We start from the raw sequence: 113149 nt of genomic DNA, 5'->3' as shown, positions 1-113149 counted from the left end.
GCCTCGTTCACAGCCGCGCGCGCCGTCGCCTCGATCTGCTCGTCCACCTGTGATGTACCCGGCATGCAGCAACTGGCGGAGACCACCACCACAGCTTCCGTTCCGAGTGCGCGTTTGACCTGATTGATGTCTTCTTCCGACGCTTTTTTGAAGAAACCGAGCATGTCTTTACCTCTTTTATGAATGGTTACACCATGAATGCGATAGCCAATCCGAGCATCACTGCACAGGCAATGACGGTCAGTGTGTGGGCTATCACCAAGGGGAGTTTGAACAACCTGAACAGCAGCATGACCTCAGGCGGACTGGTACCTATAGCGGCGACCAGAAAGGTCACCAAGGGTCCGACCGGAAAACCTTTTTCAATCAGTGCCAAACCAATGGGCAAAGCGGTAATGGGCGAGATGTAGAGCGGCACGCCAAGCAGCGCACAGGCCAGATATAGCCAGCCAACAGGCAGTTGCTCGAGCAGATTCACCAGTGCCTGCTGGGGCACCACTCCGTATATGAGACCGCCAATCACCAAACCGGCCAGCAGATAAGGCGCCACCGTGCGCAACTCTTGTTTGGCTGCCAACCAGGCAAAGCGCGATGAAGGCTGCCAACCCTGCCAGGTTGCGGGGCCCTGGCCCAGAAATGCAGCAGTGCTCTGCGGCGTAGGCTGAAGTGTGACGTGTTTTGCCAAACCAAGCCCGCCAGCAGCCACACCGGCGGCAGAGGTCAAGGCCAAACCAAATAGTATGAATACAACGGCGGGGAGAATACCCACAGTGATCAACAGGAGAATAAATACACCCTCGCTGACTATGGGCGAGGCCACCAGAAAGGCAAAGCTCGGCACAAAACCAACCCCTGCCCTGAGCATGCCGCTCAGAACAGGAATGGTTGAGCACGAGCAGAAAGGCGTTAATACCCCCCCTATACTGGCAACAAAGGCTGAGCGCCAGCTGGAGGAGCCCATCATCGAGCCCTGTGTGGACTGAAATGGCACACGTTGCTGCAGCATGACTACAGCCCAGGTGATCAATAGAAAAAGCCCGATGAGCAAGGCACCGTCCATAAGTAAGAACTCAAAGAACGGGCGGATACCTTGGGCCAAGACTGTCATGTCAAACATGGCGGCTCTTCCTGAGCTATAGCGCAAACAGACTCAACGCCTCAGGCGTTGGCCAGGCCTGCGTTCATAGACGGTGTGCCACCGTAGGCTTGCATGGACTCGATCAACACAGCTGTTACCGCGGGATCAAAATTGGCCTTATCAAGCGTTTCCACGTAGGTATCCAGGGCTTCGATACGAATTTCGTCGATATCGGTTTTCAGGTCACCCAAAGAGAGCGCACCGCAATCGATATTCAAACGATCACACAGGAAGTGACAGCTGGTACTGACCATACTGAACAGCTCTGGCATAACGCGGTGATGGGCCCACTTGAGACTTTCGTGAACGCCTTCAGGATCCTTTTCGATCAGACCACGAATGCGCGTCAGACCAATTTCCAGGTGCTCCAGCTCATCTTCCAGAATTTTGCCGGCCAGCGCCGACGTATCAGGATCACCCTGACGCTGCAGGGTACGATAGAGCACGATGGCCATGGTTTCGGTCATCAGATCCTGGATCACCAGGCATGCGGCCAGATCCTTGTTCTGCACAGCGGTGCTGAAATGGCGACGGATATTGAACCATTGTGGTTCAACGATTTCTCGCATGACGTTGTAGTCGTGGCGCTTGCCCAGACTGGCCAGCATCAGGATATGCTTGGACTCTTCATGGGCCTGCTTAACGGTTTCGATCTTGCTTTCGGTATCCGGCATCAGCGGTACCATTTCAGAATAGTTCTCAACGGCCATCACTTCACCAGCAATGGCGTTCGAGGCAATATAGGCAATCAGGTTGAAATAACCATCGCTCTTGTTGTGCTCAGCGCCAAGCTCCTCGCGGCGACTGACTGAGCGCAAATCGGCGGGGGCTGACTGGGTTGATTCTGTGTGACTGCACATCTCGTTCATGATGATTCCTCCTATCAGGCTTCAAGGACAATCCCTTGCGACCCATGATCGGAGGACTAATACGAGAGAACAATAGAACATATATTCTATTCATCCCCCACCTTACTTGCCTTTAGGATGCTTCAAAGGTAAAGATGAATGCATTGGACGCGAATTACGTTCTCCATGGAGTAAGGACATCATGAAAATCAAGTTCTTTAATGCCCACCACCTTGGACTGATAACATTATCGGTGCTGGGTACACTTCTGCTTGCTGGCTGCAATCAAACATCGGATCAAGACAATGCTGGCCGCATCAGCATTGTCGGCTCAAGCACGATTTCTGCATTGATCGGTGAAATGGGCAAGGTCTATGAGCAAGACAACCCCGGCATCAGGATCGATGTTCAGTCCGGTGGAAGTTCACGCGGGATAATGGATGTGCGCACTGGCACAGCCGAACTTGGCATGGTCTCACGGGCCCTTAAGCCAGACGAAAGTGACCTGCAGAATGTGGTCATCGCTCGCGATGGTATTGGCATGATTGTTCATGAGGACAACCCGGTCACCGGCCTGAGCAGGGAGCAGGTTATCGGTATTTACACCGGCCAGATCACCAACTGGAAAGAGGTGGGTGGCCATGATCTGGCGATTACCGTGGTGAGTAAAGCCGAAGGTCGCTCTACCCTGGAAGTCTTCAGTAATCATTTCGGCATGTCATACCGAGAGATTAGCGCCCACGTCATCATTGGCGATAACCAGCAAGGTATTCAAACCGTTGGCGGCTCAGCCGCAGCGATCGGGTATGTATCCATTGGTTCTGCAGAATATGAAGCAGAGCAGGGTGCTGCGATTCGCCTGATAGCCGTTGACGACCAGGTACCGTCCACCGAGGCCGTAGCCTCTGGTGACTACCTGATGAGCCGCGATCTTAATCTGGTGTACCAGGAACCGATTACCGATCAGGTACGCAACTTCCTGGCCTTTAGCCGTTCCAGTGCCGCCTCAGAGCTGGTCAACCGTATGTATCTGATTCCGGTAACACAGTAAATCTCCGTCTGACCTGAGCAGGCTAGCCAATGAAAGCGCCAACATTTGGAATGATTGCGCCAAGCCTTCCAGCAACACGACGAGGGTGGCTGTTTTGGCCCATCATGGGCGGGCTCGCCTTGATGGGGGCGCTGATCATTGTTCTGATTGTCGCGTTCCTGTTACGCGAAGGCTTCCCGCTGCTTGCCCAGGGCGGCATCACGCGCTTCTTTACCGACGAAGGCTGGTGGCCGCTCGAAGCCAGCTTCAATATGACGCCGATGTTGCTGGCCAGTCTTTATCTGACCCTTGGTGCCCTGGTGGTGGCAACACCTCTCAGCCTCGCAATTGCTCTGGTTACAACATTCAAGGCGTCCGCGGGCCTGGCACGCTTGCTGCGCAACCTAGTGGAACTGAGCGCTGCGGTGCCAACCGTGGTATACGGCCTGTGGGGCGTGACGTCGATCGTGCCCATTCTGAATATGTGGAATCCACCCGGTGCCAGCCTCTTGGCCGGCATTCTGGTTGTGGCCCTGATGATCATTCCAACCATCACGCTGCTGACTCAATCTGCGCTGCAGACAGTGCCACAAGCTTATATTCAAGGTGCTGCCGCACTGGGTGTGTCGAGCAGTCAAACTCTGCTGCGAATCGTCATCCCCTCAGCCAGTCAGGGTATTTTTTCAGCCATGGTATTGGGTGCTGCCCGGGCCATAGGTGAAACCATGGTGGTACTGATGGTGTGTGGCAATATTGTGCAAGTCCCCACCTCGCTGTTTGATCCGGTCAGGGCCTTGACTGCCAATATCGCACTGGAAATGCCTTATGCCATGGGCGATCACCGTGCCTCTCTGTTCGTGGCCGGACTGGTGATGTTGATGCTGGTCAGCGTACTGGTCGCCTTGGGCGAGTGGGCTGGGACGCGGCAGCGGAGGATGGCCGCATGAAACTGGGTCTAACTCAACCACTCAATTACCGTGAAACGGCCTGGAACGGGTTAATGTATGGCCTGACTCTGGCCGCTTTCGCGATGCTGCTATGGCCGCTTTTCACCGTCTTCAGTAACGGATTTCAGGCACTCAGCCTGGATTTTCTAATCACCAACCCGTCAGACGCCGGACGCAGCGGGGGCATTGCTCCGATTCTGGTCTCGACTCTGGCTATTGTCCTGGTCAGCCTTATCGCCGCCTTGCCTCTGGCCTTTGGTGTAGCGGTAATGCTCACCGAAGGCTTTGATCCAGAAGGCTGGCCAGCGCGGCTGCTGCGCTGCAGCCTCGACATACTGGCCGGTATTCCGTCAGTGGTATTCGGCCTATTTGGACTTAGCTTTTTCTGCCGTCAACTGGGCTTGGGTTACTCGATTCTGGCTGGCGGGCTAACGCTGGCTTGTATGATTTTACCTACGCTAGCGCGGTCAATTGCCTTTTCTCTGGAGTCCGCCGCTTACGCACATCGTTCTGGCGGTGCCGCACTGGGTCTGTCGAGACAATCGGTTTTATGGCATGTGCTGGTTCCAGTTGCGCTGCCAGGTATTTGTGCAGGTATTGTCCTGGCGATGACACGCGCGCTGGCAGAAACCGCCGTTCTGCTTTTCACCAGCGGCTACGCAGACAGAATGCCCGAGTCCCTGCTTGATTCCGGGCGCAGTATTTCTGTGCATATTTATGACCTGTCGACCAATGTACCGGGCGGCAGTCCCAATGCTTACGGTTCAGCCCTGGCGCTCCTGCTGCTGTTGGCCATGCTCAGTTTCAGCGTGCATGCCATCACCCGGTGGATGCAGCGGCGCATGACGGGCACCACAACTCGGAGTCACTGAATATGATCACTGAACATGGCGCCATCGCACTGAAGCCCTCAGCCCAGTCTTCGGCCATACCGCCAGAATCTGTCACTCAGTTGGAGGGCCTTGCGGGGGACTATATTGAAATCGACAATCTCTCGGTGAGCTATGACAACTGCACCGTTGTAGAGAATGTGACATTGCGCGTTCAGCGCAACTCAGTTACCGCATTGATCGGCCCGTCCGGATGCGGCAAATCGAGCCTGCTTTACTGCCTGAACCGTCTCAACGATCTGGTGCCTTGCTGCTCAGTGGAAGGCTCGGTCAACTTCAGTTGGATGGACAGCCAGCAGCTGGAAAAAAATGCGACCCAATTGCGCCGACAGGTCGGCATGTTGTTTCAACGACCCAACCCCTTCCCTTTCTCGATTCGCAAGAACCTTGAATTCGCTCTCCGGCAGCATGGGATCAAAGACCGTGTCGACATCAGCCGTCGTGTTGAATCTGCACTACGTGAGGTTGGTTTGTGGGACGAGGTGCATGACCGTCTCGACAGCTCAGCCATGTCCTTGTCAGGCGGTCAGCAGCAACGCCTGTGCCTTGCACGGGCGCTGATACTGGACCCGGATGTGTTACTCATGGATGAGCCCTGCAGCGCCCTTGATCCAATCTCAACCGAAAAAATTGAAACATTGATTCGCAGTCTGTCAAAACAGCGGACCATCGTTTTGGTCACCCACAGCCTTAATCAGGCAAGACGAGTGGCCGATCAGGTTGCGGTGTTCTGGAAGGTGGATGGTGTCGGTAAGCTGATCGAATGTGGCAAGGCACATGACGTCTTTGAGCAGCCACAGCATGCCTTGACGCAAAGCTATCTGAAATTTGCCTGAATCGGGCTGCAGCCCTTTAAAAACGGCATGGTATATCTGTTCCATTGTCGTCATAGGGTTGCGATTCCTACCATGGAGGCATGAAAACACATACCTTTGATTCGTCATATTACTCCACTGCGCGAGTGCTACCACTCCCGCTTCACGCTCACACTCTGCTCACCCATGCAGCACAGGTACATGCCTCTGCCACTGTGACCTCCGTGGCTCTGGACGGCACGATAACCAAGCAATCCTATGCGCAATTGGCAAAGGCTGTAGAGCAGCGCAGTGCCGAGCTGCAAAGGCAGGGATTGCTGCCTGGGGATGCGCTGGTCAGCTTTGGTTTGAGCTCCCTGGAACAACTCACCTGGCTTTACGCCGCTCTGCAGCAGGGGGTGACAACACACCTGTTCAACCCACAGCATCGCCCCGAGGATCTGACCCTTTTCCTCCAGCACCTTTGCCCCTCTCTGCTTTTGCATGACAGCACCACAGCTGATGCTGCCCGCGCCTTTGCCGAGAGGTTCAAAGACATGGCACTGCGCGACATGGCATCGCCCGGCGTCGAGTCAACAGAAGCCTACCGCGCACCCGTGTTCGACGAACAGACGCTCTCGCATGTCTGTTATTCCTCCGGTACCACAGGTATTCCCAAGGTAGTTGCCTACACACACAGATCCACCCTGTTGCATGCCTGGGCCTGCGCCTTGCCGGACGCCATGGCGCTGAGTAGCACTGATCGTGTGATGCCCCTGATGCAGAACTTCCATGCCAGCGCCTGGGGTGCGCCCTTTGTGTGTCCGCTGGTCGGTGCCGACCTGGTTCTGGTACCGCTGAATCGCGATCCTGCCCAATGGTTTCAATGGATCGAGGAGCACAAGATCACCGTACTCGGGGCGGTGTCTGCCCATTGGCTGGCCCTTGCCCAGTACATGCGTGCCCATGGTCTGCGCTTCAGCACCCTGCGCCGCACCGTGGTTGGCGGGACCCGACTGCCCTTTGAGGTGGCACTGTTTATTCAGGAGGTTTTGGGCGTCGATGTATGCCATGCCTGGGGCATGACAGAGACATCACCACTGGCCACCATTGAGCGCTTTAATAGCAACGATGCCTCACTGCGGCATGGCAAACCCGTCTTTGGCATCGAGATGGCCGTGCAGGACCGCCAGGGGGGCTGTTCCACCAAGGGCACCGGCGAGCTAATGGTCCGTGGGCACTGGGTTGCCCATTACCCTGAGGGTGACGGCGAGTGGTTGGCTACCGGCGACTTTGCCACATTACACGACAGTGCCCAGCTGGAAGTCATCGACCGCATGGAAGATGCGTTGGTCTGCAATGGCAATCCGCTGTGCTCGGCCTTGATCGAGCACCAGGCGCGCCTGGTTCCCGGTGTCGCAGATGCGGCCCTGCTGGTCACCGGACGCGACAGCAATCACTGCGTGCTGGCCTGGATAGCCGCAGCCGAATCCGACCCTGCAACGGTAGATCTGGCTCTGCAGCAGCATATCGCCAGTGCCTTCAATGGCTGGGTTCCGACGCACTGCACCCTGGTGGAGAGCTTTCCCTACACCCCCTCTGCCAAGGTGCAGAAGCATCTGCTCAAAGAACACATCGCCAGCCTCCATAACAATAACGAGACGTTAAGTCCCCGTTTTTCCTGCCGAGGTCATGACTCATGACAGACATAACAAAAACACCCGCAGCAGATGCGATTAAACACAGTGGCAGCAAGAGTTCATTGCCCCTGGAAAAATACCTTACCTGGGTAGTAAATCATCGCGCCTGGGTGATCACCCTGATTCTGGCTCTGTCTGTTTTCTTCGGTTTTTTTGCCGCAAAACAGCAGGTCATCATCAACCCTGCCGCGGTAGTGCCGCAAAGTCATCCCTACATTAAGGCCACCAATACCATTGAACGGATTTTTGGCTCGAAGTACCTGGTTGTGATCGGCCTGACGCCGTCCGAGGGCGAGGCCCTTCAGCCTCACGTTTTGGAAGCCGTACGGCGCATTACCGAGCGACTCTATGCGGCTCCTTCGGTCACCAACCAAACACTGCTCAGCCTCTCTTCGCGACAGGCCAAGAGCATAGCTGGTAACGCTGAAGGCTTTGAAGCCCGGCCCTTGCTGGCGGATCAAATACCGACGAAAAGCACCGAACTTGACGCTTTGAAGAAGGCAATTATTGCCAATCCGATTTACCGCGATGCGGTGATCTCAAGTGACTGGCGTACCGCAACCATCATGCTTGAGCTGAAAGAAAACGCGAATGGCTTCGGCGCCATGCTTGAGGAAGTGCATGGGATTCTGAGCGAGGAAGATCTCCAGGGCATCAATGTGTCCCTGAGTGGCAACCCGGTTTTTCTTGAGCAAGCAGAGATCTTTGCAGATCGTATCAACTGGCTGTTTCCGATCGCCGTGTTGGTCATTGGCTTGTTGCACTTTGAGGCCTTTCGAACTGTACAGGGACTTATACTACCGCTGGTTACCGCCTTGCTGTCGGTAGTCTGGGGCGTCGGTATCATGGGCCTGATGAAGGTGCCTATGGATATCTTCAACTCACCCACACCGATACTTATTTTGGCAGTAGCCGCCGGGCATGCTGTGCAGCTACTGAAGCGTTACTACGAGCATTTCATCGAGCTGGTCAACGTGCAAAAAATGGCCCCGCATACAGCCAACCGTATTGCAACCATCCAGTCCCTCACCGCAGTGGGCCCGGTGCTGGTGATCGCAGGTGGGATTGCCGCATTGGGGTTCTTTTCACTGGTTGTCTTCGAGCTGGAAACGGTGCGCGCTTTCGGCATCTTCACCGGTATCGGCCTGCTCTCTGCGGTGCTACTGGAGTTCACCTTTACTCCAGCCGTGCGGGCCAGTTTGAAGCCGCCGTCAGCCGCGCACATAGATACTGAAATGAAGCCGCGTATCTGGGATCGCCTGAGTGCAGGCATCGCCCAAACCGTGGTCAGTTCGATCAGTCGTCGCTGGGTTCTGGTGTTCTTCGTGGTGCTGATCGGTGTGGCGATCGCCGGCTGGCCGAAAGTGCATGTCGATAACTCAAGCAAGAGTTTCTTCTCCGACTCGTTGCCGATACAGCAGGACGACAACCTGCTCAACGCCCAGACCGGTGGCACCAACGTGTTGTACATCATGGTTGATACCGGGCAGCCCGACGGCATCAAGGATCCGCAGATACTGAGTGCCATTCGCGCGATCCAGGCGGATGCAGCCACCCGGCCGATCGTGGGCAAAACCCTGTCCATTGATAACTTTATTCAACGCATGCACCAGGCCGCGCTAGGCGATCCGGCACAGGCTCAAGCGCTTCCCGATGATCAGGACCTGATCGCCCAGTACCTGTTCCTGTACTCCATGTCTGGCGACCCTGAAGACTTTTCAGCCCATGTTGATTACGACTATCAACGAGCCAAGATCTCGATCATGTTGCGCACCAACAGCAATGCCGAAATTGATCAGCTGGTGAATGAGTTGAGCACCCTGGCCGACCAACGCTTCCCCGACCATGTAACGCTGTCATATGGCGGCGAAGTCGCGCAGACACTCGCCGTTACCGATGTCATGGTGCATAGCAAGCTGCTCAATATCGGCCAGATTCTTACCGTGATTTTCCTGGTGGCGGTGATTGCCTTTCGCTCGTTTGTTGCCGGCTTGCTGGTGCTCTCGCCACTGTTGGTGGTGCTGTCTCTGGTGTTTGGTGTGATGGGCTACTTCGGCGTGCCACTGAACATCCCCAACTCTCTGATCTCGGCCATGGCCGTGGGCATTGGTGCCGACTACGCGATCTACCTGATCTACCGCATCGGCGAGTACACAAAACAGGGCCAAAGCCTGCCGCACGCGGTTGAAATGGCAATCAAAACGGCTGGCAAGGCCTGCCTGTTCGTTGCCACCGCGGTGGCCGGTGGCTATGCCGTGCTGATGTTCTCCTACGATTACAAGGTACATATGTGGCTCTCGACCTTCATCGTTCTGGCTATGCTGACCAGTGTCCTGGCTACCCTGACACTGATTCCGAGTGTAATTCTGACTTTCAAGCCGGCCTTTATTTTCCGCCGCCGTTCCGGGGATGGTGGCGCTGTGTTGCTGATCATTCTGGCCTCGATCGGCTTTCTGACCTACTCACAGGTGGGCTGGTCAGCGGAGCAGGAAGCCGCGCAAATTATGGAGCGCAATGCAGCGGTGACGCGCTTCAGTACCTCGACTGCAGAGGCTGAATTTGTCCTGGAGAACAAGAGTGGTTCTACCCGCACTCGTCGCTCGAATATGGCCTCTAAACTGCAGGAGAACGGTCTGGACACCATACGCCTGGTCCGTTTCGATGCTCCTGCAGATATTCGCGGTACCACAACCCTGCTAATTGAACACACTGCCGCCGATGACGACATGTGGGTCTACTTGCCGGCCATGCGCCGTGTGCGTCGCCTGGTGGCCTCAAACAAGAAGGACAGCTTTATTGGTACCGACTTCAGCTTTGGCGATGTCATGGGCCACAAAGTCGAGGACTGGCAACACAACCTGTTGCGCCAGGAGCAGCGTGATGGTGTTGAACACTATGTCATCGAGTCGCTGCCGGTGGACGACGACGTACGCACCCACTCAGGCTATGGCCGGCGGGTAACCTGGGTACGCGTCGACAATTTTGCCACCAGCTATGTAGAGGCGTTTGACGTACATGATCAGCCCTACAAGACCTTCAATTTCTCCGATATCCAGCAGGTTGATGCGGAGAACGACAAGTGGCAGCCGATGCGCGCCGAGTGCACCAACCTGCAGAGCGGCCATAGCACGACCATCAGCTTCAGTAACTTCAGGGTCGGTGAGCCGCTCAGCGACAACCTGTTTTCCGCGAACAACCTGGCTACCAACTAAGGGGCAAATGATGTGTGTATCTCGACTGCTCCTTGTGCAGGCCAGTGCGCTAGCAATGCTACTGCTTGCGACCCAGGGGTATGCCAAACCCGCACAGCTGACCGGCGAAGTCACCGCCGGTCTGTGGTCATCCAACCGCATGCTGGACGACAGGCACGCCGTGTCATCCAATCGCCTCAAGCTCAATCTTGACTGGCAGGCCTCTGACAATCTGCAATTGCGCTCAGTCGTCTGGGCGCTCTCCTCACCAGAGCGGCTGGATGGCAAGCGCGAAGATGCCGGGGTAACTGAACTTTATATCCGTAACAGGGACTGGCCCTGCACCCCGGCACTGGGCAAGAAACTGGTGCTCTGGGGTCGGGCAGACGGCATCAACCCGACTGATCTGGTATCACCCACCAACTTCCGACGCCTGACCCCGGAAAACAATGACCAGCGTTCTGGCAATTGGGGCTTGCATCTGGATTGTGCAGCGGGCTTGGGCCGGTTGCAGGTGCATGTACTGGACCGCTTTCATTTCAATGATATGCCACTGCGCCAGACACCCGGGGTAACCTTTATCGAGGAGAATCCCAGCGTCCGCCCAACGCTGGCGATGAAGTATGACGTGCTGGGTTCCAGCGCTGATTGGTCAGTCAGCTTTATCGATGGACACGACCCCTTTCCTACCTTTGCCGTTCGCAATATGACACCCCAGGGCATCACCCTGGGACAGTACGCCACGCGCATGCGTATGCTCGGCAGCGACCTGACCCTGGTGCGCGGCGAAACGGCCTACCGAGCGGAAATTGCCTGGATCGACTTCCAGCAGGCCTCGGCCGCATCGGTTGCCCGGAGGCGACCTTACACCTCGCTTATTGGTGGCGCCGAGTGGTATCTGGGGGATCGTGAGACCGTGTCTGTACAGGGTTTCTGGCGACACCTGGAGTCTGTTTCGTCCCGTCCCGGCAATCCGTTGATGGAACAGATCCAGGAAGCCCAAGCGCTGATCAGTAACGAGCGGGATACCGATCAGTATGGTGTTACCTTCAGGTACGCCAGACCCTTTCTCGACTCCAAGGCCAACCTGGATATCTTTGCTGTTTGGACCGAGCCACGGGGAGACTGGATGCTCAGGGGGCGCGTCAAGTACGCCTTGACCGACAGCTGGCGTATCAACACCGGTTTTGATCTGTTCCGCGGACCGCAGGATGCCTTCCTCGGTCAACTAAGGAACAACTCGCTGACCTTCGTCGAGGCCAGTTACCTGTGGTAGGGCGCTAAATACGGCTAATATCAGCAAAGCCGCCAAACACAACGGGCCAGTGCTTGGCATTAACCCGTTCGTTTGGCAATCTGACCTGCCTGGCCACCCGCCTGCAGATCCAAACCGGAGAGACCCGATGCACGTCTTGTTCATGTGTACCCATAACAGCTGCCGCAGTATCCTCTCGGAAGCTCTGTTCAACCATCTGGCGCCGGCCGGCATGCACGCCATAAGCTCGGGCAGTTTTCCCAGTGGCAAGGTAAATGCCCGAGCTCTTAAAACCCTGGAAGCCGCAGGCATCCCAACCCAGGGTTTGACCAGCAAAGCATCGGACGCCTTTGAACATGCCCCGCCCGACATCGTCATTACCGTATGTGATCGTGCCGCCGGTGAGGCCTGTCCGGTGTTTTTTGGTCCTGCCCTGAAGGCCCACTGGGGCCTGGCTGATCCGTCAGCTATCACAGGCAGTGAACACGAGATTGAAGCGGCTTTTCAATCAACCCTGGCGCAAATCGATCGACGGGTGCGGGCCTTTATCGCCTTACCCTTTGCACAGATGAGTCAGGATCAGCTCAAGACCGCGCTGGCTGAGATTGGGAGTCTCTAAGCTTAATTGGCAGGGGCTCAATCCAACTTCAACAACAGTGAAACAGCCAGGCTCAGCAAAATCAAAGCAATCAGCGAATCAAACAGTCGCCAGGCACGTGGGCTGCTGAGTTGTCTGGCCAGCAGGGGCGCAGCTATGACCAGCGCGCTAAACCACAAAAACGATCCCAGACAGGCGCCCAGTGCATAAGCCAAGGGGCTGGCTTGCTGCGCACCAACACCCCCAATCAAGACCACGGTGTCCAGATACACATGCGGGTTAAGCAGGGTAATGGCCAGGGTCGCGGTAATCAGCTTTCCGGTGCCGCCAGACTCCAGTCCACCCTGCAGGGCCAGACTGCCTTGTCCGCGCCAGGCGCGCTGTGCTGCCTGGTAACCGAGCCAGAGCAACAGGGCGCTGCCGCCTAGAGTCAACACCGGGACCAGAGCTGGCAGCTGTTGCTGCAGTGCATCCAGGGCAAACACACCGCAAACAATCAGCACACTGTCACAAGCGATGCAGATGCCTGCTAACAGCATACGGTTTTGCCCCCGCATACTTTGCGTCAGTACCCAGGTATTTTGCGCACCGATAGCAACAATAAGACTGAGCGCAATACTCAAACCAGCGAAAAATGACCCCATAGGACCTCCTGTTAAATCAGGTCGCCATTCTCGTCCGGGTGGCATATATTAATCCAACGAATAAATCTTCTTCAGGATTAGTATTATTAATGATGGATTATCGCCTCCTATCGGCGTTGGCTGCGGTGGTTGAAGAGGGCAGTTTTGAGCGTGCAGCCCAAAGGCTGTATTTGACCCAGTCGGCAGTCAGTCAGCGCATCAAGCAGCTGGAAAGCCGCCTTGGGCAAGCCACACTGCTGCGCACCAGCCCGCCAAAGCCAACCGGCTTTGGCCAGCAATTGCTCAATCATCTGCGCCAGGTTGAACAAATGGAGCTTGAACTGGGGTTGGGTGATCCGCAGGAGGCACCAACCCTGAGACTGACGGTGAATGCCGACTCACTGGCAACCTGGCTACCGACAGCATTGGCACAAGCGCAGGATGCCTTTCCGGGCCTGCGCTTTCATCTCAGCGTGGAGGATCAGGCGGTGGGACTAAAACGAATGAAAAATGGCGACGTCATGGCCTGCCTGTGTGCCAGTGACGAAGCAGTCAACGGCGGCCGCGCCGAGTTTCTTGGCTACTTGCGCTACCGCGCCGTCGCTACGCCGGACTTTATTGCCAAACACAGTGCACAGCTCGGCAAAGACCATTGGCTTGGTCGCGCACCGTGCCTGATCTTCAATCAGGATGATCGTTTGCAACACGAGTATTTGAGTCGACATGGCGCGGGCAGCCCGCAACACTGTCATTATTGCCCCAGCTCGGAAGGTTTTGTGCAGTCAGTGCAACAAGGCATGGCGTTCGGACTGATCCCGGAGTTACAGATAACCGATCAGCTGCGCAGCGGCAGCCTGGTTGAGGTGCTGGCAGGTACGCCGGTGGATGTACCCTTATACTGGCATTACTGGCGCGCAGAAAGTCCGGCTCTTAAAGCCGTTCGCTTAGAGGTAAGACATGCTGCCCGGCAAGTACTGCTGAGCAGTTCAAATTAGCCGCTCCTGATCAACACCCGGAGCGGCCAAACCGGTCTAAAAGCTGAACACCCTGCGCTCAGGTTGAAGCATGGCAGCGGCCATGGCATCCGGCATAGCTACACCCACACCGTCCTTCAGGTGCTCAATAGCATGGCCGGTATTGGGTAAATACAGCGCACAGACCGAGACAATAGCGCCCTTCTGCATGGCGGCACCGAGCAATTGCGCCGGTGTAACCTCATTCGGCTTGAGCGGCTCACCCCCGGCCTCCCGCAAGGCCAGATCACCCGCTTGATCGCACAGCAAAATATCCACCTGAGCACCCTGAGCCTGCATCTGGTTGGCCAGCACCATGGCCATCCCCTGGGTCATACCGCTCTGGGCACTGAGTATCACCGTGACCTGCTGTGTGTCGGCCTGGGCCAGTGCAGCTGCCCCAGACAAGGCCATTGCCGCCAATAATTTTTTCATCACTATTCTCACTTACAAGAGGAGGGCTTGACCGCACCTGACCCTGTTGGACCAGGCGCTGGACAACAGTTCACTTCTTCAACTGACAGGTACGTATGCCCAACAGGGTGTAAGCCGGACACCAGTTGAGTACGCCAGTTGCCAGCGGCAAAATGCCAATCCAGGCCCATAGCGGACCGCCCAATACCGCCCAGGCAATCAGTGCCAGACCCACGACAATACGAAGTACCTTGTCGATGCCACCTATATTTTTTTGCATGATGCTGCTCCTCTGATAGTGCAAGGGTAAAATTACGGCCGGTACATCTTGTCCGGGTTCATGCGTGGGCTCCAGGGCAGTCCAGTGTTCTGCCATCCCGATTGCAGGCGGAAGCCTGCTTTCGGTCCCTCCCTGATGCTCGGCCCCTGAAAACCGTCAATCACATAGCGGGCATTCGGGAAGCCGTTTTCCCGCAGAAATTGTGCGCTTGGCTCACCGCGCTCACTGCCGGATCGGCACAAGGTAATAATCTCGGCATCCGGACCAAGACCGCGCTCAGCCAAAGCAGCGCCAATCTCTTGGAGAAAGTTCGGGTTACGGCTAATGCGGTAAACGCCACGCTCTGCATCCCATTGGCTACGATCAACCAATAAATAGGGAATGTTGGTGTGAACCGCATCGGTAAAACCGACAAACATGATTTCCACCGGATCGCGCACATCCACAAACAGCATCTGGCTGTCAGACTGCTGAACCTTGACGTACACCTCTTCAGCACTGATCGCCATGTCGGCGGCCTTCAGACCCGTACTGGCCAGAAGCAGAATCAGGCTGCTCATCAACACTTTCATTGTCTTATCTCCCATGTTTGGTGATTACTCAAAAGTGGGCAGAGTCGGTGTAACAACCGGTCTGCAGGCCTGAACCCAAGCTTCGTAACCGCCGCTTATCGAGCGCACGTTGAGATACCCCATCTGCTCCAGGGTCAGTGCAGCCAGCGCCGAGCGACCGCTATTCTTGCAATACAGCACTATGTTGATGTCCCGAGCTGACAGGCCCGGCTCACTGCTCAACTTGAACTCCAGAATGCCGCGCGGAATATTTACAGCGCCACTCAAATGCCCCTCGCGGAATTCATCGGGTTCACGCACATCCACCAGCACATCCGCTTCCTGAATCGTGCTTTGCGCCTCTTCCAGGCTTATTTCGTGAATACGTGCCTTTGCTTCTGTTACCAGATCATGGGCTTGCTTCATGCCGGTCTCCTGCCATCAAGGGATTGGATTAAAAGGGGCTGATCGGTCTGCTGCCGGGTTGCCAGGGTCAGTTCCGGAGCCAACACCCTGAGCGCCTGGTACTGACTGATAAAGACCTGTCCACCAAAGTGCTCAAGGAAGCTGGAGCGCTTGAGCTGATCCATCACAGGGCCCTTGACCTCTGACAGATGCAACTGCACTCCAGCGGTTTTCAGTCGTTCGGCAATGGTTTCCAGCGAGTCCAGAGCACTGGCATCTATCAAGTTGACGCCGGGACACATCAACACGACATGGCGTACCTGTGGACGCGCAGACACCAACTCGCCGATCCGGTCCTCTAGAAAACGGGCATTGGGAAAATACAGGCTTTCATCCACCCGTAGCGACAGCACGTCCGGCGACTCGACCACGGCAAAGCGTTCAATGTTACGGTAATGCTCACTGCCCGGTACTTGCCCCACCACCGCCATGTGCGGCTGACTGGTTCGCCATAGAAAGAGCACCAGCGACAGGGCCACACCCATCAGAATGCCTGCCTCCACACCGATCAGCAGTACACCAAGAATGGTGATCCATTGCGCTGCACCATCCTGCCGTGAATAGCGCCAGGTGCGCCCCAGCGATCCCAGATCAACCAGACCCAGCACGGCAACAATGATGGTTGCCGCTAGTACCGCCTGCGGCAGATTGTGCAGCAGCGGGGTCAGCAGCATCACACTGGCAGCAATAGCCATGGCAGTGAATACACCGGCCATGGGCGTCTGCGCACCGGCATCATGATTGACCACTGAGCGTGCAAACCCGCCGGTAACCGGGAAACCACCGCTGAACGCCGCGCCCAGATTGCTCGCCCCCAGGCCCAGAAGTTCATTATCCGGCTGTATCCGTTCACGACGTTTGGCCGCCAGCGTCTGCCCGACCGATACCGACTCAACAAAGCCGACCAGACTGATCAGTAGAGCCGCTGGCAGCAATTGCAGAACTAGCGCCAGATCCAGCGATGGTAATGTGAATCCAGGTAGACCACTGGGAATTGCACCAACCACCTTGACCCCGGCCTGATCCAGCTGCAACAAGCTGACGACCAGGGTCGCGAGTACAATCGCCAATACCGGACCCACCTTGGCGAGATTACCCGCCAGCGTCGAGGACAAGCCGATACGCTGGAGCAGTGGCTTGAGCTGCGCACGCGCCCACCACAACCAGACCAGCGTCAGCGAACCGATCAGCAGAGTGGGCAGATGGGTTTCGGGGAGTGACTGCAGCAGTCCCAAGAGGGTTTGCAGAAGGCTGTCTCCCGGCACGGAGATGCCAAGAATATGCCTGGCCTGCCCCAGGGCAATGAGTATCCCCGAGGCACTGATAAAACCGGAAATGACCGGATGGCTGAGAAAATTGGCCAGAAACCCCAGCCGCAGCAGGGCCATACCGACGAGGATCAGTCCGGACATCAACGCCAGTAGCATGGCCGCGCCGATATAGGCGGGACTGCCCGCCGGGAATAACGGGGCCAGTGCGGCTGCGGTCATCAGCGAGACAATCGCAACCGGACCGACAGCCAGAGCGCGGCTGGACCCAAACAGCGCATACAGCAACAAGGGTAGAACACTGGCATACAAACCCATGATCGGTGGCAAGCCGGCCAGCATGGCATAGGCCAGACTTTGCGGAACCAGCATTAGCGTAACAATCAGAGCAGCAAGACCATCCTGCGCTGCGCTGACCTTGTTATAGCGGCGGCCCCAGTCAAGGCAAGGCAACCATTGACGCAGGCTCATTGGGCCGATGCCCCGCCGGCATGGACGACAAACACAGGGAACAGCCGCGGAGGTGCAAGCGACTTCATGACCATGTCCTCAGAGCTGGTCCAGTGGGATTTTAAGATATCGCACACCGTTATCCTCGGCTGGCGGCAATTGGCCACCCCGCATATTCACCTGTACCGAAGGCAGAATCAGTGTTGGCATCCCCAGGGTGGCATCTCGCGCCCGGCGCATCGCTACAAAATCACTTTCATCTATACCCTGATGCACATGGATGTTGTGTTCACGCTCCTCCGCCACTGTGGTTTCGTTGCAAAACTGGTCACGCCCGGGCGCCTTGTAGTCGTGACACATGAACAGGCGTGTTTCCCCCGGCAAGGCAAACAGCTTGCGAATTGAACGGAACAGGGTGTGCGCATCCCCACCCGGAAAGTCACAGCGGGCCGTGCCGTAATCGGGCATGAACAGGGTGTCACCGACAAAGCCGGCATCGCCGATCAGATAGGTCATGCAGGCAGGCGTATGACCGGGCGTATGGATGGCTCGAGCGGTCAGGCTACCGACTTCAAAGGTATCGCCGTCCTTGAACAGGTGATCAAATTGGCGTCCATCGGTGGCAAACCCAGTACCTGCGTTGAACAGCTTGCCAAAGGTGTTCTGCACCAGAGTGATCTGCTCACCAATCGCCAACTGGCCACCAAGCTCGCGTTTCAAGTAAGGCGCGGCAGACAGATGGTCAGCATGCACATGGGTTTCCAGTAGCCAGTCCACCTGCAGATGATTGCTTTTGACATAGTCGATGATGGCGTTGGCATTGTCGAAAGCAGTCTTGCCCGAGGCCGGATCATAATCCATAACCGAGTCAATGATCGCGCAACGCCCTGAAACTAGGTCGGCCACAACATAACTGTAGGTAAAGGTTGCCGGGTCGAAAAAAGTCTTTACATCTGGCTGCATGCTGCACTCCAAAATTATACCCCTATGGGTATACAGTTAAGATCAATCTTAACTGTTTTTCAATTCTATGCTTAGAATAAAATTGCATATATAAATACAGCCGACTCTCGCTCCCATTCCAATAAGAGAAGCTATCAATGCGAACTAAGGGGACAAAAAGGGGGGTAAAACGAAGTTCGCGCATTGCACGCAAACGCAACAAGCCTATAAATCAGCCGGCGGCTTATCCAGCTGCCGGCCAGACAGGCCCGTTGTTCAGATCAGGGTATTATTCCTGACCTGATTTTCCAGCTCGCGCTTCAAGCCCGGCTCAATCCGCAGTTGTTTGGCCAGCTCCTCGAGGTAAGCCCGCTCCATAAAACTGTCTTCATCAATAACCAGCAGACTGGCCAGATACATTTCTGCTGCCATTTCCGGCGTGCTTGCAGCGCTGGCTACTTCGACCGGGTCAAGCGGCTTCTGCAGTTCCTGATCAAACCAGTTCTGCAACTGCGCATCATTGGTCATACGAGCCACTTCGGCATCGATCAGTTGACGCTCTCGCTGATCAACATGACCATCGGCCTTGGCAGCAGCAATCAGCGCACGCAATACCGCACGACTGTGCTCCTCAACCTGAGGCGCGGGTAAACGATCGACCGTGCGTATCTCGGCCATACCGGTGTTGCCCTGTTTCTGCTGCCATTGGCCGTAGGCCTTATACGCCAGCACGCCGACCGCAGCCAAACCGCCATAGACGGCAACCTTGCCACCCATTTTGCGGGCTTTCTTGTTACCCAACAGCAGACCCAGTGCTGTGCCGCCGCCTGCACCAGCGAGCAGACTGCCAAGATTAAGGCCGCCTGCACTATCGCTGGTCGCCGTTCCCGTGGGTCTGGCCGTTGGCGCCTGTGCTCCTTGCCCCTGAATCAACTGATTAGCTGATTTCAACAACTGATCAAGCAGTCCACCTGTAATCATGGCATTCTCCGTAAGGTTTCCAATCTAACTAGACAATGATAAATGCAGAATTATCCGTTCCGGGTTAATTGCAACTGAAAGGTCATGCACATGTCTGAAGCAAAGAAGCACCTGCTGATACTGGGCGCTACCGGCATGGTTGGCGGGCAGCTGCTGCGTGCCGCATTGGCTGATCCCACTGTTGCCAGAGTCACCGCGCCGACCCGCCGCCCGCTGCCCACTCAGGCGCGACTGGATAACCCGGTTATCGATTTCCGCACATTGCCAACAGATTGCGCATGGTGGCAGGCCGATGCACTGCTCTGCGCACTGGGCAGCACACTCAAGCAAGCCGGGTCCAGAGCGGCTTTCCGCGCCATTGATCATGATCTGGTGCTGCACGCGGCCCAACGTGCACGGCAAGCCGGCACACCCTGTTGTGCGTTGATCTCTTCGGTCGGCGCCAGCACAGGCGCCAGTTCATTTTATCTGCGCACCAAGGGTGACACCGAAGCAGGCCTGGCCGCATTGGGCTTTGACTCATTACAGATTCTGCGTCCGTCGCTTCTGGACACGGGGCCAAGACCTGAGAGGCGTCCAGCTGAGCAGGCTGGTCTGCTTTTCTCACGCCTGTTCAGGCCGGTGATTCCTGCGCGTTACCGGCCAATCAGCGCGGTGCGGGTCGCAGCGTGTATGCTCGGTCTGGCGTTAGCTGCCAAGCCGGGAACACGCATTATCGAATCAGAGCAGATTGCCATCTGGGTGAAGGGAAAATGACCCAAACTCGATAATGGCACTTTGCTACACTATATTGAAGCGCAGGCCAGCTATACTGCACTGTGTCTGACCATTACAACGCTATGACAGCAGGGACGTCATGATCGACTACAGCAAAAAACGCTTTCTGGTGGTAGATGATTTTTCCGAGTTCCGCACCTCGGTAACGGGCATGTTGCGACTGATGGCGGTCAAGCAGGTCGACGCTGCAGCCAAGGGCGAGGAAGCCTTGGCGCTGTGCCGCAATAGCCAATACGACATCATTTTGCATGATTACAATCTGGGCGCCGGTAAAAACGGCCAGCAGGTGCTTGAGGAGTTACATCACGCCAAGCTGATCAGCCCGCACTGTATTTTCGTCATGTGTACCGCTGAGAGCAGTCAGGCCATGGTCATGAGCGCACTGGAGTGCGAGCCGGATGCCTATCTGACCAAGCCCTTCAACCGCGCCAGCCTGCAGCAACGACTCGACAAGCTGGTGGAGCGCAAGACAGCACTCAAACCGGTCCTCGACGCATTGAGTAAAGACGACAGTCGTGGCGTTGTAGCCGCTTGTGACCAGCTGGTCAAGAGCAACCCCAAGCTGGCCCCGCAGTGCCTGCGTTACAAAGCCAATGCACTCAAGGCGCTAGGCATGCAGGACGAGCTGCAGGCATTGCTCAACCAACTGGTCGGCGACCGGCCCATACCTTGGGCTGTCGTTGCCCTCGGCAATCTTTGGCTTGAACAAGGCAAGCTCGACGAAGCCGAGCAACTGTTCAACACAGCCATCAGCCAGTTCCCCATGCTGCCTGCGCTGTTTGACGGGCTAGCGGCTGTCCAGCAGGCCCGGGGCGATCAGCAAAAGGCCCAGGAGTATCTGATTCAGGGGCTACGAATTTCACCCAACAGCCTGCAGCGCCAGCAGGCTCTCGGCCAGCTGGCGCGCAGCAACGGGGATTATGACAGTGCAGTAAAGGCCTTCAGACAGGCCATCGACCTGGGTCGCAACTCACAGTTCCGTGATCCGGAAAACCACCTGGGCCTGGCCGGCAGTCTGAATGATCAAGTGGGTGACGATGCCCCTGGCAGCAAAGCAATGATCGAGATCCGCCAGACACTCGGCGATCTGGGCAAGAGCTGGAAGAACGATCCAGGCTTGCGGGTACGCGCCAACCTGTTGGAAGCCAGTACGCTAAAAAAAACTGGCGACACCAGCGGCGCTGACAAGCTGATCAGTGCCGCCGCCGAACAGCTGGCACAGATGGATACCTTCTTCTCCGCCGACAAAGCACTTGAAGTGGCCGCACAGTTGAAAAAGCTCGGGCGCACAGACATCGCTGAGGAGGTACTGGGCACCTGTGCAGAAATGTACGGCGATGATGAAAGCATCATGTCCGCGATCAGCCAGCATACCGACAACCCGGCCATTCTTCAGGCTGGCACTCAGGCCCAGCAGCACAATCGCGAGGGTATTCGCGCCTACCAGCAAAAACAGTTTCCGGAGGCCCTGGCGTTATTTCGTCAGGCCCAGGCCCTGCAACCGCGCAATATCAGTTTTGCCCTGAACACAGCCCAGTCACTGCTCAGGCTGTTGCTGACCACACCAGACGCCGATCTCAAGACCGAGTGTCTGGCATGCCTTGAACAGGTTCGCAGCATGCCGACCAGCGACCCGCGCTATCCGCGCTACAGCAAACTCTGCTCCACGGTACAGGGACTATGAGCGCAGATCAGGAGCATGAAGGACTGGATTTTTCCACGGTGTTGGCGTCCACCGTGCATGACATGAAAAATTCCCTGGCGCTGCTGATGCAGGCCTATGAGACCTGGACCGCCTCACTGCCCGCTGATCTCACCGACAGTGCCGAGCATGGTGCGATCGAATACGAATCCCTGCGCCTGAACGGCATGCTGGTGCAGATGCTCGGGCTCTACAAGCTAGGGGTAAATCAGCTGCCAATGCGCCCGGCCTGGGTTGAAGTCGAGGATTTTCTCGAGGCCCAGTTGGCGCGCCACGCCGATATTCTGCGCTCACGGCATATCGACGGCCGTTATGAGGTCGAGGAAGACGGTCTGATGGCCTTTATCGACGCCGAACTGGTCGGCTCGGTGGTCAGTAACGTGATCAACAACTCGATTCGCTATGCGCGCTCAGCGATACATCTGCAGGCCTGGATGGAGGACGAGCAACTGGTGATTGCCATAAGTGATGACGGCCAGGGCTACCCTCCAGCCATGCTCGAGCATCAATCCGACTATGTATTGGGCATCAACATGAGCAGCGGCAGCACTGGCCTGGGTCTGTATTTTGGCCAGCGGATCGCCGAACTGCACCAGCGCAATGGCGTCCAGGGCCGCATTGCGCTGGCCAATGACGGCGCCCTGGGTGGCGGCGAGTTTCGCATTTACCTGCCCTGAGGCGCCTCTGGAACAACTCAGCGTGGCATCATGCGCACGCTGTCCAGGGCCTCAAGCGGTTGTGGCCGACCCAGGAAATAGCCCTGGGTGAAATCCACTCCAATTACCCGTAGACAATCCAGTATCGCCTGGCTTTCAACAAACTCTGCCACGGTTTTCAGGCCCATTTCATGGCCAATGGTGTTGATCGAAGCAACCATGGCCCGAGCGATCGGATCGGTATCGATATCCTTGACGAAAGCACCATCAATCTTCAGAAAATCCACCGGCAGATTCTTCAGATAGGCAAAGGACGACAGCCCAGAACCGAAATCATCGAGGGCAAAATAACAGCCAATCGCCTTCAGCCGTTGCATGAAAATTACGGCTCGGCTCAAGTTGGCAATGGCACTGGTCTCGGTAATTTCAAAGCAGATACACTGCGGTGGCACACCATGTCGATCAAGGGTATCGAGTATAAATTCGAGAAAGCTTTCCTCGCCAAGACTGGCTGCCGACAGATTGATTGAATAGTTGCTCGTCACATCCGGGTGGCGACGGCAATAATCACCGACCCAGGCGAGGAAGTTACTGACTACCCAGCGGTCAATGGCCGGCGCCAAGGCATAACGTTCCGCCGCCGGCATAAAGGCTCCGGGGGGTATCTCGCGGCCATCTTCGGCGAGCAGGCGCACCAGCACCTCATAGCCAGCCAGTCGGCCATCCTCGGCATATTGGATAGGTTGCACGCAGAGCCTGAGCAAGTCACCGTCCAGCGCCTGACGCAAGCGCGTTACCCACTGCATTTCGCCGCGCCGCTCAAGCAGTTTCTGGTCGTCGGCCTGAAAGATATGGATCCGGTTGCGGCCGGCATCCTTGGCCGCATAGCAGGCGCTGTCGGCGGCACTGAGCAGCGCTCCCAAGGACTCGCCGGGCTCGATGGCCACCAGCCCGATACTGACACCCACAGCGAAGCTCTTACCCTCCCAACTGAAGCGAAACGCCTCCACCAGCGCGCGCAAGCCGTCTATGATCGGCACCGCTTCTTCAAGCGGACAACCGCTGAGCAGCAGACCAAATTCATCACCCCCCAGTCGCGCCAGCACATCGCTGCTGCGAATACGGCTCTGGAACAACTTCGACAGCTGACGCAACAACTCGTCGCCAGCCGCATGTCCACAGGTATCGTTGACCACCTTGAACTGGTCCAGGTCCATATAGCAGAGCACCTGATCACCGCGTTCACTTGAGGGCAAGCTAAGTACCGCCGCCAGTCGGCGCTCGAACTCGGCGCGGTTGGCCAGTCCGGTCAGTGTGTCGTGTGCCGCCTGGTGTGACAACTCACGGGCCAGCCGGCGGGTATCGGTGACATCATGGAAGCTCAATACCGCACCTATGATGCGGCCCTCGGCATCGCGGATCGGCGCTACAGCATCCTGGATCGCCACATCACTGCCATCCCGGCGGCGCAGCAGCAAGCCGCTGCCGTCCTGCCCGGATATCACCTTGCGGTAACGTCGCAACAAGGCCGTGACCGGATTGCCCAGTGCGTTGCCAGACAGCTCGTCGTAGAGCCGGTAAACCTCTTCCAATGGGCGCCCAAGGGCCTGATCTGCGGACCAGCCGGTGAGTTTTTCCGCAACCGGATTGATGTAACTGACTCGACTGTCTGGGCCAGTGGTGATCACCCCGTCACCAATCGAGGCAAGGGTTACCTGGGCGAGCATTTTTTCCTGATACAGCTGCTGTTCAATCCGTCGCCGCTCGGTAATGTCGCGAATCATGCAGGTCAACAGATGCTCGTCGAAGGCGCCTCGGCTGACCGTCAGCTCGGCGACGAACTGCTCATGCCCTCGACGACTGAACAGGACTTCCTGTTTGAGTTCACCACCGGCTTCCGGGCAAGGCAAACCTAGCCAGTCCTGTTCCGCCACCAACCGCTGCAACGACTGGCCCACCAGTTGCTCGGCAGGCAAGCCAAACAGTCGCTCGGCTCCGGGATTACAACTTGCCAGGACCCCTTCTGGAGTGCACGTCACGATGCCGTCACGAATATCGCGAATGATCGACTGGGTAGTGCCAACCGCTGTCTGCAGGGCACGGATGACCTTGTTGTACTGCCCGGCAATCTGTCCGACCTCGGTAAAGGGCTCAACCGGTACCTCACGGGCAAAATGCCCGTCACGCTGGTGCGTTGCCATGGCATCTAGCAGATCAATCAACTCGGTACGAGCCCCATGCTCGGAGACATTCAGTCCCACCCTTTCATCCTCGATCGATACGCGCAGCGGCATGATCCGATTCAACAGTCGCAGCAACAGCCAGGTCACGCCAAAGGCCCATATGCCAGCTACTATCACGCCCTGCCCCTGCACCAGCAATTGTTGCCAGCGGTCCAGCCCGGTACCCAGCCGCTCCATATCGGCAAACAGCGCCACGGCCAGGGTGCCCCAGATACCGCTGGCTAAATGCACCGGCACTGCACTCACCGCATCATCAATACGGAAGTGATATAACAGGCGGTCAGCCAGATACATCACCAGACTGCCGACAAGACCGATAAACAACGCCACCCCGGCATCCACCACATGGGCACTGGCGGTGATCGCCACCATACCGGCAATCATGCCGTTCAAGGGATAGACCGGATCAACCAGACGCCAGCGCCACCAGGACAGTCCCATACCGCCGAGGATGCCGGCGATCGCCGCCAGCACCGTATTGGCAATGATAGCGGGCACGCTCTGATCGAAACTGAATGTGCTGCCACCATTGAAACCAAACCAGCCAAACAGCAACAGCAAGGCGCCAAGCATGGCCATGGGCAAGTTGGAACCCGGCAAACTGCGGCCCTCGCGGGACTGGTCAAAGCGACCCTGACGCGGACCCAGGACCAGAATGACCGCCAGGGCTATCCAGCCGCCAACGCCATGCACCACGGTCGAGCCAGCAAAGTCGACAAAGCCACGTGCCGCCAGCCAACCCTCGCCATCGGTAATGCTGCCAGCCCAGGCCCAATGACCAAAAAAGGGATAGATCAGTCCTGCCGTCAGCGCCGCCACCAGCAAATAACCACTAAAGTGCATACGCTCGGCGGCAGCGCCGGACACAATGGTCGCGGCCGTGGTGCAGAACATGGCTTGGAACAGGAAGAACGCCGCCTGCCAGGTATCATCGAAAGACAGCAGCAAAAAACCGCTGCCAACCCAGCCGTCGTGGCTCAGACCAAACATGATGCTGAAACCAAAGAGCCAATAGAGCAGGATGGCCACGCTCAGGTCAGCCATGTTCTTGACCGCTACATTGATAGCGTTCTTGCTGCGGGTCAGTCCCGACTCAAGGCACAGAAATCCCAACTGCATGTTAAACACCAGGCCGGCACAAAGTACGACCCAGAGGACATCGAGCATGGCAACCGGCATGGCGAATACCTGCAATATGGCACTGTGCTAGCGCGCCCGTCAGGCGCACGCCTCAAAAAAGGGCAGACCATCACGGAATACACCCGGATCAGCCCATCTCAGTGCAAAGGATGCAGATTCTGTTCCAAAAGAGTCGATATGCTGGCGATGTGATATTGACGCAACAGCGATAGGCGTGGGAAAGCTGGGACGGAACAGCATCTGGCGCCGGGCAGGCCCGGCGCCAGTCTTCATCAGTCGGCGATATGCACCAACTGCTTGCCGAAGTTCTTGCCCTTGAGCAAGCCCTTGAAGGCCTCAACCGCGTTATCCAGACCTTCGGCGACGGTTTCACTGTACTTCAACTGGCCGGACGCTACCTGACCGGCCAGCAGTGCAGTAACCTCCTGGTGCTGATCCTGCCACTCGGTGACCAGGAAGAAGCGGTGTTCCGGCTTGGGATCCAGTGCGCCGAACACGTGGAACGGGGTTTCCACCTTGCTGGCGTCTTCGGCATTGTAAGCCGACACATAACCACAGATCGGCACCCGTGCGCCTGGATTAATCAGTTTGGCCACGGCGCGGGTTACCGCACCGCCGACGTTTTCAAAATACACATCGATACCGTCCGGGCAGGCCGCTGCCAAATCGGCTTCAAGATTGCCGGCCTTGTAATCGATACAGGCATCAAAGCCCAGCTCTTCCACTACAAAGCGGCACTTGTCTGGACCACCGGCCACACCAACTACACGGCAACCAAGCTGTTTGGCGGTCTGACCCACCACGGTGCCGACCGGACCAGAAGCCGCAGACACCACCACGGTTTCGCCGGCCTTGGGCTTGCCGACATACATCAGGCCACAATAACCGGTGCGTCCTGGCATGCCGGCCACACCCAGATAGGTCTGCAATGGCGCGCCCTGATCCTTGATCTTGTAGACCATCGGTGCATCACCGGGGATGATGCAGAACGACTGCCAGCCGGAATAAACAGTGACCAGATCGCCGACCTGATAGTTGGCTGATTTGGACTCGACCACCCGGCCGACGCTTTCGCCGACAATCGGCGCACCGATCTCGATCGGATCCATATAGCCTTTGCTGTCGTTCATGCGCGGGCGCATGTAGGGGTCCAGCGACAGCCACAGGGTCTTGATCAGGACTTCACCGTCCTTGAGTTCGCGGACCGGCTCTTCTCTGATCAGCAGGTCGCCGTCCTGGATTTCACCCTGCGGGCGCTGGTTGAGTACCACTTTACGGTTGATATAGGCCGACATTATTCGCCTCTTTGCGCAATCTTGAATGGGCGGGGATAAAAGCCCCGTAGCGGACAGATCATAAACAAGCAGCAGCGGAAGTCACGGCCAGCAGGACACTATTCATCAGGCTGATTGCCTGCCAACAGGGTCAACGAGTCAATTTCACATCCAGAACATCCACCGGCAACGCATCATGGTGAACCAGCTGGTTACGGCCCAGTGCCTTGCCACGGTACAGCCGTTCATCCGCGCGGCGAAACAGCACGTCGGCGCTATCACCATCAACTGGCCAGGCGGCCATGCCAAAAGTCGCGGACAGGCTGAGCGACTGCGGACCAACGTTCAGAGGTGCCTGACTGAGCTGTAACCGGAGTGCCTCGACCACCGGACGTGCCGCGGCCAGATCGGTACCACGCAGCAAGACGCCGAATTCCTCACCGCCAAGTCGACCGATAGTATCGGTTTCCCTTATCCGCGCAGAGAGCACACGGCAGATATGTTGCAACGCCGCATCACCAATCGCATGTCCCCAGCGGTCGTTGACCTGCTTGAACAGATCGACATCCAGCAGGACCAGGACAAAGGGCGACTGGTTACGCGCCGCCTCGGCAATGCTTCGCTCCAGACTGCGCTGAAAGCTGCCGCGATTGGCCACACCAGTCAATGCATCGGTATCGGCCATGCGTTCCAGAGCCTGTTGCGCAGCGGCGCGGCGCCGTTCATACAGATGCACAAAGACCAGTATCAACACGCCACAGATCAAGGCATTACCCAAATCGATAAAGCCGGATGCATCACCCGGCAAGCCAAAACGCTGCAGATAAACCAGCGTGGCAAACAGCATGAAAGGCATGGCCAGCCACAAGCCGACCAGACGACCGAGCAACAGGTAGGACATCACCGGCATCATGTAAACCCAGACGAAAGCTGTTACAGACGCCCCAGGCATGACAATGATGTAAATGATGAAGGCATTCAGCGGCAGCAGGTAAGCCACGATCCAGAGGACCGGTCGGCGCGCCACCGGAATACGCCAGGCACCCCAGAGCAGCAACGCCGTGGCAAGTAACTCAAGCGCGGCAAACAGCGCATTGCCCTGACCAACCTGCAGAGCGGCAAAAAATCCGAGGGTGACGCCAGTGATCAAAAAGATCACCCGAATAAGCGAACGCTGGTCGGCATCCACCAGGCCGGTTTGCCCCGGCTGGTCAGATCTGTTGTCTGTGCGGACCTTCCTTGCGCGCATCACCCGTGTTTCCAGCAAGATTTGAATGCCAGTATAGCTACCGGCCAGCCACTGCCAATCAGTTTGCCCAAGCCTGCTGCAGATGCTGATCCTTCAAGCGCACGTAGTTGGCGGCGGTGTAACCGAGAAACTGCCGTTCCTGGTCAGTCAGCGGCCGCACCTGGCGAGCCGGACTCCCCATATACAGGAAGCCGGACTGCAGCCGTTTGCCAGCGGGCACCAGACTGCCCGCGCCAATGATCACCTCATCCTCGACCACCGCACCGTCCATAACGATGCTGCCCATGCCGACCAGCACCCGGTTACCCAGGGTGCAGCCGTGCAGCAGGACCTTATGGCCGATGGTCACCTCTTCACCAATCTGCAGCGGGAAACCGTCCGGGTTGAAGGGACCGGCATGGGTGATATGCAGTACACTGCCGTCTTGAACACTGGTACGCGCACCAATGCGAATGGCATGCATATCGCCACGGATTACCGTCAAAGGCCAGACCGAGACATCATCCCCCAGCTGCACATCACCGAGCACCACGGCGGAGGGATCGATAAACACCGACTGACCAAGCCTGGGTTGGTGTTCGCGGTAACGGCGGATATTCATTGATTCTGTTCCCATTGAAGAAAGCTCTTGTGACCATTATTAAAAGACAGTGGCTCTAGCCTGTGCTGTCATAGTAAATAGTATGCAACCCGATGTAATGCCGAACGTCTTTTAGGATAGCCGATGACCATGAGTAACCCGCTGCTGCAGCCATACGACCTGCCCCCTTTCAGCCAGATCCGTGCCGAGCACGTAAAGCCGGCCATAGAACAGGTTCTGGCGGACAACCGTGCCCGTCTGCAGTCATTGCTGGACTCACCTCCGCCCAGCTGGACCTGGGACAACCTGATCGTTCCGCTGGACGATATGGGCGAGCGGCTGTCACGGGCCTGGTCGCCAGCCAGCCATCTGAATGCCGTGATGAACAGCCCTGAACTGCGCGATGCCTACAACGAGTGCCTGCCACTACTCAGCCAGTTCTATACCGAGCTTGGACAAAACCAGGCGCTGTTCCAGGCCTACTCTCAACTGGCTGAAGGCGAGGCGTTTAGCGCGCTCGACGAAGCCCAGCAGACCATCATTCGCCATGCCCTGCGCGACTTCCGACTGTCCGGCATTGCCCTGCCAGCAGCTCAGCAAAAGCGCTATGGCGAGCTGCAGATGCGCTTGTCTGAGCTACAAAGTCGCTTCTCCAACCAGGTTCTGGATGCGACCCAGGCCTGGACCAAGTTGATCACCGACGCCGCCAGCCTGGACGGCCTGCCTGAGTCTGCGCTGGCCCAGGCCCGTCAGGCTGCCGAGGCCAGTGGCCAGGATGGCTGGTTGATCACCCTGGAATTCCCCAGCTATTACGCCGTGATGACCTATGCCCATGATCGTGGCCTGCGCGAAGAAATGTATACCGCCTATTCCACACGGGCTTCAGATCAGGGCCCGCGGGCCGGTGAACACGACAACGGCCCCTTGATTGACGAGATTCTCGCTCTGCGCCATGAACTGGCGGAGCTGCTCGGCTTTGCCAACTATGCCGAACTGTCACTGGCTACGAAAATGGCCGACAGTACCGATCAGGTGGTCGGCTTCCTGCGCGATCTGGGTCAGCGCAGCCGCGGTTATGCCGAGCAGGATCTGGCGGCCCTGCGCAACTTTGCCGCCGAGCACGGCTGCAGCGAGCTGCAAAGCTGGGATGTCGGCTACTACAGCGAGCAACTGCGTCAGCACCGCTATGCCATTTCCCAGGAAGCGCTGAAACCCTATTTCCCGATCAACCGCGTGTTGCAGGGCATGTTTTCCATTGTGGAACGTCTGTATGGCATCCAGCTAAGGGAAGTAGCCGAGTTTGAACGCTGGCACGCCGATGCGCGGCTGTTCGAAGTGATCGAACAGGGCCAGGTGATTGGTCGCTTTTTCCTCGACCTGTACGCCCGCAGCAACAAGCGAGGCGGTGCCTGGATGGATGGTTGCCGTGATCGTCGGCAGATGCCGGGTGGCGAGTTGCAGAAGCCGATTGCCTACCTGGTCTGCAACTTCAATCCGGCGATTGGCGACAAGCCAGCGCTGCTCACCCATGACGAAGTCACCACCCTGTTCCATGAGTTCGGCCATGGTCTGCACCACCTGTTGACCCGGGTGGATTACCCGGCCGCCTCGGGTATCAATGGCGTGGCCTGGGACGCGGTCGAGCTGCCGAGTCAGTTCATGGAAAACTGGTGCTGGGAACCCGAGGGGCTGGCCTTGATTTCAGGGCATTATCAGAGTGGTGAAGCACTGCCACAAGACATGCTCGACAAGATGCTGGCGGCCAAGAACTTCCAGTCTGGCCTGGGCATGCTGCGGCAGATCGAGTTCTCACTGTTTGATTTTCTGCTGCACCGTCGTGACCAGCCAGAACTCAAGGCCCAGGCGGTTCTCGAACAAGTTCGCGCCGAGGTTTCAGTGTTCCCGCCACCGGCTTTCAATCGCTTCCAGAACGGCTTCTCACATATCTTTGCCGGTGGTTACGCAGCAGGCTATTACAGCTATAAATGGGCTGAAGTGCTGTCAGCCGATGCCTTCTCGCGCTTCGAAGAGGAGGGCGTGCTCAACGCCGAGACCGGCCGCGCGTTCCGCGAGCAGATTCTGGCCAAGGGCGGTAGCCGTGAACCCATGGCGCTGTTTGTCGCCTTCCGCGGACGCGAGCCGAGCATCGATGCACTGCTGCGCCACAGCGGCCTGATCAGTGAGGCGGCATAATGGACGCACCGGCGGTGATCAAGCGCTTTATAGCCGGTGCCGTGTGTCCGGCCTGCAGCAGCATGGATACCATTCGGATGTTCGATCAGGATGGCGTGCCCAATCGAGAATGCGTCAGCTGTGGCTATGCTGACACCCTCGACGAGCGCGGTAACTCGGTACCCAAGGAGATTCCAACACGGGTGACCAAGGCCAAAGCCAGCAAGCCGGCGGTCAAGGCACAAACCGTGCAGTTCTTCCCCAATCCGCGATTGAAAAAACCCGACGCCTGACCCTCGGCTTGATCAGCTCGTCATGCCTGGCAGTTGGATATCCAGCCCCAACTGCCGTGACAGGCAGGGCCACTGTGCCCAGACCTTGTCTGCGCCCTCAGCTTGCTGTGCTGCACAGTGCTCGGAAAAAGACTGGCTGGCAAACAGGGTTTCCGGCAACAGACCGTCCACCGCACGCATGACCAGCGCATCCAGCTCGTTGGCAAAGGGCTCACCCAGCAAATGGTGGGCAATCAGGTTGGCCCACGTGGTATCCAGTGGCAACAAAGAACCCCCGCCATGGGTGGCATAACGGTCATTCACTTCTTCAATCAGCCGGTGAGCCAGATAGGCCTCATCGAGCAGCGCCAGCATGCCGCTGTGATCGGCAGGCAGGTCCGGCGGTTGCAGAAAAAAAGCCTCGGCTACCTTGAGCACCGGCCGCAATTGACTGCGCATATCGGCCCGCTCAGCTACCCGCTGGGCGGCCTCGAGCATGTCCGGAACCTGGCGTATATAGCCATCGATGAAAAGCAGCAGGCTGTGTCGCGGGCTGTCTTTTACCGCAATGGTCGGGTGCAGTGAAGGCAGACGCTGCTCCAGCCAACGACCCAGACTGGAAGCCTGCTGTTCCTGCTGAGCAGCCAGATCAACACGCTCACGCAGTGCTTGAATATCCATGGAGTCACTCCGGCAATGCCTGAATCGATGCCGGTTGGCAACGGGAAGACAATGAATGGGCTGGCTAAAAGCTAGCAGAGCACAATGATATCGTCAAAGTGACTCATATATGAGTCATTGGAATAATATGCACCTTGATTTGGCCGCGCCTTGTTAGCACTTTGTAACGTAGAACTAGCATAATCAGGTGCACGACGCCTTGACAGATATCAAAAAATAAAGTCAATGAGGGGATTGCCAAGGAGTCTCTCAGGTCTATACTCAACTGGTCTGGCTGTTTTTGGGGGGCAGACGTACAGCGCACCGATATCCGTGACTACGGCATTGCCTGACGACGAAGGCGGTATTCTTAACCGCTGACAGTCCCCCGCACCAGATCTGATAAAAACAATAAGGGGAACCGGGAATGTTGCGATATGCAAAGGCCTGGCTGAGTGGATTAGTCCTGCTCGCACTCAGCGGCACCATACACGCCGACTGGGCATTCAATATGCCCAAAGGGGTCACTCAGGTCAGCAATGAGGTCTACGACCTGCACATGCTGATCTTCTGGATCTGCGTCGTCATTGGCATCGTCGTCTTCGGCGTGATGTTCTACTCCATGTTTGCGCACCGGAAGTCCAAGGGCGCGGTCGCTTCCAAGTTCCATGAAAATCTCACCGTTGAAGTCCTCTGGACCGCCATCCCATTGCTCATTTTGGTTGGCATGGCCGTGCCGGCAACCAAGACCCTGATCAGCATCTACGACGCCAGGGATGCCGATATCGATGTGATGGTCACCGGATACCAGTGGCGCTGGCAGTACAGCTACCTGGGTGAGGACGTGAGTTTCATGAGCAACATGACCACCCCCCGCGAAGAAATCCGTAACCTCACCGACAAAAATGACAATTATCTTCTGGAAGTGGATGAGCCACTGGTTGTGCCAATCGGCCAGAAAATACGCTTCCTGATCACCGCCGCCGATGTCATCCATTCCTGGTGGGTACCGGCCCTGGCCGTGAAGAAGGACGCCATCCCGGGCTTCGTCAACGAAGCTTGGACCATCATTGACGAACCCGGCATATATCGCGGCCAGTGCACCGAGCTTTGTGGTCGCGATCACGGCTTCATGCCCGTGGTAGTCGAAGCCAAGACCCAGGAAGACTTTGATATCTGGCTGGCAGAGAAGAAGGAAGCCGCGGCCCGCGAAGCCGAGTTGACCAGCAAGGAATGGACGCTCGCCGAGCTGATGACGCGCGGCGAAGAGGTCTATGGCCGCGCCTGTGCCGCCTGTCACCAACCCGGAGGCGAGGGTATTCCGCCCATGTTCCCGGCTCTCAAAGGCAGCGACATGGCACTCAACGATATTCAGGGGCATATCAATATCGTCGTTAACGGCAAGCCTGGCACCTCAATGGCGTCATTTGCAGCCCAGCTATCCGAAGTCGACATTGCCGCGGTCATTACCTATGAGCGGAATGCTTGGGGCAACGACACCGGCGACGTAGTGACGCCAGTCGACATTCTCAACTTCAAGAACAGCCAATAAGGAGACCATCATGAGTGCAGTGATTGATCACCATCACGACGACCATGCCCATGGTCCTGCCAAAGGCCTGATGCGCTGGGTACTGACTACCAACCACAAGGACATCGGTACGATGTATTTGTGGTTCAGCTTCGCCATGTTCCTGCTCGGCGGCTGCATGGCCATGGTTATTCGCGCCGAACTGTTCCAGCCCGGTCTGCAATTGGTCGAGCCGGAATTCTTTAACCAGATGACCACCATGCATGGTCTGATCATGGTCTTCGGCGCGGTCATGCCGGCCTTCGTCGGTCTGGCCAACTGGATGATTCCGATGATGATCGGCGCACCGGACATGGCCCTGCCACGCATGAACAACTTCAGCTTCTGGCTGCTACCAGCCGCCTTTGGTTTGTTGGTATCGACCCTGTTCATGGAAGGTGGCGGTCCGAACTTCGGCTGGACCTTCTACGCACCACTGTCCACCACCTACGCGCCACCGAGTGTGACCTTTTTCATTTTTGCCATCCATATCGCCGGTATCAGTTCGATCATGGGCGCGATCAACATTATCGCCACCATCCTCAACCTGCGTGCGCCTGGCATGACCCTGATGAAGATGCCACTGTTCGTCTGGACCTGGCTGATCACCGCCTTCCTGCTGATCGCGGTGATGCCGGTACTGGCCGGCGTGGTGACCATGATGCTGATGGATATCAACTTTGGCACCAGCTTCTTCAATGCCGCCGGTGGTGGTGACCCGGTGATGTTCCAGCATATCTTCTGGTTCTTCGGTCACCCCGAGGTCTACATCATGATTCTGCCGGCCTTCGGTGCCGTCAGCGCAATCATCCCGGCCTTCAGTCGCAAGCCATTGTTCGGTTATGCCTCGATGGTCTACGCCACAGCAGCGATTGCACTGTTGTCCTTTGTGGTCTGGGCTCACCACATGTTCACCGTCGGCATCCCCCTGACCGGCGAACTGTTCTTCATGTACGCCACCATGCTGATTGCCGTCCCCACCGGGGTCAAGGTGTTCAACTGGATATCAACCATGTTCCGGGGTTCGCTGAGCTTCGAGACGCCCATGCTGTTTTCGGTGGCCTTCGTCATCCTGTTCACCATTGGCGGCTTTTCCGGACTGATGCTGGCCATTGCGCCGGCTGACTTCCAGTACCACGATACCTATTTCGTGGTCGCTCACTTCCACTATGTACTGGTGCCTGGTGCGATCTTCGGTATCTTCGCTTCAGCGTATTACTGGCTGCCCAAGTGGACCGGCCACATGTATGACGAAGTGCTGGGCAAAACGCATTTCTGGATGAGCTTCATCGGTATGAACCTGGCGTTCTTCCCGATGCACTTCATCGGCCTGGCGGGTATGCCGCGCCGGATTCCGGACTACAACATGATGTTCGCCAACTTCAACATGATCTCTTCGATTGGAGCCTTCATGTTCGCGGCAACCCAGTTATTGTTCCTGTTCATTGTCATCAAGTGCATCAGAGGTGGCCCGAAGGCAGCAGCCAAGCCTTGGGATGGTGCCGAAGGTCTGGAATGGACAGTGCCCTCACCAGCGCCTTACCACACCTTCAGCACACCGCCTGAAGTGAAATAAGCAGAGGCCCGGTCATGAAAGAGCAAGGCATCAGCACCAAAAACCTGGTCAGTCGCCTGTTGATACTGGTGGTCGGTATGTTTGGTTTCGGCTTTTTGCTGGTGCCCATTTATGACGTGATGTGTGACGCTTTCGGTATCAATGGCAAAACCAGCGACAGCGCTTTTACCGGCAACGCAGGCGAGATAGACGAAGCGCGATCCATCCGCGTGCAGTTTGTTTCAACCAATGCCGAAGGCATGTCCTGGTCCTTTGGGCCCCAGGCCAATGAAATCGTCATGCATCCGGGAGAAACCCGGGAAATGGTCTTTCTTGCCCATAACCCGACCAACCGGCCGATGATTGCCCAGGCGATACCCAGCGTGTCGCCGTCCAAGGCCGCTGCCTTCTTCCACAAGACCGAATGTTTCTGCTTTACCCAGCAATTACTGCAGCCAGGTGAAAGCATAGAAATGCCGGTGCGCTTTATTGTCGACCCGGCCTTGCCCGGTGAAGTCCAACGCCTGACCCTGGCCTATACCCTGTTTGATGTGACTGAACGCATGGCTGCCAGCTTTGATCTGGCGGCGGTGCACAGCAACTGAATTTGACTGCCTGATAAGGAGAACAACAGATGGCGAGTCACGACTCAACGCACGAAGCCTATTACGTCCCGGCGCAAAGCAAATGGCCGATCGTCGGTTCAATCGGCCTGCTGACCACCCTGGTCGGCATGGGTACCTTGATGACCTCAAGCGGCAACAGCGGGCTGATCGCCATGCTGGTTGGCCTGCTGATCCTCGCCTGGATGTTCACTGGCTGGTTCGGCAATGTCATCGACGAAAGCCACAAGGGCCTGTACAGCGCGCAAATGGACCGTTCCTTCCGCATGGGCATGGGCTGGTTCATCTTTTCCGAAGTGATGTTCTTTGCCGCCTTCTTTGGCGCGCTGTTTTATGTGCGCACCTTTGCCGGTCCCTGGCTGGCCGGCGAGGGCGACAAAGGTGTAAGCGGTATGCTTTGGGAAGGCTTTGAATACACCTGGCCGCTGATGACCAATCCGGATCCGAAACTCTTCCCTGGGCCGGAGCAAGTGATCAGCCCATGGCAACTGCCGCTGATCAATACCATTATGCTGATCACCTCCAGTATCACCGTGACCTTTGCCCACCACGCATTGCGTGCTGGCAAGCGTACCGCGCTGAAAAACTGGATGATTTTGACCATCGCCCTGGCTGTCGTGTTCCTGTTTGTACAGGGCTACGAATATGTCCACGCCTACCGCGATCTTGGTCTGACGCTGAACTCCGGGATCTACGGCGCGACCTTCTTCATGCTCACCGGCTTCCATGGTGTGCACGTATTCATGGGCACCCTGATCCTGACGGTCATGCTGGTGCGTATCTACCGCGGGCATTTCACCCCGGAAAACCACTTCGGCTTTGAAGCCGCCAGCTGGTACTGGCACTTCGTTGACGTGGTCTGGGTCGGCTTGTTCCTGTTCGTATACGTATTCTGAACGGATGGCGGGCCCTGCGGGGTCCGCTTTATTTCAGCCAGGGCGTATGCCAGCCCAACTGGCCAGTCCAGAATCCGAATACCAGCAGCATTACCAGCAATACCGTCAAACTGATACGAACACTCAATGCCGTGACCAGTCGTCCAGAGCCATTACTGTCCTTGACCAGAAAGAACAGACCGCTGAACAGGCTGACAAGAATCGCCAGCATCAAAGCCAGAATGGCCAATTTTAGCCACATAGTATGAATCCTTAGGGTTGAAGTGGTGCCAGTATAGACCCTGCTGTGGATCCAGGTAGCCATGTCTGAAAGTCGAAATTCTCTACGTTTTGCACCAGGATGGCCACTTTGGCTGTTTCTGCTGGCCTTTATGCCGCTGCTGATCAGCCTTGGCTTCTGGCAGCTCGATCGCGCCGAAGAAAAGCGCCAGATGCAGGCGCAGATGGACCAGAATCGCGGCAATCTGAGCCTACCCCTGAGTGACTTACTGAATGAAGCTGATCCGGCCTGGCGACCGGTTTACCTGCAGGGCGAATTTGACCAGCAGGCCATCTGGCTGCTCGACAACCGCACCCGCAACGGACAAGCGGGCGTGGAGGTGCTTCAGGCCTTTAATGACCTGTCGGGACATCGCGTACTGGTCAACCGCGGCTGGCTGCCCTGGCCTGACCGTCAACAGCTACCGGCCCTGCCACCTGCAGCAGGCACACTGGCACTGGATGCCGAGTTGCTGCCCGAAGCAGGCGAGGCCTTTACCCTGGGCGCTGACAGTCCAGGCGACAACTGGCCACGCCTGATCAGCCGTATTGACATGCAGCAGCTGGGAATCGAATCGGGCCAGCCACTGCTGCCCTGGATCGCCCGGCTGCGCATCGGCAGCCCCGCGGCCTTGACGCTGGATTGGCCACCCTTGCCGATGACCTCAAGCAAACACACCGGCTATGCGGTGCAATGGTTTGCCTTGGCTACAGCTTTGCTGGCACTCTTTATCTGGGCCGGATTTCGGCCCGAACCCCGGGGGGAATAATAATAAGATGAGCATGACCGAAGACAACCTCAAGACCACGCAAAAACCGCGCGGGCAACTCAAGCTACTGGCAATAGTCGCGATCGTCGTAGGCCCCATGCTGGTCGCCTGGATCATGGCCAAGAGCGAATTCATCCCCGGCAGCCATACCAACCGTACCGACCTGGTTGAACCGATAATCACCCTCGATGATTGGCGGGTTGAGCTGGAGCAGGTAGGTTACGGCGCACCCTGGCGCCTGCTGGTGACCGCACCTGGCGAGTGCCAGGAAGACTGCCTGGCACTGCTGCACGAAGCCCGACAAATCAATGTTGCCATCGGGCGTGAGGCGTCACGGGTCCAGCATTTGCTGGCGACCGGTGATCAGGCCAGTGAGACGCAATTGGCCCAATTGCACAGCGACTTTCCGCGCATGCAGCAAGCACGCCTTGATCCGCTTGCCTATATGTCCAGCCTCAGCGTGCATCCAGCGGCCTGGTCTGAAGGGCCGCAACTCTGGCTGATCGACCCCTTGGGGCGCGTGGTACTGCATAAGGATCCCGCCGCACCCGGCAAAAAGCTGCTGGACGATCTCAAACATCTCCTGAAAGTCTCCAAGGTAGGTTAAGGCCATGCGTAAACCCGGATACCTGTTTGCCGTTGGCGCCCTGGCCTTCGGTTTCGTTGTTGTGATCCTAGGTGCCTACACTCGCCTGGTTCACGCCGGACTAGGCTGCCCGGACTGGCCGGGCTGTTATGGCTTCCTTGGCGTGCCGCGCAGTGAGAATGCCCTGGCCCTGGCGGAAATGCGTTTTCCCGATGAACCGGTGGAAATCTTCAAGGCCTGGGCGGAAATGGTCCATCGTTATGTTGCCGGCATTCTTGGCCTGCTGATCCTCGGGCTGGCGCTGTTCAGCCTGAAGCAACGCAAAGTCCCGGGCTATCCGATTGGCCTGAGTTTTGGCCTGCTGCTGCTGGTGATCTGTCAGGCCCTGTTCGGCATGTGGACGGTGACCCTGAAACTCTGGCCACAAATCGTAACCTTGCACCTGCTTGGTGGTTTCGCCACCCTGACCTTGCTGCTGTTACTGTCCCTGCGCCTATACAATCAATTCCCGCCCCTGCCGCAACGCCCCATACTGCTCAGTGTGCGCCGTTTTGCCAGACTGGCTCTGGTGGTGGTCATAGTGCAGATCATGCTGGGTGGCTGGACCAGCACCAACTATGCCGCAGTGGCCTGTGTCGATCTGCCAACCTGCCATGGACAGTGGTGGCCGGATGAGATGGATTTTGCCGCTGGATTTCACCTGTTTCATGAAATCGGCCCTAACTACCTCGGCGGCATACTCGACGGCCCCGGGCGCACAGCCATTCACTTTACCCACCGGATTGGCGCGGTGATTACCACCCTGGTGCTGCTGGTGCTGGCCTGGCGCATGCTGGATCTGCGCCTGAACAAGCTCGCCGGACTCCTGGTACTGATCCTGGCGACCCAGGTCAGCCTGGGCATCACCAATGTCCTGGCGCATTTGCCGCTGGCCGTTGCTGTAGCCCACAACGCCGTGGGTGCAGCATTGTTGCTGGTCGTTGTCAGCATCAATTATCGCCTGCGTGCACCCGTCGCAGAACCCTTGCTAAACAAAGGCAGTGGCTCAGGAATGCTGGCCAGCCGCTGACGGCTGGCGCATACTGGGCCGAGATCAAAAGAATAAAAAACAGGCGCCCCAGGCGTCGGGGGAGTAACACATGACCACCTTGACCAAGCGTGCACAGGCCACGGCCGGCTGGCGCGATTATCTGGAGCTGACCAAGCCCAAGGTAGTTGCGCTGATGATCATCACCTCAGCCATCGGCATGCTGCTGGCCACCGAAGGCATGGTGCCCTGGCACGTACTGATTCTCGGTAATCTGGGTATCGCTCTGTGTGCCGGCTCAGCCGCCGCAGTCAACCATGTGGTTGATCGGCGCATTGATATCCATATGGCCCGCACCCAGCGCCGCCCCCTGGCCCAGGGTCGCGTCAACCCGCTGAACGCGCTGATGTTTGCCCTGATCCTCGGCCTGGCCGGCATGGCCATCTTGCTGCAATGGATCAACGCCCTTACTGCCTGGCTGACGCTGGCATCACTGCTTGGCTATGCGGTGATCTATACCTCGTTCCTGAAACGGGCAACGCCGCAGAACATCGTGATTGGCGGACTGGCCGGTGCAGCACCACCACTGCTCGGCTGGACTGCGGTGACCGGCCAGATCGATGCCGAAGGGCTGCTGCTGGTCCTGATCATCTTTGCCTGGACGCCCCCGCACTTCTGGGCGCTGGCCATACACCGCAAAGAAGAGTACGCCAAAGTCGATATCCCCATGCTGCCCGTGACCCACGGCGAGCGCTACACCAAACTGCACATTCTGCTTTACACCTTTATCCTGCTTGCCGTGAGCATGCTGCCCTATGTCATTCACATGAGTGGCTTACTCTATCTAGGAGTTGCGCTGGTTCTGGGTGTGCGCTTTATCGATTGGGCCTGGGCACTCTGGCGTGACAGCCGCCCGCATGCGGCAATCAAGACCTTCAAGTTTTCTCTCTGGTATCTGCTGTGGCTGTTTGTGGCACTGCTGGTCGATCATTATGTGGGAGTGGCCGGATGGCTATGAATGGCGTGCAAAAAACCGTTCTGGTAACCCTGGCAGCCATTGCCCTGGTAATTGGCGCCGTGGTCAACAAGGTCAGCCGGCCGGTACCGCTGGACCGTGATCAGCTGTCGCGGGCTGGCATTTTTCTGTTTGATACGCCGCGCGCCTTGCCGGATATCAGCATGACTTCAGCTGCGGGACAGGCCTGGGGCAAAGACGATCTGAATGGCCAGTGGGACCTGTTGTTCTTTGGCTATACCTTCTGCCCGGATATCTGCCCAACCACCATGGCGGAGCTGCGCCAACTGGTCACCAGCCTGCCGGAAAACAGTCGTGCGCAGTTGCAGGTGACCATGGTGAGTGTCGATCCAAATCGCGATACACCGGAGCAGATGGCCTCCTACCTTGAGTTCTTCAAGGCCGGTTTCAACGGCGCGACCGGTGAACCCGAACAACTGGCCAGCCTGGCCCGGGCCCTGTCGATTGCCTATATCGAGCCGGACACCAGCACCGAGAACTACCTGGTCGACCACAGTGGTCAGGTGGTGATGGTCAATCCACAGGGTCAGTATGTCGGCTTTATCCGTCCGCCCCTGAAACCACAGGAACTGGCACTCTGGCTGCCCAAGATCATGGCGCTGCCCTGATCAAACACAGCACAACGTGGCCCGGCCTGGTATTGGCTCAGACTAGGAACGACGCGGAACCGCCATCGCCAGCATGAATATCCCGGCGGCGCAGACCACGATCGAGGGTCCGGCCGGGGTATCCAGATACCACGACATGCTCAACCCCCCGACGACCGCCAGACAGCCCAGCAGACTGGCGCCCAGCGCCATCTGCTCCGGCGTGCGAGCATGCCGCTGGGCGGCTGCCGGAGGGATGATCAGCAACGAGGTGATCAGCAGTACGCCAACTATCTTCATGGCCACGGCAATCACTATGGCGATCAACAGCATCAGACCCAGGCGAATGGCGGTGACCGGCAGCCCCTCAACCCGGGCCAATTCCTCATGCACGGTGATCGACAGCAGAGAACGCCACATCCAGGCCATCAACAACATCACCACCAGCACCCCGCCAAGCATCCAGTACAGGTCGGAATGGGTAATCGCCAGCAGATCGCCGAACAGATAGGCCATCAGATCGACACGGACATTGTCGGTCAACGCCAGCACCACCAAACCCAATGACAGCGTGCTGTGCGCGAGGATGCCCAACAGGGTGTCACTGGCCAACCAGTGCTTGTGCTGCAGCGCCACCAGTAACACCGCGAGCAGGACACAGCCGGCAATCACTGCAACCGTCAGATTGATGTCGAGCAACATGCCCAGGGCGATACCCAGCAGGGCGGAATGCGACAGGGTATCGCCAAAATAGGCCATGCGCCGCCAGACCACAAAGGAGCCCAGGGGACCAGCAACCAGGGCTAGACCCAGGCCGGCAACCAGGGCAAGCAATAAAAAATCAGGCATGGTTACAGTTGGGTCCGTGCTGGTGGGTATGACTCTGGCCGGCTTCAACGACTTCGCCGTGCAAATCGTGGTCATGATCATGATGGTGGTTGTACACCGCCAGGGCACTGGCCTGCTCGCCAAACAGAGCAACAAAGGCCGGGTCCAGACTGACCTGCTCGGGGTGGCCCGAACAACAGACATGGCGATTCAGGCAGACCACGGTATTAGTGGTTGCCATGACCAGATGCAAGTCATGGGAGACCATCAGAATGCCGCAGTTGTAGCGGTCTCGCAGGCGGGTAATCAGTTGATAAAGTTCGATCTGGCCGTTCACATCAACACCCTGAACCGGCTCGTCCAACACCAGCAAATCAGGCTTGCGCAGCAAGGCACGGGCCAGCAGGATGCGTTGCATCTCGCCACCCGATACCTGCTGTAACGGACGTCCCTGCAGATGCTCGGCACCGACGTCCTGCAAGGCATTCAGCGCATCTGCCTGACGGGCTCCCGGGGCCAACAGCAGAAAACGCATGACGGTAAGGGGCAAGGTCGCATCGACCTGCAATTTTTGTGGCATATAACCAATGCGTAGCCGTGGCTGACGCTCTACCTGACCGCTGTCGGCCTTGATCAGCCCGAGCACGACCCGGACCAGGCTGGTCTTGCCGGCGCCATTCGGGCCAATCAAGGTCACCACTTCACCGCGCTGCACAGCCAGGCTCACGCCTTCAAGCACCGGCGTGCCCTGTAGACGTAAACTGACGTTACTCAGACTCAGTAGCGGCTGGCTCATTGGCCGGCCTGACATTGGGCACACAGCCCGGTAATTTCCACAGTCTCATTTTCAACCTGAAATCCCAGCTCACTGGCATCGGCGGCTATCGCCCGAGCAATCCCGGCGCTGTCCAACTCAATCGCAACATGGCAGGCTCGACAGATCAGAAACTGCCCCTGGTGCTGATGATCCGGACTGGAGCAGCCGATAAAGGCATTCAGCGAAGCAATACGATGTACCAGCCCCTGTTCAAGCAGAAAATCCAGCGCACGGTACACGGTCGGTGGTGCAGCGCGGCGGCCGTCTTCGCGTCCCAGCGTCTCAAGAATATCGTAGGCGCCCAACGGCTTGTGACTATCCCAAACCAGTTCCAGTACCCGCTTGCGCAGTGCGGTAAAGCGTACGCCAGCTCTATCGCAAAGCTGTTCAGCAGACGCCAGGGCGCCACTGACACAGGCACTGTGATCGTGGGGTTGATGGGGATCCGCGGGCATACTGTGTTCGGTCATGGCAGGGCGCCTGTAAAGGAAGTCTATGCGGCTGGAGAATGGCTGTTATCATATAACAAATATGCTTTCGGAGGTATGACCATGCTGTTGCGCACTCTCAGCTGCCTGATCGGCGGCTGGCTGGTATCCATGGCCGCGCTGGCCGACTCACCGCGGGTCCTGACCAGCATCCAGCCATTGCAACAGATTGCTGCCGCTGTACTGGATGGCATTGACCAGCCGGGGCTGTTGATGCCGGCTGGCAGCTCGCCCCATACCTATGCTCTGCGCCCTTCGGATCGCCGTGCGCTGCAGCATGCAGAACGCATTTACTGGATTGGTCCAGAGCTTGAACGCTTCCTCGAAAGCCTGTTGGAGCAGCAGCCGCAGGCCAGTGCGATGATGTCGCTGCCCGCGTTGCGCATCCGTGAACAGGCACAATCGTTGAACTTCCAGAGCAGCGAGCAGCATGAGCATCATCACCATGATGACGGCCACGATCATGGCAGCCTGGATGCGCATATCTGGCTGTCGCCCTTCAATGCTGCGCACATCGCCGAGCATATGGCCACCGATTTGCGCCCACTCTATCCCGAGGATGAAGCCCGTCTGCAAGCCAATCTGGAGAACTTCAAACAACGCCTCGCGGCACTGGACGCACAGATCAAAACGCGCCTGGCACCGCTGGTCGACAAACCCTACTTCGTCTTCCATGACGGCTATGGCTATTTTGAAGACCATTACGGTCTGCGCGCACGCGGCATATTCAGCTTGTCGCACGAGATTCAACCCGGCGCACGGCATATCAATGTGCTGCGCCAGCAATTGATCGCTAACGCCCCGAGCTGTGTTTTCAGCGAACCTCAGTTCACGCCGCGGCTGATCAACAGTCTGACCCAGGGCATCCCTGTTGAGCAGGCCGAGCTCGATCCGCTTGGCAGTGCCACAGCGGTTTCTGCCCGTGGCTACGAGCAATCCCTGCAGACACTGGCCGACAATCTGGCCGGCTGTCTGGAACGGCTCTGATCAACGGCGTAGTCGGGCACTTGCAAAATACCCCGACCAACCGCATTGTTGCGGCATTGAGCGAACAGGCAAGGAGCACTTATGCGCTGGAAAGGCGGCAGGCGAAGCAGCAATGTCGAAGATCGGCGCGGGCTCTCAGCCGGCGGTGCGGCGGGAGGCGGTGCGGCTTTGCGCCTGCTGCCGCTGCTGATCCGCTCGAAAATCGGACGCTGGGTATTGGTTATCGGGGTGGTGCTGTTCTTTGCCGCACGTCTGGCCGGAATTGATCTGCTGCCGTTACTCTCTGGCCAAGGAACAGGTGGCGGGCCCGAGCGAGCCATTCCGCCTGAACAGGCCGAGCTGGTGGAGTTTGTCTCGGTGGTGCTGGCCGATACCGAGGACACCTGGGAAACCCTGTTCCAGTCCATGGGTCGCCAGTACCAGCAGCCCCGGCTGGTGATCTTCAGCGGCCAGGTCTCCTCGGCCTGTGGCTCAGCCAATTCAGCCATGGGGCCCTTCTATTGCCCGGCTGATCAACGGGTTTATATCGACCTGTCGTTCTATAACGATCTGCGCGAAAAATACGGTGCCCCCGGCGACTTTGCCCAGGCCTATGTGATTGCCCACGAGGTCGGTCACCATGTGCAGACCCTGCTGGGCATCTCGGCGCGCGTGCACGAGGCGCGGCGCAGCGCCTCTCCGGCCCAAGCCAATCAGTTATCAGTACGCCAGGAATTGCAGGCCGATTGCTTTGCCGGACTCTGGGGCTTTCATGCTCACACCCAACGTCAGTTGCTCGACTCGGGGGACCTGGGCGAAGCACTGACCGCCGCCGCAGCCATTGGCGATGACCGCCTGCAGCAGCAGTCTCAGGGCAGGGTCACACCAGACAGCTTTACCCATGGTAGCTCGGCACAGCGCATGGCCTGGTTCCAGCGTGGTTTCGAGTCAGGCAAGTTCAGTGCTTGCGATACCTTCAGCGCGCGCAACCTGTAACGACTGGCAGCGCTCAGGGCTGGCGTCGGGCCTGCGCGGCCTGCACTACACGCTCGGCGGGGATGCGTAGCTGTTGCAGAAGATAGTGCTTGAAGGCCGGCGTCCACGGCTGGCGCGCTATCGCCTCGGCCATGCAGCCAAGCCAGGCATCACGCTGTGACTCACCGATAGGCCAGCGCGCATGGAAACCCGGAATGCTGATCTGACCGTAGCGCTCCTGATACAGACGCGGCCCACCCAGCCAGCCACTGAGAAAGCAACTTAGTTTGTCACGCGCAGCGCTGAGATCCTCTGCGTGCATGGCGCGGATCTCCTTGGCCATGTCAGCTTGATCCATGAACCGATAGAAATCATCCACCAGCTGACGAATGCCCTCCAGACCACCCGCGGCCTGGTAGGAGGCATCCTGCTGGCCATATTCGAGCATTGGCGACATCGGTATGCTTATCCGTTGATGGCTGACACCCACTGCATCAGCTTGCTATGAATTCCAACAGTGCGGTATTTACCTGCGCCCTGGCCTCAGCCTGCAGCCAATGCCCCACACCCGGAAACACCCTGATGCGCAGATCGGTCACCCGCTCGCCCATCAGCGTCTGTAATGCCTCGGCGCTGGCACGCTGGGTGGCATAGTCTTCGCTGCCAGCCAGAAACATCACCGGGCATTCGATCCGAGTCTGGGCATAGGGCCTGTTCAGGCGCCAGTTATGATCCATATTACGGTAGTAATGCAGGCCACCGGCAAAACCGCTGTGCCGATAACTGTCGAGATAATAGGCCAGAGCTTGGTCAGACAGCCAGGCCGGCTGTTCCAGCGGCTTGCCAAGGCGCTCTATCCAGCCACCACCAAGGGTTATCGATTTACCCAGCACCGGCGCTTCCCTCGGGGTGTCCGGCGAGCAGAACAGGGCGCGCAGAATGCCCTCAGGGTCAGCATCAAACTCAGCCTCGGCAACGCCAGGACGCTGAAAATACAACTGGTAGAAAAACTGATCCTTGAACAGCCCATGCAACTGCTGCATCGGCGGCTGCTCGGCCAGCGGCTTGAGCGGTACGCTCATGGCCACCAGGCGTGAGACCCGCTCGGGGTGGCGCAGGGTAAAGCCCCAGACATTGATCGCGCCCCAGTCGTGGCCAATCAGCAACACCGACTCGACGCCGCACTGGGCAATCAGATCGAGCAGGAAGGCACAGGTATTATCCATGTGATAGTCCGACACCTGTGGCCAGCCAGCGGTCTGCCCAAAACCCGGCATATCGGGGGCGATGGCGCGGTAGCCAGCATTGGCCAGCTCCAGCATCTGCTGGCGCCAGGAATACCAGCACTCCGGCCAGCCGTGCACAAAAAGCGCCACCGGGCCCTGCCCGACTCCGGCCACCCGCGCCTTCAGGCCAGCAACCTGCCAGGTTTCAAGCTGGATATCATCGAGATTGAACACCGGATTCTCCTGCGCACTCATGGACGGCGCCAGCATAGTGCAGCAACTGCAACGCCGTCCAAAACCATTACAGGGCCAATGGCAGGCTGCTGTCGATCTTACGCAAATTCCCCAGCAGCACCAGAAAGTGCCGGGGATCCTTGACCAGCACACCGGCCTGACCGGCAAATTGATCCGCCGCCGCCTGACGCGATAGCCAGAAACGCAGGGCAGCGAGCTGCAGCACGGCGTGCCAGTGTTGCGCCTCCAGCGGGGTGAAGGGACGCAAGGACGCATAGCCACGGAGCAAGGCCTGAGTGCGTAGCGGATCAAGCTGTTGCTGCGGGGTCAGACACCAGTCGTTGACGCAGATCGCCACATCGTAGAGGGCCCAGCCACTGGCGGCATTGTAGAAATCGATCAGACCGCTGAGGTGATGGCCGTCGAACAGCACGTTATCGCGGAACAGATCGCCATGCAGCACGGCCTGGGGCAAATCAGGCGGGCAGGCATGCCAGTCCTCAAGTAGCCCGGCCAGCGGCAAAAACAGCTCGCGATCAGCGTTGCCTGAGTGTGCCAGACGCCCTTGCAGCTCGTGCTGCATCCACTGCAGACCGCGGTCGCTCTCGCGCAGCAGGCCACTCTGTGCAGTAGCCCGGTGCAATCGAGCCAGCGCCTGGCCGACAGCCTGACAATGACTGGGATCGGGTTGCTCGATATGCCGACCGGGCAAGCGCGGCTGTAGCAAGGCCGGGCGCCCTTTGAGCTGGTGCAGGCTCTGCCCGGCACGGTTGGGCAGAGCGTAGGGTACGGGGAGGTCAGCCTGATGCAGACGCTCAAGCAAGGCGATAAAAAACGGCAGATCGGCAACCGGACCCCGTTCTACCAGGGTCAGTACATAATCACCGGTCTCGGTGGCAACGAAAAAATTGCTGTTCTCGCTGCCCCCTTCGATACCCTGGTGCCCCAGCAGCCGACCCAGGGCAAAGGTGGAGAGGAAAGCCTCCATCTCGGCGTGGTCGACCTCGGTGAAGACCGACATCTCAGCCCGCTACCACTCGAAGATTTTCCAGGACGGAATACGCATCCCCTCTGGCTGGTCGGAACGCACAAAGTTACCCTCATCATCGACCGCCACCAGATAGTAGGGCGGGCCATTTTGCGGCGTGACCTTGATCGCATAGAGGAACCCATTGAGCCGGTATTCCTCAACGGTGCGGTCGCCTTCCTGGCGAATCACCACATCCGGCTCACCGGCAGCATCCTGGGCTTGCAGGGGCAGACTGAGACTCAGGGCCAGGCCGATCACGGCCAAACCGCGGCCAACTGGATTTATCATGGTAATCTTGTCCTATCGTGGAATGATGCTTTCATTCTAGCCCCTTTTCACCACGGAAATCTTGACCTGACGCATGACTGACAACGCTCCCCTGATTCTGGTCGACGGTTCATCCTATCTGTACCGCGCCTTCCACGCCTTGCCGCCGCTGACCACCTCCAAGGGCCTGCCGACCGGCGCCGTCAAGGGCGTGCTGAACATGCTCAAGAGTCTGCGCAAGCAGTATCCCGAAAGCCCCTTTGCCGTGGTCTTCGATGCCAAGGGCCCGACCTTTCGTGACAGCCTGTTCGAGCACTACAAGTCGCACCGCCCGCCGATGCCCGACGACTTGCGGGTACAGATCGAGCCGCTGCACGCCAGCGTCAAGGCCTCGGGACTGCCACTGCTGTGTATTGAAGGCGTGGAAGCCGATGACGTAATCGGCACCCTGGCCCGCCAAAGTGCCGCCAGTGGTCGGCCAGTAGTGATTTCCACCGGCGACAAGGACATGGCGCAACTGGTGGATGAACACATCACCCTGGTCAACACCATGACCGGCACGGTGCTGGATATCCAGGGTGTGCGCGACAAGTTCGGCGTGGGGCCCGAGCATATCATCGACTTCCTGGCGCTGATGGGCGACAAGTCCGACAACATTCCGGGCGTACCCGGTGTCGGCGAAAAAACCGCCCAGGGCTTGCTCGTTGGCATTGGCGGCGGCATGGATGACCTGTATGCCAACCTCGACAAGGTACCCGAGCTGCCGATCCGCGGCGCCAAGAAGCTCCCCGAGAAGCTGCTTGAACACAAGGACATGGCCTATCTGTCCTACCAACTGGCGACCATCAAGGTCGATGTCGAACTGGATATTCGAGCTGACGCGCTGATCCCCACCCGACCCGACCGCGAAGCCCTGATCGAGCTCTACCGCGAGCTGGAATTCAAGAGCTGGATGGATGACCTGCTGCGAGAAGCCAAGGCCGACAGCCAGACTGAGCTGGCCATGCCGGCAGCTGATGGCGAGATGGCCGGTGAAGCTGCCGAATACGAAACCGTTCTTGATCAGGCCGGACTGGAGCGCTGGATAGACAAACTCAAGCAAGCCGAGCTGTTTGCCTTTGATACCGAAACCACCAGCATCCACGCCCAGCGTGCCGAGCTGGTCGGCCTGTCCTTTGCCGTCAGTGCCAACCAGGCCTGCTATATACCGCTGTGCCACAGCTATATGGGTGTTCCCGAACAACTGGATCGGGATCAGGTACTGGAACGCCTGAAACCACTACTGGAGGACCCGAACAAGGCCAAGGTTGGCCAGCATGCCAAGTACGACATCAACGTCCTTGCGCATTACGGCATCGAGGTACAGGGCGTGGCCTTCGACACCATGCTGGAGTCCTATGTGCTGAATTCCACGGCAACCCGTCATGACATGGACAGCCTGGCGCTCAAGTACCTGGGTCACAGCACCATTCATTTTGAAGATATCGCCGGCAAGGGCGCCAAACAGCTGACCTTTGACCAGATTGCTTTGGAGCAGGCCGGCCCCTATGCCGCCGAAGACGCCGACGTGACCCTGCGCCTGCATCAAGGTCTGTGGCACAAGCTGCAGGCCGAGCCGAGCCTGGCCAAAGTGCTGCAGGATATTGAAATGCCGCTGGTACCGGTACTGGCACGCATTGAGCGCACCGGCGCACTTGTAGATGCCAAACTGCTCGGCCTGCACAGCCGCGAGCTGGGTGAAAAGCTGGTGGCCCTCGAACGCCAGGCCTTTGACCTGGCGGGCGAAGAGTTCAACCTGGGCTCACCGAAGCAATTGGGCGTGATTCTGTATGACAAGCTGGGTTTGCCGGTCAAGTCGAAGACCGCCAAGGGCCAGGCATCGACCGCCGAAGCGGTGCTGGCTGAGTTGGCCGAAGAGGGTTACGAGCTGCCCCAGGTGCTGATGCACTACCGCACCCTGAGCAAGCTCAAGAGCACCTATACCGACCGCCTGCCGGAGCAGATCAACCCGCGCACCGGACGCATCCACACCAGCTACCATCAGGCCGTTGCCGCCACCGGACGGCTGTCTTCCTCGGATCCGAATCTGCAGAACATCCCCATTCGCAGCGCCGAAGGCCGACGCATTCGTCAGGCCTTCATTGCCGCGCCGGGCTACAAATTGATGGCCGCCGACTATTCACAAATCGAACTACGGATTATGGCCCATCTGGCCCAGGATCCTGGCCTGCTGGATGCCTTTCGCCACGATCAGGATGTACACAAGGCCACCGCCGCCGAAGTCTTTGGCGTGGCGCTGGACGAGGTCAGCAGCGAGCAACGACGCAAAGCCAAGGCTATCAACTTTGGCCTGATCTACGGCATGAGCGCCTTTGGTCTGGCCAAACAGATCGATGTGGACCGCAAGCAGGCCCAGGAGTACATCGATCGTTACTTTACCCGCTACCCCGGCGTGCTCGCCTATATGGAGCGGACCCGGACTCAGGCCAGCGAGCAGGGCTATGTGGAAACCCTGTTTGGCCGCCGCCTGTATCTGCCGGACATTCATGCCAAGAACCCGTCCCTGCGCAAGGGCGCTGAGCGTACCGCCATTAACGCGCCGATGCAGGGCACGGCCGCCGACATCATCAAACGCGCCATGATCACTGTGGATAACTGGCTGAGCCAATCCGGGCTGAATGCCAGAGTCATCATGCAGGTACACGATGAACTGGTCGTTGAGGTCCGTGAAGATCAACTGGACGAGGTCAGTCGCGGTCTGCGTGACTGCATGGGCTCAGCCGCGAGCCTGGATGTGCCGCTGGTGGTGGATATCGGGATAGGTGACAACTGGGACGAGGCGCACTGAGCGAAGGGGAAGCCAGGCCTTGAAACAGGGGGTTGTAGCCGTTCAGAAAAATATTTTTGAACTATTCGAATCAGCCCTCGGTCAGATATTTTGAGTGGTCAGTCAAGCCGCTCATGCTCCTGGATGTGATTTAGTGTTGGCAGAAATAGCCGGGCGACCCCTCCTAGCACAGCCCGGTCGTTGGACCCCGAACTTTCCCCCCCATAAAAGTTCGGGGTTTTTTTTGCCCGTCATTCAGTCCTGCTGCTCAACGTCCTGATTATCCTCGTCCTGCTGGTCCAGCTGGTCCTGCTCGGCAAACAACCAGGTATCGAGAATCGCATAGGCTTCCTCCAGCCCCTGCCGCTTAGGCGCAGAAAACAGCTGAACCGTAGCGCGATTGCCATACTCCTTGCGCACGATGGTCTGCACCTTGAGCAGGGTATTCTTGGCCGCACCGTAGGCCAGCTTGTCCGCCTTGCTCAGCAGAATATGCGCTGGCAAGCCGCTGACATCACTCCACTGCAACATCATGCGGTCAAATTCCGACAGCGGGTGGCGGATATCCATAACCAATACCAGTCCGACCAGTGAGTCACGCTCGGTCAGGTAGGCGTCTAGGTGCAATTTCCAGTGCTCCTTGAGCGCCAGGGGCACCTTGGCATAGCCGTAGCCGGGCAGGTCAACCAGGCGGCGCTGCTCATCCAGGCCAAAAAAGTTGATCAACTGCGTGCGGCCGGGGGTTTTCGAGGTGCGCGCCAGCCTTGCATGGGTCAGGGTATTCAGAGCACTGGACTTGCCGGCATTCGAACGCCCGGCAAAAGCTACCTCGTAGCCGCGGTCTGCCGGACACTGGCTGACCTCACTGGCACTCTTGATAAAAGTCGCCTGTTGGCACAGGGTGACAAGGTGTTTTGTTGCGGGTACGGCTGAAGACATGGGGGAATCCATTAATAGGTCGAGCATGATGGGCCGATGACATTCACCTTGGCCACCCGCTTAGTATATACTGTTGCGGTTTTATATCGCGAAAGCTTAGTGCGACAGTCTGTACATTGCATCGCTGCAGCACGACAGATAGCATTCGTATTATGCACTGCGCCGCAAGGTGCAAAATTAACGAGGCATGCTGCCCATTGCCATGGTCGATACCGACCAGCCGGGTAGAACAGGCCCACTCTATTCAGCCGTAATTGGATTAGCCGATGAATAAATTACTCATGAGTCTGGTGTTATGCCTCGGTGTGGCCGGTTCGGCCCATGCAATGCAGGGCGATGCGGAAGCCGGTGCCGGTAAGGTTGCCATGTGCGCCGCCTGTCACGGCGCCGACGGCAACAGCGCGCTGCCAAACTTCCCCAAGCTTGCTGGCCTGGGTGAAAAGTATTTGTACAAGCAGTTGCTGGACGTTCAGGAAGGTCGCCGCGTGATTGTTGAAATGACCGGCATGCTCAGCAGCTTCGACGAACAGGATCTGCGTGATATCGCCGCGTTCTATGACACCCAGACGCCTGCACCCGGCGTAGCCAATGATGCAGAACTGGTCGCCCGTGGTGAAGCGATCTTCCGTGGTGGCAATCTGGCCACTGGCCTACCTGCCTGCACCGGCTGCCACTCTCCAACCGGTTCCGGCAACGATTTGGCCGGCTATCCGCGTCTGGCAGGCCAACATGCCACCTATACAACCACACAGCTGACCAACTTCCGCGAAGGTGTCCGCCAGAACGATGGTGACACCATGATCATGCGGACCATTGCCAGCCGCCTGAGCAACAAGGACATCGAAGCAGTATCGGCCTACATTCAGGGCCTGCGCTGAACAAAAGGTGTTGCCGGGCGTGTCGTCCGGCTTCACACAGGGGGTGGCTTCGGTCACCCTTTTTTGTCTTCGGGTCTTTACCCGACCCTTTATGAACTGATTGTTCAGGCAATTGAATTTTTTCCCGCCGGACGCAGTCATAACAACAGAACAATTCCATAGGGAGCAGCAAATGCGTGCATTACTTTCTTTCAGCCTGATCTGGTTACTCGGCAGCTTCGCCCTGCTGCAAGCGCAGGACGCCACCTATCGTGCCGGCGAACATTACATTGAGCTGCCCGCACCAGCGCCGACCCAGGATCCCGACAAGATCGAAGTAGCCGAGCTGTTCTGGTATGGCTGCGGACATTGCTTTGAGTTCGACCCCATTATCCGCGAGTGGAAGACCACCCTGGCAGACGACGTTCATTTCCGTTACGTCCCGGCCATGTTTGGCGGCGCCTGGAATACCCACGCGCAACTGTTCTTTACCGTTGAAGCGCTGGGCAAACTGGACGAGACCCACTCGGTGATCTTCAACGCCCTGCACCGCGAGAACAACCGTCTGGCCGACGAAGACGCCATGATCGCGCTGTTGGAGCCCTACGATGTCAGTGCCGACGATTTCAGCAGAGCATGGTCATCCTTTGGCGTACGCAGCAAACTTGATCAGGCAACACGACTAGCCCGTGCCTACCGTGCCACTGGCGTGCCAACCCTGATTGTTGACGGCAAGTATCGTATCGAGGGTGCCATGGTTGGCGGCTTCGACGAGATGCTCAAGGTTGCAGAATTCCTGATTGAGCAGGAACGTCAGGCCCGCGCCAGCAACTGATGACACTCCCCGCTCCGATTCCCCGGCGCAGATCAACCCACGGGTTGATGCTGCCCGGCAATCTGCAGACCAATCTGCTGTGTGGCTCTCAGGACAATCCGTTGCCGGATGTTCTGAGATTGCTCAGCTTCAACATTCAGGTCGGCATCAACACCCAGAAATACCACCACTACCTGACCCGCAGTTGGCAGCACCTGCTACCCCACCGTCGACGCCAACACACGCTTGGCGAGATCGGCAAATTGCTACACGATTTTGACCTGGTAGCGCTGCAGGAAGTGGATGGCGGGAGCATACGCTCAGGTTACGTCAATCAAGTTGAACATCTGGCGCGAGAAGCCCAGTTCCCGTACTGGTATCAGCAACTCAACCGCAACCTTGGGCGCTTTGCTCAGCACTCCAACGGCCTGCTCAGCCGCTACGCACCTGAGCTGCTGGAGGATCACAAATTGCCTGGCATTCTGCCCGGACGTGGCGCGATTCTCACCAGTTTTGGCAAAGGTAACCAGTCCTTGCTGGTGGTCATGATGCACCTGGCCCTGAGCACCAAGACCAGGGCCTATCAGTTATCCTATATTCGCGAACGCATTGCCGATCACCGCCATGTGGTGTTGATGGGCGATATGAACACCCACGCCGACGACCTGCTGCACAACTCGCCGCTGCGCGACTCGCACTTGCATACCGCGACATTGCCCGGCACCTATCCGAGCTGGAAGCCGGCCAAGGTGCTCGATCATATTTTGATCAGCCCCAGCCTGAGTATTGAACGGGTTGATGTACTACCCCATGCCATCTCGGATCATCTACCGGTAGCCATGCATATTCGACTGCCGAGCACCCTTTGCAAAAGCGGCAAAACAGACTGAAAACCCATCCCCATCCGGGTGGACTAGTCACGGACAGCATTTTACCTATAATCTTGCAGGTAAAAATCAGCAGGATGCTTCATGAACGATCATCGCCACCCGCCGCGCACCGAGAGTGAAAGCGACGCTAAAGCCAGCATTGACAGCGATCAGGAAGAGCTTCTGAAGCGTGGTCTGGTGCGCGTCAGTATCGCGGCCGATGGCATGGACCCGTTGCTTGACAAGCGCCTCAAGGAACTCCGCAATGCCCTGCGCAGCGATGCACCGAAGCACCTGCTGGGTGAGCTGATGCCTGACCTTGAGCGCGCGGTACTGGCCGCAGACCGCTCACGCGAAAGTCGCCTGGAAAAAACCACCCAGACTCTGCGCGCCTTGATTCGCCAGCTTCAGCAACACAATCCGCCGCATGATACCGCCAATCAATTGAAACGCTTGGGCAAGCAGCTTGACCAGCAAATAGAGCATGCTGCCGATATCCCTGGGCTGATAGAACAACTGGTCTCATTGCAGGCAATGGTGCTGAATGCATCTGGCACCGGGCAATCCGGTGGCGGGCTCTGGTCGCGCTTGTTCGGCACTGGCGCAACTGAGCCAAAGCTTCACGACAACAATTCAAGCGCGAGTAAATCCTCACTGCTTGAAGTCACCGAGGACCCCGTCAGCGTCACTGGCAAGGATGATCCAGACACCCTGCCGCTTAAGCAGGCCCTGCAGGCACCAACTGATTTTGGCTTAGCCGCTCAACTGATACCTGAGTCGCAAGACACCGACCTGATCATTCAGGAGCCTGTTACCCAGCCAGACGATACAACAACTGGGGTACTGGCCGGAGAGGATCAGGAATACTCGAAGATTGCCGCTCATATAGAAACTATCCTGCTCAATCTGCTCAGTGAGCTACAGGTGCTGGACACCGATCAATCACGCTGTGAAAAGTTGCGTGAGCGCATTACTGGCGGGCTGAACTGGTATGAACTGGCCGCCGCGCTGGACGAGCTGGGTGTACTGGTGCTCGCCGCGCAGCATAGCCGCCAGGCTGACTTTGAGCGCTACCTGCAGCAACTCAATAGCCGCCTGGCCCAATTCCAGGGCAATCTGGAAGAGGCGCATGAAAGTTATTCAGGGTCGGTCGAGGCCGGCAAGATGCTCGAAGGCAGCATCCGCGAACAGGTACAGGGCCTGCACGGTGATGTGCGTGAAGCCACTGACCTGAACAGCCTCAAGGCCAACGTCGAGAACAAGCTCGACACCCTGCTGCAAAAAGTCGAACAGGCGCGCCAGGTCCGTGAAGAGCGCGAAGAATTGATCTCGGGCCAGCTGAAAACCATGGTCCATCGCATCAAGATCATGGAGGTCGAGGCGCAATCCTTCCGCAGTCACCTGGAAGAGCAGCGTCAACGCGCGATGATCGACAGTCTGACTGGCCTGGCCAACCGCGCCGGCTTGCAGAAGCGCATGGAAGAAGAGTTCGAGCGCTGGCAGCGTTACGGTGGGCAATTGCTCATGGTGGTACTGGACGTTGACCACTTCAAACGCATCAATGATCGCTTTGGCCATCTGTCCGGCGACAAGGTCCTGCGCCTGATTGCCCAGCAATTGTCACGCCGTCTGCGTAAAACCGACTTTATCGGGCGTTTTGGTGGCGAGGAATTTGTTCTGCTGATGCCCGGCACCAGCCTGGAACAGGCTGGCATCGTGCTGGAAGCACTGCGCGCCGGCATTGAAGAAAGCCCGTTTCACTTCAAGGCAGAGCCTGTGACGGTGACCATCTCAATCGGCTATACCGATTTTCGTTCCGGTGACAGTCTTGATCAGGTTTTTGACCGCGCCGATCGCGCCATGTACCAGGCCAAGGAGCAGGGTCGCAACCAGCTGGTCAAGGCCGATTGAGCAGCTGGTTCAGAAATCCAGACTGAGCTGGTCGGCATTTACATCTTTTACTTTCCGCCTTACCGGCACGTGCTTGCGACTGGCATGTCGCTGACGTATCTGGGCCTGCCAATCCTGCCTCTGTTGCATCGACTGTGATTCGAGATGCGCCTTGATCATCGCCCGCGCCTGCCGTGCCGCCTGTTGACTATCCACCAGCGGTGCCGGGTAATCGACATCTATCCGGCAGCCATACTGACGCTGCAGACTTTCCGGCATCAACCAGGGCTGATGAATCCAGGCCGTCGGCAGGGTGCGCAAAGGGGCAACCCAGTGGCGGATATAGTCGCCCTGCGGATCCTGATCCAGCGACTGCTTCAACGGGTTGTAGACGCGCAAACTGTTGATACCTGTGGTACCGGATTGCATCTGGATCTGGCAATAGTGGATACCCGGCTCGTAATCGGTAAACTGCCGTGCCAGGTGCAGTGCTGTCTCCCGCCAGGGCAGCCAGAGCTGGTAACTGGCCAAGCTGACCAGACAGGCGCGCATTCGAAAATTCAGCCAGCCATCATGGTGCAGCTGGCGCATACAGGCATCGATCAGCGGATAACCGCTGCGTCCTTCGCTCCAGGCCTGCAGACGCTCCGGTAGCGGTGTCTCACGCAGACCGTTCATCGCCGGATTGAGGTTGTGAAACTCGATATCCGGTTGATCCTCGAGCTTCTGAATAAAATGGCAGTGCCAATACAAACGCGACTTGAAGGCCGCCAGACTGCGCTGCCAGGCCGTGTCCGGCTGTGCCGCCAAGGCGGCATCGGTAGCCTGCACCAGCTCGCGCAGGCTGACACAACCATAGGCCAGATGCGCGCTGAGTCGGGCGCAAGCCCGACTGGCGCGCGCCGGGGACGACAGGCTGCTGCGGTAATGGCGGCTGCGCCAGTCGAGAAAGGACTGCATCAATCGCAGGGCCTCACCACGACCACCACGCTGGCGGCCAGGGCAGGGGCGCTGCTCATAACCCAGGTTCAGTGCCTGCAAATCTGGCAACCGCGTTTCCAGCACGGCGGGTAATCGTCCAGGCGCTGTCAGTCGCGGCGATCCCATGAAAGCATCCCAGCGTTGCGCCCACTGGTCTCGATCGGTCAGGGGCCGAACCACACCGAACTGGGGATAGGCATGCAGGGCTATACCCTGTGCCTTGAGCCAACGACTGACACGACGGTCCCGGTCATAGGTCCAGGCATTGCCGGTTTCCTCATGGACGTGCACAGCAGCCAGACCAACTCGCCGATGCAGCTTTTCCAGCACGGCAATCATGTCTCCCTGCTCCACCAGCAAGCCCTGCCCACGCTGCCGCAAGGCCTGATCCAGCTCCTGCAGGCTTTCGGCTATGAACTTCCAGTGCCGCAGCGCCGTATCCGGCTGCTGCCAGAGCGCCGTCTCTATCACATACAGGGGCAGAACCGGCCCGGCCTGCGCCGCTGCGTTTAGCGCAGCATGGTCATGGATACGCAGATCACGCTTGAACCAGACCAGCTGGATCACGGCAGACTGGCCCAGGTCGCCACGTAGCGGCCCTCAGCATCATAACGCTCGGCCTGCATCGCCACATTGAAGGCTCGACCGCCCCGCGGGTCGTGACCAACACCGGCGATGTAAGCCCAATTACCCCAGTTACTGGCCACGTCGTAGTCAATCAGTTGTTGCTCGAACCAGGCCGCACCCAGGCGCCAATCCTGCTGCAAATCATGGACCAGGTAACTGGCGGCAATCTGGCGGCCACGATTGGACAGGAAGCCGGTACTGTTCAGCTCGTTCATGCAGGCATCGACAAAGGGCTGACCAGTGCAGCCATCTCGCCAGTCCTGAAAGCCCTGCCCATTGCCCCTCGGGGGCCGGCCACCATGCAGCCCACCATGACGAAAGAAAGCATCACCATGGCGACTTAAACTCAGGCGAAAAAACTCACGCCAGAGCAGCTCAAACCACAGCCAGTAGGTTGAATCATTGGCCCCCAGACGCTCCTCGTGGGTACGTAGTTCATGCACCACCAGGCGCGGCGACAGGCAACCATGGGCCAACCAGGGCGAGAGTTTGGATGAATAATCATGACCCAACAGCTGGTTGCGGGTCTCCTTGTAGTGCCGCACCGCCTGGCGCTGCCACAGGTAGTCCTGCAACCAGGCCAGGGCCGCTGACTCACCCGCCCTGCCCGGCAACGCACTACGGGCATCCGCTGGCGGTGTAGCCAAGCCAAAATCAGCCAGTACCGGTAACGGCTCCAGCAGCGCAAGGGCCTCTGCCGGTAGCGGCGGCAGACCCTCAGGCGCTGTCAGCAAATGCACGGGAGGAGGCCGCTTTTCCACGCGGTTGCGAAAGCCGGTAAACACCCCTGGCATGGCCTGCAAATCGAAGGGTAGATCGACCCGATCAAACAGCGCATTGCCGTCGAATAGCTGCACACAGGTTGTTTTGGGTAATGCGTGGCGTACCTGCTCAATCTGCCGACGCTCATCCGGTCCGGGCTCATCGTGGGTCAGTAGACGCTGTATATCGAGTTTGCTGCACAGTGCCGGCAAGCGGCTTTCAGGCGCACCGAGCACAACCAGTAAATCGGAACCCAGCGCCTGCAGTTGCCGTCGCAGATCAGCCAGGCTCGCCAGCAGAAAGGCCGTTCGTCGGGCACCGCAGCGGCGAAAGCCTTCAGCGTTCTGAATAAGCAGTTGCGGGTCGAGGCAGTACACTGGCAAACATTCCTCGTCAGCAGCCACAGCACAGAACAGCGCGTTGTCTATCAATCGCAGATCGTATTTCAACCAGATCAGGGAGCGCATGGCAGGCCTTCATCGTGTACAGTACTTATACAATAATGCTAATCTGTATAGCTGTTAACCCCAAGAGCGTAACCAGCCATGACCCGGACTACTCCTACCCGCTTGCCCTGCCGCGGCTGTCTGCCCGATTGCCCAAATCGACAAAGCTGCAACGGCACGCCCTGGCGCTCTGATTTCAAGGGCCAGAGCAAGCCCGCAGCCAAAACCCCTGTCGAAACCCGCCACTAGCTCAACAAGCGCTGCAGCAAACACATCTGCATGCTAGGCTCCTGTGGTGCTGGTCTTGAGGACGGGAAAGTGATGTGGCGTGGTCTGATTGTTGTGCTTCTGGCGACTGTCCTGTTGGGCGGCTGTAACCGTGCCCCGGTGATCGATACCCGTTACAGTTCGCAGAACCACGACAGTCGTGTGCAGTACGTGGTCCTGCATTACACCTCCTCGGATTTTGATCGTGCCCTGCAACACCTGACCGTGGGTCAGGTCAGCAGCCATTACCTGATTGATACCCAGCCGACCATCTACCGCCTGGTCGATGAAGACCGGCGTGCCTGGCATGCGGGCGAAAGCAGTTGGCAGGGTCGAACCTGGCTGAACGGCAGCTCAATTGGCATCGAAATAGTCCACCCTGGCTATACCGATGGGCCTGCAGGTCGCTATTGGCATCCCTGGTCAGAGGCACAGGTTGAGGTATTGATTCCCTTGCTCAAGGACATTCTCAAGCGTCATGGCCTGGGACCGGAGCACGTGCTGGGCCACAGCGACGTGGCACCCCAACGCAAGGTAGACCCCGGTCCACTGTTCCCCTGGCATCGCCTGGCCGAGGCGGGTGTAGCGGTGTGGCCAGAAGCGGAGCGAGTGGCAGACAATCTGCGCCGGCTGGAAGGTCAGACGCCACCCATGGTGTGGTTTGAGCAGGGTCTGCAACAACTCGGCTTCAGTCTGCAGGGGACGGCTGACCAGGCCGTGGTCAGCCGCAACGTCCTGGCCGCCTTTCAGATGCGCTTCAGGCCAAGCCGGTTTGACGGTCAACCGGATGTCGAAAGCGCCGCCATACTGGCAGCGCTGGTGCCGGATTTGCTTAATTCGGCTCTACTGTGCAAATCAGCCGAGAATCCATCAATGCCGCGGTCCGATGCACAGTGGCCGCACTGTACTCCTGATCAGCCAGCATGGTGAGAAAGGCCGCAATGGAGGGGTACTCCACCACCAGCATCTGGTCCCAGTTTTCACCCTGGGGTGCTATCAGGGCATGCAGGGCACGGGTTTGCAGGCGCACCCGGCCGCCGGCTTCGGCCACCTTGCGGCCGGCTACCTGGCCATATCGACCGTAGGCTTCGCGGCCGGAACAGGGCGCATGGGCACTCTCAGAGGGGTACTGGGCCTGGGCGTTGAAGCGCAGCAGGTTAAGCATCAGAATCGGGGTATCGGCAGGGACCTTGGCAAGCATCTCCTCGATACTGCCTGGAGCCGGGTTGAGACTGGGCATGGTTATCTTCCTTGTTGGACAAAAGTTCATTATGAACCGCTTGCAAGACTGACCTCCAGTGCCAATGCCCGCTAGAATGACACAGGATTAATTCGTCTTCTACAGGACACCCCGACCCGCATGCTAAATGGAATCTGGCTAAGCTTCTTTCTGGCTGCCTTTGCCGCGGCCCTGTGGCAATGGTTGGGCTTGGGTGATGCCGAGGTGTTCAGTCGACTGGTCGCCGCCCTGTTTGACATGGCCCGGCTGAGCGTCGAGATCATCTTGGTACTGGTTGGCACCATGACTCTGTGGCTGGGTTTTCTGGCGATTGCCGAAAAGGCCGGGCTGATAAACCTCCTTGCACGCGTACTTGACCCGCTGTTCCGCCGCCTGATGCCGGAGGTGCCCAGCGGCCACCCGGCGCTTGGGCATATCAGCATGAACTTTGCCGCCAATATTCTCGGCCTGGACAATGCCGCCACACCGATCGGCATCAAGGCCATGCACGCCCTGCAAAGCCTGAACCCGAGCAAGGACACCGCCAGTAATGCGCAGATCCTGTTTCTGGTGCTCAACACCTCGTCCCTGACACTGCTGCCGGTAACCATTTTCATGTACCGCGCGCAGCAAGGTGCCGCCGATCCGACTGCCGTGTTCCTGCCGATACTGCTGGCCACCACCGCTTCCAGCCTGGTCGGCTTGCTGAGCGTCGCCTTCATGCAGCGTCTGAGGCTATGGGACCCGGTAGTGCTGGCTTACCTGGGCGCCGGTGGACTGGCTCTCGGTCTGCTGTTGACGACGCTGGCCGGTATGTCTGCCCAGGCACTGGCCGCCACCTCGACCCTGGTCGGCAACCTGACCCTGTTCGGTATTGTGATTGCCTTTCTGAGTATCGCCGCCCTACGTAAGGTCAAGGTCTACGACACCTTTATCGAAGGCGCCAAGGAAGGCTTCAGCTTTACCATTTCGCTGCTGCCCTTTCTGGTCGCCATGCTGGTAGCCGTTGGCGTGCTACGCGCCAGCGGTGTGCTGGACGCCGGACTGGACGGGATTCGCTGGCTGATTGAAGGACTCGGTTGGGATACGCGCTTTATCGATGCGCTTCCCACCGCCTTCGTCAAACCGCTGTCTGGCAGCGGCGCCCGGGCGATGATGATCGAAACCATGAACACCTTTGGTGTCGACAGTTTTCCGGCCTTGATGGCCGCGACCTTTCAGGGCAGCACTGAAACCACCTTTTATGTATTGGCGGTGTACTTTGGCGCCGTCGGTATCACCCGCATACGTCATGGCCTGGGCTGCGCCCTGCTGGCTGACCTGGCCGGCATGCTGACCGCCATTGGCGTGTGCTACTGGTTCTTTGGCTGATCCTTCGGCCAATGCGGCGGCACCACAAAGAAGCGCTCGGCCTCGCACCACGGGCCTGAATCTGAGCGCTGCAAACGGGCAAACAGCCGTGGGGTGGCGCTGCTATCGATCTGCTGCAGAGCGGCTTGCACCGCCTGTGGATCTGGGCCCTGGCTATCAACCCAGGGACCAATCCAGTGCGGCTTGAGCAGCGGCAACCAATCCGCAGTGTCTAGCCGATGAACCTGATCGCGGTACACCCAGCTGCCCCGGCAATGGCCCGCATCGGCCTGATCTGGCGGATCGATGTCACTGTCCAGCGGATAAAACAGATAGCCTGGCATGCACAGGCGCCGCTGCACAGGCGCACTGATACCCTGCGCTGCCAGCACGGCCTGAGCCGCTGGTAGAGCGCTGCGCAGGACCTGATGATCACGCAGGTTGGTCGTTTTCAAGTCCAGCCGGTCGTGCGGATTGGGGCCATACCAGCGGGCTGCATCGGTAACACTGGCGGCATAGCCAAGGTAGAACTTGATAGCCACCTCATGGTGCTCGATCTCGCCGCTGTGCGGATTGAGCAGAACAAAATCCAGTTCCCCGAGAGTACGTCCCAGCTCACGGATTGGCAGATTACGCGCCAGCAGGCGCCAACCGAGCAGATCCGCCATCAGTACCGCATAGAGACTTTCGAAATACAGCCCGAGTCGTCGCGGCGGTATCGCTTGGAGCAAGTCCGGGGCAGACTCGGGCCGGCAATCCCAGGCCAACAGACGCTCAAGCATCTGCTCAGTTAGCCACTGCCCGGGGACAAACACATCGGAACCCATGATCAATTGCGGACTTTGCAGCAGCCAGGCCAAATGCCGGACTGCCGGGGTCTGCAGCGCTGTCAGCGGAGGAACCTGGAACACTTTCATGTCAGAACGCAGCGCCGACCCTGCAAATCGTATTGCACAACCGGCGGGCTTGATCCCTGCACGGTGGTTAAATGCGACAGGCTCATTTCCCCGCCACAACCTGGATGTTCAATGCCCAGTTCCCTGGGTGTCGCCTCGGCCGGTCCCAAGGGCACTGGCGCGACCTGCTCCGAACCACAGGCTAGACAATGCGGACCGGCATCACGCGCCGACAAGGCCTCACGCAAGGACCGGCAGGCAGCCAGTTCCGCTTCCTGCGTCTCGATCTGCTGCTCCAACTGAGCCAGCCCCGGTATGGGCCGGGCCCGCCATTGCCACCAGCGGCGCTGAACTTTATGCGCCGCCAACAGGTTGGCCAGATCCAGACGCAGACACAGCAACTGCTTGACCAGAACCGCCTGATACTCGGCCGTGGGCAGGCTCTCCATGGCCACTAGTGCCTGGCAGTCGGCACACCAGCCCGGCTGATCACGCAGGGGCCAGTGTTGTTTACCGTCATCGCTGCAATACTGACGCGGCTGTCCGGCGAGCAGGTACTCATGCTGGAAATCGCAGGCGCTGCACTCAAACCTCAGCAGGGTAGGGGTCATGCCGGAACTCCGAGATTGTCTGTTCCTGGGGAAAGGCTGTCACTAGGGTCGCCAATGCCATGCACAAGTGCAAGGATTGAAATGCCCTGTTTCCTCACTGCACTGGCCGGGTCCTTGGGCCGACTGTTAAGCTGAACGTCATTCAGTCTGACGGAATCGACCATGCCAGCACCCCGCTTCGAACAACTGCACAGCCAAACCGGCCCGTTTTTTCTGGCCCTGGGTGGTGCAGGCATGTTCGGCGCCAACTTCTACCTGTTCGGCTCCGGAGGTCAATGGATCGCCGTTGATTGCGGCTTTGCCCTGCAATCCAGAGAAGCCGGTGGCAATCAGGTTTCAGTGCCCAGTCTGGCCGCCCTGGAACGGCACGACATCACCCTGTCCGCGCTACTGATCACCCATGGTCATGAGGATCACATTGGCGCCATTCCACATCTCTGGCAGGCACTCAAATGTCCGATTTATGCCAGCCCCTTCGCCGCCAGATTGATTCGCAACAAGCTCGATCCGGCTATCGAATGGCCAAGACTGATTGAAATCCAGCCGCTGCAACCCATAGGTATCGGCGCTTTTCAGGCTGAATGGATACCCGTTACCCATTCGATCCCCGAATCCCATGGGATTCTGCTTGAAGTCGCCGGCAAGCGGCTGTACCACAGTGGTGACTGGAAGCTCGACGCCCAGCCGCTGGTCGGCGAACTGACCGCCCAAAGCCGCTTGCAGACGATTGGCCGCGGCGGCGTTGACGTGATCATTGGCGATTCCACGAATGCTCCGGTGGCCGGTGCCAGCCGCTCCGAGCAATGGGTACAGAACGGCCTGCTGGACGCCATTCGCGGCTGCAGCAAGCGGGTGGTGGTGACCTGCTTTGCCAGCAACCTGGCGCGCCTGCACAGTCTGGCGGAAATTGCCTTTGATACCGGCCGCTACAGCAGTCTGCTGGGCCGCAGTCTGTTGACCATGCACAGCGCCGGTCGAGCACACCGCTATCTGCAGGGTCAGCCCGGCTTTATCGGCCCCTGGGAGCTGGGCTTTCTGCCCCGTGAGCAACAACTCTGGGTCTGCACCGGCAGTCAGGGTGAACCGGCTGCGGCACTGGCACGGCTGGCCAACGGCAGCCATCCACACCTGAGCCTGGAAGCGGGCGACTGTGTGCTGTTTTCCTCGCGCCTGATTCCCGGCAATGAAGTTGCCCTGGAGCGTATCAAGGCCGGACTCAAGCAGCAGGGGATTCAGGTCATCGATGACGATATGGCGCCGATCCACGCCTCGGGCCATCCACCCCAGGAAGATCTGCGTCAGTTGTATGGCTGGCTCAAGGCCAGGTACCTGCTGCCGGTGCACGGTGAGCTGTATCACCAGCAGGCACATCGGGACTTTGCCCGCAGTCTGGGCTTGGGCGGACTGGTGCCGAACAACGGCGACCTGATTGACCTCAGCGGGCAACCGGCGAAGGTCGCCGAGCTACCCTGGGGCCTGGTTGAGATAGCTCGCTGACGCCAAAGCCGACCTCAGGTCCCACCATCAGGCTCAAGGCCTAGATTGCTTCCTTGAGCTTTTCCCACATCATCCCCAGCGCCAGCAGCGGCGCGCGCAGGCGCTGACCGCCGGGGAAAGCCATATGCGGCACCTGACTGAACAGCTCGAGACCGCGACTGGCCTGACCGCTGATGGCTTCGCCGAGTATCCGCGCCGCCAGATGGGTGGCATTGACCCCATGACCCGAATAGGCCTGGGCATAGAATACATTGCTATGACCGGGCAGGCAGCCGATCTGCGGCAGGCGGTTGGCACCTATGCCGATCATCCCACCCCACTGGAAGTCGATCCGCGTCTGCGCAAGCTGCGGGAAGACCTTGAGCATCTTCGGCCGCATATAGGCGGCGATGTCCGCCGGGTCACGTCCGGAATAATGGCAGGCACCGCCAAACAGCAGGCGCTTGTCAGCAGACAGCCGGTAGTAATCCAGCGCCACACGCTGATCACACAGCGCCATGTTCTGCGGGATCAGTTCAGCCGCCAGCGCATCACCCAGTGGCTCGGTCGCAATGATATAGCTACCGGCGGGGATCACGGTGCTGCTGAGCTGTGGATGCAGATCCTTGAGATAGGCGTTGCAGCCAATCACCAGTTGTCCGGCCCTGACCCGACCCTGGACGGTGTGAACCACCGGATTGGCACCCAGCTCGATACGGGTCACCGCTGACTGCTCGTGCAGACGCACGCCCAGACTGGCCGCTGCCGCCGCTTCACCGAGTGCCAGATTAAGCGGATGCAGGTGCCCCGAGCCCATATCGACCATGCCGCCGACATAACACTCGGAGCCAACCACACTGGCCATATCCTGGGCCGCGACCATACGCATGTCATGCTCATAACCCAGCGCCAGCAGCGATTCACGCTCGGCGGCAAACTGCTCCAGGTGACGCGGCTTGTTAGCCAGATCACAGTAGCCCCAGGTCAGGTCGCAGTCGATGGCAAAGTCCTCGATGCGCTGGCGCACAATCTGCACCGCCTCAATGCCCATCAGTTTGAGATCGCGAACGCCATCGGCGCCGATGATCCGCTGAAACTGATCAAGATCGTGGCCAACACCACGAATCAGCTGCCCGCCATTGCGACCACTGGCCCCCCAGCCAAGCTTATGTGCCTCCAACAGAATCACCGAGAGTCCGCGCTGGGCCAACTCGATTGCGGTATTAAGGCCGGTAAAGCCGCCACCAATGATGCACACATCAGCCTGCTGCTCACCCTGCAATGGAGCAAAGGCCAGTTGGCGGTTGACGCTGGCGGCGTAGTAGGAGGGTGCGTGCTGGTCAGTATGGGTCAGGGACATGGGTTGGCCGTGTGAAATCATGGATTAATGTCAATAAAAATTGACATCAGCATAAACACTAATCGGCCTCCGGCACAACAATCGCCAGACTCTCCTTGATCTCTTCCATGACGATATAGCTCTTCGACTCACGCACCCCCGGCAACTTGAGCAGAATATCGCCAAGCAACTGTCGATAGGAGGTCATCTCGGAAATCCGTGCCTTGATCAGATAGTCAAAATCACCCGATACCAGATGGCACTCCAGCAGTTGTGGCAGCTTGATGGCCGCCCGGCGAAACTCGTCAAAGATATCCGCCGACTTGGATGCCAGACTGATTTCGACAAAGACCAGCAGACTCGCCTCGAGTTTTTGCGGGTTAAGCCGGGCACCGTAGCCAAGAATGAATTTTTCCCGCTCCAAACGCTTGACCCGTTCCATGCACGGCGTGGTCGACAGGCCCACACGCTCACCCAGATCGACATAGGACATCCGCCCTTCGGCCTGCAGCAGGCGCAGGATATGCCGATCAATCTTGTCCAGCTCACGACTCGAGGCTCTGCGTGTTTTCATAGAATAATCCTGTAAATCAAATTTTATTCAGACTCAATTTCTGCATTTCACACTTTATTCAAAACATGACCATGCTCTAGCCGCCTTAGAATAGCAATATCGTCCACAAGGATTTAAAGCTGATTTCGGTAGGCGGGAGACTTGTCATGCACATCATGATTCTCGGTAGCGGCATCATCGGTATCACCAGCGCCTGGTACCTGTCACGCGCGGGGCATCAGGTTACCGTGATCGACCGGCAACCCGGCCCGGGACTGGAAACCAGTTTTGCCAACGCCGGCATGATTTCGCCTGGCTATTCCGCGCCCTGGGCTGCCCCCGGCGTGCCGCTGAAAGCCATCAAATGGCTGCTGGCCAAACATGCCCCCCTGGCCATCACACCCACCGGCGACCCGCATCAGTACCGCTGGATGCTGCGCATGTTGAGCAACTGCACCACGGCCCGTTACCAGGTCAACAAGGCACGCATGATGCGCCTGGCCGACTACAGCCGCGACTGCCTGATCGCCTTGCGTGATGACACCGGCCTGGACTACGAGCAACGTCAACTGGGCACCCTGCAGCTATTTCGCAGCAATAAACAACTGGACGCGGCGGCCAAGGATATCGCTGTGCTGGAGCAATGCGGCGTGCCCTACGAGCTGCTGGATGCCGCCGGCTGTGTGGCCATAGAGCCCGGACTCGCCGCCAGTTCAGTCCCGCTGGCAGGCGGTCTGCGGCTGCCCCAGGATGAAACCGGCGATTGTCATCTATTTACCACCCGACTGGCGGCGCGCTGTGCCGAGGCTGGCGTGCAGTTCCGTTACAACAGTCGAATTGAAGCGCTGGAAACCGATAGCGGCCGCGTCAACGCCGTGCGCGTCGATGGCCAGCGCCTGCAGGCGGATGCCTACGTGCTGGCGCTGGGCAGCTACTCGCCACAGCTGCTGCGGCCACTGGGAATTGATCTGCCGGTTTATCCTGTCAAGGGCTACTCCCTGACCCTGCCGGTCAGCAACCCGGCCATGGCGCCGGTTTCAACGGTCATGGACGAAAGCTACAAGGTCGCCGTGACACGCTTTGAGCAACGTATTCGGGTCGGCGGCATGGCCGAACTGGCAGGCTTTGATACACAACTCAAACCGGCCCGCCAGGCTACCCTGAGCATGGTGGTCAATGACCTGTTCCCGGCCGGTGCGGATAGCAGTCGAGCCAGCTTCTGGAGCGGATTCCGGCCCATGACCCCGGATGGCACGCCGATTATCGGCGCCAGCCCCTTGGCCAACCTGTATTTGAATACCGGCCACGGTACACTGGGCTGGACCATGTCCTGCGGCTCTGCCCAGTTGCTGGCCGATCTGATCAGCGGCAACCGCCTGGCGGTCAACTGCGAACTCGGCCTGGACCGCTATACCCGACCCAAGGAGAAACACCGCTATGCCCATCCAGCGTCTGCACACTGATGCGCGCCTGAGCCAGATCGTCATTCATCAGAACACCGTCTATCTGGCCGGTCAGGTAGCCGCTGACGACGATCTGCAGGCCGATGCCGCGACACAGACCCGCAGCACGCTGGCGGAAATCGAAAAGCGTCTGGCTGACGCCGGTACCGACAAGACCCGGCTGCTCTCGGTGACCATCTACCTGAAGGATATCGACGCCGACTTTGCCGCCATGAACAGCGTCTGGGATCAATGGCTGCCGAGCGGCAGCGCACCTGCTCGCGCCACCGTTGAAGCCCGACTTTGTGAGCCGGAGATACGGGTCGAGATGTCGGTGATTGCCGCGCTCTGATACCCTAGGCCTTCGCGGAGCAGGGTGCTCCGCCCCATTTCATATAGACACCTGCATGCGCCCAGCCCACGCTCTGATCGACCTCAATGCCCTGCGGCACAATTATCGTCTGGCCAAATCGCTTTCCGGCCGCCGTGCCCTGGCAGTGATCAAGGCCAATGCCTACGGACATGGCGCGGTGCCCTGCGCCAAAGCCCTGGAAGCCGATGCCGACGCCTTTGCCGTGGCCTCGATCGAGGAAGCCCTGGAACTGCGCGCGGCCGGCATTCAAACCCCGATTCTGCTGCTGGAGGGCTGGTTCGAACCGAACGAGCTGCCACTGCTGGTCGAACACAAGCTCTGGACCGTAGTGCACCATGCCGAACAGGTGTCGCAGCTGCTGCAAACCCGGCTTGCTGAGCCACTGCACATCTGGTTGAAAATGGACAGCGGCATGCACCGGGTTGGCTTCAATCCAGCTGACTATGCGGCCACATGGCAGCAATTGCAGGCTGCCAGCCAGGTCGCCAGCCTGACCAGCATGAGTCATTTCGCCCGCGCCGATGAGCCCGACAGCGGTCGCACTGAAACCCAACTGGCGCTATTTCAGCAGACCATCGCCGGTCTCGGCGGCGCGGCCAGCCTGTGCAATTCCGCCGGCGTACTGGCCTGGTCTCAGGCCCACGCTGACTGGTTACGCCCGGGCATCATGCTATATGGCGCGACTCCCTTCGATTTTCCGCAGGATCTGGCCAGCCAACTGCAACCGGTCATGCAGCTGGAGTCCACGATCATTGCCGTGCGCGACCTGCCAGCCGGCGAGCCGGTGGGCTACGGTTCGCGCTTTATCACCCAGCGACCGACCCGGGTTGGCGTGGTTGCCATGGGTTATGCCGACGGTTATCCACGGCATGCCCGGGACGGCACGCCGGTAATGGTTGATGGCCAACGCAGCCAACTGATTGGCCGGGTCTCCATGGATATGCTGACCCTTGACCTGACAGATCTGCCAGGTAGCGGCCTGGGCAGCAAGGTTGAGCTATGGGGCAAGCAACTGCTGGCCAGTGAGGTGGCTGCCCATGCCGACACCATCGCCTACCAGCTGTTTTGCAATCTGAACCGCGTCCCGCGCCGCTATCAAGGCTGAAGCGGGCAGGTCAGCGTGTTGAAAATTCTGAACGGGCGTGCAATCATCCCCACACTTAAAGTGTGACTGTTGCTTCCTGGAGGATTACAACTTGGATGTCGGTGCCCGCCTCAAGACCATTCGAAAAATAAAGGGCCTGTCCCAACGTGAGCTGGCCAAGCGCGCTGGTGTGACCAACAGCACCATTTCCATGATCGAGAAAAACAGTGTCAGCCCTTCGGTCAGCTCCTTGAAGAAGGTACTGTCCGGCATTCCCATGTCACTGGTGGATTTCTTTTCCCTCGAAGTAGAGCAGGATGCCCAGCGCAAGGTCATATACCGCGGCGATGAATTGCTCGACATTGGCACCGGCGAAGTGACCATGAAACTGGTCGGCAAGGGCCACCCCAATCGCGCCTTCTCCTTTCTCAATGAAACCTATCCGCCTGGCTCGGATACCGGCCCTGACATGCTCAATCACGAAGGCGAAGAAGCCGGCATCGTGGTCAGCGGACGCCTTGAAGTGACCGTCAGCGAGGAGCTTTTTGTGCTTGAAAGTGGTGACGGCTACTACTTTGACAGCAGCCAGCCACACCGCTTCCGCAATCCCTTTGACGAGCCCTGCGTGCTGATCAGCGCGACCACCCCGGCCAACTTCTGAAGTTGGCCGCCTCTGGCCCACGCGCAAAATACAACTTCACCTGCAAGTACCAAGCTGTTTACACTCGGCTGATTACACCTTGTGGAGTATGCCCGTGACCGATACCAACCCGTCACCCTTGTTGCTTGGCGCCAACAGCTCGCTGCGCGTGGCCATAGAGCCGCGCATGGCCAACCGTCACGGACTGGTGGCCGGCGCGACCGGCACCGGCAAAACCATCACCCTGCAGATCATGGCCCAGGCCTTTTCGGATATGGGTGTGCCGGTACTGGTGCCGGATATCAAGGGCGACTTTTCCGGGATCGCCAAACCCGGCGTCATGAGTGAGCGCTTGCAACAGCGGGCCTCCCAGGTGGGCCTGGATGATCTGCAGTTGAACGGTGCACCGACGGTATTCTGGGATGTCTACGGTGAGCACGGTCACCCCCTGCGCCTGACCATGGCCGACTTCGGCCCGATCATGCTGGCGCGTCTACTGAATCTGAACGAGACCCAGAGCGGCGTTCTGCAGGTGCTGTTCAAGGTCGCCGACGAGAATGGCTGGCTGCTGCTCGATCTCAAGGATCTGCGCGCCATGCTCACCTATGTCAACGACAACCGCAGCGAGATTGGGCCCAAGTACGGCAATGTCTCCCCGGCCAGTATCGGTGCCATTCAGCGTGCACTGCTGAATCTCGACAGCCTTGGCGGCGATCAGCTGTTCGGTGAACCGGCGGTGACCCTGGACGACTTCATGCAGACCAATCAGCAGGGGCAAGGCGTGGTGAATATCCTGCATGCCTCTCGCCTGTATCGCGACAGTCCATTGGCCTACTCCAGCATTCTGCTCTGGCTGCTGTCTGAGCTGTTCGAGCAACTGCCGGAGGTCGGGGATGCCGATAAACCGCGTTTTGTGCTGTTTTTTGATGAGGCCCATTTGCTGTTCAAGGATACGCCGAAGAGTCTGGTTGATCGTATCGAGCAGGTGGTCCGGCTGATCCGCTCCAAGGGTGTCGGGGTCTATTTCATCACCCAGAGCCCGCTGGATGTGCCCGAAGCCGTTCTTGGGCAACTGGGCAATCGCGTGCAGCACGCATTGCGGGCCTTTACCCCCAAGGATCAAAAGGCCGTGCGCACTGCAGCCCAGACCTTTCGCAGCAATCCGGGGCTGGATACCGAAAGCGCCATTACCGAACTGGGCGTGGGCGAAGCCCTGGTATCGGTGCTCGACGGCAAGGGCGTACCTACACCCGTGCAGCGCGTGCTGATCCGGCCACCGGCCAGTCAGATGGGCCCAATCAGCGACCAGGAGCGCAGCACCCTGTTGCAGCGCTCGGTGCTGGCCGGGGTGTTTGATCGACAGTTGGATCGCGAGTCAGCCTATGAAATCCTGCAGCAGCAGGCGGCCCGCGCACTGTCCGAGGAAACCGTGGTCACCCGCCGCCAGTCCGAAGCACGGCAACCACGCCGGCCTGCGGCAGAAAAATCGGTACTGGGTGATATCGCCACGCAGGTGGGGCGCAGCGCCATGCGCACCATAGGCACTCAGTTGGGCCGACAGATCATGCGCGGCCTGCTGGGGTCATTGCGCGGTCGTTAGGTCAGATCTAGGGCGGAAAGCCGCCCAGAATGCGGGTTGCCAGGGTCTGAATCAGCTCGCTGCGTTGCACCGGCGTCAACGGGGTAGAACGCAGTTGCTGCTCGTCACTGCCACGCCAGACCAGCTGTCCGTCGCGACCATCGAGCAGGTCAATCTGCAGGGTCAGTACCTGATAATCTACCGAACGGGTTTCGCTGAAGCCCGGCCCGCCGCCCCAGCCACCGCCCCAATAACCACCAAAGAAGCCGCCGTAACTGGTGGTGACATTATCCTTGCGCAGCTCACTGATGACATACACCCTGACCTGCAAGTCGGCCTCGGCCGGGTTCAGCGCCGGGCGCAGACCGCGCACATCCAATTGACCACTGACCGCATCTCGCACGCGCTGGGTCGTCAGATCACTTTCAATGCGCGGATCACCCGCAGGGGCATAACTGACAGCCGGATCAGCCCAGCGCCAGTCACGGTACTGGGTGAAGTCACGGTTGAGGTCATAGTCGCGTACAACGGCGGCTGTCTGGCAGCCAAGCAGTGCCAGCGCAGCCAAAACCAGGGCGGCAGATCGGGCGGCATTCAGCGGTATCAAGGTCCACATGGCGGTGTTCCGCAATAAAAGGAGTCAACTGATTCGACTTCAAGGACGAATAAAGGTTCTGCCTTGTCCGGCAAGACCGCGTTTGAAGGGGATTGATTGGCTCAAAACTGAGCCAAATTCGAGCAGATGACCTACTCTTTACTCATAATCATAAAAGCTGGAGTACGCCATGATACACCCGGCTGGCCGCTCCCTGCGCAGACTTGCCTTTGGCCTGCTGGCAGGCCTGTCACTCTTCTCGAAGCATCTACCGGCACAGGACAATACGCTGGAGTGGACGCTGTGGCCGATACCTGGCAATGTCATTCTGGACGGGGAGAAACCCGTCAGTGGCCTGAGCTTTTTCGCCATCGAAAAACTGATGTCCCATCTGCCCGACCTTAAGCCGGCCTATCATTTGGCCAACCGGCCACGCCAGCAATACCGCCTTGAGCAAGGCCACAATATTTGCTCGGCGCCCTTGTTTCGCCGCGAAGACACTGATCAGAACGGCTATTTCATTCCCTTTCTCGGCAGTACACCCATCCAGATGGTCATTCGCCGGGACGAGCTTGCTGCTTACCCACTGGTGGATGGCCGCGTGTCCCTGAACAGGTTATTGGATGAAACCACGCTACGTGGTGGCATATCACAGTTTCGCACCTATCCTGGGGCGGTCCGAGAATGGTACCCCCTGCTGGAACAACGCGACCGCGGATACCGGGTCAGCGGTTCCCAGAGCGGCGAAAACCTGTTGTTGATGGTCAGCCACGGTCGCATTGACTTTACCTTTGAGCTGGCCAGCATTACCCGCGCCGTAGTCAAGCAGATGGACGAGGACAATAACCTGCTGTCCGTGCCGATTGATGAGGATCGCGGTTTGATCGAGTCGGGTATCTACTGCACGCGCAACGCCTGGGGGCTGGACATGGCCCGACGCATCGATGCCGCCATTCGCATCATGGCCACTGATCCCGAGGCCATGGTCGAGATGTATCGCGAGTGGATGCCGGAAGAAACCCTGAGCGCCTTCGAGCCGCAGTTGAAAGCCTATTACGTGGCCCGACAAACCCGCGAAGTGATCTTTTAACCCCTCAGGCCTGGGCGTCACGTACGCCAGTGGCAACATCCTCAAGCAACTCGCGCAGCCGCGACAGCAGGGTATCACTCAAGGCACTGACTCCAGCCAACCCGGCCTCGGCACCTTGCCACTGGCCCGCATCAGCCAGCGCCACCAGCGTAGCCGCCTGCTGGTAGATGTCGGCATGCAGGGCTTTCATCGGTTTCAAGGCCGGATGCTGCCTGAAGTATTTCTCGGCAAAAGCCAGATACCAGGAACCAAAACGACTGGCGGCCGCATCCAACTGCGGGCGGACCGGGCTCTTGCCGGACACAAAATGCTCGACACTTTTCAGCCAACCGCGCAGTTCCACCTCGGCATAAAGCAGCGATTGCGCACGGGCATCCAGTAACCGCGGGAAAAAGGTTCGCCATTGGCTGGCCGGCTGCCAGTTGGCAATCCAGGCTGCCACCTGATCCGCCGGCATCGGTCGCGCGATGCCATAGCCCTGCGCCTGCTCACAGCCCAGTAACAGCAGCAGCTCTCCATGCTCGATGGTCTCAACCCCCTCGGCAATCACCGGGCGACTGAAAGAGCGAGCCAGACCCATGATACTGGCCACAATCGCCAGGTCATCGGGGTCATCCAGCATATCCCGCACAAAGCTCTGGTCAATCTTCAGCACATCCACGGGCAGGCGACGCAGATAGGTCAGGGACGAGTACCCGGTACCAAAGTCATCCAGCGACAACGTGATACCGCGTGCATGGCAGGCATCAATCACCTGGCCAACGTGCTGCATATCGTCCAGCGCACTAGACTCGAGGATTTCCAGCTCCAGAGCACCGGCAGGCAGGGCCGGAAAGTTCGCTAGCAAGCTGTCCAGCCGTTCGATGAAATCCACTTGCTGCAGTTGATCTGCTGCCACATTCACACTCACCGGCACATGCACTCCGGCCGCGCGCCAGGCATGAAATTGGCACAGTGCCGTGCGCATCACCCACTCGCCAACCTCCAGACCCAACCGCTGACCCTCGATCACCGGCAGAAACTCGGCCGGGCTACGCAGGCCCAGGTCGGGATGCTGCCAGCGGATCAAGGCCTCGACGCCCACCAGAGCACCGGTGCGCATGTTCACCTTGGGCTGATAGAACAGGCAGAACTGCTCTTCTGTCAGCGCTACACGGATATCCTGCAGGGCCCGTTGGCGCGCTTGCAGGGCATGCTCCTGAACATGATCAAACAACTCATAGCGATTACGGCCAGCCTGCTTGGCATTGATCATCGCCTGATCGGCATAACGCAGCAGTTGGTCGGCATCCATATCATCCCCGGGGTTGAATAAACTGACGCCGACACTGGCGGTCAGCGCCGGCATGAGGATATCCATGACCACCGGACGGGCTACCAGCGTGAGCAGGTTATCCAGTATCGGCAGGCAATCGGATACCTGATCCAGGCCAGTCAGCACCAGGATGAATTCATCACCGCCGAGGCGTGCCAGGGTATCCTCCGGACGCATGATCTGGCGCATGCGCGCAGCGAGTTCGACCAGAAGGTGGTCACCCACCTCGTGACCGTGACGATCATTGATCAGCTTGAAGCCATCCAGATCCAGGCAAGCCACCGCCAACAGCCGATCCTGCTGACGCGCCAGCTGCATTGCCAGCTGCATGCGATCAACCAGCAGTTCACGGTTCGGCAACCCGGTCAGGCGGTCATAGTGGGCAATGCTTTCCAGCTCCTGCTGATGCAGTTTGCTGGCGGTGATATCGGAAAACAGCGCGATATAGTGCAAACGCTCACCATGCTCGTCATACACGCTGCTGATATTAACCTTTTCGGCGAAGCGCTCGCCGTCCTTGCGCCGATTCCAGACTTCACCCTGCCATTCTCCGGTCTCGCGTAGCGCTCGCATGAGTTCCTGATGCACAGGCTCGTCATCCTGATCGGAGCGCAGAAACAAGGGCAACTGCCCAAGCGCCTCGGACCGGCTGAAGCCGGTAATACGGCTGAAAGCTTCATTGACATCAATCACCAAACCCTCGCTGTCGGTGATCATGATGCCTTCGCTGGCATGGGTAAAAGCACTGGCCGCCAATTTCAGTTGCCGCTCAGCCAAATAGCGGGCACTGACATCCTGCTGGGTTCCGGACATGCGCAAGGGCTGGTCCAGACTGTCACGCTCGGCAATCCGCCCACTGCTGCTGACCCAGACCCACTCGCCACTGGCGTGGCGCAAACGGTACTCACAACTGAAAGCATCGGCAGCGCCCAACACATGCTCATCCATGGCCTGGCGAAAACGCGCCCGATCCTCGGGGTGCACCAGTGCTACCCAGTCCTGCATGGACAGCGGCTCAAGCGCTGCAGGATCACGCCCGAGCATGCTCGCCCAGCGCGGGTTGATCACCAGCCGGTCGGTGCGCATATCCCATTCCCAGGTGCCGATATCGGTACCGCGAATCACCTCCTGCAAACGCTTGCGCTGCAGACGCAGGTCCTGCTGGCTGTTGCGTACCCGACGGTTCTGCATGACCAGACCGAGCATCGCCAGGGCAAAGAGCAGCAACAGCAACGCCAGCGCCGATAGCCAATTGCGGTACTTGTGCCAGGCATCAAGCAGGGTAAATTCCGGCAAGGCATCAAAGGGGGGCACGCGCAGGGTGCGCGCCAGGCGCTCGACGGCCAGATAATCACTGGGCGGTACAAAGCCGGCAATACCGGCCTGAACGGCCGCCGGATGGTCCGGCTCAAGCGCCAGCAGCGCCGCCACTATCTTGCGAATCTGCTGCTGATCAACGTGCGGCAGGGCAAAAAACGGCCACTCCGGATATAAACGGGTAGACACGGCAAAGGGATAGCCCGGCAAACGCTGTTGGTTGATCACCCGCAAACGGTTCGGCGGGATAAGGCCCTGATCGATGAACGACTCCAGCACACCAGTTCGAACAAAGCCCACCTCAACCTCACCCGCCAACAGCGCATCAATAACACCAACATGGTGTCCGGCAACCATTAACTGCGCTTTCTGTGGCAGGGCCACACCAGCTTGCATCAACTCGTATACAGGCGCCTGGTAACCCGCGAGGAAATGCTCGCCCGGAATCGCAATGCGTTTGCCGGACAGATCCGCGAGGCTTTCAATGACCGAGTCAGCCGGGACCAGAATCACACCGCCAACGGCCTGGGTAGACTCGCCTTGGTACTGCACCACCTGGGTTGCCAGAGCACCGGTCAGCGCATTGTGATGACGGATAATGCTGTAGTGACTGGGATTGGTCAGCAACAGATCCACCGCATTCAGGGCAATATGCTCGTCCAGCTCAGCCTGGGTCAGCACCAGCAGCCGCACCTGGGTATCTCCCAGCGCCTCGGACAAGTAGACGGCCAACCTCTCATACCGTGCCTGCAAGCGCTCGACCGGACCGCTGGCAAAAACCCCCAGCACCAGATCCGGTGCGGCATTGACCGGTAACGCCAGGCAGCTCAACAGCAAGCACAGCAGTCGGCGCATGGTTCAAACACCGGGATCGGGCAGCCAGCGGCTGCTGAAAAGGCTATCGATTACCACTGGCTGCGGCAGCAACCCCTGTTCCTGCATCAAAACGCTGATCTTCTCAGCAGCGCTGCGCAAACGGCTGTCTTTGGCGGAAAGATAATTACCGTTGGCTGAGCGGCTGGGAAAAACCACGCCGGCCAGCGCCTGCTGGATCATGGCCGGCGGGATTCCCTGTAAACCAGCCAGACGATAGATAGCATCCTGCCGGTTCATACGGATATGCTCCAAGCCCTGAAAGTGACTGACTAACAGCGCCCGCAGGGTATCCGCGCGGGCGTTGATGCGATCATTGCGCACCACCAGCACATCAAAGATGGTTTCCGGCAGACGACGGCTATCAAACAGCGTCTGCGCACCGCTGGCCTCAATCAGCCCGGCGGTCGGCTCATAACTGATCATCGCGTCCACCTGACCAGAGGACCAGGCGTCCAGCTGCTGGTCCAGCGGTATCGCCAGCAGCTGCAGTTCCGAGCGCGACAGGCCAGCCTCAGCCAGGATGGCCTGAAGCATCAAGGCTGACAGGGTACCCTCCTCATAACCAAGACGCCGCCCTGCCAATGCCGGCAAGGAACGGATGTCCGGACGAACCAGCAACTTGTCAGCACCGGCAGACACGTTAAAGACCAGCACAACGGTCAGTGGCAGGCCGCTGGCACTGGCACCCAAGGCCTCATCCAGGGTCAGGCAGGCGGCATCCACATCACCGGCCAGCAGTCGCGCCAGCGACTCCTTTGAACTGCTGCCTTGAACCAGCTTGGCGCTGCGTGGTAACCAGCGAAAATCCCGGGCCAGATGCAAAGTACCGTAACCAATCCAGTGATGGATGCCGATACGCAGGCTGCTGTCACTGCTGCAACTGACTGTCAGCGGCACAGCCGCCAACAGTGTGGAAAGACCCAGCAGGCTGAGAAAACGGCGTCTGTGCATCGGCACCTGACCCATAACTGTTCAAGAGAGCCCTGTCAGGGGCTGTTACACCCTCTGAGTATTGCACAGAATCGCTGGCATGAAGCCAGCATCCTGAATAAACCCGCAGCCTGAATCAGCCGCGGGTCGGTGTTACCACGGCGATCCGGTAAAACAGACTGTAGAACAGCGGCAGGACCACCAGCGTCAACAAGGTGGCAAAACCCAGACCAAACATGATGACCACCGCCATGCTCTGGAAAAACGCATCGGTGAGCAGTGGGGCCATACCGAGAATAGTCGTTATAGCGGCCATGGATACAGGTCTGACACGGCTGATGGAGGCCTCAACCAGGGCATCAAAGGCCTGCTTGCCGCTCTCGAGCTGCAGGGCGATTTCATCCACCAGGACGATGCCATTCTTGACCAGCATGCCGCTCAGGCTGAGAAAGCCGAGCAAAGCCATAAAGCCGAAGGGGATGCCGGTGATCAGAAAGCCGAGGGTCACCCCGATGATCGCCAGCGGCACCGTCAGCCAGATCACCATGGCATGCCGGAAGGAGTCAAACAGCAGAATGGTAATCAGGAACATCGCCAGATAACCCAGCGGTAAACTGCCGAACACCGCTTTCTGCGCATCCCGTGAGCTTTCATACTCGCCACCCCATTCCAGCTGGTAGCCGCGGGGCAGTTCGATCGCCTCGATCTGCGGCCGCAGGCGCTCGAACAGTTGTGCGGCGGTTTCACCGCTGACAATGCTCGGATCAGCCTGCACTGTCAGGGTCCGCTTGCGGTTCAGGCGCATGATCAACGGGTCCTCCCAGGCGGTGACAAAGCCATTGACCACCTGTTCGATCGGCAGATAGGTAGCTCGCGCGTTACTCCAGATCTGCAGGTCATTCAGGCTGTCGGCATTCAGACGCTCGGCATCCGGGGTACGTCCGACAATCGGCAGCATGCGCGTACCGTCCCGGTATAAACCCAGATTCACGCCACTGAAGTTCATCCGTAACAGGCTGTCGAGATCGCGCTTGTCGACACCCAGCTCACGCGCCTGGGCCTCGGCAAACTGGGGTCGTACCAGCTTGGTGCGCTCACGCCAGTCATGCATCACCGAGGCGGAGACCGGATCAGCGCGCATGATGTTGATCGCCTCGGCCCCCAGTCGGCGCAATACCACCGGGTCAGGCCCGGTAAAGCGCGCTTCGATCTTGCTGTCCGAACCCGGCCCCAGCATCAGTTGCTTGAGTTTGGCCTGCACCCCGGGATGCTCGGCACGCAGATACTCATCCAGCTCGGCGATCAAGGGTTCGATCTGTTCACGTTCGGCGGTCCGGACCAGCAGTTGCGCGTAGTTGGCATGCTGACGCTGGGGGAAGTAGGTGAGAATAAAGCGCAAGGCACCCTGGCCGATGGTCGAGGTCACCGACACCACACCGTCCTGGGCCAGCACATGCTGGTCAATCTCGGCAACCACGGTTTCGGTGTAACGAATGTCGGTACCCTTGGGCAGCCACAGATCGATAAAGAACATCGGCGTATTCGAAGCCGGAAAGAAGCTCTGACGCACCTGAGCAAAACCGATGATCGAGGCCAGCATAAGACCGAACAGCAACACCAGCGTCAGCACCCGGTGACGCAGCGCAGTCAGCAACAGGGCGCGATACAGGGTGAAGATAATGCCCTGGTAAGGCTCGTGCGCGGTGTCCGCAGCCGGTACAGCCTGACGGAACAGCAGATTGGCAAAAAACGGCGTCAGGGTAATGGCCGTGACCCAGCTGAGCAGGAGGGAAATCATCAATACCTGGAACAGGGACAGGCAGTATTCGCCAGTGGCATCCTCGGACAGGCCAATGGGGGCAAAGGCGATGATGGCGATCACCGTAGCGCCGAGCAGCGGCAACTTGGTCTGGCGCACAATAGCCCGCGCCGACTCCAGCGTCGATTGCCCGCGCTGACGCCCGACCAGAATACCCTCGACGATCACAATCGCATTGTCTACCAGCATCCCCAGGGCAATCACCAGCGCGCCCAGGGAAATCCGTTGCAGCTCGATACCCAGCAACTGCATGAAGATAAAGGTGCCGAGCACCGTCAGCGCCAATACCAGGCCGATCAGCAGGCCACTGCGCAGGCCCATGAAGATCAGCAGCACGCCAATGACGATAATGACCGAGAGGATAAAGCTGATGACAAAGCCCTTGACCGACGCCTGCACTTCATCGGCCTGGTTGTAGAAGAGCTCGATCTGCATACCGGCCGGTCGGGCCTCATCCAGTTCGGCAAGACGACTGGCCACCGCGTTGCCGACATTCACCACATTGACATGGCTGGCAAAGGATACGCCGAGTCCGATGGCACGCTGACCGTTGGCGCGATAGAGGTTATCCGGCTGCTCGGTAAAACCGCGACTGATCTGCGCAATATCACCGAGCACCACGCGCTGGGCGCTGCCAGGCTCACTGACAATCAGCCGCTCCAGCTCACGGACGCTCTGAAACTCACCGGTCGGATGCAGACGAATGGACTCACTGCCCACCAGCATACGCCCGGCATCGGACACCACATTCTGGTTACGCAGCAAATCATTCAACCGCGCCGGGGCAATACCCAGGCTGGTCATGCGCGTGCGGGATATTTCGACAAACACCTGTTCCTGCGGCAAACCGGCCAGCGAGACCTTGCCTACGCCCGGCACCAGCACCAATTCACGGCGCAGATAGTCGGCATAATCGCGTAACTCCCGATAACTGAAGGCTTCACCGCTGATCATCAGAAAGGTGCCGTAGACATCGCTGAAGTCATCACGAATGATGGGGTCGCCGACCCCGGCTGGCAGATTGGGCCGCAGATCATTGATGCGGCGGCGCATTTCATCCCAGATCTGCGGCAATTGATCAGGGCCGAAGCTGGTCTGAATCTCCACGGTAATCTGCGACAGGCCGGCGCTGGTAATCGAGCTGACCTTGTCCACATAGGGCAGTTGCTGGATAGCATTCTCCAGCGGGTAGGTGACCTCTTCCTCAACCTGCTGCGGTGAGGCGCCCGGATAGGGGGTGATGACCATGGCCATCTTCAGGGTAAAGGCCGGGTCTTCCAGGCGGCCCAGGTCCAGAAAGGCAATCAGGCCGCCAATCCCCAGCAGCAGCGCAATCAACCAACTGGTGACCCGACGCTGGATAAAATAACCGGCAATATCCATCACAGCCCCCGCTCGCGTTCCCAGATCCGAACCGGCTGGCCTTCAGTCAACTCACCGCCCCCCGCCGCGACGATCCGGTCACCGGTGGTCAGCCCGGTCAGCACCTCAATGCCGTTATGGGTCAACTGCCCCACCGTCACATCCCGGGCCGTGACCTGCAGCGCATTGCCCTGCTCCTCGATAATCCAGACCTGACGTACGCTGGCGTCAGCGCTATCGGGACTGAACACCGCCTCGACCGGGACCAATACACGCATGGCCAACTCATCGATCAGGCTGATCTTGGCAAAGTCCACCTGCACGCTGGCACTCATGCCGGGCAACAGCACCAGACCCTCGGGCGGCTGCATACTGAGCGTGACCTGATAGGTCAGGGTTTTCGGGTCAGGCTGGCTGGAGTGTTCCTTGTAGCGGGCAGCCAACTCCACACCTGGCAGGTTTTCCAGACGTACCGTGGGCCGGTAGTCATTCGGATTGATATCCGCGCGCAAACCCGAGAGCAAGGTTTCCGGTAACTGGAAGATCACATCCATGCTGTCGCTGGAGTACAGCGTGGCAATCGGCGCATTTGCCTGCACCACCTGAAAACGCTCAACATGGGTACGCGCCACCGTGCCACTGAAGGGTGCCACCAGCCGCGTATAGGCCAGCTCCTGACGCGCCAGATTCAGGGCAGCCTCGGCCGAATTGAACTGCGCCTGACGTTCTTCGTATTCAGCCCGCGAGACCATTTGCCGCTCGAGCAACTGGGTCATGCGCTCCAGTTGACTGCGGGTCAGGTCATAGGTGGCCTGCCGGTCATTCAGGCGCAGTTGATAATCGGTGTTGTCCAGCTCGGCGATCAGTTCACCGCGCTCAACCTTCTGGCCTTCACGCACCTGCAGACGCTGCAACTGGCCCCCCAGCCGGAATGACAGTTGCGCCTCCTCGGGCGCCTTCAAGCGGGCCGGAAATTCCCGCTGCTGTTCCGTCAGGGGATCGGTGATGGTGAATACCTTGACCGGCCGCACTATCGAACCCGGCGGCTCGGCGGCAGGAGAGCAGGCCAACAGCAAGGGGCTGGACAGCAGTAGCAGGATAAAAAGACGGGCAGCGGGGAACATGGCAGGCATCCGGGGTCAAAGGCAGGGAACTGCAAAGATTATAGGCACAATATCCCGTTGTAGTGGCGTAGTCCCGGCAGTATGTTACTCAGAGAACGGATTGACCGCGCGCAAACACCCTTGGAGAGCATGATGATTTTTCGACAGCTGTACGATGCCAGCTCATCCACCTACAGCTATCTGCTGGCCGATGAGCAGAGCCGCGAAGCACTGCTGATCGACCCGGTCTTTGAGCAGGTGCAGCGTGATCTGGCGCTGCTACGTGAACTCGACCTGAACCTGAAGCTGGTGGTCGATACCCATGCCCACGCCGATCACATCACCGCCGCCTGGCTACTCAAACAGCACACCGGCTGCCGGATTGCCTCGGCCAGGGTGATTCAAGCCGAGCATGTCGACCTGCCCCTGGACCACGGTCAGCATTTTGGCGTGCAGGGTGTCGCGCTGCAGGCCCGCGCCACACCGGGCCATACCGACGGCTGCATGAGTTATGTGCTGGCCGACCAGTCCATGGTCTTCACCGGCGACACCCTGCTGATCCGCGGCTGCGGCCGCAGCGACTTTCAGCAGGGCAACGCCAGCACCCTGTTCCACTCCATTACCGAACAGTTGTTCAGCTTGCCGGACAGCTGCGCAGTCTATCCAGCCCATGACTACCACGGTCGCACCCGCAGCAGCATTGGCGAAGAAAAGCAGTTCAATGCCCGGGTTGGCGGTGACGCCAACGAAACCGATTTTGTCGGCTATATGCAGGCCATGCAGCTGCCACACCCAAAGAAAATCGACGAAGCCGTGCCCGCCAACCTGCTCAGTGGCCGCCCGCCGGACGGCAAACTGCCGGATCAGCCAGACTGGGCCGACTTGCGCATCACCTTTGCCGGCGTACCCGAGGTGAACCCCGAATGGCTGATCCAGAATCAGCCCTCGATCAGCGTGCTGGATGTGCGTGAAGACAATGAAGTGATCGACGGCGAATGCCCACAGGGCCTGCATAGCCTGCATATCCCACTCGGCCAACTGCGCCAGCGCCTCGACGAGGTACCGCACGACAAGCCGGTCATAACCCTGTGCCGCTCCGGCCGCCGCTCTGCCATGGCCGCCAGCATCCTCAAGGAAAACGGTTGGGACAAGGTTGCCAGTTTGCGTGGCGGTCTGCTCAACTTCAATAAATAACTGTAACGAATAAACTAAGGTATTACTGTATATAAGTGCAGCCTTGGAAAACACCATCAAGCACAAACTAAAACAATAAGTTTTGATTTACTTATATCACTGGACAGCTTGGGCATCTTCCTTTGCCTTGATCATTTGATAAACGTTTATAATCTCCTTAGCTGTAAAGCCATTATAAGTTGCGGCCAACGATGCAGGACTTCCACCACCAGGATACATTCCAGAGTCGTTAAAAATAATTGCGTCACCTGCTTCAACAAGAGATGGGAAAATATCAGTACCTCTTAAATTATCTACAAAATTTGTAAATCCATTATTGAGGTCACTTACAGAAAATTCAGTAGAATTGACATTATTGACCCTTAGCCTTATTCCATTCCTGAGATCATCAGCAAGGATCGCGATCTCAGAAGCAGTTTTACCGTTTATGTTGGCCTCATAGCGAAAAAATGTATCTGATACCCCTAAGTTATCAAGTTGGTACTGAAGATTAATGTAACGAATATTAACATCAAGAATTTTCGCATCAATCGGATGCAAGTGCAGAGCTATGTACTCCGAACTTAGCTCAACTTCTTTTTGACTAAAACCCGTAATAGTCATTGTACGGTAAGCTTCGTTATCCATACCTATTGGAGGCTCATTTGAAGGACTACAGCCAAGCATAACCATCGCAGCAAAAAAAACACACCCTAGCAAAAATTTAGCGCTCATTATTATTTTCCCAATTTATATAATTATCAAAAATTTAGCTCTATTTTGATATATTGCCCATATCTTAAAATTAATCTCGTTTAATCTAACAATACGTATTTACATTGCCAGCCTTGAAGCGCGCCGGGGTCACACCGAGCCAGCGGCGGAAGGCGCGGACAAAGGCGTTTTCATCGGAAAAGCCCAACTGCTCGGCAATATCGGCCACCCGCTGATCGGCGCGCAGCGCCTGACAGGCCATCTGCTGCAGGACACTTTCGCGCAGACTCTTGAACGACAGCCCCTCTTCAGCCAGCTTGCGATTCATATGCCGACCACTCAAATCCAGCTGTTCGGCAATCCGCTCCTTGCCCCAGCGCGGATGGGCGCGCACCAGCCGCTGCACCTCGGCACTCAGACTCTGCTGGCCCATCTCGGACAGGGTGTGATCGGCCAACTGGCGCAGATGATCACGCAACGCGGCATTGGCCTGAATCTGTGGCAGGGCCAACTGCGACTCGGCAAAACCCAGGTGATTGCAGCCCGCTTGAAAGTGCACCGGGCAGCCGAGCAATTGCTCATAGTCAGCCAAGGGTGCCAAAGGAGCATGCGCCAGCCAGATGCCACTGGCCTGAAAGCGCCCACCGGTCGCCCAACGGGTCAGACTGAGCATGCTCGCCAGCACCGCCTCGACCCGCTCGGCCGTGCGCACACGCAAATGCGGCTGGTAGTCGATAAACACCTGCCCGGCCTGACGGTGCAGCAGGAACTCGCCGCCATCACCAATCACCGGCGCATACTCGACCAACTCCTCCAGTGCCTCGACAAAGGTCTCACAGGTCACCAGCAACATGCCGACGCTGTCCAGATGCCCGACCTGCACCTGCAGGCCCAGTTTCAGGCCAATCAACGGGTCAGCGCTAGCCTGACAAAATGCCTCCCACAACTCATCCTGCCAGCCAATCGGCACCCGCTTGGCACCCTGTAATCGGCTGACCAGCGGTTCCGGCAGGCCCAGCCCGAGCTGCTCGGCCATCTGCACTATGGCCTGGCTGTAGCGTGGCGTCACCGTATGTTCTGAACAATCGTGCATGGCCTGAATTGCCGGTCCCCTGTCCCGTTTTATCCGATACCGCCCGAAAGCGTTCGACTAGACTTGGCATCATAACCTTGCGGTGGTCGCCCTGTAAGGCTGGAAGCTAGCAATGGACTATACGGCGCTGCTGCGAAGGCCCTTTCCCAGACCGTCGATGCCCAGGGAAGGGCATCGCCGAGCGTACAGGGACGTATTTACAGCGTGTCTGGGAAAGGGCCTTCGCAGCGGCGCAGACACGAAAGTTCAAGGCCCAACGGTTTTTAAAAGAACAACAACGAGGAAACACCCATGTACGCAGTGATTGGCGCTGGCCCCATGGGCCTGGCCGCAGCCCGCAACCTGCAGAAGCTCGGCATCCCTTTTATCGGCCTGGAACTGCATAGCGACGTGGGCGGCCTGTGGGACATCGACAACCCGCACAGCACCATGTACCACAGCGCGCACCTGATCTCCTCGAAACGCATGACCGAATTCGCCGAATTCCCCATGCGTGATGACGTCGCCGCCTACCCGCACCACAGCGAAATGCGCCGCTACTTCCATGAGTATGCCGAGCACTTCAGCCTCAAACGCCACTACGAATTCAACACCCGGGTAATCAATGTCAGCCCGGAGGGCGACGGCTGGACCCTCACCAGCGAGCATGACGGCCAACAGCAAAGCCGCCGCTTCGACGGCATTCTGATCGCCAACGGCACCCTGCACAGCCCCAATCGGCCAACGCTGCCCGGTGAGTTCGCCGGCCAGTTGATGCACTCCGCCGAGTATCGCAGCCCCGAGGTCTTCAAAGGCAAACGGGTACTGATCATCGGCTGTGGCAACTCCGGCGCCGACATCGCCGTGGACGCCGTACACCAGGCCGCCAAGGTGGATATGAGCCTGCGCCGCGGCTACTACTTCATCCCCAAGTTTATCAAGGGTAAACCCAGTGACACCCTGGGCGGCAAGATCAAACTGCCGCGCCCCCTGAAACAACGGCTGGACGCCGCCCTGATCCGCCTGCTGATGGGCAAACCCTCGGACTACGGACTGCCCGACCCCGACTACCGCATGTACGAATCACACCCGGTGATGAACTCACTGATCCTGCATCACCTGGGTCATGGCGACATCACCCCGCGCCGCGATATCGCCCGCATCGACGGCCACACCGTGCACTTCAGCGACGGCGAGTCAGCCGACTATGACCTGATACTGCAAGCCACCGGCTACCTGCTCGATTACCCCTTTATCGCGCGCCAGCACCTGAACTGGCCGGCCGAGGCGGATGCCCCGCAACTGTATATGAACGTCTTTCACCCCGAGCATCACAACCTGTTCATGCTCGGTATGGTCGAAGCCGCCGGACTCGGTTGGGAAGGGCGCAACCAGCAGGCTCGGCTGGTGGCGCTGTACATACAACAGCAACAGGCCGGCAGCAGCGCCGCGCAGACCTTCAACCAGCTCAAGCGGCAACGCGCCAGCACCCAGCTGGATGGCGGCTACCGCTATATCAAGTTGGCGCGCATGGCCTACTACGTCAACAAGGATGCCTATCTGCAGGCCCTGCAAAGCCATATCAACCAGCTGCAAAGCCCGCAGCCAATCGCCAAAAGCGCAGCCGTGGCCAGCGCATGAGTGGCGCACTGCCAATCCAGTTCGACCCGGCCAGCCTGATCGCCCTGAACCTGATCATGGCCTGCATGATGTTCGGCGTCTCCCTGAGCCTGCGACTGGCGGACTTCAAACGTATCCTGCTGGCACCGATTGCCCCGCTGGCCGGGCTGGTGGCGCAGTTTCTGCTGCTGCCGCTGGCGACCTGCCTGTTCACATGGGCCCTGCAGATAGACGCCGAACTGGCCCTGGGCATGATGCTGGTCGCCGCCTGCCCGGGCGGCAGCTTCTCCAACATCATGACCTGGTTGGCACGCGGCAACGTCGCCGTATCGGTCAGCATGACCGCCGTCTCCAGCCTCGCCGCCACGGTGCTGACACCACTGAATTTCGCCTTCTACGGCTGGCTCAATCCACATACCCGCGAGTATCTGACGCAGATCAGCCTCGAACCGGGTGGCATTCTGCTGCTGGTCCTGCTGGTCCTGGCGCTGCCCCTGGTGCTGGGCATGACCACCGGGCGCAAACTGCCGCAACTGGTAGCACGCAGCGAAAAGCCCCTGCGCCTGCTTTCATTGCTGGTGTTTCTGGGTTTTGTCGGCATCGCCTTTTTCAATAATGTTGACCTGTTTATCGCGCGTTTTCACAGCTTTTTCTGGCTGGTGGTGCTGCACAACTTGATCGCCCTGGCGCTCGGCTACGGCATCGGTCTGCTGCTTAAACTGCCGGTCAGCGACCGCCGCGCGGTGACCATGGAGGTCGGCATCCAGAACTCCGGGCTGGGCCTGGTCATCCTCTTCACCTTCTTCCCCGAGGCCGGCGGCATGATGCTGATCACCGCCTTCTGGGGCGTCTGGCATCTGGTCAGTGGACTGACCCTGTCACAGATATGGGCGCGCCTGCCGCTACCGGCCGGTGATCCCATGACTTCCACCTATGCACAACACGACCAGCAACCATGAGCAAACGCATCCTCATTACCGGCGCCGCCGGCTATATCGGCCATCAACTGGGTAACCGTCTGGCCGCCGATTTCCCGATCATGGGCACCGACATCCGCCCGCGCGACGATCTGGCCTTCTGGCTGGAGCAGATGGACATCCGCGACCCGGCGCTGGCCGGCCTGCTGCAACGCGAGCAGATCACCCATGTGGTGCATCTGGCCTCGGTACTGCAAGCCTCCAAAGACCGCGCCCGGGATTACGACATAGACGTCAACGGCACCCGTAATCTGCTCGACTGCTGCCTCAAGGCCGGGGTCCAGCACCTGACCGTGACCAGCTCCGGCGCCGCCTACGGTTATCATGCCGACAACCCGGCCTGGATTGACGAGCAGGACGCCCTGCGCGGCAATCCCGAGTTTGCCTATTCCGACCATAAGCGCCTGGTAGAAGAAATGCTCGCCGACTACCGCCAGCGCCATCCGGAACTGCAACAACTGATCTTCCGCCCCGGCACGGTACTGGGCAGCGAGACCCGCAACCAGATTACCGAGCTGTTTATGGCGCCGAGGATTCTGGCACTCAAGGGCAGCGACTCACCCTTTGTATTCATCTGGGATCAGGACGTGATCGGCGCCATGGACATGGGCCTGCGCCAGGACAAGACCGGCATCTACAATATGGCCGGCGATGGCGCCCTGACCATGGCCGAGATCGCCCAGCGCCTGCACAAACCGCTGCTGACCCTGCCGGTGTGGCTGGTCAAGGCCGGCCTGAAGGTCGCACAATGGCGCGGCAAACCGACCAGCCCCGCGCAAGTCAACTTCCTGCGCTACCGCCCGGTGCTCAGCAACCGCCGCCTCAAGGAAGAATTCGGCTACCCGCTGGCCAAGACCTCGGCCGAGGTGTTCGAGTATTTTGTCGAAGCCAACGGGTTGAGGCGCTGACGCGCAGCGGCAAGTGGCAAGTGGCAAGTGGCAAGTGGCAAGTGGCAAGTGGCAAGTGGCAAGTGGCAAGTGGCAAGTGGCAAGTGGCAAGTATTCAGGGTGATTTGTTGTTTACCCTTGTCAACAACACTTCATTACTTTTTTACACTCAAATCACAAGCAGCTCGAACTGCTTTAATCTTGCAGCTTGCAGCTTAAAACTTGCAGCTGGCGACCAACGGGAGCCCAAGATGTCCGTCATTCTGATCACCGGCGCCGCCTCCGGCCTGGGCTGGGCCATGGCCCGGCATTGGTTCGCCGCCGGCCACAGTCTGGTGCTGGCCGATATTGATGAAACCGAGCTGGCCGCCAAAACAGCGGAGCTGAGCGGGGGCGAGCAGGTGCTGTGCGTCACCTGTGATATCACCCGCGCTGAAGATATCCGTTTTCTGGTTGACGAGACCCAGGCACGCTTTGGTCGACTGGATCTGCTGGTCAACAATGCCGGCATCACCCATCGCTCACCGGCACACCAGACCAATCCGGCGGTGTTTCGCAAGGTCATGGCGGTGGACTGGCAAGGCCCGGTCGAGTTGACCCTGGCGGCCTTGCCACTGCTACGCGAATCGGTCGGGCAGATTGTTTGTATCGGCTCCATGGCCGGCTGGATGCCGGTACCCGGGCGCGCCGCCTATTGCGCTGCCAAGGCGGCGCTCACGCAATTCTTTGAAGTCTTGCGACTGGAGCTGGAAGCCGATGGTATTCATGTCCTGATGGTCTACCCGAGCTTTCTCGATACACCCATCGAGCAGCATGCGCTTGGCAAGGACGGCAAAACCGCCAGGCACCCACGCTCGATGGTCGGTGGCATGCGCAGCGCCGAGTGGATGACCGAGCGCATCGACCAGGCCTTGCACCAACGCAAGCGCTGGCTGCTGCCCGAACCGATCTCGCGCTTCGCCAGCCTGCTCTGGCGTATCGCCCCGGCGCTGTATCTGCGCCAGGTGCGCAAACGCTTTGCTGGCGAGTTGCGCTGAGCATGAACCCCATTCTGAATGGTGGGCGCCACGGCCCCGTGGCGAAACCAGCCTCCGCCTTCGCGCTTAGGCCAGCGCTCCCACCGGGCAAACGCCTGCCCCTTGGAGCCTGGCTTATCTTCCCAATAAGGCTTGACCATGCTGCTTGATCCCTGGCTATGGATTGCCCTGTTTATTCTGCTGGCCTATACCGTTGAGGCCATCACCGGTTTTGGCAGTCTGGTCATTGCCCTGTCCCTTGGCGCACTGCTGTTGCCGATTCCCGAGCTGATGCCGGTACTGGTGCCGCTGAACGTGCTGATGAGCGGTTTTCTCGCCTGGCGCCACCGCCAGCATATTCACTGGCCAACCCTGCTCCGGCTGATCCTGCCGCTGATGCTGATCGGCACCCTGTTCGGCTATGGCTTGCGCCCCTGGCTGGGGGATAACCTGCTGAAGCTGTTGTTTGGCGCCCTGGTATTCTGGTTTGCAGCCCGTGAGCTATGGCGCATGGCTCGTCAGCAGATCGCCAATCCACACCCTGGTTGGCTGAGCCGTAGCCTGACCTTTGGCGCTGGCCTGACCCACGGTCTGTTCGCTTCCGGTGGGCCGCTACTGGTCTATGCGCTGGCGGGTACCACCCTTAACAAGGGACAACTGCGCGCCACGCTCTTGAGCGTCTGGTTCAGCCTGAATGCCAGTCTGAGTCTGCTGTTTTTGCTGGATGGCAGCCTGCTGCCCAGCCTGCCACGGGTCGCCGGCTTTTTGCCGTTGCTGGTCATAGGCGTACTGCTGGGTGAATTTTTGCACCACAGGTTGGACGAGCAGCGGTTTCGCCAGATGGTGTACGGCCTGCTGGTGATCACCGGCGCCTTGCTGATGCTCAAGGCACTCGCGTGATATGCTCAGTTGTGCTAAGCCAACAGTATCCTGCGATCCGCCGTAAGCCCCCTATTTGAACCGGAATGACTCAGCCATGTCTGACGCCCCACTCAAAACCCTCTCCGATCTCGCCAGCGAGGCCCACGCCCGTATCCAGGCAGCCCACCAGCACATCAACCCAGTGATTGAAGTACGCCAGGGCATGCGTGACAGTGGTATCCCTGCCGACGTATTGACCATTGATTGCCTGCGCACCCAGCGCCGGATCACCCTGATACTGCACGATCAGCAGCCCGGTCTGGTGCTCTATCAATTTGTCACCCGCGCAGAAGAGGTCAGCGGCGACTTCAAGCAAATGGCCCTGTCAGCCATGAGCAGCGCAACATTGTTCGACTGGATGCAGGATTACTTTGGCTAATACTGCACGCCAGCTACTATCGGTTTTTTACTGCACGCTAGTTGGCAAAAGCGCAAAAGCATAGCAATATGCCACCCTCTGCGAACGCAAAGCCCCTCTGCCGGCATGGATGCCAGATGCGACTCAACAGCATCCACCCAGCCCTATGAATCTGGCACGCCTACGCTGATCTGAAACACCACTGACAAGCCTTTTTGCATGGCGTTTGGCCCGAAGGCCAGATTCGGAGAGCTCATGGACGAACACACCCGGCAACCGGCCGATGCTGCAGCATCAGCGGACACACTGCCCGATGCCCTGATCTCCGAGATCAAAAAACCCTGGGTCATCTGGCTTATTCTGGTCTGGGTCTTCCTGTGCCTGGGGCTGGTTTTCCAGCAGCTGGTGGCAGGCTATGCCGAGCTAGCCCAGTTGCAGGCCCAAACGGCCAAGCAACTCAATGCCGGGGTGGCGCTTCTGATCATCGGCCTGATGATCGGCGTTGGCAAACTCAACAACGTCATCTGTCTGGTCACTGGCGGCGTGTTTGCACTGCTGACCGCCGTGCTGATTCTCAATATCAGCCTGAACGCCCGAGACTTCGGTTTTCTGCAAATAATGGCGGCCTTCCTGTGCGTGATCGTACCCACGGCAATGTGCGCCCACTGGCTGCTCAAGCCCGAGAGCCGGGTTTTGTACAAACAATATGCGGCTCATAAACACAACCTGGCGATGAAGAAAGCCGTTGCAGCCCGATTTCGGCCCTAGCTGGCAGGCATAAGGTATCGGGAAAGGTACCTGCGCCTGTCAGCTCAAGCTTGACCCATTCAACCAACAAAAAGGAAATACCATGAAGAACTTCACCCTTGCTGCCGTTGTAATAGCCGCCATGCTGGCCGGCTCTGGCTGCGCCGGCTTCAAAGCCAACAATCTGCCCACCGTTACCCGCGACCAGATGTCGGTCAACAATACCGAGCGGGTCAAGGTGTTCAGCCGCTGGTCCATCGTGTCCAACAATACCCACATGAATACCGACGCACGCGCAGCTGCCGCTGCCATCCACAAGAGCTATTTTGATCGCGCCATCAACAACTCCAACTGCTGTGTGCTGGTAGAAGGCCCGACTGAAGCCGACGTGATTGTAGAGGGTCAGGCCGTTAATCATTTCAACCAGGCGGCCGTGATTCCGGCCTTTATTACTGGTTTTACCTTTGGCGTCATCCCGTCCTGGGCGACCGGCAAGATAGAAATCAGAGCCACGGCCACCTCGACCGCCGACACCAGCGAAACCCGCTACAACCTGTCTGACTCGATGACTATGGTGCAGTGGCTGCCAATGATCTTCGTCATGCCTTTTACCGGCTCACCCATCACCGCCGCCAAAGAAGTGGATGAGAACGTCTACCGCAATCTGGTACTACGGCTGAAGAATGATGGTCTGCTGGGCAACGCCAACTAAGCATTTTCCAACTGGGTTATGCCTGCATAACTCAGTTGGTTTGAGCCACCTGACTCACTGCAACAACGGCAACAATCTGGTCTGCCATAGAGACTGCCGATACTGCTCGCGGAACCAGCCAAGGTGGCCGATTCTGCTTTCACCAATGTCTGCCGGATTGATGCGCTGCATGGTGACGGGGGCCTGGGCAAAAAAGCCGTGCAGCGAATCGGTGTTGGTTTCCGACATCATTTCATCGTCGGTAAAGGCCACCGCCGTGATCGGAATCTGCACCGCAGCGAATTGTGCACGCAGGGCATCACCTTCCACGCCTACGGCGTATTCCGGATTCAGACACCATTGCCGCCACTGGCGCATGACATTCGGTGGCAGGTCGCCGACCATATTCAGTCGCTTGCCGGGGAAGTAGCCACAGAACCTCAAACTGACCGGCGCCACCAGGTACCAGAGCAGCCAGGCAATACGTTTGGTCGGTGCTGCGTTCTGCCACCAATAGCCACTGCCACAGGCGATGGTAATAGCGTGGTCGAGCTGACTCACATTCGGCGTCATGCCCAGCAATTGCCCGCCGACACTATGGCCCATCCACTGCAAGCGCTGGCCGGTAAACTGCTGACGAGCAAACGCAATCACCGCCGCACAATCTTCCGTCCCCCAATCAGTCACGCTGACCGGGCAATCACGCAAATGGCTGTGCAGCGAGGCACCGGAGCCAAAGTAATCAAAGGTGATAACGGTAAAACCCTCGGCACACAGAAAGCGCGCAAAGCGCTCGTAGGCGCGTTGGCTGACGCCCATGGCCCCGGCCAGGATCACCACCGAGCTGGATTCCGGCGCGGTAAACAGGCGAAGACCGAGGCGATGGCCACCGGCGGTGGTCAGGGCAAGCTCTTCATATGCAGCCTCGGTTGGCGTGGGCTGAAGGGTACTCATCACGGCACTCCCCAATTCAATAATCGTTGGCCAGATGGTTCAGGAACCTGATGATGACGATCATCTCCTCGTCGCTGAATCCGGCAGTCAGACTGGTGTTCAGTGCGTCCAACAAGGGTCGGGCCTGGTTGATTTTTCCCCGCCCCAGCTCGGTCAGATACAGGCGTGAAGCGCGGCCGTCCAAGACACAGGCGCGGCGCTCCAGCAAGCCGTTGATTTCCATGCGATTGGCCAGACCGGTCAGGGCCGAGTTGTTCAGTTGCAGGCTGTGCGCTAGGTCTTTCTGCAGGCAACCCTCATCGGCACTGATGACCAGCAGCGCACCCAACTGCGTCACCGAAATGCCCAGCGCCTGCTCAACATGCTGGTCGGCATACTTGTAGACCCGATGTCGGGCCTTGTTGAGCAAATAGAAAATTCGCGTATCCATGATCCTGCCATTTACTTTGCATATGAACTAAATATAGTTTACATGCGAATTAGATGGCAAGGCGTTTTATGCGGAGGCTTATCCAGTGTTATTGCCGGGCTGCCTTTCGTTCTACCTAAGCGAGCAGAGCCACCGACTTGATCAGGGCATACAGTTTTTGCCCGACCTGCAGATCCAGCTGACTGACGGCGCGCGGCGTGACTTCGGCGAGCAGCAGCTGACCCTCCGCCGTACGGCAGGCAATCAGGCAGCGCTGTTGATGGCTGGGGTAGAGGTGTTCGATGGTAACCGGCAACTGGTTCTGAATGCTGATCTGGCGAGGCTCAAGTAACGACAGGCTGACATCCCGCGCCAGAATGCGCAGACGGCTAGCCTCTGCTGCGCCGCTTGAAGATGACGTTGGCACCCAGAGACGCGCTTCGGGCGGGCCGAATGGGCGCATGCCATGCTGATCTGGCTCGCCCAGTGGGCCCTGCAATACGGAGACGGCGCCACTGTCGGCAAACAAGGGCGAATCCGGGCGGGCGAGGGCCTGTTGCAGGCTTTCGAGTCGCTCAATCTGCCCCTGCTGCATAAACACCACATGGTCGGCCAGACGCTCAACCTCATCCGGGGCATGACTGACCATGATGATCGGCACCCCGGCCTCGGCCGCCATGCGCGCCAGAAAGGGCATGATGTCAGCCTTGGTCTGGGTATCCAGGGCGGCCATGGGCTCATCCAGCAGCAGCAACTGCGGACTGATCAGCAAAGCCCGACCCAGGGACACGCGTTGGCGCTGGCCGCCGGACAACTGATCAATACGCCGTTCGAGCAGATCATCGATGCCGAGCATGGCAGTCACCTCGGGCGGATGCAGTCGCCGCAGGGCAGACGCCGTGCGCTGGTAGCCATACAGCAGGTTGTCGCGCACCGATAAGTGCGGCAGCAGACTGTGCTCCTGAAACACCAGACCAATACGCCGTTTGTGGAGCGGTACAAAATGACGGCCGCGCTGCCAGGACTGACCGGCAAACTGCACCTGCGCATCCGGCACCCGATCAAGCCCGGCAATGATCCTTAGCAGGCTGGTCTTGCCGCATCCGGAGCGGCCGAACAGGGCGGTTACGCCGGTCAGCGGCAATTGGCAGTCCACTTGCAACTCAAAGTCGCGGCCAGGCTGCCAGCGGACCTGAATCTGCAGGCTCATAGCTTGCTCACCACGAAGCGGCTATTGATGCTGTAGACCACAAAGAGGGTGATAAAGGCAAAGATCAGCAGCAGCAGCGACAGGCTGTGTGCCGCCGCATAGTTCATGGCTTCGGCATGGTCATAGATGAGTACCGAGAGCACCTTGGTTTCACCGGGAATGCTGCCGCCGAGCATCAGGATCACGCCAAACTCGCCAAGGGTATGGGCAAAGGTCAGGGTTGCGGCCACCACAAAGCCGCCCCGAGTCAGTGGCAGTATCACGGTAAAAAAACGATCGACCCATCCAGCACCAAGGCTACTGGCGACCTCAACCGGGCGCCGCCCCAACTGTTGAAAGGCCTGGGTCAGGGGTTGCACGGCAAAGGGCATGGAGTAGAGCACCGAGGCAATCAGAATGCCCTCAAAGGTAAAGGCCAGATGCTGCAATCCGATGCTTTCCAGCCCTTGCCCGATAAAACCCCGTGGACCCAGCACAATCAAAAGGTAAAAGCCCAGCACCGTGGGCGGCAAGACCAGCGGCAGGGCGACCAGTGCGTGCACCATGACGCGGGCTGTCGAACGTTTCTGCGCCAGCCACCAGGCCAGTGGCGTGGCCAACACCAGCAGAATCAGCGTGGTGTACAGGCACAGCCTGAAGGTGACCTGGATGGCTTGCCATTCTGCCGGGCCCAATTCAAACATCAGCTGCTCTCATCGCGGACGGGGAACTCATCAGGGCAACTCAAAACCGTGGGCGAGCAGTATCTGCTGCGCGGCCGTACTGCTGATGAAATCGGCAAAGATCAACACCGATGGTCTATCGCCCCCGCGCCGAGTAACGACATAACCCTGTTGCAACGGGCTGTGCAAAGAAGCATCAATCAGGGCATGGCCGTGCACCGCGAGCTCGGGGTAAACCGCCAGCGACTGGGCAATAATCCCGACCTGAGCGGCTCCGGATTGGGTCATCTGCGCGGCATGGCTGATATTCTCACCGAAGACCAGCTTGTCCTGCACAGCCTCCCATACGCCGGCCTGAGTCATGGCTTGCTGGGCCAGCAGGCCATAGGGCGCATGCGCGGGCTGTGCGATAGCAATCCGCTGGATCGCCGGATCGGTAAAGTCCTCAAGGGTCAGAGCACTGGCATCCACTGTGGTGCTCCACAATACGATGCGGCCCTGGGCATAAGCCCGCGGTTCGGTTGCCGCCAGTCCTGCCGCCCATAACTGCTGTGCAAAGCCCATATCAGCTGAGAAAAACAGATCGAAAGGCGCGCCATTGATGATCTGCGTCGTCATCTTGCCGGAGGAGCCATAAATCGCCTCGACAGCAACGGCCGGATAAGCCTGCTGGAAGCGCCCGATAATCTCCTCGAGCGCATTGCGCATACTTGAGGCGGCTGCGATACGCACCACCTCGCCGGCCTGAAGTGTTGGAGCCAACAGCATCAGTAGCGCCATTAACAGACACAAAGCAGTGGTGCGCATGGTGGCAAAAACGGCCATGGCCGGCTCCCTGATCAAGCTGATAATGGGTACCTGGCTCTGAACCCATCAATGCGCTATATCCAAATGAATATAGCGCGGAGCATAAAACGGCCCGGCCAAGGCGTCAAGCCAACCTCCCGGGTCAGGCTTTCAATGCGGATCGCTGGGCGGCTGGGCGGCCAGCATGGCTTCAAGTTCGTTCAATTCGCTGGCAACCGCCGCCGCGGTCTTGGCCTCTATCTGCTGGTACAACGCCAACACCTGCCGACCCAGCTCGGTAATCTGCGCGCCGCCACCGCCACTGCCACCGGCGGCGGTTTCAATCAGCGGTGAGCGAAAGCACTGGTTCAGGGTGTCGACCAGCAGCCAGGCACGGCGATAACTCATGCCCATCTGCCGGGCCGCCGCCGAGATCGAGCCGCTGGCAGCGATCTGCTGCAACAACTGCGCTTTGCCGGGACCCATGGCAATCGCATTGCCGTAGTGAATACGTTGGCGCAGTCGCAAAGGCGGGGAGTGGGTGGGCATGGCCGAGCTTCCGTGACAATCAGACTGGGTCATAGGACTATACCAGCCTGCCGCCCACTTGCAGCGCCCGACCAGCAACAAGCCGATGCGCTGGCGGGACCATAACCGCCAGCGTGGCGGCCTGATCACTGAGACTAGCGCTTGGCTGGCAAGGCCGGATCAGGCTGCTAAGGTGCTGTTCAGTTATCCACAGAGGGTTATCCGCATGTCACAGGCCGCAGGTCGTCAATCCATCTTCATCACCGGCGCCGCGTCCGGCATGGGTCGGGAAACCGCCAGACTGTTTCAGCAGCAGGGCTGGTTTGTCGGTGCCTATGATCTCAACCCGTCAGGCCTGCAAGACCTGCAGACTGAACTGGGGGCCGACAACTGCCTGATTGGTCAGCTTGATGTCAGCGATAAGGCGGCCTATGAACAGGCCATCGAGGCCTTTTCCACAGCCAGTGGCGGGCGCCTGGATATTCTCTTCAACAACGCCGGAATCGCCATGCGTGGCCTGTTTGACGAAATGCCCTTTGAGCAGCAGATGCGTCTGGTTCAGGTCAATTTTATTGGTGTGCTGAACGGTATTCACTGCGCCCTGCCGTTGCTCAAGGCCACACCCAATGCGCTGTGCTTCACCACCTCGTCGTCCTCGGCGACCATGGGCATGCCGCTGATTGCCGTATATTCGGCGACCAAACACGCGGTCAAAGGTCTGACCGAGGCGCTGTCGAACGAATTTCGACAATACGATATCCGCGTTGCCGACGTGCTACCGGGCCTGATCCGCACCGGCATGCCGGACGATGCCCTGCTCGCGGCAGCCGCGCCGACCGGGCCGTTCCGCGTAATTGAAGCCGTCGAGGTAGCCAAAGTGGTATGGCATGCGTACCAGTCCGACACCCTGCACTGGTATGTGCCCCAGGAGCTGGCCGAGCTGGACAAGGCCGCCGGCAACGATCCGGAAAAGCTCCGCGACAAGTTGGCGCGGCTGGTCTGATTCAGCTTGCCGCAGGCTCTGGCCTGCGGTTAGCCTTGGATTTTCAGATCTGGAGCAGTTTACTGATGCGCGTCAAAGTCTGGGACCTTCCCCTGCGTCTGTTTCACTGGTTGCTGGTGCTGGCCGTCACGGGCGCGCTGATCACGGTACAGCTGGGAGGCAACTGGATGATCTGGCATGGCCGCTTTGGCCTGGCGGTATTTGCCTTGCTGTTGTTCCGACTGGTCTGGGGGCTACTGGGCTCGACCCACTCGCGATTTATCAGCTTTTTCCCCACGCCGGGCCGCCTGCTGGCCTATCTGCGCGGGCAATGGCAGGGGCTGGGGCACAGTCCGCTGGGCGCACTGTCGGTGTTTGCACTGATTGGACTGTTCGGTTTTCAGGCCACCAGCGGCCTGTTCAGCAACGATGATATTGCCTTCAGCGGGCCACTCAGCCGAGCGGTATCCATGGATCTGGGCAATCTGCTGAGTAGCTGGCACAGGCGCACGGAGGAACTGCTGTACGCCTTGCTAGCGCTGCATATTCTGGCCATTGTGGTCTATCGTTGGCGTGGCCAACACCTGCTGGGCCCGATGATTCATGGACACAAGCAGGTGCAGCAACCGGTCGAACAGCCGCGTGGTGGCGGCTGGCTGGTGTTTCTGGTGACGCTGGCGGTGACGGCAGCCGGGCTGTGGCTGGCCAACGGCAGCTGGATTCCAGCCCCGCCACCGGCACCGGCGGTGCCGGCCTGGTAATCAGAGAGACTCTGGCGCCGGCTCAGGACAACAAGGAAGCTCAAACCAAAAGCAGGCTCCCTGGCCTTCAACCGAGTCAAACCCGATGCGCCCATGCATGCGCTCAATCAGCTCTTTGCTGATCACCAGGCCTAGACCCGTTCCTTCCTTTTGCCGGCTATTACTGGCGTCTGCCTGGGAAAACTTCTTGAACAGTTTTTCATGAAACGCCAGCGGTATACCCGGCCCCTGGTCACAGACTGAAACACGGACCTGTTGGCCATCACGTTCTGCTGCAACCCTTACCTGACCGCCTTCGGGAGAAAACTTGATCGCATTCGACAGCAGGTTGGAGAGCACCTGCTGCAGACGCAGGGCGTCAGCCATTATGTACTCATCCGGTGACGCACTCAGCTGCAAACCAACTTGAAACTGCTGTGCATAGGTCTGATGTACGGTCAGCGCGTCCGTCAGCAGTGCGTGAAGGGAATGGGCACGAATATCGAGCTGCATTTTTCCAGCCATCAATTTATCCATATCCAACAGGTCATTGATCAGATGGCTCAGGCGCTGACTGTTCTGCTCTGCGATGGACAACATGGACTTCACGGTCTCCGGTACCTCGCCGAGTGCGCCACCGGAAATCAATCCCAGCGCGCCGGAAATAGCGGTGACTGGCGTGCGTAGCTCATGGCTGACAACCGAGATAAGTTCGTTTTTCATCCGTTCGATCTGCCGCCGCTCAGTCAGATCCATACACGTGCCACTGATACGCTGCGCCTGACCTTGTGGATCAGTCAGGATATAACCACGCAGCAGCACCGGAACCGGATGCCCTTCAGCGTGCAACAGCTCGCACTCAATCGATACATAGTGTTCCTTGGCTTTCCAGGCCTCCACAACAGCCTGTTTCAAACGCATCTGGTCGTCTTCAATGACCAGCTGTCGCCAGTCAAACCCTGTCTGTTCGCGCTCAATTGCGCTACGGCCTATCAGCTGCCATACCCGGGCTGAGGCAAAGAAACTCTGGGCCAGCACATCCAGATCCCACCAGCCGTCGTTACTGCCCTTGAGCGCCAGACTCAAGCGCTCTTCGCTGAGTCGCAGGGATAACTCTTTTTTCTGCAACTTCAAGGTGATGTTGTCTGCCAATGCCTGCACCTGAATACGGCGGTTAACCAGGCTGGTGAGCAGCGCAAAAAGCAAAAAGCTGACTAATAAACCCAGCACGATGACCAGCCATTGGCCCTTGAAGAAGCCTGCCAGAAAGCCTGCTGGATAATACACAGCCACTGTCCATACCTGCCCATAGAGTTCCAGCGAGTAAAGTGCCTCGGCAGCTTGGGCACTATTCAGGTCAGTATGGCTTTTGAACAACAGGTTCGATTCGTTGGGCTCGAGTCCATCATAAAGAATGAAGTCAACCCTGACCGGCTGACGACTGAGCATGCCCTGCATCAGGTCCGATACGCGATAGGGGCTATAGGAAAAACCGCGTAATGCAGCAAGGCGCTGCGCTGGCGTTGATAACTCAGCACCCGACTGGTAGACCGGGACATACATCAGCAGACCCGCTTGTACCTCGCCGTGCGTCTCCTGCACCAGCGTAACGCGCCCGGTCAAGGTCGCTTCACCGGTTTCAGCGGCTCTCAACATTGCTTGTCGACGAACCGGCTCAGATAACATGTCATAGCCGAATGCAGCCAGATTACGCCCAGTAAAGGGTTCCAGAAAGACGATACTGGAATAGCGCTCTCGCTGACCTGGAGGGTGCACCTTAAAGTCAGCAAAACCTTGTTCGCGTAAAGCATGCTCGAAGCCCGACAAATCAACAGGCTCTATAACCCGGGCAAAACCAATACCCTGAATACCCGGATAGTTCTCCGCGACGCGCAAAGCGCTAACAAAACGCGCCCATTCCTCACGATTGACCTGCTGTTGCAAATCCAGAATAGCCGCGCCGCTAAGCAGGATCAGCTCATGATCAAGCATCCGCTTGCTGATCACCTGCAACAGCTCCTGGCTATGCAGCGTGAACTGTTGCTCAGCCGCCCGCCTGCCGATATCGCGCAAGCTGTACCAGGACAACATGACCATGCACAGTGAGAGCACCAGCACTATCCAGGCCGCCCGGTTTTCCCAGCTATATACGTGCTGAGGCAATCTGAACGGCTTGAATTTATTCTCTAATTGCATGCACATGCCCAGATCAATAAACAGGCTCGGGAGCCGCTATGACACGGGTAATTTACCCGGTGCCCTATATCAGCAGGTGTCCACGCCAATGACACGGCGATAGTCCAAACTCAGTCCATACGGTACTTGTCATGACAGGCCTTGCAGCTCTGCCCCAGCTCACCGAAGGCACTGCGGATACTGGCCTGGTCGCCGGTCGCAGCCTGTGCAGCGAGGTTGTCGGCAGCCGCCACAAAGTTTCCAGACAACTCGATCACATCGGGGAAGTTGTCAAACAACGCTGGATCAACACGGGTGACTTGATCACCAACATTCTGCTCGGTACCCGGTCCGTACAATGAGCCCATGCCCGAGTTGGCAATAGCCGCGATGGTGTTCGCTGCCGAGACCACCTGCGCCTGGTTATATTCAACGCTACCGTCAATCACCTGTGCTTTGATCTTGCCCATATTCCAGCTCATAAAGCTGTATCCGGCTTTACGGATTTTGATCTGATCTTCAGGTGATACCTGGGCTACCACGCTGAGGCTGGCGGCAAACACCACGGAACCCAACAATCCGGCGATAATGCTTTTCATGACGTACTCCTTGTAAAAACGACTGACTGATCACGGTTTGATATCACGTCAAGGTTGACGCAGACCTGTCACCTTGGTTCACGGTGGCAGGTCTGTCCAGCAAGACCTTTGGCTGAACCTGAGTATAAGACTGTTTTAGAGCCTGCGCCGGGGTATTCACCAGCCATGTCTAAGCCTTCTCGTCATCTGCTTCACTGGCAGAGCGCTGCAGATTGGCCAGGGTGGTAAAGGCGATATCAGTGCTCGGAAAGACTTCTGTTACCTGTTCGCGCAGCCAATCGGTGCCCTCCAGCTGGTCCATCAGTGGTCCCTTGACCTCAGCCAGATGCACCTGTACGCCACGCTCTAACAAACCCTCAGAGAGTTCGCTGAGCATGTCCAGACCTGTGCCATCAATATGGTTGACTGCGGACAGGATCAACAGCACTTCTCGGGTATCGGGGTAATCACCCAGGGCCCGGTATATGGCCTGCTCAACCGCCTTGGTGTTGGCAAAAAAGATGTTCTCATCAATGCGCAGCGCCAGAAGATGCGGCACGGTTTCCACCAGATGGCGCTGGGTGTTGCGGAAATACTGCTTGCCCGGTACCCGGCCTACCACCGCCACATGGGGTCGGCTGCCGCGCCAGAGCTGCGCGGCAATCGACAGACAGATGCCCAGCACAATGCCACCCTCGATACCCAGCAGCAGTACACCCAGAGCGGTACTCAGGAGTGTTGCCCCCTCGACCCGATCATAGCGCCAGGCACGCTTGAGGCTTTGCACGTCAATCAGCGGAATGACGGCCAGCAATATGACAACCGCCAACACCACCAGCGGTAGCTGGGCAAAAAGCGGGGCAATGGTGATCAGCATCAGCGCAATCACGGCGGCGGCCACCACTCCCGCCAGCGGGGTATTGGCACCGGCTTCGACATTCACCGCAGAACGTGAAAAACCGCCACACACGGCAAAGCCACCGCTCAGTCCGGCACCGATATTGGCTGCACCCAGCCCCAGCAGCTCCTGGTTCGGCTCGATGCTCTGGCGTTTGCGCCGGGCCAATGACTGGGCAATCGAGACACTCTCGACAAAGCTCACCAGACTGATCAACAGGGCCGGCACCAGCAGGCTTTGCAGAACGCCTAATCCTGGGGTTGCCCAGTTGAAGACCGGCAACCCCGCCGGCAGATTACCGACCACCGGTACCCCGCGCCCGGCAAAATCCAGCACACTGCTGGCCAGCAGAGCCAGCGCTAACACCAGAATCGGTGTGAGACGCGCCAGCAGGGTTGCCAATACCGGGCCAAGTCCAAGCCGCTGCAAGTGTCCGGCCAGCCGAGTGCGGGCATACAGCAGGGCAAGCAAACAGACAGTACCGACGGCCGCCACCAGCCAGTTGATCTGTGCCGCAAGGGCTGGCAGTACGGAAAAACCCTCTGGCAAACGGGACAAGCCAAGCAGGTAGGGTAACTGGCTAAGCACAATCAAAATGGCCGCGCCGCTGATAAAGCCACTGATAACAGGATGACTGAGAAAGTTGGCCATGAAACCCAGGCGCAACAGCCCGGCAACAAAGAGCATCAAGCCCGACAACAGCGCCAACCAAATCGCCAATTGCAAATAGTCGGCGCTGCCGGCCGCGGCCAGCGGCGCCAGCAAGGTCGCGGTCATCAAACCGGTGACCGCAACCGGACCCACCGACAGACTCATACTGCTGCCAAACAGGGCATAGCCAAGCAGCGGCAACAGACTGGCATATAGTCCCACCTGCACCGGCAGACCGGCGAGCATGGCATAGGCCATGCTCTGGGGAATGATCATCACGCTGACCACCAGCCCGGCGGTCAGGTCACCAGCCAGCCAGGCGCGCCGATAATGCCGCGCCCAGGCCAATATCCCGGTTCCACCGGGAGGCTGCAGACGCCGGTTTTCCAGCATCAACGCGCCATCCGCTGGTCATACAGCTTGAAGAGCAGCATACCGGCCAGCATGGCAGCAACAAACAGCAGCGCCTGAGGCATACCCACACCCAGCGCCACCAGCGCCGGACCGGGACAAAAACCGGCCACGCCCCAACCCGCACCGAAGATCAATGCGCCGAGGACCAGACGCCGGTCAATCTGACGGTTCTTGGGCAGGTCCATCGGCTCGCCACTGAGACTGGTGCTTGCCCGCTGGGCCCACTGCATGGGCAAAAAAGCGGTGGCAATGGCACCGAGCATAACCAGCGCCAAGGATGGATCCCACTGACCGAACAGGTCGAGAAAGCCCAGCACCTTGGCCGGATTGGCCATCCCGGCAATGATCAGGCCCAAGCCAAAAATCAGGCCGCTAATAAACGCCATAAGGTTACGCATGCTTCAGCCTCCCCATACATGACGCAGCAAGTAGACGGTCACAAACCCCGCCAACATGAACACCAGCGTTGCAACCAAACCGCGTGGTGACAGACGTGCCAGACCACAGACACCATGACCACTGGTACAGCCCGAACCAAGTCGCGAACCAAAGCCCACCAGCAGGCCGGCCAGCACCAGCGCAAGCGGACCGGCATCGATCACCAACACAGGACGGTTATACAGCAGCCAATAGAGCAGCGGCGCCAGCAACAAGCCGGCCACAAACAGTAAACGCTCGAAGTTGCCGTTCTGACGTGGCGTCAACAGGCCGCCGAGCATGCCACTGATCCCGGCAATACGACCATTGAAAAGCACCAACAACGCGGCCGAGAGGCCAATCAGTGAACCGCCGATCAGTGCTGACCAGGGGGTAAAATTAAGCCAATCAATACTCATAACCCGTCTCCTTCCACACAGAATAGTTGATACAGCGTGTTGATGACCGCCAGCGCTTCCTGACTGGTTATGCGGTAATAAATCTGCTTGCCTTCGCGCCGGGTACTGACCATGCCCTCACGACGCAACACACTGAGCTGTTGCGACAACGTCGGCTGGACTATGCCCAGTGCAGCCTCAAGCTCACCAACATTGCGCTCACCCTCAGCCAGCTGACACAAGAGCAGCAGCCGGTCTCGGTTGCCAAGGGTCTTGAGCAATGCATGGGCCTTATCAGCTGCACCGCGAAGGCGCTCCAGATCTATTGCGTGCTGATCTGACTGCATGGACACCTCTCCAAAACAATATATTGACAGACAATATATATAAAAATAGATTGTTGTCCAGCCCGACGCCTTCCCGGCACCCACAGGGCAGAGGAGAGCAACATGAGTGAAGGCAGCGTGAATCTGCGACTGGAACAACAACAGGGCTACCGCTTCAAGGCCGTATTCGACAGTGAGACCCCTGACCTGATCACCGATGAGCCAGCACCGCTGGGCCAGTCCGCCGGCCCCAGCCCGGCCGAACTGCTGATCACGGCGGTGGCCAACTGTCTGACTGACAGCCTGATTTTTGCCCTGAACAAGTTCAAGCAGCCGAGTGACGGCATGCGTACCGAGGCTGTTGGCGAGATTGGCCGCAATGCCGACAACCGTCTGCGCGTGACAAAGGTCATGGTGGATATCACCCTTGGACACAGTGGACAGGAGATCGACAAACTGGAACGCATACTCGGGCAGTTCGAGCAGTTCTGCACCGTCTCGCAGAGCGTTGCCCAGTGCCTGCCGATCCATCTGCGGATCCGTGATAACGCGGGGCAGTTGCTAAAGGACAGCCTGCTTTAACCGCTAAAAAACTCAAGTCCCAGCAACAGCTGTACCAGGGTCGCATTGGCAATATCGATAAAAAATGCCCCGAGTAATGGTATGACCAGATAGGCCTTGGGACTTGGCCCAAAGCGGCTGGTCAAGGCATTCATATTGGCAATGCCAACCGGTGTCGCACCCAGGCCCATGCCGATAAAGCCGGCACTGATACAAGCCGCATCATAGTTGCGGCCGAGTAGCGGAAATACCAGCCACACCGTGAACAGGGCAATCACCGCGGCTTGCATCAGCATCACCAGGCTGATCATGCCCAGCGCGCCCTGCAGTGACAACAGCGGCAAGCTGATCAGACTCATTCCCAGAAACAGCTGCAGGCTCAGGTCGCCGATCAGCTGGATCGGGCGGTGATCGACCTGCACCTTGACCAACTCAAGGCTGTTGGTCAGCAGAATGCCCAGAAACATGGCAGTAAGAAAGGCAGGTAACATGAGACCAAAGCTCGAAAGCCAGTCGTATACGCTCGCCCCCAGAGCAAAGCACAGTGCTACCAGTAGCACGGCGGTCAGCAGGTTATTCAGGTCGATCAGGTAGGTCGTCTGCTTGCCTACCTCGACATGCTGCAGCTCGGAATCATAATGATCAGGCGCCAATTTATGGCGGCGAATCAGAAAGGCCGCTACCGGTCCACCAAGCAACCCGCCGGTTATCAGGCCGACTGTCGCAAAGGTCATACCCAGAGTACTGGCGTTCTCAAGCCCGAAATGCGCCTCGAACATCTGCCCCCAGGTAATCGCCGTGCCATGCCCACCGGCTAGCGAGATACTGCCGCCAATCAGTCCATACAAGGGGCTTTCACCGGCGAACATGGCCAGCACCGTGCCGGTCAGGTTCTGGAACAACAGAAAAACCACTGCCAACCCCAGCATGATGGCCAAGGCCTTGCCACCTTCAAGCATTTGCCGTAGCTGGGCCGACAGACCAATGGTGCTGAAAAAGGCAATCAACAGCAGATCGCGCAAAGCCAGATCAAACCGAATTTCCCAGCCTGACAGCAACTCGCTCAAGGCCACCAGTGCACTGATCGGCAAGCCGCCGGTTACCGCCGCCGGGATGTTGTACTCGTCCAGCAGGCGAACGTGCTTATTGATCTGATACCCCAGCCACAGGGCGATGATCGCCAGAGCCAGGGTAATGGGCGTATTGATAAGGAGCTGGCTGGGTACATCCATGACAGGCGCGTCTTCAGGTTGACCGTGACTAAACATGTTAACAGTCCTGAACAACAAGGCACGCCTCCTTAAGCCAATCTTAAGTTTCGCTGGTCAGGCTCAGGACTCAATTCATACGGGAGTCCTATCATGTCATCGCCCATTTCCCTCGCTTTTTCAGACAAATACGACCAAGCCCACGCCGAAGCCTACTGGCACAAACACCGCCGTGGGCTTGCCCGACGTCTGTCCGACTGGCGCGATCAACAGCTGGCGCGCTGGGCCTTGGCGCAGGCTGGTGAGCCACGGCAGGTACTCGACCTGCCCTGCGGCGCAGGGCGTTTCTGGCCCACGCTGCTGAGCCAACCGCAGCGCCAGCTGATTGCTGCCGACAATGCCGAGGGCATGCTCGAGGTCGCTCGGCGCGTACACAGTCCGGCGACCCTGGCGCGCGTGCAACTGCTGCATACCTCGGCCTTTGCTATCGACCTACCGGAGCAAAGTGTCGACAGCGTATTCTGCATGCGCCTGTTGCACCACGTTGAAGACCGCAGTCACCGTTTGGCATTGCTGCGCGAATGTCACCGGGTAAGCCGTGACAGCCTGATCATTTCGCTCTGGGTTGATGGCAACCTCAAGGCCCGCCGCCGGGCGCGGCTGGAGGCACGCCGGGCCGCCAGGGACAGCACAGAAAATAACAACCGTTTTGTCGCCAGGCGCGACGAAATCGAGCAGCTGTTTATCGAAGCCGGCTTCAGCATTCAGGCCTATCAGGATTTTCTGCCCGGCTATGCCATGTGGCGGGTCTATGTCCTGCGCCGCAACCCAAGCCCCGAGGCCGCAGCATGATCAGCCCGTTGGCCGTGCAGGCAAGCGCCTCGATGGACCCGTTCAGCTTCTGGTGGCAGTTACCCGGCGAGTGGGTTGAGCCGCCGAACCAGCGACGCGGCGGCTGGAGCGGGGTGCTGCGCAGCCAGTGGCATGACCGCAACCTGTATATCAAGCGTCAGACTCACCACCTGTGCCGCGACTGGCGGCATCCCCAGGGCTGGCCAACCCTGTGTCGCGAGCATCGCAATCTACGGCAACTACAGCGACTTGGCATCGGCTGTCCTGCGCCGCTGTTCAGCGCTCGTTCAGGTGACTCTGCGGTGCTGGTACTGGAAGCCCTTGAGGGATTCATTGCTCTAGACCAGCTGATCATGCCATCTCCTGAGGCACGTCAGTGCCTGGCCCGCTCGCTGGGAAACAGCCTGGGCCGACTACACCGCCACCACCTGCAACACGGCTGCCTGTATGACAAGCATGTGTTTGTCCGACAACAGGCTGGGAAATGCCATATCGCGCTGATTGATCTCGAAAAAATGCGCTGGCGCAGTCGCAGCAAAGCCTGTGCACAGCACGACCTGAGTCAGCTGCAACGGCATCAGAGTCTGTTTGACCGCACCGACTGGCAGGTGCTGCTGGATGCCCATGCGCAGGCCTTAAGCCAATCTTAAGTTTCCGCGCGCAGGCTTGGCCCATCACTGGAGAAAACCATGTCAAAACTGATCGACAAACCCTGTCCAGCGCTGGCTACCTTTGCCGGACAGTATCACCTGAGTCTGTGTCAGGAAGAACACAACGGCAGCCCGCAACGCGCGCAGCTTGAAGACTTTGTACGTCAGCGTTTTGCCCATACCTACGGTGCCGACGTCCGGCACTTCATGCCTCAGTTGCTGGGGCTCTGGCAGCAGGGCGCGCTGCAAGCCGTGGTCGGGTTGAGACCTGCAGCGCAAGGGCCGCTGTTTCTTGAACAATATCTTGATAGGCGCGCCGAACAGCAGATTGCCGGCAACAGCCGCTTTTCACCGCTGCGCGAACAACTGGTCGAGGTCGGCAATATGGCTTCCCTGGCGCCAGGCTCGGCACGCTTGCTGATCATCGCGCTGACCCACTACCTGATCCACAGCGGCTTTGGCTGGGTGGTATTCACCGGTACCCCGATGCTGCTCAACACCTTCCAGCGCCTGGCACTGAGCCCAGTCAACCTCGGTAGCGCCAATCCCGACAGACTGGGCGAGCAACAACAGGAATGGGGCAGCTATTACGCCACCCGTCCGCAGGTCATGGCCGGTTATATCCCTGAAGGTCTGGCGCAACTGGAGCAACGAGGCCTATTCCAGCGGCTGGGCTTTCAAGCGCAATACCACCAGATTGCCCGGGAGCATCACCATGACTGCGCCTGAGACAAGAGCACAGGATGCTTTCTGGGCAAGGCTGAGGCAGTTGGCGGCACATCTGCCGGCCCTCCCGGCACTCTGTGAAAGTAATAAGGTGCTTGATTATGCCCAGCTGCTAGCGGCCATTGATCAACGCGCTGCGCTGCTGCGCGGCAGCGGTTCACGGGTCATTGCGCTGGCGCTGGAGAATGGCATTGAGTGGGTGTTGTGGGATCTAGCGATCCTCAAAACCGAACGGGTCTGCGTACCCATCCCCGGCTTTTTCAGCCGTGAGCAGCTGCAGCATGTGTTCGAGACCGCCGCTGTCGATACGCTGATCGGGACGCTGCCCGTTCACAGCCGCGACCTGCAGCAGGGCTTTAACCTTGGTGGCCAAGGCCTGCTGCATCGCGACCCGGTAGCACGCAATCTGCCCGCTGGAACCGCCAAAATCACCTTTACCTCGGGCAGTACCGGCCAGCCCAAGGGCGTCTGCCTCTCGGCTGAGCATCTGCTGCGGGTAGCCACCAGCCTGCGACAGGCCTGTGCCCGTGTCGAGCCGCAACGCCATCTGGTCGTGCTGCCGCTGGCGGTTCTGCTGGACAACGTCGGCGTCTATGCCGCGTTGTTGGCGGGCGCCGCTATCACGCTGCCAGTTGATAGCGGACTGCGCGGCAGCCAACTGGATATGGCGCGGCTGCTACAGGTATTACATGCGTCGCAACCGCACAGTCTGGTGCTGGTGCCACAACTGCTGCACGCCCTGCTGCAGGCAGCCCGGGTTCAGCCGATACCGGACAGTCTGCGCTTTGTTGCCGTCGGTGGCGGCCGCGTGGCGCCGGTTTTACTGGAGCAGGCGGCGGCCCTTGGCATTCCGGTCTTTGAAGGCTATGGCCTATCCGAATGCGGCTCGGTTGTCTGCCTCAATCAACCAGGCCATCAGCGTCCCGGCAGCGTTGGTCAAGCGCTACCGCATTGCCGCCTGTCACTGGCTGAAGACGGCGAAATCCTGGTCCATGATGCCGGTTATCTGGGCTATCTGGGCGACCCGACAAGCCCGCCTGAGCCGCTGCCAACCGGCGATATTGGCCGCCTTGAGAACGGTTATCTGACCCTGCTCGGGCGCAAAAAGAACCAGTTCATCACGGCCTTTGGCCGCAACGTCAACCCCGAGTGGATCGAAGCCGAACTCTGTGCTCAACCCGGCATAGCTCAAGCACTGGTTCAGGGTGAAGCCTTGCCCATTAACCTGGCGCTGATCGTGCCACGACAGGTTGCCTTCAGCCATACACAGATCAGCAACGAGATCGCCCGCGTTAATGCAGTTCTTCCGGACTACGCCCGCATTCAGCGCTGGCTGGTTCTCAGCGACCCCTTTTCTGTACAAAACGGACTACTGACCGGCAATGGCCGCCTCCGCCGCGAAGTCATTCTTACGCATTACCAGACTGAACTATCAGCACTTATTCCCGAGGAGATGTCCGCATGAGTTTTTTTCAACAGCTGCAAGACAACACCCAAACTGAGCGCGCCTATTTGTTTGCATCACCACTGGTACAAGCAGCGCTGCAGGGCGAGGTTAGCTTAAACAGTTACATCGCCTTTCTTGAACAGGCCTTTCACCATGTCAGCCATACGGTCCCCTTGCTCATGGCTTGCGGCTCGCGGCTCGGCGCTGACAAAGAGTGGCTGCGCACCGCGATGGCCGAATACATTGAAGAGGAAATAGGTCACCAGGAGTGGATACTCAACGATATCCGTGCCTGTGGCGGTGATGCTGAGGCCGTCAGGCATGGCCAACCAAACATGGCTACCGAACTGATGGTCAGCACCATGTATGACCGCATCCAGCGGCTCAATCCGGCCAGTATGTTGGGCATGGTATTTGTCCTTGAAGGCACCAGCATTGCCCTGGCCAGCGAGGCAGCCGGGGCACTGCAAAAAGGCCTGGGGCTGCCAAACAAAGCCTTCAGTTATCTGAGCTCACACGGTGCACTTGATCAGGAGCATATGAAGTTTTTCGAAACACTGGTCAACCAGTTAAGCGATCCAAAAGACCAGGCAGCGGTAATACAGACTGCCAAGGTTATATACCGCCTTTATGCGGAGATGTTCCGAAGCCTCCCCGGCTCACAGGAGAGTCACCATGCGCTTGCAAGCTAGTTCGGTCATTCTGACTGGCGCGACCGGCGGCCTGGGTCAGGCCATGGTCGCGGCCTTGTGTGAGGCTGGCGCCAAGGTCATGGTAGTCGGTCGTCAGGCCGACTTACTGACGCAATTGACGGAGCGTTATGCTGATCAGGTCATCAGCCTTAAAGCCGATCTGCGTCTTTCCACCGATCGCCTGCGGGTATTGGAAGCCGCTCGCGAGCTGTCAGACTTTAACCTGTTGATCAACGCCGCCGGTGTTAATCGTTTCAGCCTGTTCGAATCCATGGACGAGCACAGCATCAGCGACCTGATCGACACCAACCTGACCTCCACACTGCAACTGACACACGCGCTGCTGCCTCTTCTTAAGCGCGCACCAAAGGCCTGCGTAGTGAATATTGGATCGACCTTTGGTGCCATCGGCTATCCCGGATTCAGTACCTATTGTGCGAGTAAATTTGCTTTGCGCGGTTTTTCTGAAGCCTTGCGCCGAGAGCTAGCCGATACCCATGTGGGCGTGCTGTATCTCGCCCCACGGGCAACCAACACCGAGATGAACAGCCCTCAGGTCAACGCCATGAACAGTGCTTTACAGGTCAGTATGGACAGTCCTGAGCAGGTCGCTGCAGCCTTGGTAAAAGCCCTTGAGCACGACCTGCGTGAGGTCCATTTAGGCTGGCCCGAACGGCTGTTCGTTCGTCTCAACAGCCTGCTTCCACGGCTGGTTGATTATGCATTACGCCGTCAGCTCAGCACCGTACAGCATTTTGCCAACCCGGCCCAAACCCCTGTTGTGATGGAGAAACACCCATGAAATGGTTTGCACAACTCTCAATAACTGCGGCGCTCTGGAGCCTGGCACTGATCAGCCAGGCCGCCGATCTGGCTCCCGTGCAGGAACGCTGGGCACAAATCCGCTATACCTTGCCCGCCGACCAGCAAGCCAACGCCTATGAACAACTGGCGGCCAACTCAGCTCAACTGATTGAAAATGAACCTGACAATGCTGCAATACACATTTGGCATGGCATTATCCTCAGTAGCTGGGCCGGTGCGGCGGGCGGGCTAAGCGCGCTGGGTAAAGTCAAAGAAGCCAAGCAGCACCTGGAGCAAGCCATCCATCTGGACCCTCAAGCGCTGGATGGCTCGGCTTATACCAGTCTTGGCGCGCTGTATTATCAGGTTCCGGGATGGCCGATAGGCTTTGGCGACAACGAGCGCGCCGAGCAGTTGCTGCAACAGGCACTCAGGATCAATCCAGACGGCATTGATGCCAACTTTTTCTGGGCTGACTATTTGTTAGAGCAAAAGCGCTATGCTGAAGCCAGAGCCGCCCTGCAAAAGGCTCAAGCCGCGGCCCCTCGGCCTGGTCGTGAACTGGCTGACCAGGGTCGGCAGGACGAAATTCAGACCCTGCTCGATACACTATGAGACTAACTGATGCGGCTATTGCTGATCGAAGACGACCAAGCCCTCGCTGAGGGCATACTGACTGCGCTGAAGGGCGAAGGCTATACCCTCGACTGGTTGCAAGATGGCATGGATGCCTTGCATGCCCTGAGTAGCGAGACCTTTGATCTGGCTATTCTGGATCTGGGCCTGCCGCGCATGGATGGCTTGGCCGTGCTAAGGGCGCTGCGCGACCGCCATCACAACGTACCCGTGCTGGTTCTGACCGCCCGTGACGGTATCCAGGACCGGATTGCCGGATTGGATGCTGGCGCGGACGACTACCTGGTCAAACCCTTTGACAGCGCGGAGCTCAAGGCCCGACTTCGGGCCTTGTTACGCCGCAGCAACGGCCGGGCAGAGCCTGTTATCAATCTGCGCGGGGTTACCCTCGATCCGCAAAACCAGCAAGTCACCTATGCCGGTTGCGAAATCAATCTGTCACCCAAGGAATTCGTGCTGCTGCATGAGTTACTTGCCCAGCCAGATCGGGTTCTCAGTCGCGATCGGCTGGAACAGGCGCTGTATGGCTGGAACGAAGAGGTCGACAGCAATACCCTGGAGGTCCACATTCATCACCTGCGACGTAAGCTGTTCCCTGAGCTGATCCGTACTATGCGCGGCGTCGGCTATATGATTGAGCGACAGGCATGAACTCGATTCGCAGACGTATCCTGCTCCGTGTTCTCGGCCTGCTGCTGCTTGGCTCCCTGGCGCTCAATACCATCAGTTACCTGGATGCCACCCACGAAATTGAAGAGCTCTTTGATGCTCAACTCGGCATCAGCGCACGGGTGCTGCAAGGCTTGCTTCGTTTACCCGAAGCACAGCAGGATCACCAGCAGCTGGCGGCCACGCTGATCGAGGTCGCCGGTGCCGAGCCTACACTAGGCCACCGCTACGAAAGCAAGCTGGCTTATCAGGTACGTGATGCCGCGGGCCAGACTATCGCCAGTTCCTATAATGCCCCGTCACTATCACAGGACGACTGGACACCGGGTTTCGCCAACCTGCAGCGTGCAGACAAAGGCTGGCGGCGCTATGTGCTGACAGACTCGCAGCGGGGCATGGCGATATGGGTGGGCGAACGTGAAGATGTGCGCGGCGAACTGGTTGGAAAAATTGTCCGCTCGACCTTGCTACCAGACCTGCTAATCATCCCGGTGTTGCTGTTGCTGGTCT

At 58.5% G+C, this 113149-nt stretch carries 112 protein-coding genes (2 of these 112 running past the window's edge); 60 read left to right on the top strand and 52 right to left on the bottom strand.

Annotated features, from left to right (window positions below):
- The 3 genes in view from AC27HQ_RS03515 to AC27HQ_RS03505 are tightly spaced (at most 41 nt apart) and all read right to left on the bottom strand, a layout consistent with a single transcriptional unit that may run on beyond the window.
- Positions 1-164 carry the 5' end (the start) of a hypothetical protein gene (locus AC27HQ_RS03515; RefSeq protein WP_487154547.1) on the bottom strand. Its footprint begins 271 nt before the window's first position, so the window shows 164 of its 435 coding nt (coding positions 1-164); it begins with the start codon at positions 162-164; the stop codon falls past the left edge of the window.
- Between the two features lie 23 nt (positions 165-187).
- Positions 188-1117, bottom strand: a complete 930-nt coding sequence (locus tag AC27HQ_RS03510) for a permease (RefSeq protein ID WP_487154545.1) — start codon at positions 1115-1117, stop codon at positions 188-190.
- A 41-nt stretch (positions 1118-1158) separates the two neighbouring features.
- Complete coding sequence (locus tag AC27HQ_RS03505; protein ID WP_487154544.1) at positions 1159-2007, bottom strand: long-chain fatty aldehyde decarbonylase; 849 nt, start codon at positions 2005-2007, stop codon at positions 1159-1161.
- A 181-nt stretch (positions 2008-2188) separates the two neighbouring features.
- On the opposite strand from AC27HQ_RS03505, the gene AC27HQ_RS03500 reads away from it, so the two are divergent.
- From AC27HQ_RS03500 to AC27HQ_RS03465, 8 genes are all read left to right on the top strand, one after another.
- A complete protein-coding gene (locus tag AC27HQ_RS03500) occupies positions 2189-3037 on the top strand; it encodes a phosphate ABC transporter substrate-binding protein (protein ID WP_487154543.1) in 849 nt (282 codons plus the stop codon).
- A 104-nt stretch (positions 3038-3141) separates the two neighbouring features.
- Positions 3142-3963, top strand: coding sequence for a phosphate ABC transporter permease subunit PstC (gene pstC / locus AC27HQ_RS03495; protein ID WP_487154542.1), 822 nt, complete (start codon positions 3142-3144; stop codon positions 3961-3963).
- Positions 3960-4835 carry a phosphate ABC transporter permease PstA gene (gene pstA, locus AC27HQ_RS03490; RefSeq protein ID WP_487154541.1) on the top strand — a complete coding sequence of 292 codons (876 nt, stop codon included), beginning with the start codon at positions 3960-3962 and terminating at the stop codon, positions 4833-4835. The genes pstC and pstA overlap by 4 nt, the downstream gene beginning before the upstream one ends.
- A gap of 2 nt (positions 4836-4837) precedes the next feature.
- Complete coding sequence (locus tag AC27HQ_RS03485) at positions 4838-5689, top strand: phosphate ABC transporter ATP-binding protein (RefSeq protein ID WP_487154540.1); 852 nt, start codon at positions 4838-4840, stop codon at positions 5687-5689.
- An 80-nt stretch (positions 5690-5769) separates the two neighbouring features.
- Positions 5770-7350, top strand: coding sequence for an AMP-binding protein (locus tag AC27HQ_RS03480; RefSeq protein WP_487154538.1), 1581 nt, complete (start codon positions 5770-5772; stop codon positions 7348-7350).
- Positions 7347-10559, top strand: coding sequence for an outer membrane lipoprotein-sorting protein (locus tag AC27HQ_RS03475; RefSeq protein ID WP_487154536.1), 3213 nt, complete (start codon positions 7347-7349; stop codon positions 10557-10559). The genes AC27HQ_RS03480 and AC27HQ_RS03475 overlap by 4 nt, the downstream gene beginning before the upstream one ends.
- A 55-nt stretch (positions 10560-10614) precedes the next feature.
- Positions 10615-11814 carry a hypothetical protein gene (locus tag AC27HQ_RS03470; protein ID WP_487154535.1) on the top strand — a complete coding sequence of 400 codons (1200 nt, stop codon included), beginning with the start codon at positions 10615-10617 and terminating at the stop codon, positions 11812-11814.
- 127 nt (positions 11815-11941) lie between these two features.
- A complete protein-coding gene (locus AC27HQ_RS03465) occupies positions 11942-12412 on the top strand; it encodes an arsenate reductase ArsC (RefSeq protein WP_487154534.1) in 471 nt (156 codons plus the stop codon).
- A gap of 17 nt (positions 12413-12429) precedes the next feature.
- On the opposite strand, the gene AC27HQ_RS03460 is transcribed toward AC27HQ_RS03465, so the two are convergent.
- Positions 12430-13035 carry a LysE/ArgO family amino acid transporter gene (locus AC27HQ_RS03460; protein ID WP_487154532.1) on the bottom strand — a complete coding sequence of 202 codons (606 nt, stop codon included), beginning with the start codon at positions 13033-13035 and terminating at the stop codon, positions 12430-12432.
- Between the two features lie 89 nt (positions 13036-13124).
- Here AC27HQ_RS03460 and AC27HQ_RS03455 point away from each other — a divergent pair, with 89 nt between their 5' ends.
- Positions 13125-14009, top strand: a complete 885-nt coding sequence (locus AC27HQ_RS03455) for a LysR family transcriptional regulator ArgP (protein WP_487154531.1) — start codon at positions 13125-13127, stop codon at positions 14007-14009.
- Positions 14010-14045: 36 nt separating this feature from the next.
- On the opposite strand, the gene AC27HQ_RS03450 is transcribed toward AC27HQ_RS03455, so the two are convergent.
- From AC27HQ_RS03450 to AC27HQ_RS03420, 7 genes are all read right to left on the bottom strand, one after another.
- Positions 14046-14462 (bottom strand): hypothetical protein, encoded by a 417-nt coding sequence (locus AC27HQ_RS03450; protein ID WP_487154530.1) that lies wholly within the window; start codon positions 14460-14462, stop codon positions 14046-14048.
- Positions 14463-14532: 70 nt separating this feature from the next.
- Positions 14533-14721, bottom strand: coding sequence for a YgaP family membrane protein (locus tag AC27HQ_RS03445; protein ID WP_487154528.1), 189 nt, complete (start codon positions 14719-14721; stop codon positions 14533-14535).
- Positions 14722-14753: 32 nt separating this feature from the next.
- Entirely contained in the window at positions 14754-15293 is a 540-nt protein-coding gene (locus AC27HQ_RS03440) for a rhodanese-like domain-containing protein (RefSeq protein WP_487154527.1), read from the bottom strand.
- Between the two features lie 24 nt (positions 15294-15317).
- Positions 15318-15698 carry a rhodanese-like domain-containing protein gene (locus AC27HQ_RS03435; RefSeq protein ID WP_487154525.1) on the bottom strand — a complete coding sequence of 127 codons (381 nt, stop codon included), beginning with the start codon at positions 15696-15698 and terminating at the stop codon, positions 15318-15320.
- Positions 15695-17476 (bottom strand): SulP family inorganic anion transporter, encoded by a 1782-nt coding sequence (locus tag AC27HQ_RS03430; RefSeq protein WP_487154524.1) that lies wholly within the window; start codon positions 17474-17476, stop codon positions 15695-15697. The genes AC27HQ_RS03435 and AC27HQ_RS03430 overlap by 4 nt, the downstream gene beginning before the upstream one ends.
- Before the next feature lie 78 nt (positions 17477-17554).
- Positions 17555-18418: an MBL fold metallo-hydrolase gene (locus tag AC27HQ_RS03425; protein ID WP_487154522.1), complete on the bottom strand. Its 864-nt coding sequence runs from the start codon at positions 18416-18418 to the stop codon at positions 17555-17557.
- Between the two features lie 255 nt (positions 18419-18673).
- On the bottom strand, positions 18674-19378 hold the full coding sequence (locus AC27HQ_RS03420) for a tellurite resistance TerB family protein (protein WP_487154520.1): 705 nt from the start codon (positions 19376-19378) through the stop codon (positions 18674-18676).
- A gap of 90 nt (positions 19379-19468) precedes the next feature.
- Between AC27HQ_RS03420 and AC27HQ_RS03415 the strand changes: the two genes are divergently transcribed.
- From AC27HQ_RS03415 to AC27HQ_RS03405, 3 genes are all read left to right on the top strand, one after another.
- Positions 19469-20134 carry a Rossmann-fold NAD(P)-binding domain-containing protein gene (locus tag AC27HQ_RS03415; RefSeq protein WP_487154519.1) on the top strand — a complete coding sequence of 222 codons (666 nt, stop codon included), beginning with the start codon at positions 19469-19471 and terminating at the stop codon, positions 20132-20134.
- A gap of 100 nt (positions 20135-20234) precedes the next feature.
- Positions 20235-21839, top strand: a complete 1605-nt coding sequence (locus tag AC27HQ_RS03410) for a response regulator (RefSeq protein WP_487154517.1) — start codon at positions 20235-20237, stop codon at positions 21837-21839.
- Positions 21836-22534 (top strand): sensor histidine kinase, encoded by a 699-nt coding sequence (locus AC27HQ_RS03405; protein ID WP_487154516.1) that lies wholly within the window; start codon positions 21836-21838, stop codon positions 22532-22534. The genes AC27HQ_RS03410 and AC27HQ_RS03405 overlap by 4 nt, the downstream gene beginning before the upstream one ends.
- A gap of 17 nt (positions 22535-22551) precedes the next feature.
- Here AC27HQ_RS03405 and amt read toward each other — a convergent pair whose 3' ends face one another.
- The 4 genes from amt to AC27HQ_RS03385 all read right to left on the bottom strand — a co-directional run bounded on the left by amt (position 22552) and on the right by AC27HQ_RS03385 (position 29020).
- Positions 22552-25935, bottom strand: a complete 3384-nt coding sequence (gene amt / locus AC27HQ_RS03400; protein WP_487154515.1) for an ammonium transporter — start codon at positions 25933-25935, stop codon at positions 22552-22554.
- 233 nt (positions 25936-26168) lie between these two features.
- Positions 26169-27191: an NADP-dependent oxidoreductase gene (locus tag AC27HQ_RS03395; protein WP_487154513.1), complete on the bottom strand. Its 1023-nt coding sequence runs from the start codon at positions 27189-27191 to the stop codon at positions 26169-26171.
- Positions 27192-27321: 130 nt separating this feature from the next.
- A complete protein-coding gene (locus AC27HQ_RS03390; RefSeq protein ID WP_487154611.1) occupies positions 27322-28419 on the bottom strand; it encodes a GGDEF domain-containing protein in 1098 nt (365 codons plus the stop codon).
- A gap of 58 nt (positions 28420-28477) precedes the next feature.
- Positions 28478-29020 (bottom strand): gamma carbonic anhydrase family protein, encoded by a 543-nt coding sequence (locus AC27HQ_RS03385; RefSeq protein WP_487154609.1) that lies wholly within the window; start codon positions 29018-29020, stop codon positions 28478-28480.
- Positions 29021-29143: 123 nt separating this feature from the next.
- On the opposite strand from AC27HQ_RS03385, the gene prlC reads away from it, so the two are divergent.
- Together prlC and AC27HQ_RS03375 are read left to right on the top strand one after the other, a co-directional pair.
- Positions 29144-31192, top strand: coding sequence for an oligopeptidase A (prlC, locus tag AC27HQ_RS03380; RefSeq protein ID WP_487154512.1), 2049 nt, complete (start codon positions 29144-29146; stop codon positions 31190-31192).
- Positions 31189-31464, top strand: a complete 276-nt coding sequence (locus tag AC27HQ_RS03375) for a YheV family putative zinc ribbon protein (RefSeq protein ID WP_487154607.1) — start codon at positions 31189-31191, stop codon at positions 31462-31464. The genes prlC and AC27HQ_RS03375 overlap by 4 nt, the downstream gene beginning before the upstream one ends.
- Before the next feature lie 12 nt (positions 31465-31476).
- Here AC27HQ_RS03375 and AC27HQ_RS03370 read toward each other — a convergent pair whose 3' ends face one another.
- Positions 31477-32124, bottom strand: coding sequence for a hypothetical protein (locus AC27HQ_RS03370; protein ID WP_487154510.1), 648 nt, complete (start codon positions 32122-32124; stop codon positions 31477-31479).
- Between the two features lie 406 nt (positions 32125-32530).
- Here AC27HQ_RS03370 and coxB point away from each other — a divergent pair, with 406 nt between their 5' ends.
- Genes coxB through AC27HQ_RS03350 form a run of 4 tightly spaced genes read left to right on the top strand, consistent with a single transcriptional unit; the run spans position 32531 to position 36747 of the window.
- Entirely contained in the window at positions 32531-33655 is a 1125-nt protein-coding gene (gene coxB / locus AC27HQ_RS03365) for a cytochrome c oxidase subunit II (RefSeq protein WP_487154508.1), read from the top strand.
- Between the two features lie 10 nt (positions 33656-33665).
- Positions 33666-35249, top strand: coding sequence for a cytochrome c oxidase subunit I (gene ctaD, locus AC27HQ_RS03360; protein WP_487154507.1), 1584 nt, complete (start codon positions 33666-33668; stop codon positions 35247-35249).
- Positions 35250-35263: 14 nt separating this feature from the next.
- Positions 35264-35833 (top strand): cytochrome c oxidase assembly protein, encoded by a 570-nt coding sequence (locus tag AC27HQ_RS03355; protein ID WP_487154506.1) that lies wholly within the window; start codon positions 35264-35266, stop codon positions 35831-35833.
- Between the two features lie 29 nt (positions 35834-35862).
- Positions 35863-36747 carry a cytochrome c oxidase subunit 3 gene (locus AC27HQ_RS03350; protein WP_487154504.1) on the top strand — a complete coding sequence of 295 codons (885 nt, stop codon included), beginning with the start codon at positions 35863-35865 and terminating at the stop codon, positions 36745-36747.
- Positions 36748-36775: 28 nt separating this feature from the next.
- On the opposite strand, the gene AC27HQ_RS03345 is transcribed toward AC27HQ_RS03350, so the two are convergent.
- The gene (locus AC27HQ_RS03345) at positions 36776-36988 is read right to left on the bottom strand and encodes a twin transmembrane helix small protein (RefSeq protein WP_487154503.1); all 213 of its coding nucleotides are present in this window, start codon (positions 36986-36988) and stop codon (positions 36776-36778) included.
- A 61-nt stretch (positions 36989-37049) separates the two neighbouring features.
- On the opposite strand from AC27HQ_RS03345, the gene AC27HQ_RS03340 reads away from it, so the two are divergent.
- From AC27HQ_RS03340 to AC27HQ_RS03320, 5 genes are all read left to right on the top strand, one after another.
- On the top strand, positions 37050-37775 hold the full coding sequence (locus AC27HQ_RS03340; protein WP_487154501.1) for an SURF1 family protein: 726 nt from the start codon (positions 37050-37052) through the stop codon (positions 37773-37775).
- A 7-nt stretch (positions 37776-37782) separates the two neighbouring features.
- Complete coding sequence (locus AC27HQ_RS03335; protein ID WP_487154499.1) at positions 37783-38382, top strand: hypothetical protein; 600 nt, start codon at positions 37783-37785, stop codon at positions 38380-38382.
- Between the two features lie 4 nt (positions 38383-38386).
- Positions 38387-39430 carry a COX15/CtaA family protein gene (locus tag AC27HQ_RS03330; protein WP_487154498.1) on the top strand — a complete coding sequence of 348 codons (1044 nt, stop codon included), beginning with the start codon at positions 38387-38389 and terminating at the stop codon, positions 39428-39430.
- A 70-nt stretch (positions 39431-39500) separates the two neighbouring features.
- On the top strand, positions 39501-40406 hold the full coding sequence (gene cyoE, locus AC27HQ_RS03325; RefSeq protein WP_487154497.1) for a heme o synthase: 906 nt from the start codon (positions 39501-39503) through the stop codon (positions 40404-40406).
- Positions 40403-41032, top strand: a complete 630-nt coding sequence (locus AC27HQ_RS03320) for an SCO family protein (RefSeq protein WP_487154605.1) — start codon at positions 40403-40405, stop codon at positions 41030-41032. Before cyoE ends, AC27HQ_RS03320 begins: the two co-directional genes overlap by 4 nt.
- A gap of 42 nt (positions 41033-41074) precedes the next feature.
- Here the strand turns inward: AC27HQ_RS03320 and znuB are convergent, their stop codons facing one another.
- Genes znuB through AC27HQ_RS03305 form a run of 3 tightly spaced genes read right to left on the bottom strand, consistent with a single transcriptional unit; the run spans position 41075 to position 43126 of the window.
- Complete coding sequence (gene znuB / locus AC27HQ_RS03315) at positions 41075-41860, bottom strand: zinc ABC transporter permease subunit ZnuB (RefSeq protein ID WP_487154496.1); 786 nt, start codon at positions 41858-41860, stop codon at positions 41075-41077.
- Positions 41853-42635, bottom strand: a complete 783-nt coding sequence (gene znuC, locus AC27HQ_RS03310; protein WP_487154494.1) for a zinc ABC transporter ATP-binding protein ZnuC — start codon at positions 42633-42635, stop codon at positions 41853-41855. The genes znuB and znuC overlap by 8 nt, the downstream gene beginning before the upstream one ends.
- Complete coding sequence (locus tag AC27HQ_RS03305) at positions 42632-43126, bottom strand: Fur family transcriptional regulator (protein WP_487154493.1); 495 nt, start codon at positions 43124-43126, stop codon at positions 42632-42634. The genes znuC and AC27HQ_RS03305 overlap by 4 nt, the downstream gene beginning before the upstream one ends.
- Positions 43127-43207: 81 nt before the next feature.
- On the opposite strand from AC27HQ_RS03305, the gene znuA reads away from it, so the two are divergent.
- A complete protein-coding gene (gene znuA / locus AC27HQ_RS03300; RefSeq protein WP_487154492.1) occupies positions 43208-44131 on the top strand; it encodes a zinc ABC transporter substrate-binding protein ZnuA in 924 nt (307 codons plus the stop codon).
- Between the two features lie 81 nt (positions 44132-44212).
- Positions 44213-45106 (top strand): KPN_02809 family neutral zinc metallopeptidase, encoded by an 894-nt coding sequence (gene ypfJ / locus AC27HQ_RS03295; protein WP_487154491.1) that lies wholly within the window; start codon positions 44213-44215, stop codon positions 45104-45106.
- A 13-nt stretch (positions 45107-45119) separates the two neighbouring features.
- Here the strand turns inward: ypfJ and AC27HQ_RS03290 are convergent, their stop codons facing one another.
- From AC27HQ_RS03290 to AC27HQ_RS03275, 4 genes are read right to left on the bottom strand one after another with little or no spacing between them, the layout of a single operon-like run.
- Positions 45120-45542 (bottom strand): group II truncated hemoglobin, encoded by a 423-nt coding sequence (locus AC27HQ_RS03290; RefSeq protein ID WP_487154490.1) that lies wholly within the window; start codon positions 45540-45542, stop codon positions 45120-45122.
- 37 nt (positions 45543-45579) lie between these two features.
- Positions 45580-46566 (bottom strand): alpha/beta fold hydrolase, encoded by a 987-nt coding sequence (locus tag AC27HQ_RS03285; protein ID WP_487154489.1) that lies wholly within the window; start codon positions 46564-46566, stop codon positions 45580-45582.
- A gap of 46 nt (positions 46567-46612) precedes the next feature.
- Complete coding sequence (locus AC27HQ_RS03280) at positions 46613-47566, bottom strand: homoserine kinase (protein WP_487154487.1); 954 nt, start codon at positions 47564-47566, stop codon at positions 46613-46615.
- A gap of 9 nt (positions 47567-47575) precedes the next feature.
- Entirely contained in the window at positions 47576-47863 is a 288-nt protein-coding gene (locus tag AC27HQ_RS03275) for a DUF2782 domain-containing protein (RefSeq protein WP_487154486.1), read from the bottom strand.
- A 73-nt stretch (positions 47864-47936) separates the two neighbouring features.
- Between AC27HQ_RS03275 and polA the strand changes: the two genes are divergently transcribed.
- Entirely contained in the window at positions 47937-50690 is a 2754-nt protein-coding gene (polA, locus tag AC27HQ_RS03270) for a DNA polymerase I (protein ID WP_487154485.1), read from the top strand.
- A 234-nt stretch (positions 50691-50924) separates the two neighbouring features.
- On the opposite strand, the gene yihA is transcribed toward polA, so the two are convergent.
- Entirely contained in the window at positions 50925-51608 is a 684-nt protein-coding gene (gene yihA / locus AC27HQ_RS03265) for a ribosome biogenesis GTP-binding protein YihA/YsxC (RefSeq protein ID WP_487154484.1), read from the bottom strand.
- A gap of 266 nt (positions 51609-51874) precedes the next feature.
- Here yihA and AC27HQ_RS03260 point away from each other — a divergent pair, with 266 nt between their 5' ends.
- The 4 genes from AC27HQ_RS03260 to AC27HQ_RS03245 all read left to right on the top strand — a co-directional run bounded on the left by AC27HQ_RS03260 (position 51875) and on the right by AC27HQ_RS03245 (position 56059).
- Positions 51875-52486, top strand: a complete 612-nt coding sequence (locus tag AC27HQ_RS03260) for a c-type cytochrome (RefSeq protein ID WP_487154483.1) — start codon at positions 51875-51877, stop codon at positions 52484-52486.
- A 172-nt stretch (positions 52487-52658) separates the two neighbouring features.
- Positions 52659-53300: a thiol:disulfide interchange protein DsbA/DsbL gene (locus AC27HQ_RS03255; RefSeq protein WP_487154482.1), complete on the top strand. Its 642-nt coding sequence runs from the start codon at positions 52659-52661 to the stop codon at positions 53298-53300.
- A 17-nt stretch (positions 53301-53317) separates the two neighbouring features.
- On the top strand, positions 53318-54169 hold the full coding sequence (locus tag AC27HQ_RS03250) for an endonuclease/exonuclease/phosphatase family protein (protein WP_487154604.1): 852 nt from the start codon (positions 53318-53320) through the stop codon (positions 54167-54169).
- A gap of 81 nt (positions 54170-54250) precedes the next feature.
- On the top strand, positions 54251-56059 hold the full coding sequence (locus AC27HQ_RS03245; RefSeq protein ID WP_487154481.1) for a GGDEF domain-containing protein: 1809 nt from the start codon (positions 54251-54253) through the stop codon (positions 56057-56059).
- A gap of 9 nt (positions 56060-56068) precedes the next feature.
- Here AC27HQ_RS03245 and AC27HQ_RS03240 read toward each other — a convergent pair whose 3' ends face one another.
- Both AC27HQ_RS03240 and AC27HQ_RS03235 read right to left on the bottom strand, forming a co-directional pair.
- Positions 56069-57586: a cryptochrome/deoxyribodipyrimidine photo-lyase family protein gene (locus AC27HQ_RS03240; protein ID WP_487154479.1), complete on the bottom strand. Its 1518-nt coding sequence runs from the start codon at positions 57584-57586 to the stop codon at positions 56069-56071.
- Positions 57583-58875: a DASH family cryptochrome gene (locus tag AC27HQ_RS03235; protein WP_487154478.1), complete on the bottom strand. Its 1293-nt coding sequence runs from the start codon at positions 58873-58875 to the stop codon at positions 57583-57585. Before AC27HQ_RS03235 ends, AC27HQ_RS03240 begins: the two co-directional genes overlap by 4 nt.
- 300 nt (positions 58876-59175) lie before the next feature.
- On the opposite strand from AC27HQ_RS03235, the gene AC27HQ_RS03230 reads away from it, so the two are divergent.
- Positions 59176-60051: an N-acetylmuramoyl-L-alanine amidase gene (locus AC27HQ_RS03230; protein ID WP_487154477.1), complete on the top strand. Its 876-nt coding sequence runs from the start codon at positions 59176-59178 to the stop codon at positions 60049-60051.
- On the opposite strand, the gene AC27HQ_RS03225 is transcribed toward AC27HQ_RS03230, so the two are convergent.
- Positions 59954-60361 carry a DUF1330 domain-containing protein gene (locus AC27HQ_RS03225; RefSeq protein ID WP_487154476.1) on the bottom strand — a complete coding sequence of 136 codons (408 nt, stop codon included), beginning with the start codon at positions 60359-60361 and terminating at the stop codon, positions 59954-59956. The two genes, AC27HQ_RS03230 and AC27HQ_RS03225, sit on opposite strands and share 98 nt — an antisense overlap.
- Positions 60362-60481: 120 nt before the next feature.
- On the opposite strand from AC27HQ_RS03225, the gene AC27HQ_RS03220 reads away from it, so the two are divergent.
- The gene (locus AC27HQ_RS03220) at positions 60482-61711 is read left to right on the top strand and encodes a nucleoside recognition domain-containing protein (protein WP_487154475.1); all 1230 of its coding nucleotides are present in this window, start codon (positions 60482-60484) and stop codon (positions 61709-61711) included.
- Here the strand turns inward: AC27HQ_RS03220 and AC27HQ_RS03215 are convergent.
- The gene (locus AC27HQ_RS03215; protein ID WP_487154474.1) at positions 61693-62607 is read right to left on the bottom strand and encodes a DUF1853 family protein; all 915 of its coding nucleotides are present in this window, start codon (positions 62605-62607) and stop codon (positions 61693-61695) included. The two genes, AC27HQ_RS03220 and AC27HQ_RS03215, sit on opposite strands and share 19 nt — an antisense overlap.
- The gene (locus AC27HQ_RS03210) at positions 62604-63197 is read right to left on the bottom strand and encodes a hypothetical protein (RefSeq protein ID WP_487154472.1); all 594 of its coding nucleotides are present in this window, start codon (positions 63195-63197) and stop codon (positions 62604-62606) included. Before AC27HQ_RS03210 ends, AC27HQ_RS03215 begins: the two co-directional genes overlap by 4 nt.
- 162 nt (positions 63198-63359) lie before the next feature.
- On the opposite strand from AC27HQ_RS03210, the gene AC27HQ_RS03205 reads away from it, so the two are divergent.
- On the top strand, positions 63360-64694 hold the full coding sequence (locus AC27HQ_RS03205) for a ribonuclease J (RefSeq protein WP_487154471.1): 1335 nt from the start codon (positions 63360-63362) through the stop codon (positions 64692-64694).
- A gap of 40 nt (positions 64695-64734) precedes the next feature.
- Here AC27HQ_RS03205 and AC27HQ_RS03200 read toward each other — a convergent pair whose 3' ends face one another.
- Positions 64735-66033, bottom strand: a complete 1299-nt coding sequence (locus AC27HQ_RS03200; RefSeq protein WP_487154470.1) for an NAD(P)/FAD-dependent oxidoreductase — start codon at positions 66031-66033, stop codon at positions 64735-64737.
- A 58-nt stretch (positions 66034-66091) separates the two neighbouring features.
- Positions 66092-66586: an AsnC family transcriptional regulator gene (locus tag AC27HQ_RS03195; protein ID WP_487154469.1), complete on the bottom strand. Its 495-nt coding sequence runs from the start codon at positions 66584-66586 to the stop codon at positions 66092-66094.
- Between the two features lie 146 nt (positions 66587-66732).
- Between AC27HQ_RS03195 and AC27HQ_RS03190 the strand changes: the two genes are divergently transcribed.
- The 5 genes from AC27HQ_RS03190 (at position 66733) to AC27HQ_RS03170 (ending at position 71704) form a co-directional block, all read left to right on the top strand.
- Complete coding sequence (locus AC27HQ_RS03190) at positions 66733-68028, top strand: D-amino acid dehydrogenase (RefSeq protein ID WP_487154468.1); 1296 nt, start codon at positions 66733-66735, stop codon at positions 68026-68028.
- Positions 68003-68359 carry a RidA family protein gene (locus tag AC27HQ_RS03185; RefSeq protein ID WP_487154467.1) on the top strand — a complete coding sequence of 119 codons (357 nt, stop codon included), beginning with the start codon at positions 68003-68005 and terminating at the stop codon, positions 68357-68359. Before AC27HQ_RS03190 ends, AC27HQ_RS03185 begins: the two co-directional genes overlap by 26 nt.
- 55 nt (positions 68360-68414) lie before the next feature.
- Positions 68415-69485 carry an alanine racemase gene (gene alr, locus AC27HQ_RS03180; protein ID WP_487154465.1) on the top strand — a complete coding sequence of 357 codons (1071 nt, stop codon included), beginning with the start codon at positions 68415-68417 and terminating at the stop codon, positions 69483-69485.
- A gap of 91 nt (positions 69486-69576) precedes the next feature.
- Positions 69577-70125 (top strand): cupin domain-containing protein, encoded by a 549-nt coding sequence (locus tag AC27HQ_RS03175; RefSeq protein ID WP_487154463.1) that lies wholly within the window; start codon positions 69577-69579, stop codon positions 70123-70125.
- 88 nt (positions 70126-70213) lie between these two features.
- Positions 70214-71704, top strand: coding sequence for a helicase HerA-like domain-containing protein (locus AC27HQ_RS03170; protein WP_487154461.1), 1491 nt, complete (start codon positions 70214-70216; stop codon positions 71702-71704).
- 7 nt (positions 71705-71711) lie between these two features.
- Here the strand turns inward: AC27HQ_RS03170 and AC27HQ_RS03165 are convergent, their stop codons facing one another.
- On the bottom strand, positions 71712-72299 hold the full coding sequence (locus tag AC27HQ_RS03165) for a DUF4136 domain-containing protein (protein ID WP_487154460.1): 588 nt from the start codon (positions 72297-72299) through the stop codon (positions 71712-71714).
- 169 nt (positions 72300-72468) lie between these two features.
- Between AC27HQ_RS03165 and AC27HQ_RS03160 the strand changes: the two genes are divergently transcribed.
- The gene (locus AC27HQ_RS03160) at positions 72469-73368 is read left to right on the top strand and encodes a hypothetical protein (protein WP_487154459.1); all 900 of its coding nucleotides are present in this window, start codon (positions 72469-72471) and stop codon (positions 73366-73368) included.
- A gap of 4 nt (positions 73369-73372) precedes the next feature.
- On the opposite strand, the gene AC27HQ_RS03155 is transcribed toward AC27HQ_RS03160, so the two are convergent.
- From AC27HQ_RS03155 to AC27HQ_RS03140, 4 genes are all read right to left on the bottom strand, one after another.
- A complete protein-coding gene (locus tag AC27HQ_RS03155) occupies positions 73373-76855 on the bottom strand; it encodes an EAL domain-containing protein (RefSeq protein WP_487154457.1) in 3483 nt (1160 codons plus the stop codon).
- Positions 76856-76858: 3 nt separating this feature from the next.
- Positions 76859-77827 carry an ABC transporter substrate-binding protein gene (locus AC27HQ_RS03150; protein ID WP_487154455.1) on the bottom strand — a complete coding sequence of 323 codons (969 nt, stop codon included), beginning with the start codon at positions 77825-77827 and terminating at the stop codon, positions 76859-76861.
- A gap of 115 nt (positions 77828-77942) precedes the next feature.
- Positions 77943-81008 carry an efflux RND transporter permease subunit gene (locus tag AC27HQ_RS03145; protein ID WP_487154453.1) on the bottom strand — a complete coding sequence of 1022 codons (3066 nt, stop codon included), beginning with the start codon at positions 81006-81008 and terminating at the stop codon, positions 77943-77945.
- Positions 81008-82111 carry an efflux RND transporter periplasmic adaptor subunit gene (locus AC27HQ_RS03140; RefSeq protein ID WP_487154452.1) on the bottom strand — a complete coding sequence of 368 codons (1104 nt, stop codon included), beginning with the start codon at positions 82109-82111 and terminating at the stop codon, positions 81008-81010. Before AC27HQ_RS03140 ends, AC27HQ_RS03145 begins: the two co-directional genes overlap by 1 nt.
- A 132-nt stretch (positions 82112-82243) precedes the next feature.
- On the opposite strand from AC27HQ_RS03140, the gene AC27HQ_RS03135 reads away from it, so the two are divergent.
- Complete coding sequence (locus AC27HQ_RS03135) at positions 82244-83284, top strand: MBL fold metallo-hydrolase (protein WP_487154451.1); 1041 nt, start codon at positions 82244-82246, stop codon at positions 83282-83284.
- 96 nt (positions 83285-83380) lie between these two features.
- On the opposite strand, the gene AC27HQ_RS03130 is transcribed toward AC27HQ_RS03135, so the two are convergent.
- Together AC27HQ_RS03130 and AC27HQ_RS03125 are read right to left on the bottom strand one after the other, a co-directional pair.
- On the bottom strand, positions 83381-83998 hold the full coding sequence (locus tag AC27HQ_RS03130; protein WP_487154449.1) for a hypothetical protein: 618 nt from the start codon (positions 83996-83998) through the stop codon (positions 83381-83383).
- Positions 83999-84083: 85 nt separating this feature from the next.
- Positions 84084-85070: an AraC family transcriptional regulator gene (locus AC27HQ_RS03125; protein ID WP_487154447.1), complete on the bottom strand. Its 987-nt coding sequence runs from the start codon at positions 85068-85070 to the stop codon at positions 84084-84086.
- Between the two features lie 291 nt (positions 85071-85361).
- On the opposite strand from AC27HQ_RS03125, the gene AC27HQ_RS03120 reads away from it, so the two are divergent.
- The 8 genes from AC27HQ_RS03120 to AC27HQ_RS03085 all read left to right on the top strand — a co-directional run bounded on the left by AC27HQ_RS03120 (position 85362) and on the right by AC27HQ_RS03085 (position 92287).
- Entirely contained in the window at positions 85362-86690 is a 1329-nt protein-coding gene (locus AC27HQ_RS03120) for a flavin-containing monooxygenase (RefSeq protein ID WP_487154446.1), read from the top strand.
- Positions 86687-87628 (top strand): bile acid:sodium symporter family protein, encoded by a 942-nt coding sequence (locus AC27HQ_RS03115; RefSeq protein WP_487154444.1) that lies wholly within the window; start codon positions 86687-86689, stop codon positions 87626-87628. Before AC27HQ_RS03120 ends, AC27HQ_RS03115 begins: the two co-directional genes overlap by 4 nt.
- Positions 87625-88554, top strand: coding sequence for an SDR family oxidoreductase (locus tag AC27HQ_RS03110; protein ID WP_487154443.1), 930 nt, complete (start codon positions 87625-87627; stop codon positions 88552-88554). Before AC27HQ_RS03115 ends, AC27HQ_RS03110 begins: the two co-directional genes overlap by 4 nt.
- 230 nt (positions 88555-88784) lie before the next feature.
- Positions 88785-89570 (top strand): SDR family oxidoreductase, encoded by a 786-nt coding sequence (locus AC27HQ_RS03105; protein WP_487154442.1) that lies wholly within the window; start codon positions 88785-88787, stop codon positions 89568-89570.
- Between the two features lie 138 nt (positions 89571-89708).
- A complete protein-coding gene (locus tag AC27HQ_RS03100; protein ID WP_487154441.1) occupies positions 89709-90449 on the top strand; it encodes a sulfite exporter TauE/SafE family protein in 741 nt (246 codons plus the stop codon).
- Positions 90450-90525: 76 nt separating this feature from the next.
- The gene (locus tag AC27HQ_RS03095; RefSeq protein WP_487154439.1) at positions 90526-90849 is read left to right on the top strand and encodes a hypothetical protein; all 324 of its coding nucleotides are present in this window, start codon (positions 90526-90528) and stop codon (positions 90847-90849) included.
- 234 nt (positions 90850-91083) lie between these two features.
- Entirely contained in the window at positions 91084-91596 is a 513-nt protein-coding gene (locus AC27HQ_RS03090; protein ID WP_487154437.1) for a hypothetical protein, read from the top strand.
- Positions 91597-91678: 82 nt separating this feature from the next.
- Positions 91679-92287, top strand: coding sequence for a hypothetical protein (locus tag AC27HQ_RS03085; protein WP_487154435.1), 609 nt, complete (start codon positions 91679-91681; stop codon positions 92285-92287).
- A 54-nt stretch (positions 92288-92341) separates the two neighbouring features.
- On the opposite strand, the gene AC27HQ_RS03080 is transcribed toward AC27HQ_RS03085, so the two are convergent.
- The 6 genes from AC27HQ_RS03080 to AC27HQ_RS03055 form a co-directional block, all read right to left on the bottom strand.
- On the bottom strand, positions 92342-93220 hold the full coding sequence (locus AC27HQ_RS03080) for an alpha/beta hydrolase family protein (protein WP_487154433.1): 879 nt from the start codon (positions 93218-93220) through the stop codon (positions 92342-92344).
- Between the two features lie 16 nt (positions 93221-93236).
- Positions 93237-93650: a MarR family winged helix-turn-helix transcriptional regulator gene (locus AC27HQ_RS03075; RefSeq protein WP_487154432.1), complete on the bottom strand. Its 414-nt coding sequence runs from the start codon at positions 93648-93650 to the stop codon at positions 93237-93239.
- A 115-nt stretch (positions 93651-93765) separates the two neighbouring features.
- The gene (gene modC, locus AC27HQ_RS03070) at positions 93766-94839 is read right to left on the bottom strand and encodes a molybdenum ABC transporter ATP-binding protein (RefSeq protein ID WP_487154430.1); all 1074 of its coding nucleotides are present in this window, start codon (positions 94837-94839) and stop codon (positions 93766-93768) included.
- Positions 94836-95522 carry a molybdate ABC transporter permease subunit gene (modB, locus tag AC27HQ_RS03065; protein ID WP_487154429.1) on the bottom strand — a complete coding sequence of 229 codons (687 nt, stop codon included), beginning with the start codon at positions 95520-95522 and terminating at the stop codon, positions 94836-94838. The genes modC and modB overlap by 4 nt, the downstream gene beginning before the upstream one ends.
- A gap of 30 nt (positions 95523-95552) precedes the next feature.
- Positions 95553-96326: a molybdate ABC transporter substrate-binding protein gene (gene modA, locus AC27HQ_RS03060; protein WP_487154428.1), complete on the bottom strand. Its 774-nt coding sequence runs from the start codon at positions 96324-96326 to the stop codon at positions 95553-95555.
- A gap of 132 nt (positions 96327-96458) precedes the next feature.
- Positions 96459-96836 carry a winged helix-turn-helix domain-containing protein gene (locus AC27HQ_RS03055; protein WP_487154426.1) on the bottom strand — a complete coding sequence of 126 codons (378 nt, stop codon included), beginning with the start codon at positions 96834-96836 and terminating at the stop codon, positions 96459-96461.
- A 205-nt stretch (positions 96837-97041) separates the two neighbouring features.
- Here AC27HQ_RS03055 and AC27HQ_RS03050 point away from each other — a divergent pair, with 205 nt between their 5' ends.
- Both AC27HQ_RS03050 and AC27HQ_RS03045 read left to right on the top strand, forming a co-directional pair.
- Complete coding sequence (locus AC27HQ_RS03050; RefSeq protein ID WP_487154424.1) at positions 97042-97818, top strand: SDR family oxidoreductase; 777 nt, start codon at positions 97042-97044, stop codon at positions 97816-97818.
- Between the two features lie 65 nt (positions 97819-97883).
- The gene (locus tag AC27HQ_RS03045) at positions 97884-98558 is read left to right on the top strand and encodes a cytochrome b/b6 domain-containing protein (protein WP_487154423.1); all 675 of its coding nucleotides are present in this window, start codon (positions 97884-97886) and stop codon (positions 98556-98558) included.
- On the opposite strand, the gene AC27HQ_RS03040 is transcribed toward AC27HQ_RS03045, so the two are convergent.
- The 6 genes from AC27HQ_RS03040 to AC27HQ_RS03015 all read right to left on the bottom strand — a co-directional run bounded on the left by AC27HQ_RS03040 (position 98559) and on the right by AC27HQ_RS03015 (position 104415).
- Positions 98559-100733, bottom strand: coding sequence for a CHASE domain-containing protein (locus AC27HQ_RS03040; RefSeq protein WP_487154422.1), 2175 nt, complete (start codon positions 100731-100733; stop codon positions 98559-98561).
- A 110-nt stretch (positions 100734-100843) separates the two neighbouring features.
- Positions 100844-101311 carry a c-type cytochrome gene (locus AC27HQ_RS03035; protein ID WP_487154421.1) on the bottom strand — a complete coding sequence of 156 codons (468 nt, stop codon included), beginning with the start codon at positions 101309-101311 and terminating at the stop codon, positions 100844-100846.
- 169 nt (positions 101312-101480) lie between these two features.
- Positions 101481-103232: a SulP family inorganic anion transporter gene (locus tag AC27HQ_RS03030; RefSeq protein ID WP_487154419.1), complete on the bottom strand. Its 1752-nt coding sequence runs from the start codon at positions 103230-103232 to the stop codon at positions 101481-101483.
- The gene (locus AC27HQ_RS03025; protein WP_487154417.1) at positions 103232-103651 is read right to left on the bottom strand and encodes a DUF6691 family protein; all 420 of its coding nucleotides are present in this window, start codon (positions 103649-103651) and stop codon (positions 103232-103234) included. Before AC27HQ_RS03025 ends, AC27HQ_RS03030 begins: the two co-directional genes overlap by 1 nt.
- Before the next feature lie 3 nt (positions 103652-103654).
- Complete coding sequence (locus tag AC27HQ_RS03020) at positions 103655-104089, bottom strand: YeeE/YedE family protein (protein ID WP_487154416.1); 435 nt, start codon at positions 104087-104089, stop codon at positions 103655-103657.
- Positions 104086-104415 (bottom strand): ArsR/SmtB family transcription factor, encoded by a 330-nt coding sequence (locus AC27HQ_RS03015; protein ID WP_487154415.1) that lies wholly within the window; start codon positions 104413-104415, stop codon positions 104086-104088. The genes AC27HQ_RS03020 and AC27HQ_RS03015 overlap by 4 nt, the downstream gene beginning before the upstream one ends.
- Before the next feature lie 102 nt (positions 104416-104517).
- Between AC27HQ_RS03015 and AC27HQ_RS03010 the strand changes: the two genes are divergently transcribed.
- Positions 104518-104976, top strand: a complete 459-nt coding sequence (locus AC27HQ_RS03010; RefSeq protein ID WP_487154414.1) for an OsmC family protein — start codon at positions 104518-104520, stop codon at positions 104974-104976.
- On the opposite strand, the gene gltS is transcribed toward AC27HQ_RS03010, so the two are convergent.
- Positions 104973-106223 (bottom strand): sodium/glutamate symporter, encoded by a 1251-nt coding sequence (gene gltS, locus AC27HQ_RS03005; protein ID WP_487154413.1) that lies wholly within the window; start codon positions 106221-106223, stop codon positions 104973-104975. The genes AC27HQ_RS03010 and gltS overlap by 4 nt on opposite strands.
- 93 nt (positions 106224-106316) lie before the next feature.
- On the opposite strand from gltS, the gene AC27HQ_RS03000 reads away from it, so the two are divergent.
- The 9 genes in view from AC27HQ_RS03000 to AC27HQ_RS02960 are tightly spaced (at most 39 nt apart) and all read left to right on the top strand, a layout consistent with a single transcriptional unit that may run on beyond the window.
- The gene (locus AC27HQ_RS03000) at positions 106317-107015 is read left to right on the top strand and encodes a class I SAM-dependent methyltransferase (RefSeq protein WP_487154412.1); all 699 of its coding nucleotides are present in this window, start codon (positions 106317-106319) and stop codon (positions 107013-107015) included.
- Complete coding sequence (locus tag AC27HQ_RS02995; protein ID WP_487154411.1) at positions 107012-107665, top strand: lipopolysaccharide kinase InaA family protein; 654 nt, start codon at positions 107012-107014, stop codon at positions 107663-107665. Before AC27HQ_RS03000 ends, AC27HQ_RS02995 begins: the two co-directional genes overlap by 4 nt.
- 39 nt (positions 107666-107704) lie before the next feature.
- A complete protein-coding gene (locus tag AC27HQ_RS02990) occupies positions 107705-108394 on the top strand; it encodes a thermostable hemolysin (RefSeq protein ID WP_487154409.1) in 690 nt (229 codons plus the stop codon).
- Positions 108381-109856, top strand: a complete 1476-nt coding sequence (locus tag AC27HQ_RS02985; protein ID WP_487154408.1) for an AMP-binding protein — start codon at positions 108381-108383, stop codon at positions 109854-109856. Before AC27HQ_RS02990 ends, AC27HQ_RS02985 begins: the two co-directional genes overlap by 14 nt.
- On the top strand, positions 109853-110530 hold the full coding sequence (locus AC27HQ_RS02980; protein WP_487154407.1) for an iron-containing redox enzyme family protein: 678 nt from the start codon (positions 109853-109855) through the stop codon (positions 110528-110530). The genes AC27HQ_RS02985 and AC27HQ_RS02980 overlap by 4 nt, the downstream gene beginning before the upstream one ends.
- Entirely contained in the window at positions 110514-111332 is an 819-nt protein-coding gene (locus tag AC27HQ_RS02975) for an SDR family oxidoreductase (protein ID WP_487154405.1), read from the top strand. The genes AC27HQ_RS02980 and AC27HQ_RS02975 overlap by 17 nt, the downstream gene beginning before the upstream one ends.
- Positions 111329-111949: a tetratricopeptide repeat protein gene (locus AC27HQ_RS02970; protein ID WP_487154404.1), complete on the top strand. Its 621-nt coding sequence runs from the start codon at positions 111329-111331 to the stop codon at positions 111947-111949. Before AC27HQ_RS02975 ends, AC27HQ_RS02970 begins: the two co-directional genes overlap by 4 nt.
- A 9-nt stretch (positions 111950-111958) precedes the next feature.
- Complete coding sequence (locus AC27HQ_RS02965) at positions 111959-112621, top strand: response regulator (RefSeq protein WP_487154403.1); 663 nt, start codon at positions 111959-111961, stop codon at positions 112619-112621.
- On the top strand, positions 112618-113149 hold the 5' portion of the coding sequence (locus tag AC27HQ_RS02960) for an ATP-binding protein (protein WP_487154401.1). It continues 836 nt past the right edge of the window; only the first 532 of its 1368 coding nucleotides appear in the window; it begins with the start codon at positions 112618-112620; its stop codon lies off the right edge, out of view. Before AC27HQ_RS02965 ends, AC27HQ_RS02960 begins: the two co-directional genes overlap by 4 nt.

This window comes from Halopseudomonas sp. 4NH20-0008 (assembly GCF_057548395.1).
Note: the sequence above shows the minus strand (reverse complement) of the source record. Positions and strands in the feature narration are given on the sequence as shown.

Bases quoted from the DNA above. Each gene is read 5' to 3' on its own strand.
- cyoE (WP_487154497.1), top strand. From the start codon at position 39,501: ATGACCACCTTGACCAAGCGTGCACAGGCCACGGCCGGCTGGCGCGAT.
- AC27HQ_RS03030 (WP_487154419.1), bottom strand. From the start codon at position 103,232: ATGCTGGAAAACCGGCGTCTGCAGCCTCCCGGTGGAACCGGGATATTG.
- AC27HQ_RS03445 (WP_487154528.1), bottom strand. From the start codon at position 14,721: ATGCAAAAAAATATAGGTGGCATCGACAAGGTACTTCGTATTGTCGTG.
- AC27HQ_RS03125 (WP_487154447.1), bottom strand. From the start codon at position 85,070: ATGCACGATTGTTCAGAACATACGGTGACGCCACGCTACAGCCAGGCC.
- AC27HQ_RS03190 (WP_487154468.1), top strand. From the start codon at position 66,733: ATGCACATCATGATTCTCGGTAGCGGCATCATCGGTATCACCAGCGCC.
- AC27HQ_RS03040 (WP_487154422.1), bottom strand. From the start codon at position 100,733: ATGCAATTAGAGAATAAATTCAAGCCGTTCAGATTGCCTCAGCACGTA.
- modA (WP_487154428.1), bottom strand. From the start codon at position 96,326: ATGGCCGTTTTTGCCACCATGCGCACCACTGCTTTGTGTCTGTTAATG.
- AC27HQ_RS03260 (WP_487154483.1), top strand. From the start codon at position 51,875: ATGAATAAATTACTCATGAGTCTGGTGTTATGCCTCGGTGTGGCCGGT.
- AC27HQ_RS03215 (WP_487154474.1), bottom strand. From the start codon at position 62,607: ATGAAAGTGTTCCAGGTTCCTCCGCTGACAGCGCTGCAGACCCCGGCA.
- AC27HQ_RS03465 (WP_487154534.1), top strand. From the start codon at position 11,942: ATGCACGTCTTGTTCATGTGTACCCATAACAGCTGCCGCAGTATCCTC.
- AC27HQ_RS03115 (WP_487154444.1), top strand. From the start codon at position 86,687: ATGAGTGGCGCACTGCCAATCCAGTTCGACCCGGCCAGCCTGATCGCC.
- AC27HQ_RS03165 (WP_487154460.1), bottom strand. From the start codon at position 72,299: ATGTGGACCTTGATACCGCTGAATGCCGCCCGATCTGCCGCCCTGGTT.
- AC27HQ_RS03075 (WP_487154432.1), bottom strand. From the start codon at position 93,650: ATGGATACGCGAATTTTCTATTTGCTCAACAAGGCCCGACATCGGGTC.
- AC27HQ_RS02990 (WP_487154409.1), top strand. From the start codon at position 107,705: ATGTCAAAACTGATCGACAAACCCTGTCCAGCGCTGGCTACCTTTGCC.
- AC27HQ_RS03395 (WP_487154513.1), bottom strand. From the start codon at position 27,191: ATGTCGGCCTATATCAACCGTAAAGTGGTACTCAACCAGCGCCCGCAG.
- AC27HQ_RS03285 (WP_487154489.1), bottom strand. From the start codon at position 46,566: ATGAGTGCGCAGGAGAATCCGGTGTTCAATCTCGATGATATCCAGCTT.
- AC27HQ_RS03120 (WP_487154446.1), top strand. From the start codon at position 85,362: ATGTACGCAGTGATTGGCGCTGGCCCCATGGGCCTGGCCGCAGCCCGC.
- AC27HQ_RS03350 (WP_487154504.1), top strand. From the start codon at position 35,863: ATGGCGAGTCACGACTCAACGCACGAAGCCTATTACGTCCCGGCGCAA.
- ctaD (WP_487154507.1), top strand. From the start codon at position 33,666: ATGAGTGCAGTGATTGATCACCATCACGACGACCATGCCCATGGTCCT.
- AC27HQ_RS03425 (WP_487154522.1), bottom strand. From the start codon at position 18,418: ATGCAGCCAGATGTAAAGACTTTTTTCGACCCGGCAACCTTTACCTAC.
- AC27HQ_RS03110 (WP_487154443.1), top strand. From the start codon at position 87,625: ATGAGCAAACGCATCCTCATTACCGGCGCCGCCGGCTATATCGGCCAT.
- AC27HQ_RS03305 (WP_487154493.1), bottom strand. From the start codon at position 43,126: ATGACCGAACACAGTATGCCCGCGGATCCCCATCAACCCCACGATCAC.
- AC27HQ_RS03420 (WP_487154520.1), bottom strand. From the start codon at position 19,378: ATGATTACAGGTGGACTGCTTGATCAGTTGTTGAAATCAGCTAATCAG.
- znuB (WP_487154496.1), bottom strand. From the start codon at position 41,860: ATGCCTGATTTTTTATTGCTTGCCCTGGTTGCCGGCCTGGGTCTAGCC.
- AC27HQ_RS03345 (WP_487154503.1), bottom strand. From the start codon at position 36,988: ATGTGGCTAAAATTGGCCATTCTGGCTTTGATGCTGGCGATTCTTGTC.
- AC27HQ_RS03475 (WP_487154536.1), top strand. From the start codon at position 7,347: ATGACAGACATAACAAAAACACCCGCAGCAGATGCGATTAAACACAGT.
- AC27HQ_RS03290 (WP_487154490.1), bottom strand. From the start codon at position 45,542: ATGTCGCCAATGCTCGAATATGGCCAGCAGGATGCCTCCTACCAGGCC.
- AC27HQ_RS03130 (WP_487154449.1), bottom strand. From the start codon at position 83,998: ATGAGCGCTAAATTTTTGCTAGGGTGTGTTTTTTTTGCTGCGATGGTT.
- AC27HQ_RS03340 (WP_487154501.1), top strand. From the start codon at position 37,050: ATGTCTGAAAGTCGAAATTCTCTACGTTTTGCACCAGGATGGCCACTT.
- AC27HQ_RS03480 (WP_487154538.1), top strand. From the start codon at position 5,770: ATGAAAACACATACCTTTGATTCGTCATATTACTCCACTGCGCGAGTG.
- prlC (WP_487154512.1), top strand. From the start codon at position 29,144: ATGACCATGAGTAACCCGCTGCTGCAGCCATACGACCTGCCCCCTTTC.
- AC27HQ_RS03505 (WP_487154544.1), bottom strand. From the start codon at position 2,007: ATGAACGAGATGTGCAGTCACACAGAATCAACCCAGTCAGCCCCCGCC.
- yihA (WP_487154484.1), bottom strand. From the start codon at position 51,608: ATGTCTTCAGCCGTACCCGCAACAAAACACCTTGTCACCCTGTGCCAA.
- AC27HQ_RS03385 (WP_487154609.1), bottom strand. From the start codon at position 29,020: ATGAATATCCGCCGTTACCGCGAACACCAACCCAGGCTTGGTCAGTCG.
- AC27HQ_RS03145 (WP_487154453.1), bottom strand. From the start codon at position 81,008: ATGGATATTGCCGGTTATTTTATCCAGCGTCGGGTCACCAGTTGGTTG.
- AC27HQ_RS03105 (WP_487154442.1), top strand. From the start codon at position 88,785: ATGTCCGTCATTCTGATCACCGGCGCCGCCTCCGGCCTGGGCTGGGCC.
- AC27HQ_RS03460 (WP_487154532.1), bottom strand. From the start codon at position 13,035: ATGGGGTCATTTTTCGCTGGTTTGAGTATTGCGCTCAGTCTTATTGTT.
- AC27HQ_RS03035 (WP_487154421.1), bottom strand. From the start codon at position 101,311: ATGAAAAGCATTATCGCCGGATTGTTGGGTTCCGTGGTGTTTGCCGCC.
- AC27HQ_RS03410 (WP_487154517.1), top strand. From the start codon at position 20,235: ATGATCGACTACAGCAAAAAACGCTTTCTGGTGGTAGATGATTTTTCC.
- znuA (WP_487154492.1), top strand. From the start codon at position 43,208: ATGCTGTTGCGCACTCTCAGCTGCCTGATCGGCGGCTGGCTGGTATCC.
- AC27HQ_RS03485 (WP_487154540.1), top strand. From the start codon at position 4,838: ATGATCACTGAACATGGCGCCATCGCACTGAAGCCCTCAGCCCAGTCT.
- AC27HQ_RS03100 (WP_487154441.1), top strand. From the start codon at position 89,709: ATGCTGCTTGATCCCTGGCTATGGATTGCCCTGTTTATTCTGCTGGCC.
- AC27HQ_RS03150 (WP_487154455.1), bottom strand. From the start codon at position 77,827: ATGCACAGACGCCGTTTTCTCAGCCTGCTGGGTCTTTCCACACTGTTG.
- AC27HQ_RS03225 (WP_487154476.1), bottom strand. From the start codon at position 60,361: ATGCCCAGTCTCAACCCGGCTCCAGGCAGTATCGAGGAGATGCTTGCC.
- pstA (WP_487154541.1), top strand. From the start codon at position 3,960: ATGAAACTGGGTCTAACTCAACCACTCAATTACCGTGAAACGGCCTGG.
- AC27HQ_RS02995 (WP_487154411.1), top strand. From the start codon at position 107,012: ATGATCAGCCCGTTGGCCGTGCAGGCAAGCGCCTCGATGGACCCGTTC.
- AC27HQ_RS03210 (WP_487154472.1), bottom strand. From the start codon at position 63,197: ATGACCCCTACCCTGCTGAGGTTTGAGTGCAGCGCCTGCGATTTCCAG.
- AC27HQ_RS03090 (WP_487154437.1), top strand. From the start codon at position 91,084: ATGGACGAACACACCCGGCAACCGGCCGATGCTGCAGCATCAGCGGAC.
- AC27HQ_RS03470 (WP_487154535.1), top strand. From the start codon at position 10,615: ATGCTACTGCTTGCGACCCAGGGGTATGCCAAACCCGCACAGCTGACC.
- AC27HQ_RS03500 (WP_487154543.1), top strand. From the start codon at position 2,189: ATGAAAATCAAGTTCTTTAATGCCCACCACCTTGGACTGATAACATTA.
- AC27HQ_RS03275 (WP_487154486.1), bottom strand. From the start codon at position 47,863: ATGATAAATCCAGTTGGCCGCGGTTTGGCCGTGATCGGCCTGGCCCTG.
- AC27HQ_RS03405 (WP_487154516.1), top strand. From the start codon at position 21,836: ATGAGCGCAGATCAGGAGCATGAAGGACTGGATTTTTCCACGGTGTTG.
- amt (WP_487154515.1), bottom strand. From the start codon at position 25,935: ATGCCGGTTGCCATGCTCGATGTCCTCTGGGTCGTACTTTGTGCCGGC.
- AC27HQ_RS03095 (WP_487154439.1), top strand. From the start codon at position 90,526: ATGTCTGACGCCCCACTCAAAACCCTCTCCGATCTCGCCAGCGAGGCC.
- AC27HQ_RS03085 (WP_487154435.1), top strand. From the start codon at position 91,679: ATGAAGAACTTCACCCTTGCTGCCGTTGTAATAGCCGCCATGCTGGCC.
- pstC (WP_487154542.1), top strand. From the start codon at position 3,142: ATGGGCGGGCTCGCCTTGATGGGGGCGCTGATCATTGTTCTGATTGTC.
- AC27HQ_RS03160 (WP_487154459.1), top strand. From the start codon at position 72,469: ATGATACACCCGGCTGGCCGCTCCCTGCGCAGACTTGCCTTTGGCCTG.
- AC27HQ_RS03330 (WP_487154498.1), top strand. From the start codon at position 38,387: ATGCGTAAACCCGGATACCTGTTTGCCGTTGGCGCCCTGGCCTTCGGT.
- AC27HQ_RS02975 (WP_487154405.1), top strand. From the start codon at position 110,514: ATGCGCTTGCAAGCTAGTTCGGTCATTCTGACTGGCGCGACCGGCGGC.
- AC27HQ_RS03185 (WP_487154467.1), top strand. From the start codon at position 68,003: ATGCCCATCCAGCGTCTGCACACTGATGCGCGCCTGAGCCAGATCGTC.
- AC27HQ_RS03280 (WP_487154487.1), bottom strand. From the start codon at position 47,566: ATGTCGGTCTTCACCGAGGTCGACCACGCCGAGATGGAGGCTTTCCTC.
- AC27HQ_RS03155 (WP_487154457.1), bottom strand. From the start codon at position 76,855: ATGCGCCGACTGCTGTGCTTGCTGTTGAGCTGCCTGGCGTTACCGGTC.
- AC27HQ_RS02985 (WP_487154408.1), top strand. From the start codon at position 108,381: ATGACTGCGCCTGAGACAAGAGCACAGGATGCTTTCTGGGCAAGGCTG.
- AC27HQ_RS03205 (WP_487154471.1), top strand. From the start codon at position 63,360: ATGCCAGCACCCCGCTTCGAACAACTGCACAGCCAAACCGGCCCGTTT.
- AC27HQ_RS03230 (WP_487154477.1), top strand. From the start codon at position 59,176: ATGTGGCGTGGTCTGATTGTTGTGCTTCTGGCGACTGTCCTGTTGGGC.
- AC27HQ_RS03415 (WP_487154519.1), top strand. From the start codon at position 19,469: ATGTCTGAAGCAAAGAAGCACCTGCTGATACTGGGCGCTACCGGCATG.
- AC27HQ_RS02970 (WP_487154404.1), top strand. From the start codon at position 111,329: ATGAAATGGTTTGCACAACTCTCAATAACTGCGGCGCTCTGGAGCCTG.
- AC27HQ_RS03050 (WP_487154424.1), top strand. From the start codon at position 97,042: ATGTCACAGGCCGCAGGTCGTCAATCCATCTTCATCACCGGCGCCGCG.
- AC27HQ_RS03235 (WP_487154478.1), bottom strand. From the start codon at position 58,875: ATGCGCTCCCTGATCTGGTTGAAATACGATCTGCGATTGATAGACAAC.
- AC27HQ_RS03135 (WP_487154451.1), top strand. From the start codon at position 82,244: ATGATTTTTCGACAGCTGTACGATGCCAGCTCATCCACCTACAGCTAT.
- AC27HQ_RS03320 (WP_487154605.1), top strand. From the start codon at position 40,403: ATGAATGGCGTGCAAAAAACCGTTCTGGTAACCCTGGCAGCCATTGCC.
- coxB (WP_487154508.1), top strand. From the start codon at position 32,531: ATGTTGCGATATGCAAAGGCCTGGCTGAGTGGATTAGTCCTGCTCGCA.
- AC27HQ_RS03440 (WP_487154527.1), bottom strand. From the start codon at position 15,293: ATGAAAGTGTTGATGAGCAGCCTGATTCTGCTTCTGGCCAGTACGGGT.
- AC27HQ_RS03355 (WP_487154506.1), top strand. From the start codon at position 35,264: ATGAAAGAGCAAGGCATCAGCACCAAAAACCTGGTCAGTCGCCTGTTG.
- ypfJ (WP_487154491.1), top strand. From the start codon at position 44,213: ATGCGCTGGAAAGGCGGCAGGCGAAGCAGCAATGTCGAAGATCGGCGC.
- AC27HQ_RS03045 (WP_487154423.1), top strand. From the start codon at position 97,884: ATGCGCGTCAAAGTCTGGGACCTTCCCCTGCGTCTGTTTCACTGGTTG.
- AC27HQ_RS03450 (WP_487154530.1), bottom strand. From the start codon at position 14,462: ATGAAAAAATTATTGGCGGCAATGGCCTTGTCTGGGGCAGCTGCACTG.
- modB (WP_487154429.1), bottom strand. From the start codon at position 95,522: ATGTTTGAATTGGGCCCGGCAGAATGGCAAGCCATCCAGGTCACCTTC.
- gltS (WP_487154413.1), bottom strand. From the start codon at position 106,223: ATGTTTAGTCACGGTCAACCTGAAGACGCGCCTGTCATGGATGTACCC.
- AC27HQ_RS03140 (WP_487154452.1), bottom strand. From the start codon at position 82,111: ATGTTCCCCGCTGCCCGTCTTTTTATCCTGCTACTGCTGTCCAGCCCC.
- polA (WP_487154485.1), top strand. From the start codon at position 47,937: ATGACTGACAACGCTCCCCTGATTCTGGTCGACGGTTCATCCTATCTG.
- AC27HQ_RS02980 (WP_487154407.1), top strand. From the start codon at position 109,853: ATGAGTTTTTTTCAACAGCTGCAAGACAACACCCAAACTGAGCGCGCC.
- AC27HQ_RS03510 (WP_487154545.1), bottom strand. From the start codon at position 1,117: ATGTTTGACATGACAGTCTTGGCCCAAGGTATCCGCCCGTTCTTTGAG.
- AC27HQ_RS03055 (WP_487154426.1), bottom strand. From the start codon at position 96,836: ATGCCCACCCACTCCCCGCCTTTGCGACTGCGCCAACGTATTCACTAC.
- AC27HQ_RS03455 (WP_487154531.1), top strand. From the start codon at position 13,125: ATGATGGATTATCGCCTCCTATCGGCGTTGGCTGCGGTGGTTGAAGAG.
- AC27HQ_RS03195 (WP_487154469.1), bottom strand. From the start codon at position 66,586: ATGAAAACACGCAGAGCCTCGAGTCGTGAGCTGGACAAGATTGATCGG.
- AC27HQ_RS03170 (WP_487154461.1), top strand. From the start codon at position 70,214: ATGCCCGTGACCGATACCAACCCGTCACCCTTGTTGCTTGGCGCCAAC.
- AC27HQ_RS03200 (WP_487154470.1), bottom strand. From the start codon at position 66,033: ATGTCCCTGACCCATACTGACCAGCACGCACCCTCCTACTACGCCGCC.
- AC27HQ_RS03245 (WP_487154481.1), top strand. From the start codon at position 54,251: ATGAACGATCATCGCCACCCGCCGCGCACCGAGAGTGAAAGCGACGCT.
- AC27HQ_RS03390 (WP_487154611.1), bottom strand. From the start codon at position 28,419: ATGCGCGCAAGGAAGGTCCGCACAGACAACAGATCTGACCAGCCGGGG.
- AC27HQ_RS03255 (WP_487154482.1), top strand. From the start codon at position 52,659: ATGCGTGCATTACTTTCTTTCAGCCTGATCTGGTTACTCGGCAGCTTC.
- AC27HQ_RS03370 (WP_487154510.1), bottom strand. From the start codon at position 32,124: ATGGATATTCAAGCACTGCGTGAGCGTGTTGATCTGGCTGCTCAGCAG.
- AC27HQ_RS02965 (WP_487154403.1), top strand. From the start codon at position 111,959: ATGCGGCTATTGCTGATCGAAGACGACCAAGCCCTCGCTGAGGGCATA.
- AC27HQ_RS03430 (WP_487154524.1), bottom strand. From the start codon at position 17,476: ATGAGCCTGCGTCAATGGTTGCCTTGCCTTGACTGGGGCCGCCGCTAT.
- AC27HQ_RS03025 (WP_487154417.1), bottom strand. From the start codon at position 103,651: ATGCGTAACCTTATGGCGTTTATTAGCGGCCTGATTTTTGGCTTGGGC.
- AC27HQ_RS03335 (WP_487154499.1), top strand. From the start codon at position 37,783: ATGAGCATGACCGAAGACAACCTCAAGACCACGCAAAAACCGCGCGGG.
- AC27HQ_RS03000 (WP_487154412.1), top strand. From the start codon at position 106,317: ATGTCATCGCCCATTTCCCTCGCTTTTTCAGACAAATACGACCAAGCC.
- modC (WP_487154430.1), bottom strand. From the start codon at position 94,839: ATGAGCCTGCAGATTCAGGTCCGCTGGCAGCCTGGCCGCGACTTTGAG.
- alr (WP_487154465.1), top strand. From the start codon at position 68,415: ATGCGCCCAGCCCACGCTCTGATCGACCTCAATGCCCTGCGGCACAAT.
- AC27HQ_RS03020 (WP_487154416.1), bottom strand. From the start codon at position 104,089: ATGAGTATTGATTGGCTTAATTTTACCCCCTGGTCAGCACTGATCGGC.
- AC27HQ_RS03220 (WP_487154475.1), top strand. From the start codon at position 60,482: ATGCTAAATGGAATCTGGCTAAGCTTCTTTCTGGCTGCCTTTGCCGCG.
- AC27HQ_RS03010 (WP_487154414.1), top strand. From the start codon at position 104,518: ATGAGTGAAGGCAGCGTGAATCTGCGACTGGAACAACAACAGGGCTAC.
- AC27HQ_RS03080 (WP_487154433.1), bottom strand. From the start codon at position 93,220: ATGAGTACCCTTCAGCCCACGCCAACCGAGGCTGCATATGAAGAGCTT.
- AC27HQ_RS03015 (WP_487154415.1), bottom strand. From the start codon at position 104,415: ATGCAGTCAGATCAGCACGCAATAGATCTGGAGCGCCTTCGCGGTGCA.
- znuC (WP_487154494.1), bottom strand. From the start codon at position 42,635: ATGAGCCAGCCGCTACTGAGTCTGAGTAACGTCAGTTTACGTCTACAG.
- AC27HQ_RS03435 (WP_487154525.1), bottom strand. From the start codon at position 15,698: ATGAAGCAAGCCCATGATCTGGTAACAGAAGCAAAGGCACGTATTCAC.